Annotated in this window: 101 protein-coding genes and 4 pseudogenes; 74 read left to right on the top strand and 31 right to left on the bottom strand. The window is 72.2% G+C overall.

The features are described 5' to 3' along the window. Nucleotides 1-236 precede the first annotated feature (236 nt). The 15 genes from Y09_RS01910 to Y09_RS01840 all read left to right on the top strand — a co-directional run bounded on the left by Y09_RS01910 (nt 237) and on the right by Y09_RS01840 (nt 18,893). Nucleotides 237-1,805: an LssY C-terminal domain-containing protein gene (locus tag Y09_RS01910; protein WP_053915973.1), complete on the top strand. Its 1,569-nt coding sequence runs from the start codon at nt 237-239 to the stop codon at nt 1,803-1,805. Between the two features lie 128 nt (nt 1,806-1,933). Continuing rightward, a complete protein-coding gene (locus Y09_RS01905; protein WP_053915972.1) occupies nt 1,934-3,400 on the top strand; it encodes an APC family permease in 1,467 nt (488 codons plus the stop codon). Nucleotides 3,401-3,467: 67 nt separating this feature from the next. Beyond that, nucleotides 3,468-3,881 carry a universal stress protein gene (locus Y09_RS01900; protein ID WP_053915971.1) on the top strand — a complete coding sequence of 138 codons (414 nt, stop codon included), beginning with the start codon at nt 3,468-3,470 and terminating at the stop codon, nt 3,879-3,881. 265 nt (nt 3,882-4,146) lie between these two features. Beyond that, the gene (locus tag Y09_RS01895; RefSeq protein WP_053915970.1) at nt 4,147-6,198 is read left to right on the top strand and encodes a PhoX family phosphatase; all 2,052 of its coding nucleotides are present in this window, start codon (nt 4,147-4,149) and stop codon (nt 6,196-6,198) included. 458 nt (nt 6,199-6,656) lie between these two features. Further along, complete coding sequence (locus Y09_RS01890) at nt 6,657-9,719, top strand: DUF4040 family protein (protein WP_082358581.1); 3,063 nt, start codon at nt 6,657-6,659, stop codon at nt 9,717-9,719. After that, on the top strand, nt 9,716-10,045 hold the full coding sequence (locus Y09_RS01885; RefSeq protein ID WP_053915969.1) for a sodium:proton antiporter: 330 nt from the start codon (nt 9,716-9,718) through the stop codon (nt 10,043-10,045). The genes Y09_RS01890 and Y09_RS01885 overlap by 4 nt, the downstream gene beginning before the upstream one ends. Then, nucleotides 10,045-11,583 carry a proton-conducting transporter membrane subunit gene (locus Y09_RS01880; protein WP_053915968.1) on the top strand — a complete coding sequence of 513 codons (1,539 nt, stop codon included), beginning with the start codon at nt 10,045-10,047 and terminating at the stop codon, nt 11,581-11,583. Before Y09_RS01885 ends, Y09_RS01880 begins: the two co-directional genes overlap by 1 nt. Further along, on the top strand, nt 11,583-12,101 hold the full coding sequence (locus tag Y09_RS01875; RefSeq protein WP_053915967.1) for a Na+/H+ antiporter subunit E: 519 nt from the start codon (nt 11,583-11,585) through the stop codon (nt 12,099-12,101). The genes Y09_RS01880 and Y09_RS01875 overlap by 1 nt, the downstream gene beginning before the upstream one ends. Next, entirely contained in the window at nt 12,098-12,358 is a 261-nt protein-coding gene (locus tag Y09_RS01870; RefSeq protein WP_053915966.1) for a monovalent cation/H+ antiporter complex subunit F, read from the top strand. Before Y09_RS01875 ends, Y09_RS01870 begins: the two co-directional genes overlap by 4 nt. Next, nucleotides 12,355-12,750, top strand: coding sequence for a monovalent cation/H(+) antiporter subunit G (locus Y09_RS01865; RefSeq protein ID WP_010552319.1), 396 nt, complete (start codon nt 12,355-12,357; stop codon nt 12,748-12,750). The genes Y09_RS01870 and Y09_RS01865 overlap by 4 nt, the downstream gene beginning before the upstream one ends. 40 nt (nt 12,751-12,790) lie before the next feature. Further along, nucleotides 12,791-13,177, top strand: a complete 387-nt coding sequence (locus Y09_RS01860) for a hypothetical protein (protein ID WP_053915965.1) — start codon at nt 12,791-12,793, stop codon at nt 13,175-13,177. After that, entirely contained in the window at nt 13,174-13,521 is a 348-nt protein-coding gene (locus Y09_RS01855; protein ID WP_010552317.1) for a GntR family transcriptional regulator, read from the top strand. The genes Y09_RS01860 and Y09_RS01855 overlap by 4 nt, the downstream gene beginning before the upstream one ends. 207 nt (nt 13,522-13,728) lie before the next feature. Continuing rightward, nucleotides 13,729-16,017, top strand: coding sequence for a prolyl oligopeptidase family serine peptidase (locus tag Y09_RS01850; RefSeq protein ID WP_053915964.1), 2,289 nt, complete (start codon nt 13,729-13,731; stop codon nt 16,015-16,017). A gap of 225 nt (nt 16,018-16,242) precedes the next feature. Further along, nucleotides 16,243-16,800, top strand: coding sequence for a hypothetical protein (locus Y09_RS01845; protein ID WP_053915963.1), 558 nt, complete (start codon nt 16,243-16,245; stop codon nt 16,798-16,800). Nucleotides 16,801-17,012: 212 nt separating this feature from the next. After that, nucleotides 17,013-18,893, top strand: a complete 1,881-nt coding sequence (locus tag Y09_RS01840) for a serine hydrolase (RefSeq protein WP_053915962.1) — start codon at nt 17,013-17,015, stop codon at nt 18,891-18,893. 138 nt (nt 18,894-19,031) lie between these two features. On the opposite strand, the gene Y09_RS01835 is transcribed toward Y09_RS01840, so the two are convergent. Beyond that, the gene (locus Y09_RS01835; RefSeq protein ID WP_053915961.1) at nt 19,032-19,529 is read right to left on the bottom strand and encodes a glutathione peroxidase; all 498 of its coding nucleotides are present in this window, start codon (nt 19,527-19,529) and stop codon (nt 19,032-19,034) included. A 234-nt stretch (nt 19,530-19,763) separates the two neighbouring features. On the opposite strand from Y09_RS01835, the gene Y09_RS01830 reads away from it, so the two are divergent. The 4 genes from Y09_RS01830 (at nt 19,764) to Y09_RS01810 (ending at nt 24,600) form a co-directional block, all read left to right on the top strand. Continuing rightward, the gene (locus Y09_RS01830; RefSeq protein WP_234695595.1) at nt 19,764-21,734 is read left to right on the top strand and encodes an HNH endonuclease signature motif containing protein; all 1,971 of its coding nucleotides are present in this window, start codon (nt 19,764-19,766) and stop codon (nt 21,732-21,734) included. Nucleotides 21,735-22,178: 444 nt separating this feature from the next. Continuing rightward, complete coding sequence (locus Y09_RS01820; protein WP_200716741.1) at nt 22,179-22,823, top strand: TetR/AcrR family transcriptional regulator; 645 nt, start codon at nt 22,179-22,181, stop codon at nt 22,821-22,823. Between the two features lie 2 nt (nt 22,824-22,825). After that, nucleotides 22,826-23,779 carry an SDR family NAD(P)-dependent oxidoreductase gene (locus Y09_RS01815; RefSeq protein ID WP_053915958.1) on the top strand — a complete coding sequence of 318 codons (954 nt, stop codon included), beginning with the start codon at nt 22,826-22,828 and terminating at the stop codon, nt 23,777-23,779. Beyond that, the gene (locus Y09_RS01810; RefSeq protein ID WP_053915957.1) at nt 23,776-24,600 is read left to right on the top strand and encodes an SDR family NAD(P)-dependent oxidoreductase; all 825 of its coding nucleotides are present in this window, start codon (nt 23,776-23,778) and stop codon (nt 24,598-24,600) included. Before Y09_RS01815 ends, Y09_RS01810 begins: the two co-directional genes overlap by 4 nt. A gap of 520 nt (nt 24,601-25,120) precedes the next feature. On the opposite strand, the pseudogene Y09_RS01805 reads toward Y09_RS01810, so the two are convergent. Further along, a pseudogene (locus Y09_RS01805) lies at nt 25,121-25,357 on the bottom strand (transposase); the annotation flags it as partial. 135 nt (nt 25,358-25,492) lie between these two features. Between Y09_RS01805 and Y09_RS01800 the strand changes: the two are divergent. Continuing rightward, a pseudogene (locus Y09_RS01800) lies at nt 25,493-26,152 on the top strand (IS481 family transposase); the annotation flags it as partial. Between the two features lie 76 nt (nt 26,153-26,228). Here Y09_RS01800 and Y09_RS01795 read toward each other — a convergent pair. Beyond that, nucleotides 26,229-27,188: an aminoglycoside phosphotransferase family protein gene (locus Y09_RS01795; RefSeq protein WP_053915955.1), complete on the bottom strand. Its 960-nt coding sequence runs from the start codon at nt 27,186-27,188 to the stop codon at nt 26,229-26,231. 322 nt (nt 27,189-27,510) lie between these two features. On the opposite strand from Y09_RS01795, the gene Y09_RS01790 reads away from it, so the two are divergent. Beyond that, the gene (locus Y09_RS01790; protein WP_053915954.1) at nt 27,511-28,248 is read left to right on the top strand and encodes a glutamine amidotransferase; all 738 of its coding nucleotides are present in this window, start codon (nt 27,511-27,513) and stop codon (nt 28,246-28,248) included. A 635-nt stretch (nt 28,249-28,883) separates the two neighbouring features. After that, on the top strand, nt 28,884-29,768 hold the full coding sequence (locus Y09_RS01785) for a GH25 family lysozyme (protein ID WP_053915953.1): 885 nt from the start codon (nt 28,884-28,886) through the stop codon (nt 29,766-29,768). Nucleotides 29,769-29,795: 27 nt separating this feature from the next. Here the strand turns inward: Y09_RS01785 and Y09_RS01780 are convergent, their stop codons facing one another. Both Y09_RS01780 and Y09_RS01775 read right to left on the bottom strand, forming a co-directional pair. Then, complete coding sequence (locus Y09_RS01780) at nt 29,796-30,260, bottom strand: activator of Hsp90 ATPase 1 family protein (RefSeq protein ID WP_010549140.1); 465 nt, start codon at nt 30,258-30,260, stop codon at nt 29,796-29,798. A gap of 169 nt (nt 30,261-30,429) precedes the next feature. After that, nucleotides 30,430-31,179, bottom strand: coding sequence for a thioredoxin domain-containing protein (locus Y09_RS01775; protein ID WP_053915952.1), 750 nt, complete (start codon nt 31,177-31,179; stop codon nt 30,430-30,432). A 91-nt stretch (nt 31,180-31,270) separates the two neighbouring features. Here Y09_RS01775 and Y09_RS01770 point away from each other — a divergent pair, with 91 nt between their 5' ends. Together Y09_RS01770 and Y09_RS01765 are read left to right on the top strand one after the other, a co-directional pair. Then, on the top strand, nt 31,271-31,819 hold the full coding sequence (locus Y09_RS01770; RefSeq protein ID WP_148639483.1) for a GNAT family N-acetyltransferase: 549 nt from the start codon (nt 31,271-31,273) through the stop codon (nt 31,817-31,819). Nucleotides 31,820-31,901: 82 nt separating this feature from the next. Then, nucleotides 31,902-32,666, top strand: a complete 765-nt coding sequence (locus tag Y09_RS01765; protein ID WP_082358578.1) for an AAA family ATPase — start codon at nt 31,902-31,904, stop codon at nt 32,664-32,666. Nucleotides 32,667-32,681: 15 nt separating this feature from the next. On the opposite strand, the gene pdxH is transcribed toward Y09_RS01765, so the two are convergent. The 4 genes from pdxH to Y09_RS17420 form a co-directional block, all read right to left on the bottom strand. Next, complete coding sequence (gene pdxH, locus Y09_RS01760) at nt 32,682-33,371, bottom strand: pyridoxamine 5'-phosphate oxidase (protein ID WP_053915951.1); 690 nt, start codon at nt 33,369-33,371, stop codon at nt 32,682-32,684. 435 nt (nt 33,372-33,806) lie between these two features. Next, a complete protein-coding gene (locus tag Y09_RS01755; protein WP_053915950.1) occupies nt 33,807-34,175 on the bottom strand; it encodes a transcriptional regulator in 369 nt (122 codons plus the stop codon). Continuing rightward, on the bottom strand, nt 34,175-34,678 hold the full coding sequence (locus Y09_RS01750) for a hypothetical protein (protein WP_148639482.1): 504 nt from the start codon (nt 34,676-34,678) through the stop codon (nt 34,175-34,177). Before Y09_RS01750 ends, Y09_RS01755 begins: the two co-directional genes overlap by 1 nt. Nucleotides 34,679-34,846: 168 nt before the next feature. Next, nucleotides 34,847-35,227: a hypothetical protein gene (locus Y09_RS17420; RefSeq protein WP_053915948.1), complete on the bottom strand. Its 381-nt coding sequence runs from the start codon at nt 35,225-35,227 to the stop codon at nt 34,847-34,849. A gap of 324 nt (nt 35,228-35,551) precedes the next feature. Between Y09_RS17420 and Y09_RS16720 the strand changes: the two are divergent. Continuing rightward, nucleotides 35,552-35,704 (top strand): annotated as a pseudogene (locus tag Y09_RS16720) (mandelate racemase/muconate lactonizing enzyme family protein); the annotation flags it as partial. A gap of 140 nt (nt 35,705-35,844) precedes the next feature. Here the strand turns inward: Y09_RS16720 and Y09_RS01740 are convergent. Further along, nucleotides 35,845-36,402: a GNAT family N-acetyltransferase gene (locus tag Y09_RS01740; RefSeq protein ID WP_082358577.1), complete on the bottom strand. Its 558-nt coding sequence runs from the start codon at nt 36,400-36,402 to the stop codon at nt 35,845-35,847. Between the two features lie 152 nt (nt 36,403-36,554). Between Y09_RS01740 and Y09_RS01735 the strand changes: the two genes are divergently transcribed. The 8 genes from Y09_RS01735 to Y09_RS01700 all read left to right on the top strand — a co-directional run bounded on the left by Y09_RS01735 (nt 36,555) and on the right by Y09_RS01700 (nt 44,542). Then, the gene (locus Y09_RS01735; protein WP_053915947.1) at nt 36,555-37,112 is read left to right on the top strand and encodes a DUF4242 domain-containing protein; all 558 of its coding nucleotides are present in this window, start codon (nt 36,555-36,557) and stop codon (nt 37,110-37,112) included. Next, nucleotides 37,112-38,350: an acyl-CoA dehydrogenase family protein gene (locus Y09_RS01730; RefSeq protein ID WP_053915946.1), complete on the top strand. Its 1,239-nt coding sequence runs from the start codon at nt 37,112-37,114 to the stop codon at nt 38,348-38,350. Before Y09_RS01735 ends, Y09_RS01730 begins: the two co-directional genes overlap by 1 nt. After that, entirely contained in the window at nt 38,347-39,060 is a 714-nt protein-coding gene (locus tag Y09_RS01725; RefSeq protein ID WP_053915945.1) for an ABC transporter ATP-binding protein, read from the top strand. The genes Y09_RS01730 and Y09_RS01725 overlap by 4 nt, the downstream gene beginning before the upstream one ends. Next, nucleotides 39,057-40,295, top strand: a complete 1,239-nt coding sequence (locus tag Y09_RS01720) for an ABC transporter substrate-binding protein (protein ID WP_053915944.1) — start codon at nt 39,057-39,059, stop codon at nt 40,293-40,295. Before Y09_RS01725 ends, Y09_RS01720 begins: the two co-directional genes overlap by 4 nt. Further along, nucleotides 40,292-41,191, top strand: a complete 900-nt coding sequence (locus tag Y09_RS01715; RefSeq protein WP_082358576.1) for an ABC transporter permease — start codon at nt 40,292-40,294, stop codon at nt 41,189-41,191. Before Y09_RS01720 ends, Y09_RS01715 begins: the two co-directional genes overlap by 4 nt. A 183-nt stretch (nt 41,192-41,374) precedes the next feature. Further along, nucleotides 41,375-42,592: an acetyl-CoA C-acetyltransferase gene (locus tag Y09_RS01710; protein ID WP_053915943.1), complete on the top strand. Its 1,218-nt coding sequence runs from the start codon at nt 41,375-41,377 to the stop codon at nt 42,590-42,592. Next, nucleotides 42,592-43,956 carry an acyl-CoA dehydrogenase family protein gene (locus tag Y09_RS01705; RefSeq protein ID WP_053915942.1) on the top strand — a complete coding sequence of 455 codons (1,365 nt, stop codon included), beginning with the start codon at nt 42,592-42,594 and terminating at the stop codon, nt 43,954-43,956. Before Y09_RS01710 ends, Y09_RS01705 begins: the two co-directional genes overlap by 1 nt. A 193-nt stretch (nt 43,957-44,149) precedes the next feature. Next, nucleotides 44,150-44,542 carry a hypothetical protein gene (locus tag Y09_RS01700; protein ID WP_234695594.1) on the top strand — a complete coding sequence of 131 codons (393 nt, stop codon included), beginning with the start codon at nt 44,150-44,152 and terminating at the stop codon, nt 44,540-44,542. A 178-nt stretch (nt 44,543-44,720) separates the two neighbouring features. On the opposite strand, the gene Y09_RS01695 is transcribed toward Y09_RS01700, so the two are convergent. Next, nucleotides 44,721-45,470 (bottom strand): CDP-alcohol phosphatidyltransferase family protein, encoded by a 750-nt coding sequence (locus Y09_RS01695; protein WP_148639481.1) that lies wholly within the window; start codon nt 45,468-45,470, stop codon nt 44,721-44,723. A gap of 170 nt (nt 45,471-45,640) precedes the next feature. On the opposite strand from Y09_RS01695, the gene Y09_RS01690 reads away from it, so the two are divergent. Next, nucleotides 45,641-46,522, top strand: a complete 882-nt coding sequence (locus Y09_RS01690; RefSeq protein WP_053915939.1) for a hypothetical protein — start codon at nt 45,641-45,643, stop codon at nt 46,520-46,522. 164 nt (nt 46,523-46,686) lie between these two features. After that, the gene (locus Y09_RS01685) at nt 46,687-47,070 is read left to right on the top strand and encodes a hypothetical protein (RefSeq protein WP_053915938.1); all 384 of its coding nucleotides are present in this window, start codon (nt 46,687-46,689) and stop codon (nt 47,068-47,070) included. Between the two features lie 24 nt (nt 47,071-47,094). On the opposite strand, the gene Y09_RS01680 is transcribed toward Y09_RS01685, so the two are convergent. From Y09_RS01680 to Y09_RS01665, 4 genes are all read right to left on the bottom strand, one after another. Further along, the gene (locus tag Y09_RS01680) at nt 47,095-48,573 is read right to left on the bottom strand and encodes a hypothetical protein (RefSeq protein ID WP_053915937.1); all 1,479 of its coding nucleotides are present in this window, start codon (nt 48,571-48,573) and stop codon (nt 47,095-47,097) included. Beyond that, nucleotides 48,570-49,346, bottom strand: a complete 777-nt coding sequence (locus tag Y09_RS01675) for a hypothetical protein (RefSeq protein ID WP_053915936.1) — start codon at nt 49,344-49,346, stop codon at nt 48,570-48,572. Before Y09_RS01675 ends, Y09_RS01680 begins: the two co-directional genes overlap by 4 nt. Nucleotides 49,347-49,488: 142 nt before the next feature. Then, a complete protein-coding gene (locus tag Y09_RS01670; RefSeq protein ID WP_010549164.1) occupies nt 49,489-49,773 on the bottom strand; it encodes an antibiotic biosynthesis monooxygenase in 285 nt (94 codons plus the stop codon). Nucleotides 49,774-49,983: 210 nt separating this feature from the next. After that, a complete protein-coding gene (locus Y09_RS01665; RefSeq protein ID WP_053915935.1) occupies nt 49,984-50,376 on the bottom strand; it encodes an SIP domain-containing protein in 393 nt (130 codons plus the stop codon). Between the two features lie 275 nt (nt 50,377-50,651). Between Y09_RS01665 and Y09_RS01660 the strand changes: the two genes are divergently transcribed. The 5 genes from Y09_RS01660 (at nt 50,652) to Y09_RS01640 (ending at nt 56,643) form a co-directional block, all read left to right on the top strand. After that, nucleotides 50,652-51,713, top strand: coding sequence for a LacI family DNA-binding transcriptional regulator (locus tag Y09_RS01660; RefSeq protein WP_053915934.1), 1,062 nt, complete (start codon nt 50,652-50,654; stop codon nt 51,711-51,713). Between the two features lie 327 nt (nt 51,714-52,040). Next, complete coding sequence (locus tag Y09_RS01655) at nt 52,041-53,429, top strand: extracellular solute-binding protein (protein WP_053915933.1); 1,389 nt, start codon at nt 52,041-52,043, stop codon at nt 53,427-53,429. Further along, nucleotides 53,426-54,307, top strand: coding sequence for a carbohydrate ABC transporter permease (locus Y09_RS01650; protein WP_053915932.1), 882 nt, complete (start codon nt 53,426-53,428; stop codon nt 54,305-54,307). Before Y09_RS01655 ends, Y09_RS01650 begins: the two co-directional genes overlap by 4 nt. Nucleotides 54,308-54,359: 52 nt before the next feature. Further along, nucleotides 54,360-55,181 carry a carbohydrate ABC transporter permease gene (locus Y09_RS01645; protein ID WP_053915931.1) on the top strand — a complete coding sequence of 274 codons (822 nt, stop codon included), beginning with the start codon at nt 54,360-54,362 and terminating at the stop codon, nt 55,179-55,181. Nucleotides 55,182-55,227: 46 nt separating this feature from the next. Beyond that, entirely contained in the window at nt 55,228-56,643 is a 1,416-nt protein-coding gene (locus tag Y09_RS01640) for a glycoside hydrolase family 32 protein (protein WP_053915930.1), read from the top strand. 407 nt (nt 56,644-57,050) lie between these two features. Here the strand turns inward: Y09_RS01640 and Y09_RS01635 are convergent, their stop codons facing one another. After that, nucleotides 57,051-58,166, bottom strand: coding sequence for a PLP-dependent cysteine synthase family protein (locus Y09_RS01635; protein WP_053915929.1), 1,116 nt, complete (start codon nt 58,164-58,166; stop codon nt 57,051-57,053). Between the two features lie 238 nt (nt 58,167-58,404). Beyond that, a complete protein-coding gene (locus Y09_RS01630; protein WP_053915928.1) occupies nt 58,405-59,136 on the bottom strand; it encodes a GNAT family N-acetyltransferase in 732 nt (243 codons plus the stop codon). 314 nt (nt 59,137-59,450) lie between these two features. On the opposite strand from Y09_RS01630, the gene Y09_RS01625 reads away from it, so the two are divergent. Next, the gene (locus Y09_RS01625; protein ID WP_053915927.1) at nt 59,451-60,428 is read left to right on the top strand and encodes a hypothetical protein; all 978 of its coding nucleotides are present in this window, start codon (nt 59,451-59,453) and stop codon (nt 60,426-60,428) included. Between the two features lie 28 nt (nt 60,429-60,456). Here the strand turns inward: Y09_RS01625 and Y09_RS01620 are convergent, their stop codons facing one another. Further along, entirely contained in the window at nt 60,457-61,422 is a 966-nt protein-coding gene (locus Y09_RS01620; RefSeq protein WP_053915926.1) for an aldo/keto reductase, read from the bottom strand. Nucleotides 61,423-61,709: 287 nt separating this feature from the next. On the opposite strand from Y09_RS01620, the gene Y09_RS17415 reads away from it, so the two are divergent. The 5 genes from Y09_RS17415 (at nt 61,710) to Y09_RS01600 (ending at nt 67,346) form a co-directional block, all read left to right on the top strand. Further along, nucleotides 61,710-61,859: a hypothetical protein gene (locus tag Y09_RS17415; protein ID WP_159419627.1), complete on the top strand. Its 150-nt coding sequence runs from the start codon at nt 61,710-61,712 to the stop codon at nt 61,857-61,859. Nucleotides 61,860-61,932: 73 nt separating this feature from the next. Beyond that, nucleotides 61,933-62,931, top strand: a complete 999-nt coding sequence (locus tag Y09_RS01615; RefSeq protein ID WP_053915925.1) for a hypothetical protein — start codon at nt 61,933-61,935, stop codon at nt 62,929-62,931. A 200-nt stretch (nt 62,932-63,131) separates the two neighbouring features. Continuing rightward, on the top strand, nt 63,132-63,806 hold the full coding sequence (locus Y09_RS01610) for a hypothetical protein (RefSeq protein WP_053915924.1): 675 nt from the start codon (nt 63,132-63,134) through the stop codon (nt 63,804-63,806). A 120-nt stretch (nt 63,807-63,926) separates the two neighbouring features. Then, a complete protein-coding gene (locus tag Y09_RS01605; protein ID WP_053915923.1) occupies nt 63,927-66,128 on the top strand; it encodes a 3-hydroxyacyl-CoA dehydrogenase NAD-binding domain-containing protein in 2,202 nt (733 codons plus the stop codon). Nucleotides 66,129-66,338: 210 nt separating this feature from the next. After that, nucleotides 66,339-67,346, top strand: coding sequence for a hypothetical protein (locus tag Y09_RS01600; RefSeq protein ID WP_053915922.1), 1,008 nt, complete (start codon nt 66,339-66,341; stop codon nt 67,344-67,346). 198 nt (nt 67,347-67,544) lie between these two features. Here the strand turns inward: Y09_RS01600 and Y09_RS01595 are convergent, their stop codons facing one another. Next, nucleotides 67,545-68,795, bottom strand: a complete 1,251-nt coding sequence (locus Y09_RS01595; RefSeq protein ID WP_053915921.1) for an aminotransferase class I/II-fold pyridoxal phosphate-dependent enzyme — start codon at nt 68,793-68,795, stop codon at nt 67,545-67,547. A 304-nt stretch (nt 68,796-69,099) separates the two neighbouring features. Further along, nucleotides 69,100-69,681 (bottom strand): GtrA family protein, encoded by a 582-nt coding sequence (locus Y09_RS01590; RefSeq protein ID WP_234695593.1) that lies wholly within the window; start codon nt 69,679-69,681, stop codon nt 69,100-69,102. A gap of 271 nt (nt 69,682-69,952) precedes the next feature. Here Y09_RS01590 and Y09_RS01585 point away from each other — a divergent pair, with 271 nt between their 5' ends. From Y09_RS01585 to Y09_RS01535, 11 genes and pseudogenes are all read left to right on the top strand, one after another. Beyond that, nucleotides 69,953-70,753 (top strand): hydroxymethylpyrimidine/phosphomethylpyrimidine kinase, encoded by an 801-nt coding sequence (locus Y09_RS01585; RefSeq protein WP_053915919.1) that lies wholly within the window; start codon nt 69,953-69,955, stop codon nt 70,751-70,753. Nucleotides 70,754-71,184: 431 nt separating this feature from the next. Continuing rightward, nucleotides 71,185-72,000, top strand: coding sequence for an amino acid ABC transporter ATP-binding protein (locus Y09_RS01580; protein WP_053915918.1), 816 nt, complete (start codon nt 71,185-71,187; stop codon nt 71,998-72,000). Between the two features lie 89 nt (nt 72,001-72,089). Beyond that, nucleotides 72,090-73,067: a glutamate ABC transporter substrate-binding protein gene (locus Y09_RS01575; RefSeq protein WP_053915917.1), complete on the top strand. Its 978-nt coding sequence runs from the start codon at nt 72,090-72,092 to the stop codon at nt 73,065-73,067. Nucleotides 73,068-73,268: 201 nt separating this feature from the next. Further along, nucleotides 73,269-73,967: an amino acid ABC transporter permease gene (locus Y09_RS01570; RefSeq protein WP_053915916.1), complete on the top strand. Its 699-nt coding sequence runs from the start codon at nt 73,269-73,271 to the stop codon at nt 73,965-73,967. 46 nt (nt 73,968-74,013) lie between these two features. Then, a complete protein-coding gene (locus Y09_RS01565; protein WP_053915915.1) occupies nt 74,014-74,841 on the top strand; it encodes an amino acid ABC transporter permease in 828 nt (275 codons plus the stop codon). A gap of 142 nt (nt 74,842-74,983) precedes the next feature. After that, complete coding sequence (locus Y09_RS01560; RefSeq protein ID WP_053915914.1) at nt 74,984-75,853, top strand: class II glutamine amidotransferase; 870 nt, start codon at nt 74,984-74,986, stop codon at nt 75,851-75,853. Between the two features lie 54 nt (nt 75,854-75,907). Then, entirely contained in the window at nt 75,908-76,828 is a 921-nt protein-coding gene (locus tag Y09_RS01555; RefSeq protein ID WP_053915913.1) for an ABC transporter ATP-binding protein, read from the top strand. Then, complete coding sequence (locus Y09_RS01550; RefSeq protein WP_053915912.1) at nt 76,825-77,475, top strand: ABC transporter permease; 651 nt, start codon at nt 76,825-76,827, stop codon at nt 77,473-77,475. Before Y09_RS01555 ends, Y09_RS01550 begins: the two co-directional genes overlap by 4 nt. Further along, a complete protein-coding gene (locus Y09_RS01545) occupies nt 77,472-78,143 on the top strand; it encodes an ABC transporter permease (RefSeq protein ID WP_053915911.1) in 672 nt (223 codons plus the stop codon). Before Y09_RS01550 ends, Y09_RS01545 begins: the two co-directional genes overlap by 4 nt. A 166-nt stretch (nt 78,144-78,309) precedes the next feature. Continuing rightward, entirely contained in the window at nt 78,310-79,260 is a 951-nt protein-coding gene (locus tag Y09_RS01540; RefSeq protein ID WP_053915910.1) for an ABC transporter substrate-binding protein, read from the top strand. Between the two features lie 134 nt (nt 79,261-79,394). Next, nucleotides 79,395-80,099 (top strand): annotated as a pseudogene (locus Y09_RS01535) (NAD(P)H-binding protein); the annotation flags it as partial. Nucleotides 80,100-80,126: 27 nt separating this feature from the next. Here the strand turns inward: Y09_RS01535 and Y09_RS01530 are convergent. From Y09_RS01530 to Y09_RS01500, 7 genes are all read right to left on the bottom strand, one after another. Further along, nucleotides 80,127-80,912, bottom strand: coding sequence for an IclR family transcriptional regulator (locus Y09_RS01530; RefSeq protein ID WP_053915909.1), 786 nt, complete (start codon nt 80,910-80,912; stop codon nt 80,127-80,129). Further along, entirely contained in the window at nt 80,909-81,454 is a 546-nt protein-coding gene (locus Y09_RS16710) for a cupin domain-containing protein (RefSeq protein WP_082358575.1), read from the bottom strand. The genes Y09_RS01530 and Y09_RS16710 overlap by 4 nt, the downstream gene beginning before the upstream one ends. Before the next feature lie 279 nt (nt 81,455-81,733). Then, on the bottom strand, nt 81,734-82,984 hold the full coding sequence (locus Y09_RS01520) for an aminopeptidase P family protein (RefSeq protein WP_053915908.1): 1,251 nt from the start codon (nt 82,982-82,984) through the stop codon (nt 81,734-81,736). Between the two features lie 294 nt (nt 82,985-83,278). Then, a complete protein-coding gene (locus Y09_RS01515; protein ID WP_053915907.1) occupies nt 83,279-84,097 on the bottom strand; it encodes a creatininase in 819 nt (272 codons plus the stop codon). Continuing rightward, a complete protein-coding gene (locus Y09_RS01510; protein ID WP_053915906.1) occupies nt 84,094-85,917 on the bottom strand; it encodes a BCCT family transporter in 1,824 nt (607 codons plus the stop codon). Before Y09_RS01510 ends, Y09_RS01515 begins: the two co-directional genes overlap by 4 nt. A gap of 215 nt (nt 85,918-86,132) precedes the next feature. Further along, entirely contained in the window at nt 86,133-87,491 is a 1,359-nt protein-coding gene (locus Y09_RS01505; protein ID WP_053915905.1) for an MFS transporter, read from the bottom strand. A gap of 196 nt (nt 87,492-87,687) precedes the next feature. Next, nucleotides 87,688-88,350: a GntR family transcriptional regulator gene (locus Y09_RS01500; protein ID WP_053915904.1), complete on the bottom strand. Its 663-nt coding sequence runs from the start codon at nt 88,348-88,350 to the stop codon at nt 87,688-87,690. A 186-nt stretch (nt 88,351-88,536) separates the two neighbouring features. On the opposite strand from Y09_RS01500, the gene Y09_RS01495 reads away from it, so the two are divergent. From Y09_RS01495 to Y09_RS16705, 5 genes are all read left to right on the top strand, one after another. Next, nucleotides 88,537-89,754 (top strand): sarcosine oxidase subunit beta family protein, encoded by a 1,218-nt coding sequence (locus Y09_RS01495; RefSeq protein WP_053915903.1) that lies wholly within the window; start codon nt 88,537-88,539, stop codon nt 89,752-89,754. A gap of 34 nt (nt 89,755-89,788) precedes the next feature. Beyond that, the gene (locus tag Y09_RS01490) at nt 89,789-90,238 is read left to right on the top strand and encodes a sarcosine oxidase subunit delta (RefSeq protein ID WP_053915902.1); all 450 of its coding nucleotides are present in this window, start codon (nt 89,789-89,791) and stop codon (nt 90,236-90,238) included. Next, nucleotides 90,231-93,185, top strand: coding sequence for a 2Fe-2S iron-sulfur cluster-binding protein (locus Y09_RS01485; RefSeq protein WP_053915901.1), 2,955 nt, complete (start codon nt 90,231-90,233; stop codon nt 93,183-93,185). The genes Y09_RS01490 and Y09_RS01485 overlap by 8 nt, the downstream gene beginning before the upstream one ends. After that, complete coding sequence (locus Y09_RS01480) at nt 93,175-93,864, top strand: sarcosine oxidase subunit gamma (protein WP_082358574.1); 690 nt, start codon at nt 93,175-93,177, stop codon at nt 93,862-93,864. Before Y09_RS01485 ends, Y09_RS01480 begins: the two co-directional genes overlap by 11 nt. Before the next feature lie 374 nt (nt 93,865-94,238). Beyond that, a complete protein-coding gene (locus Y09_RS16705; protein ID WP_082358573.1) occupies nt 94,239-96,005 on the top strand; it encodes an ATP-dependent endonuclease in 1,767 nt (588 codons plus the stop codon). Between the two features lie 157 nt (nt 96,006-96,162). Here Y09_RS16705 and Y09_RS18060 read toward each other — a convergent pair whose 3' ends face one another. Next, entirely contained in the window at nt 96,163-96,291 is a 129-nt protein-coding gene (locus Y09_RS18060) for a hypothetical protein (RefSeq protein WP_255351625.1), read from the bottom strand. Between the two features lie 205 nt (nt 96,292-96,496). Between Y09_RS18060 and Y09_RS01475 the strand changes: the two genes are divergently transcribed. From Y09_RS01475 to Y09_RS01460, 4 genes are all read left to right on the top strand, one after another. Next, nucleotides 96,497-96,985, top strand: coding sequence for an SRPBCC family protein (locus Y09_RS01475; RefSeq protein ID WP_053915900.1), 489 nt, complete (start codon nt 96,497-96,499; stop codon nt 96,983-96,985). A 157-nt stretch (nt 96,986-97,142) separates the two neighbouring features. Further along, nucleotides 97,143-97,670, top strand: coding sequence for a polyketide cyclase (locus Y09_RS01470; protein ID WP_053915899.1), 528 nt, complete (start codon nt 97,143-97,145; stop codon nt 97,668-97,670). 40 nt (nt 97,671-97,710) lie between these two features. Beyond that, a complete protein-coding gene (gene fdhD, locus Y09_RS01465) occupies nt 97,711-98,583 on the top strand; it encodes a formate dehydrogenase accessory sulfurtransferase FdhD (RefSeq protein ID WP_053915898.1) in 873 nt (290 codons plus the stop codon). A 46-nt stretch (nt 98,584-98,629) separates the two neighbouring features. Continuing rightward, a complete protein-coding gene (locus tag Y09_RS01460) occupies nt 98,630-99,088 on the top strand; it encodes an ASCH domain-containing protein (RefSeq protein ID WP_053915897.1) in 459 nt (152 codons plus the stop codon). A gap of 251 nt (nt 99,089-99,339) precedes the next feature. Here the strand turns inward: Y09_RS01460 and Y09_RS01455 are convergent, their stop codons facing one another. Further along, a complete protein-coding gene (locus tag Y09_RS01455) occupies nt 99,340-100,299 on the bottom strand; it encodes a sugar-binding transcriptional regulator (protein ID WP_053916026.1) in 960 nt (319 codons plus the stop codon). 145 nt (nt 100,300-100,444) lie between these two features. On the opposite strand from Y09_RS01455, the gene Y09_RS01450 reads away from it, so the two are divergent. The 4 genes from Y09_RS01450 (at nt 100,445) to putP (ending at nt 106,614) form a co-directional block, all read left to right on the top strand. Further along, nucleotides 100,445-102,187: a glycerol-3-phosphate dehydrogenase/oxidase gene (locus Y09_RS01450; RefSeq protein WP_053915896.1), complete on the top strand. Its 1,743-nt coding sequence runs from the start codon at nt 100,445-100,447 to the stop codon at nt 102,185-102,187. Nucleotides 102,188-102,340: 153 nt separating this feature from the next. Continuing rightward, complete coding sequence (locus Y09_RS01445; protein WP_053915895.1) at nt 102,341-103,060, top strand: MIP/aquaporin family protein; 720 nt, start codon at nt 102,341-102,343, stop codon at nt 103,058-103,060. Nucleotides 103,061-103,159: 99 nt separating this feature from the next. After that, the gene (gene glpK, locus Y09_RS01440; RefSeq protein ID WP_053915894.1) at nt 103,160-104,704 is read left to right on the top strand and encodes a glycerol kinase GlpK; all 1,545 of its coding nucleotides are present in this window, start codon (nt 103,160-103,162) and stop codon (nt 104,702-104,704) included. Between the two features lie 347 nt (nt 104,705-105,051). Next, entirely contained in the window at nt 105,052-106,614 is a 1,563-nt protein-coding gene (gene putP / locus Y09_RS01435; RefSeq protein ID WP_053915893.1) for a sodium/proline symporter PutP, read from the top strand. Between the two features lie 126 nt (nt 106,615-106,740). Here putP and Y09_RS01430 read toward each other — a convergent pair whose 3' ends face one another. Next, nucleotides 106,741-107,616, bottom strand: a complete 876-nt coding sequence (locus tag Y09_RS01430; RefSeq protein ID WP_053915892.1) for an SMP-30/gluconolactonase/LRE family protein — start codon at nt 107,614-107,616, stop codon at nt 106,741-106,743. A gap of 104 nt (nt 107,617-107,720) precedes the next feature. After that, nucleotides 107,721-109,244 (bottom strand): FGGY-family carbohydrate kinase, encoded by a 1,524-nt coding sequence (locus Y09_RS01425; RefSeq protein WP_082358572.1) that lies wholly within the window; start codon nt 109,242-109,244, stop codon nt 107,721-107,723. Nucleotides 109,245-109,536: 292 nt separating this feature from the next. Here Y09_RS01425 and Y09_RS01420 point away from each other — a divergent pair, with 292 nt between their 5' ends. From Y09_RS01420 to Y09_RS01405, 4 genes are all read left to right on the top strand, one after another. Beyond that, nucleotides 109,537-110,484, top strand: a complete 948-nt coding sequence (locus Y09_RS01420) for a sugar-binding transcriptional regulator (protein ID WP_053915891.1) — start codon at nt 109,537-109,539, stop codon at nt 110,482-110,484. A gap of 173 nt (nt 110,485-110,657) precedes the next feature. After that, the gene (locus tag Y09_RS01415) at nt 110,658-111,746 is read left to right on the top strand and encodes a zinc-binding dehydrogenase (RefSeq protein WP_053915890.1); all 1,089 of its coding nucleotides are present in this window, start codon (nt 110,658-110,660) and stop codon (nt 111,744-111,746) included. A gap of 103 nt (nt 111,747-111,849) precedes the next feature. Then, nucleotides 111,850-113,205: an RbtT/DalT/CsbX family MFS transporter gene (locus tag Y09_RS01410; protein ID WP_053915889.1), complete on the top strand. Its 1,356-nt coding sequence runs from the start codon at nt 111,850-111,852 to the stop codon at nt 113,203-113,205. 151 nt (nt 113,206-113,356) lie between these two features. Then, on the top strand, nt 113,357-114,142 hold the full coding sequence (locus Y09_RS01405; protein ID WP_053915888.1) for an SDR family oxidoreductase: 786 nt from the start codon (nt 113,357-113,359) through the stop codon (nt 114,140-114,142). Nucleotides 114,143-114,253 lie beyond the last annotated feature (111 nt).

Genomic DNA, 114,253 nt, shown 5'->3' with positions numbered 1-114,253 from the left:
CTCTCCTCGGGATCGCGCCCAGCCTACGGGGCGGCGGGCGGCACCACCCGGCGAGCCGCGGTCAGTGCGACTCGGTGGGCGGCCGCGCGGCGTCGACGGACATCGAGTGGTGCGGAGTCGGACGTCCTGGGCCGCCCGGCCAGCCCGCGACCGGAGGCCGACGAACCGGCCCGCGGCCCTCCCAGCCCGCCCCTCTACGATGGCGGCATGACGTCGCCGAGCACGGGACGCCGGAGGTGACCCCGGCGAGGTCCCCCCGACTGGTGCCGCTGGGCCGTCCGGTGCCCGCGGAGCCGCCGGGCTACGACCACTCCCGCGGGCACACCCCGCGCGGCCGACGGTTCGAGCTCTACGCGCTGCTGGACAACCTCTTCATCGCCGCGGGCGTGGTCGTCGCGATCTGGCTCGCGCTGCTTTACCTGGTCGAGGGCTTCTCGCTGACGCCGGCGCGGCTGCTGTACCTGCTGGGCTTCTGGATCCTGCTCACCTACATCACGCTGCCGCGACTGCACCAGCTGATGACCTGGATCTACCTGCCGGACTACTTCTTCGGCCGCACCCGCACAACCGAGGGCGTGCTCTCGGACCCGATCAACATCGCCCTGGACGGCCCCGAGCGGGACCTCCACGTGGCGCTGCGGCGGGCCGGCTGGGTGCTCGCGGAGGAGCGGACGCTCTCCTCGGCCTGGTCGATGGTGCGCTCGACGCTGCTGCGACGCTCCTACCCGTCGGCCCCCGTCTCGGACCTGTACCTGATGGGGCGCCGCCACGACTTCACCTATCAGCAGGAGGTCGGCGGCACCACGGACAAGCGCCATCACGTGCGCTTCTGGCGGATGCCGCCCGACTTCGTGCTGCCGGGCGGGTACCGCACGGACTGGCTCGCGGCGGGCACCTACGACCGCGCCGTCGGCTTCTCCTTCTTCACCCTGCAGATCACCCACCGCATCGACGAGAACATCGACGTCGAGCGGGACTACCTCGTGGACACGGTCCGCTTCGCGGATCCGGAGGTGGAGGTCGAGGTCATCGAGGAGTTCTCCACCTCGTACCACGACCGCAACGGGCAGGGCGACCGGTTCCGCACCGACGGCGACCTGCCGGTGATCGACGTGACCGGCGCGGCCTCCCGCTCCGACGGGGCGAGCGCGATCATGCTGCCGCGACACCGCCCCACCGGCAGCTCGGTGATGAAGTCCCGCGCCCGCGCGGCGACGCAGACGGCGCTGAGCACGACCCGCTTCGGTGGGCGCCGCACCGAGGTGGCCGACGAGCTGACCGCGCAGTGGCACGGCACGGTCGGGGACTTCCACGAGGTGCTCGCCCGCGCCGCGGACCACCACCTCCCGCCGCCCTCGGTGATCTTCACCGGCTTCCTCGCGCTGCTGCAGGCGGCGATCGTGGCGATCCAGTGGTTCACGCTCGGCTCCGGTGGCGACCTCACCGAGCGCTTCCCCGACGCGTCGCTGATCCTGCCCGAGCAGGGCACGATCTGGGGCGCCACCGCGTTCGCCGTCGCGCTGCTGCTGCTCCAGATCGGGGTGCTGCGCCGCAGCCGCTGGGCCCGGATCGCGCTGATGGCGCTGTTCACGGCCGACGCCTTCGCCCGCCTGGCCGTGGCGACCTCGATGACCGGGGACGTCGCCCACTCGCTGCTGGTGGGCGCCGGCGCCTCCGCGCTCGGCGTGATGGCGATCAGCTCCGACGCCTCCCGCCAGTGGGTCCAGACCCTGCGCCTGGACCCCCGCGAGCGCCGGGCCGACGAGGACCCGGAGGAGGAGCGCGAGGCCGCGCCCGCGCTGTGAGGGCGGTCACCGGAGAGTAGAGTGCGTGCACCGCCGTCCGGTGATCCCCGCACTGGCGTGCACCGACCTCGTGCTCGCCCTGCTGCCCTCGGCGGTCCCTGTCCCTGTATTCCCCGGGAGGAATCCCCATGAGCGAGTCCCGCGAGACCGCCCCGGCGAACGCCGGAGACCCCGGCGCCGTCGGCCCCGATCACGGCTCCGACCAGGCCGAGCTCAAGAAGGCGATCACGCCCAAGCTCCTGCTGCTGTTCATCGTCGGCGACATCCTCGGCACCGGCGTCTACTCGCTGACCGGCAAGGTCGCCGGCGAGGTCGGCGGCGCCGGCTGGCTGCCGATCCTCATCGCCTTCGCCGTCGCGATGGTGTCGGCCCTGTCCTACGTCGAGATGGTCACGAAGTACCCGCAGGCCGCGGGCGCCGCCCTCTACGTCCACAAGGCATTCGGCATCCACTTCCTGACCTTCATGGTCACCTTCGCGGTCCTCTCCTCCGGCATCACCTCGGCCTCCACCAGCGCGATCTTCCTCTCGGAGAACGTGCTGAAGGCCTTCTCGCTCGAGGAGCCGCTCGGCGACTCCGCCGGAGCCGTCGCGACCACCATCGCGCTGGTGTTCCTGGCCCTGGTGGCCTTGATCAACCTGCGTGGAGTCTCCGAGTCGGTCAAGGCGAACGTGGTCCTGACCTGCATCGAGCTGACCGGTCTGGCGCTCGTGATCGTCGTCGGCTTCTTCGCCGTCGGCCAGGGCAAGGCGGACCTCTCGCGCGTGGTCCTCTTCGAGACCCAGGACGACAAGAGCATCTTCATGGCCGTGATCGGCGCGACCGCGCTCGCGTTCTTCTCGATGGTCGGCTTCGAGGACTCGGTGAACATGGCCGAGGAGACCGTCGACCCGGTCAAGAACTTCCCCCGCGCCCTCATCGCGGGTCTGTCGGTCACGGGCGTGATCTACGTGCTGATCTCGATCCTCGCCGTCGCGGTGGTGCCGATCGGCCAGCTCACCGAGTCGACCACCCCGCTGCTCGAGGTGGTCAAGGAGGGCGCCCCGGCGATCCCGATCGACACGATCTTCGCGTTCATCTCGATCTTCGCGGTCGCGAACACGGTGCTGATCAACATGATGATGGCCTCTCGTCTGCTCTACGGCATGGCGAAGCAGGGCGTGCTGCCGGGCTTCCTGCGCAGCGTGCTGCAGACGCAGCGCACCCCGTGGGCCGGCATCGCCTTCTCCACCGTGCTGGCCTTCGCGCTGGTGCTCTCGGTGCGCTTCGTGCTCGCCGAGGAGACCATCTCGGCGCTCGGCGGCACCACCGCCCTGCTGCTGCTGGCGGTCTTCGGCCTGGTCAACATCTCGGTGCTGGTGCTGCGCAAGGACAAGGTGGACGTGCGCCACTTCCGCACCCCGACGGTGCTGCCGATCATCGGTGCGATCACGTCCTTCGCGCTGGTCTCGCCGATCGCGCAGCCGCGGGAGAACTACGTGATCGGCGGCGGCCTGCTCGTGGTCGGGCTCCTGCTGTACGTGATCACCTGGTTCTACAACAGCGCGGTGAGAGCCCGCCGCACCCGCTTCCGCCACCCCGACGACCTCGGCTAGGACTGACCCCGCCGTCGGCCTGCCGTCCCGCCCCGTTCCCTGAGACCCGCACCCCGAGGGAGAACCCATGTCGAAGATCCTGCTGGCCTACGTCCCCAGCGCCACCAGCGAGGCCGCGTTCGACTTCGCGGTCGAGGAGGCCGAGCGCCGCGACGCCTCGCTGCTCGTGCTCGCCTCCGAGCGCGCCCCCGACCCGCGCAAGGCGCGCGGCGTCACCGACCAGCGCCCCCTCCAGGAGCGCCTGGAGGAGACCGGCCTCGCCTTCGAGCTGCGCACGGTCCCCAAGCGCGACGATCCGGCCGACGACATCCTCGACGCCGTCGAGCACGACGACATCGACCTCGTGATCCTCGGCATCCGCAAGCGCACCCCGATCGGGAAGATCCTGCTGGGCTCGACCTCGCAGCGGGTCGCGATCGAGTCGCCAGTGCCGGTGGTGATGGTCAAGCCCGAGGGCTTCGTCGCGCCGGCGAGGTTCTGAGGAGACCCTGAGCGGGGCCCGTCGGCCCTGCTCCTCGCCCGGGAGATGGCGGCGGTGCCCCGCGCGGCACCGCCGCTGTCGTGCGTCCGGGGCAGCCGCGCCGCGTCCGGCCGATTCCTCCGGGCTCGGTGGCTTCCCTACGCCCGGTGTTCATCTGGGCGTCCCCCGCGGGCCGGGAGCGACTCACCTTCGTGACGCACCGTCATCTGGTCCCGCGCATCGTGATGCGCAGGGAGACGAGTACACCAGCGAAGGACGTCATCCCATGGCCCTGATCGACCTGCCCCTGCTCATGAAGGACGCGGTGCGCGGCAAGCGCTCCGCGGTGACCTGCCAGCTCAAGTGCGCCAGCCAGTGCGCCTTCGGCCAGTGCAACCACTCGGACAACCCGACCTTCCGCGACATCGCCTCCGGCGCGCTGTCCCGTCGTGCGGTGATCGGCGGCTCCACCGCGGCGCTCGCGATCGGCCTGGCCGGCACGCAGGGCGCGCTCGCCGATCCCGGCAACGGGAAGGGCAAGGGGCAGGGCAACGGCAAGGGCGGCGCCGGCCACCGTCCCCCGAACGGCACCAAGCTCACCTTCACGCCGATCGAGCCGGTCGACGCGGCCGTCGACGAGTTCACCGTGCCCCGGGGCTTCGCCTGGCACCCGATCATCCGCTGGGGCGACCCGCTGTTCGACGACGCGCCCGAGTTCGACTGGAACGCCCAGAGCGCCGAGGCGCAGAAGCGCCAGTTCGGCTACAACAACGACTACACCGAGATCCAGGAGATCCCGGGCAGCGCCGGCAAGCGCGCCGTGATGTTCGTGAACCACGAGTACACCAACGAGAACATCATGCTGCCGGCCGACACCGACGCCGAGGAGGCGATCGAGATCGGCCGCGCCGCCCACGGCCTCACCGTCGTCGAGCTCGAGCGCAAGAACAAGAACTTCCCCTACCGCTACGTGCAGGGCGCGGAGCTGAACCGTCGCATCCTGCTGGACGACGAGTTCGCGCTGACCGGCCCCGCCGCCGGCTCCGACCTGGTCAGGACCGTCGAGGACCCCGAGGGCCGCACGGTGCTCGGCACCCTCGGCAACTGCGCCGGCGGCCTCACCCCGTGGGGCACCCTCGTCTCCGGCGAGGAGAACTTCCACGGCTACTTCCGCTCCGCCGGCACCTCCGACGCGGAGAAGCGCTACGGCCTGCGCGATGCCGCCACCGCCCGCGGCTGGGAGAACGTCTACGACCGCTACGACGCCCGCAACGAGGGCTACGAGAACGAGATCAACCGCTTCGGCTACATCGTCGAGGTCGATCCCTTCGACCCCACCTCCACCCCGCGCAAGCACACCTCGCTGGGCCGCTTCAAGCACGAGGGCGCGAACATCATCATCGCCGAGGACGGCCGCGCGGTCGCCTACTCCGGCGACGACGAGCGCTTCGACTACCTGTACAAGTTCGTCTCCCGCGACCGCTACGTCGAGGGCGACCGCGAGCACAACCTGACCCTGCTGGAGAACGGCGACCTCTACGTCGCGAAGTTCACCGGCAACTCGCCCGCCGCCGAGATCGACGGCTCCGGCGAGGTCCCCGCCGACGGCGCCTTCGACGGCACCGGCGAGTGGCTGCCGCTCGTGGTCGACGGCGAGTCCCAGGTCCCCGGCTTCACCGTCGAGGAGGTCCTCGTGCACACCCGCCTCGCGGCGGACGCCGTCGGCCCCACCAAGATGGACCGCTGCGAGGACGTCGAGCCCTCGCTGCACAGCCGCCGCGTCTACGTGGCCTGCACGAACAACTCCGGCCGCGGCACCGAGGGCAAGGCCGCGGCCGACGAGGCCAACCCCCGCTCCCAGAACCGCGACGGCCACGTCGTGGAGATCGACGAGCAGGGCGACCAGACGTCCACCGCCTTCGCGTGGAACCTGCTGCTGGTGGCCGGCGACCCCGCACAGGGCGATCAGACCTACTTCTCCGGCTTCCCGGTCGAGAAGGTCTCCCCGATCTCCTGCCCGGACAACCTCGCCTTCGACTCGGTGGGCAACCTCTGGATCTCCACCGACGGCGCCCCCTCCGGCATCGGCTACAACGACGGCCTGTTCCGCGTCACCCTGGAGGGCGAGGCCCGCGGCCGCGTCGAGCAGTTCCTCTCCGTCCCGATCGACGCCGAGACCAGCGGCCCGATCATCCGCGACGAGGACCGCTCGGCCTTCGTCTCCGTGCAGCACCCGGGCGAGGACGGCGAGTTCGGCGCCCAGCGCTCCTACTTCCCGGACTACGACGGCCAGGGCCCGAAGCCCACGGTCGTGCAGGTGCTGCCCCAGCGCGGTTGACCCCGTGCTGATCTGGCCCTGATCTCGCACTGATCTGCCGCTGGTCCGGTGCTCCGCCGGGGCGGGGTCGGCGTCGCTGCGACGTCGGCCCCGCACCACGCCTGAACGGCCCCGCGCGCCCCGCGAGAACCCTCGCGTCGTGCGGGGCCCTCGTGGTGCCCGCGTGCGCTCGGGAACGGCGGCCGGCGGGGCCGCACCGGATCCGACGGCCCGCGCCCTGCCCGACAGCCCCGCGCCCGGCCCGTCGGCCGCCCTACCCCGCGGCCTCGCTGTGAGCCTGCTCACCGGATTCCGCCCTCGCCCGCGGCGCGCGGCCGGGGCGGAGACGAGTTTCTCTCGCACGCGCGCGCGAGGAGCCCGCCCGGCCGGAGAGGTGGCGGCGCGTTGGAGCCCTCAGTCCGCTTCGCTAGACTCCCCGCCATGACCCGCCGTGACGCCACCTCCCACGCACGTCCGGGGTGCTGACGGTGTCAGTGCTGTGGACCCTGCTGCTCCTCGCCGCGACCGTCGCCGTCACCCCGGTGCTGGACCGGCTGATGGGCCGCGCGGCCTGCTGGGTTCTCGCCGCCCTCTACCTGGCCGCCGCCGCGGCGCTGCTGCCCGCCGCCGCCGCCGTGATGGCGGGCGGGGCCGGTGACCCGGCCACCACCTTCGCCGTCCCGTGGGCGCCGCAGTGGGGCGTGGAGCTCGCGCTGCGGGCCGACGGGATCGGCATCGTCTTCTCGATGATCGCGCTGGTGATCGGCGCGGTGGTGCTCGCCTACTCGGCGCGATACCTCCCAGTGGGCCGCAATCTCAGCTTCTCCCTGGTGATGGCGCTGTTCACCCTGTCGATGGTGACCCTGGTGCTCGCCGACGACCTGGTGCTGCTGTTCATCGCCTGGGAGCTCACCTCGATCGCGTCGTTCCTGCTGATCGCCCGCTCGGGCGCGGCTGGGCAGGCCGCCTCGATGCGCACCCTGCTGATCACCTTCCTGGGTGGCCTGGCCCTGCTCAGCGCCGTCACGCTGATGGTGCTCCGCCTGGGCACCACCTCCCTCAGCGAGGTGCTGGCCGACGGGATCTGGCAGCAGGACCCGGCGTTCACCACGCTGGTCGCCCTCCTGGTCGCGGTCGCGGCGTGCACGAAGTCCGCCCAGTTCCCGTTCCACGTGTGGCTGCCGGATGCGATGGCCGCGATCACGCCGGTCTCCGCCTACCTGCACGCCGCCGCCGTGGTGAAGGCCGGCATCTTCCTGCTGCTGCGCTTCAGCCCCGCCTTCCACGACGTGCCCGCCTGGAACGTGCTGCTGATCGTGGCGGGCCTGATCACCGCGTTCGTGGGTGGGTTCCTGGCCCTGCAGCAGGGCGATCTGAAGAAGCTGATGGCCTATTCGACGGTGAGCCAGCTGGGCCTGATCGTCGCCCTCATCGGCGTGGGCACCGAGTACGCGATCCTCGCCGCCGTGCTGCACACCATCGCGCACGCCCTGTTCAAGTCCGGGCTGTTCATGATGGTGGGCGTGGTGGACCACGCCGTGCACACCCGCGAGCTGCGGCGCATGCCGGCGCTGTGGCGCACGATGCCCGGCTCCTTCGCGGTGACCGTGCTGGGCTGCATGTCGATGGCGGGCCTGCCGCCGATGCTCGGCTTCGTCTCCAAGGAGTCGCTGCTCACCGGCGCGCTCGAGACCGGCGGCCCTGCCTGGGCTCCCTGGGCGGTGGCGCTCGGCATCGCCGGCGCCAGCGTGCTGACTTTCGCCTACTGCGCGAAGATCGTGCTGGGCGCCTTCGTGGACGGTCGTGACGAGGAGCTCCTGGCCCGCGTGGACGGGGAGCGGGCGCCGTCGGCCCCCGGCGCGCATGACGCCACCGGCGCGCTGGTGCGCGCCGAGGACGTCCACGCCCCCGGCCTGCTGTTCCTGGGTCCGGCCGCGCTGCCGATCCTGGTGGGCCTGCCGCTCGCGCTGGTGGTGGGGGTGCTGGACGCCCCCGTCGGCCGCGCGATGGACGCCGCCCTGGGCGGCGAGTTCCACCCCCACCTGGCCTTCTGGCACGGGATCACCCCGGAGCTGGGCCTCACCGCCGCCATCATCGCGCTGGGCACCCTGATCGCGCTGGCGCGGGAGCGGGTGCTGCCCGCCCTGGAGGCGCGGCCCTTCCCCGTGGACGGCGCCCGCGTGCTCACGGCGGTGGACCGCCTTGCCGAGCGCGTCGCGGCGGTGCTGGTGCGCCCCATCGCCTCCGACGACCCGATGCGCCACCTGGGCGCGATCCTGCTGGCCTTCGCCGCGGTGGTGCTGGGCTCCCTCGCTGTGCTGTGGGGGGACCTCGCGCCGCTGCAGCAGGGCATGAACCGCGGCATCGACGTGATCCTGCTGGTGCTGGTCACCGTCGCCGTGATCGTGGTGTGCACGCGGCGGGACCGGCTGGGTGCGGCGGTGGCGCTCTCCGCGGTGGGCATCCTCGCCACCGTGCAGATCCTGGCGCTGGGCGCCCCGGACGTCGCCCTCACCCAGCTGCTGGTGGAGTCGCTGACGATCATCGTGATCATGCTGGTGCTGCAGCGGCTGCCGCAGCGCTTCGAGGCCCCGGAGCGGGACGGCGCCCCGCGCCGCTCCCGCCGGCTGGGCGCGCTGCTGGTCGCGGTCCCGGTGGGTCTGGCCGCCGGCGCCGGCGTGTTCGCGTTCATGGGCCGGCGCGGCCGCAGCGAGGTCGCCGAGTACTACATCGACAATGCCGAGGAGATCACCGGCGGCCACAACATCGTCAATGTGATCCTGGTGGAGTTCCGTGCGCTGGACACGCTCGGCGAGCTCTCCGTGCTGGGCATGGCGGGCGTGGCGATCGTGGCCGTGCTCTCCAGCGTGCGTCACATGTTCATCGACCCCGCCCGCGCCGACGAGCAGGTCGAGGCCCCGCAACTGCGCGAGGAGGGCACCTCCGCGCACCGGGCCATCTCCTCGGCCTGGGGCAACGCCGCCGCGCTGCAGCTGATGGTGCGCGTGGTGGGCCCGGTCCTCGCGCTGCTGTCGCTGATGCTGTTCCTGCGCGGCCACAACGCCCCCGGCGGCGGCTTCATCGCCGCCCTGGTGGGCTCCGCGATCGTGGCGCTGCTGTACCTGTCCACCTCGCGGGACCGCCAGATCGGCCCGCCGCGCCTGCCGCTGCTGCTGATCGGCGGGGGCGTGCTGGTGGCGCTCGGCTCCGGCGTGCTGGGCTTCCTCCACGAGGGCTTCCTCGAGCCGCTGCACGGCTACCTGCTGGGCCAGCACGTCTCCACCTCGATGATCTTCGACCTGGGCGTGTACCTGGCCGTGCTGGGCCTGGTGATGGTGGCCGTGAACCTGCTGGGGGCCGGCGCTACCACGGGTGAGAAGTCCGGCGAGGGCACCCGTGAGCGCACCGACGAGGCGGTGGAGGGCGAGCTTCCCGGCCCGCTGGACACCACCCGCGGCGAGCCCGCGCGCCGCCGACGCGTCGGGGTGGGCACCGCGCATCTGACCGCCGGAACGAAGCCGAGGGAGGCCGGACGCCGATGATCCTCGCCCTGACCGTGGCCGTGCTCGTGACCGGCGGTGTGTACCTGCTGCTGCAGCGCAGCATGGTGCGCGCCGTGTTCGGGATGACCCTGATCAGCCACGCCGCGAACTTCGCCCTGCTGGCCACCGGCGTGCCCGGCTGGCGGGCCGAGCCGCTCACCGACCTCTCCTCCCGCGCCGAGATGGCCGATCCGCTGCCCCAGGCGTTCGTGCTCACCGCGATCGTGATCACGATGGCGGTCACGATCTTCATGCTCGCCCTCGCGGTGATCGGCCGGGACGACGACATGACCGCCTATCCCGACACCGGGGAGACCCACGACTGATGATCCCCGCCGTGAACCCCGCCCTGCTGCCGCTGTTCGTGGTGGTGCCCCTGCTGGGCGCCGCCGCGCTGGTGGTGGTGCGTCGCCGCCCCGTGGACGTCGCGGTGATGGTGGGCGCCCCGCTGCTGGTGGCGCTCGGCGCGCTGTGGCTGCTGGCCTTCCACCGCACCGTGCCGGTGCTCTCCCACGCCGTCGGCGGCTTCTCCGACGTGCTGGCGATCCCCTTCGTCTCCGACACCCTCAGCGCCGTGATGCTGCTGGTGACGGCGCTGTCCACGCTCGCCGCCAGCGTGTTCCTCGTGCTCACGGGGGAGGCGCGGTACCGTTTCGTGCCGCCGCTGGTGCTGCTGCTGAGCGCCGGCGTGAACGGCGCGCTGCTCACCGGCGACCTGTTCAACCTGTTCGTGTGGGTGGAGGTGATGCTGATGCCCTCCTACGCGCTGATCGCGCTGACGGGCACCTGGCGTCGCCTCGGCATCGGCCGACTGTTCGTGCTGGTCAACCTGCTCACCTCGACGGTGCTGCTGATCGGTGTGGGGTTCGTGTACGGCACCGCCGGCACGGTGAACCTCGCCGCGCTGGCCGGTGCCGGCGGCGAGGACCAGGTCACCGCCGCGGCCCTGGTCGTCGTGCTGCTGGCCCTGGCCGTCAAGGGCGGCATGGTGCCGGTGCATTCCTGGCTTCCGCGCGCCTACCCCGCGACGTCGGCCGGGATCATGGCGCTGTTCTCCGCCCTGCACACCAAGGTGGCGCTGTACGCGATCTACCGCATCGTCGCGGTCGCCTTCGGCGACGAGCTCCCGTTCCTCACCGTGTTCGCGGTGCTGGTGCTGGCCACGATCCTGGTGGGAGCGTTCTCCACCGCCGCGGCCACCCGGGTGCGCACCGCGATGGGCCATCAGATGGTCACCGGCGTGGGCCACATCCTGCTGGGCCTGGTGCTGCTCACCCAGCTCTCGGTGACCGCGGGCATCCTCTACCTGGTCCACCACGTGATCTCGATGTCCTCCCTGCTGCTCACCACCGGCGCGCTCGAGCACACCTACGGCTCGGGCCGCCTGGACCGCCTCAGCGGCCTGGCCCGGCGTGAGCCGTGGGTGATGGCCGTGATGGCGCTGGGCATGTTCAGCCTGGTGGGCCTGCCGCCCACCTCCGGCCTGTGGGGCAAGGTGGGCCTGCTGCAGGCCCCCTCCCAGCAGATCACCGGCGGGGACGCCGTGCTGGGCTGGGCGGCGCTGTGTGCGGTGGTGGTCGCCTCCGTGGGCTCGCTGCTGGGCCTGCAGCGGGTGTGGCGCAGATTGGCCTGGGGTGAGGACATGATCACCTACCGGCCGGACGATCCGACCACGGGCCGCGGCGAGGAGCAGCCGCTGCCCGACGAGGTGCGGGTGCCGCGGCGGCTGCTGGCCCCGGGCGCGGCCATGATCGCGCTGTCGATGGCGCTGTTCGCGGGGATCGGCGTCGTGCTGCCCAGCATCGACGTGGCCGCCACGGACCTGCTGGATGTCGAGGCCTACGTCGAGGCGGTGATCGGCTGATGCGCGCCTGGTACACGTTCACCTACGTGCTGTGGATGATCGGCGAGATCGTGAAGGGCTCCTTCGCGGTGACCGCCGGGGTGTACAGCCCGCGCACCCGCAGCTCGCCCGCGATCGTGGAGTACCCGCTGCGGGCCACCACGGACCTGGAGATCATCGCGATGGCCTCCTCGATCACGATCACCCCGGGCACGCTGGTGGTGGGCACCGCCCACGGCACCCTCGAGGAGGGCCCGAGCCTGTTCGTGCACGTGCTGTTCGCCGCGTCGCGCGAGCAGGTGGTCGAGGACCTGCGCGAGATGGAGCAGCGCCTGCTGCGCGCCTCCCGCGGGCCGGGCGGGGCCGAGGCGGCGCTGCTCCCGCGCCGGTCGCGCAGTGCGGTCGACGAGCGCTTCGCGGACGGGCGCGCCGTGCGTCGGATCCGCGCCGCGGGCCACCGCACGGGTCCCGGCGGGCACGCCGGGCCGGGCGGGTCCTCGCACGAGCAGTCCCGCGAGCAGGAGGAGGACGAGCGATGACCATCATCCTGTGGACCGCCTTGGTGCTGCTGGGCGCCGCGATCCTGGTGGGCCTCTTCCGGGTGGCCACCGCCCCGGATCCGGCGAGCCGCGCCGTGGTGGGCGATCTGGTGTTCTTCTCCGGCATCGGGGTGCTGGTGCTGATCGGCCTGGTGAACTCCTCCGCCGCGGCGGTGGACGCCGCGCTGATCGCGTCCGTGCTGGGGATCCTCGCCACCGTGGCCCTGGCCCGCATCCTCACGAAGGGGCGCCGATGAACCCCGTGCTCGACCTCGCCCTCACCGTGCTGATCGGCGTGCTGCTGATCGGCGGCGCGTTCTGGATGCTCACCGCCGCGCTGTCGATGTTCCACGCCCGTGATTCGTTCAGCCGCATCAACGTGCTCTCCCCGGCCACCGGCCTGGGTCTGCCGATGATCGTGATCGGCGCCTTCCTGCAGCACACCCGCACCAGCGGGCTGGACCCCGTCGTGCTGGTGAAGACGCTGCTCACCGTGCTGGCGCTGATCATCGTCTCCTCCATCGCCTCGAACGTGCTGGCGCGCGCCGCCTACCTCTCCGGCTCGCCCGTGGACCCGCGCACCGCCCCGCAGGACCTCGCCCGGGCGCCGGGCGAGGGGGAGCAGGAGCCGCACAGCGAGGAGCGCTGAGCGAGCAGGCTGCAGGGGCAACGGCCTGGCCCTCCCGCTGGTGCTGCTGGTGCCGCTGGGCGCGGCCACCTGGTGGGCCCTGTCCGGGATCGCGCGCCCGCCGCTGGCCGAGGCGGAGCCTGCCGACGCGGCGAACCGCCGGCTGCGCAGCGCGAACGTCGCGCGGGTCGCGCTCGGAGGGCTGCTGCTGCATCTGGGAACGATCGTGGGATCCCTGGCGAACACCTCGCGACTCTCCGGCACCTTCTCCGACGGTGACCGAGGGTGGTTCTCGATCAGCACGCCGTTCGCCGCCCTCTCGGGCACACTCGACGTGCTCTCGGCGGTGGCCGCGTGCGTGGGCTGTGCGCTGTGGGTGTTCACGGCCCTGACCGCCGTGCCCGCGCCGTCCCCTTCCCGCCCGCGTCGCAGTGCGGTCCCGTCGTGATCCTCAGCGTGACCCCGGAGGGCGGGAGCCCCGCCCGGCAGATCCACGATCAGATCAGCGGCCTGATCACCACGGGTCGGCTGGGCCGGGGCGAGCGCCTGCCCTCGGTCCGGCAGCTCGCCGCCGACCTCGCCGTCGCCCCTGGAACCGTGGCGAAGGCCTACCGCTCGCTGGAGGCGGACGGCCTCCTGGTGACCCGGGTGGGCTCGGGCACTCGGGTCAGCGACGAGGCGGCCCCGGTCTCCTCGGCCGTCGCGCAGGCGGCGCGCCATCTGGCGACCGCCGCGCGCGACGAGGGCCTCTCGCTCGAGGACGCGCTGCGGGTGCTGCGCAGTACGTGGTGAGGAAGACGCGGAGCCATGTCCTGCCGCCTCGGCAGGACAGGGCCCGCTCCGGCGACGTGCAGAGAATCGGCCGGCGGAGGATGGGCCCATGACCGTCGCGCCCGACCCCGTCAGCTCTCCGCGGGAGGGACGAGTCCATGATCCGGCCGCTGGATCCGGACGCACGACTCGACCTCCCGGGACCGCTCGCCTGCATAGGGTGGAGGCATGGTGACGACTCTCCCGTACGGCTCCTGGCCCTCGCCCCTGACCGCCGACCTCCTCGCGACCGGCGGCACCCGCCTGGGCTCGCCGCGCCTCGTCGGCCGGGAGGTGTGGTGGACCGAGGGCATCGCGACCGAAGGCGGCCGCCAGGCGATCGTCCGCACCGCGGGTCCCGTCGCGCTCCCGCCGGCCGAGGGCGCCGAGGGATCGGCCGCTGCGACCGACCGGGCCGACGGCGTCACCGCCGCCGACGCGGGCCCCGCCCCCGGGGTCGCCTCCGCCGCCGACGACTCGCAGCCGCCCGCCACGTCCGTGCCGGCCGACCGCGTCACCGTCCTGCCCGCCCCCTTCAATGCCCGTTCGCGCGTGCACGAGTACGGCGGAGCGAGCTGGACCGTGGTCCCCGCGCCGGGCCCGGACGGCCGGCCGCCGCTGGTCGTCTTCGTGAACTTCGCCGACCAGCGCGCCTACGCGCTGCGCGAGGGCGAGCGGCCCCGCCCGCTCACCCCCGTCGGCCCCGAGGTCGAGTCCGCGCACGGACCCTCGCTGCGCTGGGCGGACCCCACCGTCGTCACGCTCGCGAACGGCACGACCGAGGTGTGGTGGGTGTGCGAGGACCATACAGGCGGCGAGGAGGGTCCGCGCATCGACGCCGACGGCGCCCCGCACATCGAGCGCAGCATCGTCGCCGTGCCGCTGGACGGCTCCGCCGCGGAGGATCCCGCCGCCCTGCGCCGCATCACCCCCGCCTCCCGCTTCGTCGCCCACCCGCGCCTCAGCCCCGACGGCACGCACCTGGCCTGGATCAGCTGGGAGCACCCGCAGATGCCCTGGGACGGCACCGAGCTGCACGTCGCACCGCTGCTCGACGGCAGCACCGGGGAGGGCGAGATCATCGCCGGCGGCACCGACGTCTCGGTGCTCCAGCCCGAATGGCTCGACGACGAGCGCCTCCTGTACCTCTCCGACGTCACCGGCTGGTGGAACCCCTGGACGTGGTCGTCGGCCGACGGCGCCCGTCAGGTCCTCGAGCGCGAGGAGGAGTTCGCCGGGCCGATGTGGGCGCTCGGCACCACCTGGTACCAGGTGCTCGACGCCGACCGAGCCCTCGTCCAGCACGGCCGCGCCGCGACCTCGCTGTCCGTGCTGCGGATCAGCACCGGCGAGCTCGCCCCGCTGGACTGCCCGCTCACCGAGGTCGGCGGCATGCAGCGCCGCGAGGACGGGCTGCTCGTCCTCGCCGGCGCCTCGCCGACGGCGTTCGGCGCGATCCACCTCGCCGAGCTGCGGCTCGAGGAAGAGATCGCGCAGGCCGATCCGTCGGCCGACCCGTCCGACGCCGCGCCCGCGGCCGCCTCGACCGGCGGTGCTCCGGCGGCCGGACGAGCTCCGTCGGCCGCGCCGTCCCTCTCTGCGCTCACCCTGCTGCGCTCCTCCCGCGACGACGCCCCCGACCCCGGTCTCCTGCCGGAGGCGGAGAGCATCGAGGTGCCGCTGGCGGATGGCGGAGTGGTCCACGCGATCGTGCACCGTCCTCGGCAGGAAGGCCTCGCCGGGCGCGAGGGCGAGCTGCCGCCGTTCATCGCGCAGGTCCACGGCGGTCCCACCGCGCACGTCCCGCCGGTGCTCTCGCTGCCTGTCGCCTACTACACCTCCCGCGGGCTCGGCGTGGTGGTCGTGAACTACGGCGGCTCCAGCGGCTACGGCCGTGCCTACCGCGACCGGCTCAAGGGCCAGTGGGGCGTGGTCGACGTCGCCGACACCGTCGCGGTGATGGAGCACCTGGTCGCCGAGGGGATCGCCGACGGGGAGCGGCTCGCGATCGAGGGCGGCAGCGCCGGCGGCTGGACCACGCTGGCGTGCCTGACCCGCACGGACGCCTTCGCGGCCGGGGTCTCCAGCTTCGGCGTCGCCGAGCTCGAGCAGTTCCGCCTGGACACCCACGACTTCGAGTCCCGCTACATCGACGGGCTCGTCGGCCCCTATCCCGAGCGGCGGGACCTGTACGTCGAGCGCGCCCCGCTCAGCCACGTCGACGAGCTCGAGGTGCCGGTGCTGCTGCTGCAGGGCGACGAGGACCGGATCGTCCCGCCCAGCCAGTCCGAGGCCTTCCGCGACGCGCTTGCCGCCAAGGGCATCCCGCACGCGTATCTGCTGTTCGAGGGCGAGCAGCACGGTTTCCGGAAGGCGGAGACGATCGTGACGGCGATCGAGTCGTCGCTGTCCTTCTACGGGCAGGTGCTGGGCTTCAGCCCCGCCTGCGTGCCCGTGCTCGCGCTGGAGAGGAACTGAGGGTTCGGTGACCGCGAACCGGGGGCGGGGGAGACGATGACGGATCCGAGCACGAGCGGCGACGGGCACCAGGCCTACGAGCCGGGAGCTCCCCCGCCAGGGCCGGGAGCGTCGGGCGCCCAGGGGCCGGGACCGGGCTGGCCGGGGCCGGTCGGCCCGGAAGCCCAAGGCCACCGGGCCTACGGGCCGGGAGCGGGCGGGTGGAGTCCGGGCGGTCCTGCACCGGTGCCTCCGCCCGGCAGCGAGTCGTGGCCGCCGCGCGGACCGGTCCCGCCCGCGCTGTCCGAACCTCCGGTCCGCACGGCGTACGCCCTGATCGCGGTGATGGCCGTGATGGTGCTCAGCGGCCTCGTGCGCCTGCTCCTGGAGCTGCTCATGGCGGGTCGGCCCCTCGAGACGTGGACCGGGCTGCTGGCCGACCCCGGCGGTCGGGCCACGTTCGGGGCCGTCGTTGCACTTCTGGCGCTCGGGAGCCTGGCCCTCTGGGTCGCGGCGCTGGTGCTGTCGATCATCGTGATCGTGCATGCCCGTCGCGGGAGCCGGCTCTGGATCGGCGGGGTGCTCGCCATCGCCCCGGTCCTGCTCGGTCTGCTCTTCGGCATCGATGTCTCCGGTGACCTGGACCGATTCCCCGACGGCGTCGTGCTCGTCGCCCAAATCCTCGAGATCCTCGGGGACCTGGTGGTGGCGGGGCTGAGGGCGGCTTCGATCGTCCTGCTGGCGCTCGGCCTGCGCGAGGTGCGGGCGGCCCAGCGGGGGAGCGGCCCCGTCGGCGGTCGCTGACCTGCGGAGCCGACGACGAGCCCGCGCCCCCGCACCCGGCGTGTGACGGTTGCCACACGACAGGGCTGGGGATAGGTTGGTCGGCGGCGCGCGAGGCTCCCGACCAGGGGGAGCGGAGCCTGCGTGCCTCCCGGTCCGAGCAGCGGAGACGGACGTGCGGCGTCATCGAGGACGCCCCCGGCCGCGCGACGGACCCGATGTGAAGGAGCCCCATGGAACAGCCCGGCACCGACCAGAACGGCACCGATCAGCCCCGCACCGATCAGCCCGGCATCACCCGTCGCGTCGGCCTCACCGCCGGGGCGCTCGCCGCCTGCACCGGAGCCGTCGGCCTCACCACCGCCGCCCACGCCATGGGCGATCCCGCGCCGCGCAAGGAGCGCCCCGAGAAGCAGGCCGCCGCCTCCGCTCCCGGATGGCGGCCCGGCGGACCCCACCCCCACCCCTGGAACCGGCGCGGCTCCTCGAAGACGCTCGAGGAGGTCGGGCCCGCCGACGTCGGCCTGGACGCCGACGTGCTCACCCAGCTGCCCGGCATCCTCCGCGCCGGCCTCGACAACGACCCGCCCCGCTTCTCCGGCGCCACGCTCCTGGTCGCCTCGCAGCGCGGCATCGCCTACGAGCACGCCGACGGGTACGCGCTGCGCTGGCAGGACGCGAGCACCGAGCTGCCCGAGGCGGAGCGGATCCCGACGCGCACCGACACGATCTACGACCTCGCCTCGATCTCGAAGATCTTCACCGCCACCGCCGTCATGCAGCACGTCGAGGCGGGGCTGCTGTCGCTCGAGGACCGCGTCGCCGACCACCTCCCGCGCTTCGCCGAGAACGGGAAGGGCGAGGTCACGGTCCAGCACCTGCTCACCCATGTCGGCGGACTGCCCGCCTTCATCAACCTCTACTCCGCCTTCCCGGACATCCCCTCGCGGATCGACGCGGTGCTCACCGTCGCGCCGAGCACCCCGCCCGGCACGAAGTACGTCTACTCCGACCTGGGCCTGATCACGCTCGGGCTCATCATCGAGAAGCTCTCCGGGACGAGCCTCGACGCGTACGTGCGCGAGCACATCACCGGCCCGCTCGGGATGGACGAGACGATGTACAACCCGCCCGCGGAGCTGAAGGACCGCATCGCCGCGACCGAGTACGTGGAGTACTACGGCAGGCTCGTCCACGGGCACGTCCACGACGAGAACGCCTACTCCCTCGGCGGCGTCGCCGGGCATGCCGGGGTGTTCTCCACCGCCCGCGACCTCGCCGTGTTCGCGCAGATGTTCCTGCACGGCGGGATCTACGGCGGGGCCCGCATCCTCCAGCCCGACACCGTCGAGTCGATGTTCACCGACCGCATCGCCGGGATCACCGGCGTCGGCGGCGCGCGGCGCGGCCTCGGCCCCGAGCTCGAGGCCTGGTTCTACCACGCAGGCCTGACCAGCCCGTACAGCGGCGTGCACACCGGTTTCACCGGCACCTCGCTGGTCATCGACCCGCTCACCGAGACGGTCGTGGTGCTGCTGACGAACTCGGTGCACCCCACCCGCGAGTGGTCCACCACCTCGGTCACCCGTCGCGAGGTCTCCACCTGCGTGGCCCATGCGCTCGGGATCGTCCCCGAGAGCGTGCGGACCGGCTGGCGCGCCGGGGACCGTGACGCCGCCACGGCGACCCTGGAGATCTCCGCGGACCTGCCCGGCCGCGAGCCGGTGCTCGAGGCGGAGCTGTTCGCGCACCTCGAGACCGCCTACGACCTGCTGGTCCTCGAGGTCTCGGCCGACGGGGGAGAGAGATGGACGCCCCTGCCGGGCCGCCTCACCGCCCGCCACCAGGAGCCGGTCGAGATCCCCGACGGGACGATCACCGGCTGGGGCCGGCGCGTGGCATGGACGGGGACGTTCCCGCTGGTGGACACGTCGGGTCCGCTCTCGGGCGAGGTGCAGGTGCGGCTCGCCCTGACCACCGACGGCTCCACACGCGGCCTCGGCGCCTGGGTGGGGCGGCTGCGGGTCCTGGACCGGAGACAGGTGCTCGTGGACACCGATCGGCCCGAGGACCGGGACGCCGTCGTCGCCGACGGGTGGTCGCTGCCCGGGTGAGCCCGGCGGCGCCGGGCCGACGGCCTCGGGGCGAGGCCGTCGGGTCCGCGCCCGAGGTCGTCACGCACTGAGTCGTCGCGCCCGGAGCCGTGGCGCCCGGAGCCCTCGGGGTCGGCACCCCGGCCGGCCGTCGGCCGCTCAGGCGCCGAGCGCGGCCTCGATGTCGTCGGCGATCTCGTCGGGGGTGGTCTGCGGCGACCAGCGACGCAGCACCTGCCCGTCGCGGTCCAGCAGGAACTTGCCGAAGTTCCACTCGATGTCGCCGGCGGGGATCTTCAGCCCGCCCTCGAGCTCGTGCTCGCCGGTCAGCCACTGGTACAGCGGGTGCGCGCCCTCGCCGTTGACCTCGATCTTCGAGAACATCGGGAAGGTGACGCCGTAGTTGACCTGGCAGAACTCGGAGATCTCGTCGTCGGTGCCGGGCTCCTGGTTGTTGAACTGGTCGCAGGGGAAGCCCAGCACGGTGAGCCCGCGGTCGGCGAAGCGCTCGTGGAGGGCCTGCAGCCCCTCGTACTGCGGGGTGAGCCCGCACTTGCTGGCGGTGTTGACCACGAGCACGACCGAGCCGAGATGCTCGCCGAGGTCCTGCTCGGTGCCGGAGAGGGTGGTGGCGGTGAAGTCTGCGAGAGTCGTCATGCCTCCATTGTGGGTGCCGCGGCTGGGCGGAGGTCGAGGGCGGGGCTTCCCCGGCGCAGGGACGGGCCCGCACTCCACCTGGTGCCCGGCCCCTCGACGGTGACCGCTACTCCACACCGCCCTCCCCACCAGGTGCCCGCTCCCTCGACTCCGACCGTTCCTCCACACCGCCCCGCCGTCCCCATTTCCCGTCTCTGCCTGGTGATCTGCCGCGGGCGCCGGAAGCATGGAGGCATGACGAGCGCACCGTGGTTCCCGGGTTCCTCGGGGGAGGACACCCCCGAGGAGACCCTCGCCGCGCTGCGCCGCACCGACCCCGTCGGCCTCGCCCAGCACCTCGGAGACCTGGCGTTCCTCCTTCAGGGGCTCGCCGGCGACCCCGCCGAGCTGTTCGCGACCGAAGGCAGGCCCCGTCGCGAGTTCTCCGACCTGCTCGGCGCGATCCAGGCCTCCCGCGGGGCGCTCGATTCCCTCGAGGCCCGCGCATTGATCGCGCTGCAGGACACCACGCGCCGCGAACGCTGGGAGCAGGCGCGGGCCGACGTCGCCCACGAGGACGCCGCCACCCCCTCGCGCAGCCGCATCGAGCAGGAGGCCGACGGCTCCACCGTCACCGACATCTCCCTGATCACCCGCCGCTCCCCGCACACGGCCGGCCGCACCCTCGCCTCCGCCCGCCGCCTCGTCGAGACCCTCCCGCAGATCATGTCGGCGCTGGCCGCGGGCCGGATCGCCGGGGACTCCGCCTACGCCGTCGCGGGCGCCTCGGCCGTGCTGGACCCCGACCTCGCCCGCGAGGTCGACAGGATCCTCGGCGAGCGGCTGCCCGAGCTCGACGGCGCCGGCACTCGCAGGTGGCGGGACGCGGTCGCGACCGTCGCCGGGGAGCTAGACCCGGAGGGGGCGGCGCTGCGCCACCGCCGGGCGCGCAGGGACCGCCACGTCACGATGACCCCCGGTCAGCACGGGATGGCGACCCTCACGGCGCGGCTCTCCGCTCTCGACGCCCAGCAGATCCACCGCCGCCTCAGCCGCGAGGCGGAGCGTCGCCGCGCCGCCGGGGACCGCAGCGGCCACTCCGCCGTGATGGCGGACGCGCTGGTCGATGCGTTGCTGCGCCCCGAGGAGGGGGCGCCGCCGGTCACGCTCGAGGTCGGCGTGATCATCACCGACCGTGCCCTGTTCTCTCCGGACGCGGGCGACGTCGCCCACCTCGAGGGCTACGGCGCCGTGCCGGCTGAGGCGGTGCGCGAGCAGCTCCTGGCCTGCACGACCCCGCCCGCTGCGGGGGAGCGCGATCCCTTCGGCCCCGACGGCGAGGACGTGCGGGCGACGCTGCGACGTCTCTACGCCCATCCCACGGCCGACGAGCTCGTCGCGATGGACGCCGCCTCGCGGCCCTTCCCTCCCGCGATGCGACGCTTCCTCAGCCGGCGCGACACCACCTGCCGTGGACCGTTCTGCAATGCGCAGATCCGCCAGTACGACCACATCGTCCCCGTCTCCAGCGGAGGCCCCACCAGCCTCGACAACGGACAGGGGCTCTGCGCCCACTGCAATAAGAAGGAGCAGCTCGCCGCCCAAGTCGAACGGGTCGAGAACCCTGCCCTGCCCGGGCACCGGGTGCGCTGGACCGGGCACTCCGGTGCGGCGCGGGAGACCGGGCCGACGCCGCTGCGGGGGCCATCGGGTCGGAGCGGATCCTCGGGACGAGGCGGGGTGTCGGGCCGGGAGGGCTCGTCGGGGCCGGACGGCACCTCGGGGCTGGAGGGCCTGTCGGGGCCCGATGTCACATCGGGGTTGGAGGGCCTGTCGGGACGAGCTGAGTCGTCGGACCAGGGCGCACCCCGGTATCGTGCTGCCGTTAAGCGCCTGCGCGGTGACGATGAAGAGATCTTGTCCCTTGACGAGCTGCAGCGGCGGAGGCGTCAGATCGAGAGGCTGGAGACGCAGTTGAGGGTCGGTCCGCGGCCGTCGGTGGTGCGCAGCGCTGACAACCAGGGCGAGGAGACGATTCGCGCGGCCGATCTCCGGCGCGGAGACTGCATCGTCGATGCGGGACCTCGAATCGTTGTACGCGCGGAGCCGGGGGACAGGCCAGGTCTCGACCCATACGTCATGGTGACCTATCACGATGGGCTGGAATATCCGTACAGCTGTGAGTACAGGTTCAACTTCGGGCGAGAAGAGGACATCATGGGCTAATGCTGGCTACGCCCGTCGCGGCTGTGTGGTTTCGTGAGTCCTCTGTCGAGGACCTGAGCCGCGTGACCGTCCGACCGAGGCCTCTGCGCAGCTTGTCAGGGCCCTACGCCATCGACCGACCTGGAGCAGCGAGCCCTGAGGTCAGCCAGGCCGTCAACGACCTGCTGCTGGCGGCTAGCACCGACTCGCTGTCCACGTGCGACCTCTGCGGGGAATCGGCCGAGGGACGCCTCTCGTTCGGTGTCACCCGCTGCCCGGCGCATCAGTGACCGGTCCTCGGAGCGCGGGCCCGTCCGCCGGGGTGGGTATCGTGGAGAACGAATTGACGACCCGCCGCTAGGTTCAACTGGCCTGCAGTCGGAGCCGGCGCATGCTTGCCCACTGGGCACGAGGGCTGTACGTTATGAAACGAAAGCGTTTCGTATCGGAGAATGAGAGTGGTTCATGGCCATGGCGGAGGGATCAGGTGGACTCGGAGGATCGTCAGGTCGCCCTGTCAACGCTGAACTGACCCCGGCGATCATGGAGGCGGTGCTGTCTCTGCTCGCGGAAGAGGGCTACGCCCGGCTGACCACCGCTGCGGTCGCAAAGCGGGCCGGGGTGTCCACAGCGACGCTCTATCGCCGCTGGCCCTCCAAGCGGGAGCTCCTGCTGGCCGCGGCAGGTCAGATCGGCGAGGCCGAGGCGACCGACGTCGACACCGGCACAGTGGAGGGAGACCTGCGCGCGCTGCTGGCCCATAAGCGTGCTGTGCTCTCCAGCAGGATCGGGGCGACGCTCGTTGCGCTCGTCGGTGAGTCGGCGCATGACCGAGAGCTCGCCGCGATCGTGCGCACCAGCATCCTCGAACCGACACGCGAGCACCTGGAGGCGATCTTCGACCGTGCTGCCGCACGGGGCGAGGCCGTGGGAGCCGATGCCGTCTCCGCGGCGCACCTGGTCGTGGGGACGGTCCTGGCCCGCGTCGCGTTCGCAGACGGCGGAGGCCGCGACGACCTTCTGCCGGGCAGCGACGTGACACTCCTGGTCCAGGCCATCGCCGGTGACACTGCCCAGCCGGGTCCCGGCGGAAGGGCACAGAGGCGATGACAATGGAACAGACCGTCGTGATGACCGGAGCGAGCCGCGGGATCGGCCGAACGGCGGCCCGCCACCTCGCCAGCCGGCCAGGGATGCATCTGGTGCTGCTGAGCCGTACAACGCCACAGGCACTGGTCGACGAGCTGCGGGCAGCCGGCGGGTCGGTGACTGTCATCCGCGCCGACCTGTCCTCTCTGCGCAGCGTGAGCGAGGCGGCTGACGAGGTGGTGGAGCTGGTGCTGTCCGGCCGCCTGCCACCGATCGGAGCGCTGGTCTGCAACGCTGGCGTGCAGCACGCGAACGCGCTGAGCCGGACCGTCGACGAGTTCGAGGCGACGGTCGCGGTCAACGTCCTGGCGAACCACGTCCTGCTGCGGAAGCTTCAGGACCACCTGGAGTTCGGCGCACGGATCGTGGTCACCGTCAGCGACACGCACTTCGGCGACCTGAGGCACAACCTCGGCATGGTGCCGGGCCCGCAGTGGCGTCCGGTCGAGACGCTGGCCCGAGTCGCCGCTTTCCCCACACCGAGCAGTAGTTCGGCGGGGCGCACCGCCTACTCGACCAGCAAGCTCGCCGCGATCTACCTCGTCCACGAGTACGCACGCCGACTCCCGGCAGGATTGACGATCACCTCGTTCAACCCGGGGTTCGTGCCCGGCACCGACCTCGCCCGTGACGCCGATGCCGTCTCCCGGTTCGCCATGCGACGGATCATGCCCCTGCTTTCGCTCACCCCGCTGGCGACATCGCCCGACCGGGCAGGGCGATTCCTGGCCGACGCGGTACTCGGCACCGCCTCGGCCCCGTCTGGCGCGTACATCGACCGTGACCGAGTGGCTGCATCGTCACCGGAGTCTTATGACCGCCAGCGCGAGCGCGAAGCCTGGGAGGCGGTCGAAGCGCTCACAGCCCGGTTCCTCCCCTCTGCTGCTGACCCGAATCCAGGAAGGGAGAACCGATGAGAACGATCGTCATCACCGGAGCCAGTGACGGTATCGGCGCGGCAGCCAGCCGACAACTCGCGGGGACGGGCGCACGGCTGATCCTCGTGGGTCGCTCGGCCGAGAAGACCCGCGCGGTCGCCGCCGCCACCGGTGCCGAGCACTATGTCGCCGACTTCGCCAAGCTCGGCGACGTGCGCCGCCTCGCCGACGAGCTGAACGACACATGCGATCGGATCGACGTGCTGGCGAACAACGCCGGGGGCATGTTCTCCGGACCGACAGCCACCCAGGACGGCTTCGAGAAGACCTTCCAGGTCAATCATCTCGCCCCTTACCTCCTCACGCACCTGCTGATCGACAAGTTGATCGACAGCCGCTCGGTCGTGGTCAACACCTCCAGCATCGGCGCGAGACTGTTCGGCCACATTGACGTCGAGGACCTGAACAACTGGGAGGGGTTCTCACCAAACAAGGCCTATGGCGACGCCAAGCTCGCCAACATCCTGTTCACCAAGGAGCTGCACGAGCGCTTCCACGGCCGGGGCCTCTCCTCAGTCGCATTCCATCCTGGCAATGTCGCGACGAACTTCGCCTCGGACACAGACAGCTACTTCCAACGCGTCTACCACGGCGCGCTCAGGGCGTTCCTGATCTCCCCAGAACAGGGAGGAGCGCGCCTGCGGCACTTCATCGAGGGTCAACCGGGCCGGGCGTGGACATCGGGGGAGTACTACGGTACACCGGGCCGGGTCGGCCGCACGAACAGGCAGGCCTACGACGCCGGTATCGCGGCTGAACACTGGCGGCGAAGCGCGGCCATGCTCGATGTCAGCTGGTGACGGGAACACCCATGACGATCACCACCGGTGAGCGCCAGCGACGCCGCGAGCACGTCGACGCCGTGCGCGCCAATGTGCCCTCGAGAGCCAGCACGTCATGCCCGCCACGCACGATGACCAAGGGGACTACGTGGCCGGGGACATCGACCTCGACGTGCTCGGTGATCGTGTCCGTGCCCGGAGCACGCCGGGAAACCCGCGCGCCATGAGGTGCGGGGCTCGGTGGCGGCAAATAAACGGAAAAGTTGCGTTGCGCAACCCAATCTCTCGATCGGACTATTCGTCATCGGGGACGATGACGGATGTCGGTGGGGTTCCATCGTCGGGGGCTCGAGGAATGTCGGCAAAAAAGTGTGCCGCCGCCGCAACGGGCCAGGTCCATTGGCTGAGCGAGCCGCTGCCCGTTCGGATATCTCGGAATCGGTGACAGAGCCTCGCGGCGTTGGGGAAGTCGTTCTCGATTCGTGAATCGTCAAGCTTGAAGGTGGATGTGGCCTGTCCCATCTTGCCCTGGTTCTGCAAGTGCGACGTCGATCGTGCCGACGCGGGTGTCGAGGTCGCGATGGCGGTAGCCGTTGCGCTGCGCAGAACGACCAGCGCTGGGCCGGCCGTACTCCGCGCCGGCAACAGCGTCCGCGTCCGCGGAGAGCAGGGTGTTGATCACGTCCTGAAGCAAGCTGCGCATCAGATCCGGGGACGCTTCGGCCAGAGCTTCACCGAGCAGGCCGGAAGGGTCGACAATGTGAGGAGCGGTCATCGTGATGACTCCGTTCGAGAGTGCTGTGAGAGGTTCACTCGAACGATCACACGGTGGCCGCGTCCTTGTCCGGGACGATCACAGGGCCACCGCGCTACACCACTATCGGGTACTTAACTTGGTCGCGGTGTCCACTTGAACCGCCTGTCTCACGTCGACTGCGCCACCGGAGAGCCTGTTCGTCGCTACGAGCATGACCATCCTGGGGCGATGCTGCACGTCGACGTGAAGAAGCTCGGCAACATCCCAGACGGGGGAGGCTGGCGCTACGTCGGCCGCCAGCAGGGCGAGAAGAACCGTGCCGCGACTCCTGACAAGCCCAGGAGCAAGTACCGGGACCCGTTGATGGGCAAGGCCTACGTCCACACCGTCATCGACGACCACTCCCGTGTCGCCTACGCCGAGATCCACGACGACGAAACAGCCCACACCGCCACCGCGGTCCTGGTGAGGGCTGTCGAGTGGTTCAACGCCCGCGGGGTGACCGTCGAGCGGGTTCTGTCGGACAACGGTGGCGCCTACCGCTCACACCTGTGGCGCGACACCTGCGCCGAGCTCGGTATCAGGCACAAGCGGACCAGGCCGTATCGGCCTCAGACCAACGGCAAGATCGAGAGATTCCACCGCACCCTGGCCGACGGCTGGGCCTACGCCCGCTGCTACACCTCCGAGACGGAGCGCCGCGGCGAACTCGACGGCTGGCTGCACTACTACAACCATCACCGGCCCCACACGGCCTGCGGCAACCCGCCGCCCTTCTCACGATTGACCAACATCTCCGGTCAGCACATCTAGAGCGTCACTCGACCCCTTCAGCAGCAAGAACCCTGGAGCGTCACTCGACCCCGCGGGCCGCAGGGACCCTGCAGCGTCACTCGACCCCGTCGGCCGCGAGGCGGAGCGCCGCCGATGCGGCGTCACCGAACTCCCCGGCCTCCTGCACGCAGCGGGCCAGCAGCCACCGTCGGGTCCGCCGACGATCCAGCCCCGCGAGGTCAGCCATCCGATCGGCGAACGCCTCCGGATCCGCGACCAGGCGCTCCCCGTCGTTGAGCATGTGCTGCAGCGCGTCGTAGTGCGGATCGCCGATGTACGGCTTCGGATCGATCATCAGCCACCGCTCCGGCCCGTCATGGGTGAGGATGTTGCCCGGGTTCAGGTCCGTGACCAGCAGGATCTGCTCCCCGTCCCAGTCCCGGGGCAGCGCGCGGAACAGACCGAGGCCGTGCTCGACGAGCCCCGACGGCAGCAGCGACGGGACGGCCTCGGCGTGCCGCCGGGCGGCGCTGTCGGCCCACCACGCGCACATGTCGGCGAGCGGCCGGAACGAGGACGGGGCGGGGGCGGTGGAGTCGGCGACCGGATCGTCGTCCGCACCGAGCAGCTCGTCGACCGGGACACGGAGCCGACGCAGCACCGCCGCGGCCACCTCGTCCCGCTCGGACCAGGTCAGGCAGCGCGCGAGCGGCACCCCGGGCCGCACGTGCTCCATCAGCAGAGCCGCCGTGTCACCCCGCCGCTCGCTGCGCAGCAGCTGCGCCGCCCCGAGCCCCTGCCACGCCCGCATCCCTGCCGCCTCGTCGCGGGACTCCTCATGCGCCCACGCCACCTTCAGCACCCGCTCGTCCCCGCCCGCGGTGCGCACGGGCGCGACCCAGGCGCTCGAACCGCCAGGTCGGAACGGCGGCAGCGCCCTCAGCTCCCACCGCTCCAGCACCTCGTCGACCAGCGCGGGAAGGCGGGCGAGCCACGCGCGCAGCGCCGGGTCCTGCGCCGCCCGAAGCCCTTCCGGGAGCGGATGTCCCGCGACCAGCGCAGCCGGTGAGCTCACGGGGCGAGCACCCGCTCGGCGCACTGCATGGCGGGCCGTTCGACGGCCGCAGGAGTCAGCGCGAGGCCACGAGCGGGGGAAGCGGTCACGGGATCTCCTCGATGAGCGTCGTCGACGCCCCGCAGACTACGGGAGAGGCTGGCCCGGCCGGCGGGACCGCGGTGCGCGCCGACAGGACAGCAGTGCGCGCCGACAGGACCGCAGTGCGCCGACGCGCCGCGGCACGGCCCGGCGGCACGTCCGCGGAGCCGTCGATCACCGGCGATGCAGGAGCCTGCACGGACGGCCGGGAGCACCGCGCACCAGTGGATACGATGCGCTGGTGAAACCGTTCGTGCAGATCGCCACCCGTCCCGAGGACGACGTCGCCGCCACCGAGCGCGCCGCCGTGCTCAACTTCACCGGCCTCCAGGAGCAGGACCTGCTCTGGGCGCGCCTGGACCGCGACCCCTTCCCTGACCTCGCGATGGACGACATCTCCGGCATCATCCTGTGCGGCAGCCCCTTCACCGTCTCCGACCCCGTCGACTCCAAGAGCGAGGCGCAGCTGCGGGCCGAGGCGGAGATCGACCGCGTCCTCGACCAGGTCATCGCCCACGACGTCCCCTTCCTCGGCGCCTGCTACGGCATCGGCACCCTCGGCAGCCACCAGGGCGCCCTCATCGATCGCACCCACGGCGAGCCGCTCGGCGCCGTCGAGGTCACCCTCACCGAGGCCGGTCGCGAGGACCCGCTGGTCCGCGCCGCGCAGCTGGAGGACACCTTCCTCGGGCTCGTCGGCCACAAGGAGGCAGTGCACACGCTGCCCCCGCACGCCACCGCGCTCGCGAGTGGACGCACCGCACCGGTGCAGATGTTCCGCGTCGGGACCAGGCAGTACGCCACCCAGTTCCACCCCGAGCTGGACGTCCCCTCGATCATCGAGCGGGCCCGCGCCTATCGCGACCACGGCTACTTCTCGCCCGACGAGATGGAGGGGATCTTCACCGAGCTGCGGCACGTCGAGGCCGATCAGCCGCCGCGGCTCCTGCGCGCCTTCGCGGAGCTGTTCGCGCGCTGACCCGACTCGCGCGCTGACCCGACTCGCGCGCTGACCCGACTCGCGCGCTGACCCGACTCGCGCGCTGACCCGACTCGCGCGCTGACCCGACTCGCGCGCTGACCCGACTCGCGCGCTGACCCGACTCGCGCGCTGACCCGACTCGCGCGCTGACCCGACTCGCGCGCTGACCCGACTCGCGCGCTGACCCGACTCGCGCGCTGACCCGACTCGCGCGCTGACCCGACTCGCGCGCTGACCCGACTCGCGCGCTGACCCGACTCGCGCGCTGACCCGACTCGCGCGCTGACCCGACTCGCGCGCTGACCCGACTCGCGCGCTGACCCGACTCGCGCGCTGACCCGACTCGCGCGCTGACCCGACTCGCGCGCTGACCCGACTCGCGCGCTGACCCGACTCGCGCGCTGACCCGACTCGCGCGCTGACCCGACTCGCGCGCTGACCCGACTCGCGCGCTGACCCGACTCGCGCGCTGTGCCGGCTCCCGTGCCGACCCGACTCGCACACTGACCCGACTCGCACACTGACCGGCTCACCCGCTGACCCCGCCGGGAGGCGGGAAGCGTTGTCCTTCCTCCGTTCCCGCCCGGCACGTCTCCCGCGGCGGCCTGGCCTGCTCCGGTAGCGTCCGGTGCGTGCCACGATTCACGCCTGAGCAGGTCCGCCGACGTCAGATCGTCGCGGGCTCCCTCGCGCTGCTGCTCGTGCTGGTCATCGGCGGATGCTCCGTCTCGGTGATCCGCGGCCTCGGCGGGGGCGGGCAGGAGGCGGCCAAGAGCGATCCGGCGCCCTTCACCGCGGACGACGCGGCGATGGAGGTCGCGGCGACCTCGGCCGACGCGGCCGCGCTCGAGAACCTGCCCGCGGAGACGACGCTCGCGCCCGACGAGGTGATGGGCATCGACGTCTCCGCCCACCAGGAGGAGATCGACTGGGCGGCGGTCGCCTCCGACGGGTACGGCTTCGCGTACATCAAGGCGACCGAGGGCGCGGGCTTCGTCGACTCCCGCTTCCAGGAGAACTGGGACGGCGCGCAGGCGGCCGGGGTGGTCCCCGGCGCCTACCACTACTTCACGCTCTGCTCCTCCGGTGCGGACCAGGCCGAGGACTTCCTCGCCGCGGCCCCGCCCGACGACTCGGCGCTGCCGCCCGCTCTCGACCTCGAGTTCGACGGTGCCTGCGAGGAGCGGCCCGGCGCGGTCGACGCGCAGGCCGAGGTCGACGCGTTCACGGCGATCGTCGAGAAGGCCTGGGGCCGTCGTCTGCTGATCTACTCCTCCTCGGAGTGGCGCGATCACTACGGCCTGCCGGTCACGGACTCACGCCCCGACTGGCTGTTCTCCGCGGGCAGCCGCCCCGTGCAGGGCGACTGGGCCGTGTGGCAGCTACGCTTCGACGGGGCGGTCTCCGGGATCTCCGGCGGCGTGGACATCGACGTGGCCCGCATCGAGGTGCTGCGCGAGCACGCCGAGATCCCCGAGGGCGAGGGCGCGATCAGCCACGAGGTCGACGAGGGCTGACTGCGCGGAGGGCTGACTGCCGGGCTCTCAGCCCTGCAGGTCGAGGCGGCCTCCGGCGAGCTCGCGGCCGTGGGCGGCGACGACGTCGTCCAGGACGAGGTTCCAGTGGTCCAGCAGACCCTGTCGCTCGGCGGCGCCGAGCAGGCGCTCCTGATGGATCTCGAGGATCGTGGCCCGGCCGAGGGACTCCGGGGCCTCCTGGAGCGTCACCTGGAACACCGTCTCGTGGTCCAGGGTGTCGGGGGTCCAGCGCAGGCGGACGCGTCGGCCGACATGGCAGCCGATCACCCGGCCGTGGACCCGGCCCCCGCGACGCACCGGGGCACCGACCATCTGGGGGACGGACTCGACGCCCAGCCACTGGGGGAGCCACTCGGCGAGCAGTCGCTGCCAGATCTCGGAGGGCGGGGCGGGAAGGGTGCGTCGGACGTCGAGCTCCCACCCGGCGTCGTGGGTGAGGCCGACGGGGGAGTGCCAGGTCTCGGTCTGCATGCTTCCACGGTAGGACCGGCCCCGGGGAGAACCCAGGGCGGGAGCTGGACTGTCCTCAGGTGTTCGCCCGGGCGTCGCCGGGGGGACACCGAACGGGGTGCGGGGAGCGACCGGGGACATCTGCTGCCGTGCTCGCGTGCTCCCGAGCAGTCGGTCGGGCGCGCGGTGCTCAGGCCGCCTCGACGGCCTTCCGCACGGACCCCGAGCTCGTGAGGTCGCCGCTGAACTGCTCGCCGTCGATGAGCACGGCCGGCGTGCCCGGCACGGCCTGCTGGGCCTCCGGCTCGACGACCTGCTCCAGCCAGGGCAGATAGGTGCCCTCGGCCTGGCAGTCGGAGATGTCGACCGACGTGGCCTCCTCGACGATGCCGATGAGCTCCTCATCGGGGAGCCCCGCGGAGCCGGGCTGCTGCGCGAAGAGGGCGGCCGACGCCGGATACCAGTTCGCGGGGTCCTCCGCGGCGGCGCAGAGCGCGGCATTGGCGGCGCGGCCCGAGTAGCCGGTAGGGGAGGAGGTCGCATCGAGCATCGGGCGGGGGTGCGCCCGCAGCGTGATCTCCCCGGCCTCGGCCATCTCCTGCAGGTCCGGTCCGTGGGTCGCGTCGAAGGTCTGGCAGTGCGGACACAGGAAGTCGAGGTAGACGTCGACCACGGGCCCGTCGTCGCTGGTGCTGAGCTCGAGATAGGGCTCGTCGGCCGCCGCCCCGGGCGGTGCCACGACCTCGCCGGAGCCGGTCGAGCCCTCCGCGCCTTCCGCCGAGCCTTCCTCGGTGGCGGTGCCGGTGCCGGGATCCGAGCCCTCGCGCAGGATCAGGTAGCCGGCGACACCGCCGAGCACCAGCACCAGGACGAGGCCCAGGCACGCGACGCCGCCGATGATGCCGAGCACGAGCGGGGTGCGAGAGCGCGCCTGGGACATGGAGGACCTCGCGGGGATCGGGGAGGGAGGGGCGTGCACGAGGGTAGCGGTCCTCGGGAAGGATGTCCGGACGACGGTGCATGCTGGAGGCATGAGCTCTCACGACTCCGCCCAGGCGCCCGACGCCCCCGCCGCATGGCGCACCCGCGCGGAGCGGCACGACGATGCCGCCGCGCTGCGCGACCTGCTCGTCGCCGGCTTCCCCACCTCCGAGGAGGCGGATCTCGTCGAGGCGCTCCGCGCCGACGGGGAGGCCTGGATCGAGGGGCTCTCCTGGATCGCGCACGCCGACGGGGACCCGCGACCGGTCGCGCAGGCGCTCCTGACCAGGGCGCACGTCGGCGGGGAGCCCGTGCTCGCGCTCGCCCCCTGCGCGACGCTGCCCGCGCAGCAGCGACGCGGCGCGGGCTCGGCCGCGATCCGCGCCGCGCTCGCTGCGGCGCGCGAGCAGGGCGAGAACCTCGTCGTGGTGCTGGGTCACGCCGAGTACTACCCCCGCTTCGGCTTCACCCCCGCCTCCGGGGTCGGGGTCACCGCCCCGTTCGACGTGCCCGACGAGGCCTTCCTCGCCCTCGCCCTGGCCCCCGAGCGTCCGACGCCGCGCGGGCAGATCGCCTACCCGCCCGCCTTCGGCGTGTGATGGACGGCCCCGCGGGAGCGGCCTGGCCGGCCGAGCCGACGGATAGTGCCACGGACAGCAGAGCGGAGGCGAGCAGCAGCTGATGGACGGCCTCTTCGGCGACGACTTCGACGAGCCCGGGCCCTCGCGCACGCCCTTCGCCACCCCGGCCCTGCCGGTGCGGAAGCTGCGCGAGCACCCCCTCGCCCCCGCGGACCAGGCGGCGTGGCCGGCGACCCTCGCCCCGATCCGCCAGGTGCTCCGCGACGGCCTCGAGCTCGGCCCGATCACGGTGCTGACCGGCGACAACGGCGCCGGGAAGTCCACCCTCGTGGAGGCGCTCGCCGGCGCCTACGGGCTGAACCCCGAGGGCGGCGGGACCGGGGCGATGCACGCCACCCGCCGCACCGAGTCGCCGCTGGTCGAGCATCTCCAGCTCGTGCGCGGCGCCGGCACCCCGCGCTCGGGCTTCTTCCTGCGCGCCGAGACGATGCACTCCCTGTTCACGTACTACGAGGAGATCGGCGTCGGCGGGATGATGCACGAGCGCAGCCACGGCGAGTCCTTCCTCGCGCTCGTCGAGGAGCGCTCGAGGATCCGCGGGCTGTGGCTGCTGGACGAGCCCGAGTCGGCGCTGTCCCTCAGCGGCTGCCTCGCCCTGCTCGACCTGCTGCAGGGCATCGCCGACGCCGGCTCGCAGATCGTGCTGTCCACCCACTCACCGGTTCTGGCCGCGCTGCCCGATGCCGACCTGTACGAGCTGGGCGAGTGGGGCCTGCGCCGGGCCGACTACGACGACCTCGACCTGGTCCGCACCTGGCGCAGCTTCCTCGAGGCGCCGGAGCGGTTCCTGCGCCATCCGGGGTGAGCCGCGGCATCGGTCTCAGGGCTGCAGGCGGTGCCGCTCCCAGGAGCCGGAGCCCGTGTCGTCGGCCGCACGCTCGTAGACGATCCGGTCGTGCACCCGGTGCGCTCGCCCCTGCCAGAACTCGATGCGCTGCGGATGGATCCGCAGCCCGCCCCAGAACTCCGGGCGCGGCACCTCGACCCCCTCGAAACGGGCCTCGACCTCGGCGTACTGCGCCTCGAGCTGCTCACGCGAGTCGATCGGGCGGGACTGGTGCGAGGCCCAGGCCCCGAGCTGGGAGCCGCGCGGACGCGTGGCCCAGTAGACGTCGGACTCGGCGGCCGGCACCTCCTCGACGCGTCCCTCGATCCGCACCTGTCGCTGCAGCGGATACCACGGCATGAGCAGAGCGGCCCGCGGCGTGGTCCGAAGCTCCTGGCCCTTGTCGGAGTCGAGATTCGTGAAGACCACGGCGCCGTCCGCGTCGAGGCCCTTCAGCAGCACGGTCCGGGAGCGAGGACGCGGCGTCCCGTCGGCACCGAGCGCGACGGTGGAGAGCACCACGGCGGTCGGATCCGAGATGTCGCCGCGCGACTCGCGCCGGGCGAAGGCGTCCCGCAGCCAGGCGTTGCACAGCTCGAGCGGGTCCGCGGGGGCGGCGTCCGCGAGGGATCCGGCGAGGTAGTCGAGTCGTTCGCCGGCGAGACGGTCCGAAGCGCTGGTCATGGCGCCGATCCTATGCCGCGGCACGGCGCGGTGCGCGGGCACCGCCGGATATCGCCCCGCATGCGCTGTCCACATCCGGGATCAGCCCGATGCGCCAGGCCCGGAGTCCGGACAGGCTCATCCGAGGTGGTCCGGGGGAAGGACCGCCGAAGGCGGACGCGCCGAGGTGGACGGGGCGTGCGAACCGGCCGGGATGCCGGGCCGGTTCGGGGACGAGGGCCGGGGTGGGTGTCGGCCCCGAGGGGCAGCCGCGAGCACGGATCCTCCAGGGCGCTCGAACACATCTGGGACCGCTGCTGATCGGAGTCCTCGCCGTCCGTCGCCGCACCCCGGCGCAGGCGGTCGGAGCGGCCGACGGAGCTGTGGCGGCGAACGATGCCGGAGCCGCCGGGAGCGCTGGTGCGGCCGATCGCATCGGTGCTCGGGAGCCCCGGGTCAGGCATGGAGCGCAGGGTCGCCGTCGGCGATCGCGCGGAGGGCGGCCAGGTGTGCGGAGAACGCTGCATGGCCGGCCCGGGTGAGCGAGACCCAGGTGAGTCGACGTGCGTCGTCGCGGGTGGGGGAGAGCTCCTTGCGGGTGGAGACCAGGCCGGCATCGCTCAGGAGCCGGAGGTTCTTCGAGAGGTGCGCGTCCTTCAGCTGCAGGGTGTCGCGCAGCACTGCGAACTCGACCTCGTCCACGCTGCGCAGCAGGCCGCAGACCCGCAGTCGCACCGGCGCGTGGATCAGCTCGTGGAACGCGGGCGCGGGAGCGGGAGCCTTCTCGGAGCGGGAAGGGGTGCCGTTCGTCGAGGCGCTGCTCATCATCGCTGTGCTGGGGAGTCGGGGGCGGTGATCTCGGAGCGCAGCACCGCGTCGTACCGGCGACCCAGCAGCACGGTCGCGACGAACCCGGCGGAGGCAGGGACCAGCGCCCACCACGGCGGCATCGAGGCGAGCTTCAGCGCGACTCCGGAGCCCATCAGCAGGGCCAGCACCGCGAGGATCAGCAGAAGCATGCGCCGGCTGCGCGGGCCTGCCGGTCGCGTCATGGAGATCCGGTAGCGGGACGAGTACGCCTGCACGAGGAACGGGAGCCAGATGATCACCAGCGCGATCGCCGTGAGCCCGGGGATCCCGGGCAGCGCCTGCGCGCTGATGGCTGCGGCCACCAGGGCGCCGAGCGTCACGTTGTACCACCACGGAGATTCCAGGCGCGAGGCGAGCTGGGCGGCGTCGGTGTCGAGGGAGTCCAGCACGGCGCGCGCCTCTCCCGCGGTGGGCGGCGGCGTGCCGGCATCCGGGCGGCTCGGCTGATCACTTTCCATATTGGAAAGCTTAGGAGTTGCTTCACGGAACGGCAAGTGATGTCGAGGGGCGACTCTGCTTCCAGTGGGCCGAGCCCTGCTCGGGGGCTTCTTCCCGGGCGGCGAGGCGGTCCAGGGGCGGGGGTCGGGCGGGTCGGCGGCGAGGGCGCCCTGGCGGGCCGCTGCAGCTCAGGCACCGCGGAGCACGCCGAACAGCGGGGCGAGCAGGCCCGGATGGGCGGGGCGCTCCCGATGGCGACCGGCCGGGGCGGGGTGGCGTGCCGGGCGACGGGAGCGTGCGGGGCGGCGGCGCGAGGGCGACCGATCGGGGTCGGCGGGCCCGCGCGCAGGGGCGGAGTGGTGCCTGGAGGTGAGCCCGGGGGCGGGCTCCGAGGGGGCCCGGAGCTCCAGCGTGCTCGGGTCGAGCCCCTGGGCGGCGGCGAGCGCCCGGCGCTCGCGCACGGCGTGCAGCGCGTCGACGTCGCCCCAGGCGCTGGGGAGGGGTCGGTAGGCGATGAGGTGGTCGGAGGTGGCTCGTGTGCGGCTGGTGGCGATGGTCGCGTTCTTCATGCCTCTACGATCCGTCGACGGGTGCGTCGGGCGCGTCCGCCCGGGCGGGCGTCGACGTCCACCCGGGGGAGGATCTTCGAGCGGGTGCGGTCCGACCCGCGGCGCGGCCGTGGGGTCCCGGCGGGCGGGTGGAGCGGGGGCGGGTGCGTGGGATCGCCGGTTCAGGCGGGTGCCGGCGCGGACTCCTCGATGCGGTCCCGCGCCGCGCGCAGGGCGGCGAGGATCTCCGCCTCGTGCGCGGGGCCGCACCCGCGGGTCCCGGTCCAGAAAGCTCGTGCCCGCCAGCAGCGCCCGGATCCCGATCGAGTAGAAGGTCCCCGACCGGTCGAGCACTCCGACTGGCTCGATCCGCTGTTCGAGGAGCGGCTGGCGATGCGCGAGGGCCAGATGCTGTTCCCGGACCGGCCGGGGCTCGGCATCACGCTGTCCGAGCGGTGCCGTGCGCTGACCTCGGACTCCGTCCTGCTCAGGGGCTGAGAGCAGGTATGGGTCGAGGTCGGTGCGGGCGGCGGAGCACCGGGGTGGCGCACAGGCCGAGGGCTCGTGGCTCGTGGGAGGGGGTGGCCCGTCGCTCGGCCCCTACGTCTCCCGAGCCTCCGCTCTGACCGCTGTCCGGCTCAGCGCACCAAGCGGATGTCCGGCAGGGCCGGCCACCGCGGATCCACGTGCCGGGCCCCGTCGGGCGCGAAGCCGAGCTTCGCGTAGAAGCGCTGTGCGCGGCGGTTGTCCTCGGCGACCCACAGGCTCGCCGGCTCCTCGCCGATCAGCGCTGTGACCAGGGCGCGTGCCATGCCCGTACCGTGCCACTCCGGCAGCACGTAGAGCACCGACAGCTCCCGGTCCCGCACCGGCTGCGGATCGCGGGGCGGCCAGGAGGTGGCGAGGCCGACGGGGATGCCGTCCCCGTCGCGGCCCACCCGGAAGATGCCCTCGTCGGCCTCCGGCGTGCCCGGGGTCAGCCAGCGGGTCCAGTGCTCGAGGCGCCGCGCGATCGCGGGCTCGCCGAACCACTCCTCGCCGTGCAGCGCGTGCCCGTAGGCGACCTCCCAGCCGCGCACGTGGACCCGGGCGAGGCCCGGGACGTCGGCCAGGGTCGGGACGTCGATCGTGAAGCCGGAGGCCGGGTCCGGCGCGGGATCGGGAGCGGCCGACGCGGCGGGTCGGAGCGAGCACATGGGGGCGAGGCTACATTCCGCCCGCGCGCCGTGGCCCGGGACGCCTGCGGGCACGGGGACGACAGGGCACCCCGCCCTGTGCGATGCTGATGGGCACCATAAGTAATGCTTCGGTCTGTCATGGCGTCGGAGCGGACGACGAAAGGTGCACCATGTCGCTCTTCCTCCTCGAGATCGAGCCCGCCGCCACCACTCGCGAGGGCAGCCAGGCCGTGCTCGATGCCCTGCGCGCCGCAGCGGGTGACACGGCCCCGGCGGAGCTGATCGAGTCCCAGGTCGCCGCGGACCACTCCCGCCTGTTCACGATCCTCGAGGCGGACGACGCCGAAGGGGCCGGGACGGTCGTCGCCGAGCTGCGCGAGGTCGTCGGCGCCGTGCACGGTCCCGACGAGGTGCGCCTGGTCGGCGCCGAGCTCGAGGAGATCAAGGCCCTGCGCCGCGGCGCCGGCTACCTGGTGGAGTGGGACATCCCCGCCGAGATCACGATGGACCAGTACCTCGCCCGCAAGAAGGCCAACGCCCCGAAGTACGCCGAGGTCCCCGAGACCAGCTTCCTGCGCACCTACGTGCGCGAGGACACCGCCAAGTGCCTCTGCTTCTACGACGCTCCCGACGAGGACGCCGTGGTGCGCGCTCGCGAGGCGGTCTCCACCCCCATCGACCGCATCTGGGCGCTCGGCGCGATCGAGCTCGACACCACGGGCGCCTGATGACCGCCACCTCCGAGCGTGCCCCCGCGCCCGCGGCCGGCACGGATCCCGCGACCCGCGACGGGCTCGGCCTCGCCGTGCTGCCCGCGGCGACGGCGCCCGTGCTCGCCCGCGTCGCCGAGCGGGCCGGGGAGGTCGACCGGGCCGAGGCGGACCTCTGGGACGAGCTCGCCGCGCTCGGGGAGCTCGACCTCCTCGCCGCACCGCTGCCCCAGGCCGCGGAGCTCACCCATGCCCTCGCCCGGCGCTGCACCGCGAGCGCCTTCGCGCTGTGGGGCCACCGCTCCGCGATCGCGTACCACGAGGCGACCGGCACCCCGCTGCCGGACGGCGCCGCGTCCGGCGTCGTGGCCCTCGCCTCCGGCATGGCCCCCGCCTTCAAGGAGGAGGCCGGCCTCTGCGAGATCCCGCTGCTCGCGACCGACTCCCCGGACGGCGGGGTCGCCGTCTCCGGCGTGCTGCCGTGGTGCTCGAACCTGCGACCGAGAGGCTGGGTCGTCACGCCCGTGCGCTGGGAGGACGGCCGACGCGCCGTCGTGCGCCACCGGCGCGACGCCGACGGGGTGCGGGTCAAGGAGCTCACCGGCCTCACCGCCCTGGACGCCACCGCCTCCGGCGTGCTGCTGCTGGACGAGGTGCGCATCCCTGCACAGGACGTCCTCACCCGCGATCTGCCCGCCTTCCGCGACGACGTCCGCGCCACGTTCCTGCAGATCCAGACCGCCATGTGCCTCGGCCTCGCCGGGGCGGCCCTGGATGCGGCCGAGGCGGGGGCCGACGACGTGGCCCGCGAGGTCCTCGCCGAGGAGCTCTCCGCGGCGGCCGAGGACTGGCAGCACCTGCGCGGAGCACTCGCCGCGGGCGTGCGCGCGGCCTCCGCGGTGCGTGCGGGCGGCGCAGGCGGCCCCTCGGACGCCGCGTCGTCGGATGCGCCTCCGTCGGGGGCGTCTCCGTCGGGTCCGTCTGTAGCGGGCGGGTCTCCGGCGGGTGCCGCGCCGTCGGCCCCCGTGCGGCCGGCCGAGCTGGTGCGGGTGCGGCTCGAGGCCGCGCTGCTCACCGGCCGCGCCACCCGGCTCGAGCAGAAGATCGTCGGCGGTCGCGGCTACGCGCTCGCCTCCGACACCTCGCGCCGCGCCCGCGAGGCGGCGTTCCTGCCCGTCCAGTCACCGACCGAGACGCACCTGCGCCATCTGCTGGCCCGCGCCGGCGTCCCGGTCCCGACGGACGGGCACGCATGAGCAGCCTCGCGCTCCACGGGGTCACCCACCGCTATCCCGGCGGCGCCGGCCCCGTGCTGCAGGACCTGGACCTCGAGGTCGCCGAGCACGAGACCCTGTGCGTGCTCGGCGCCTCCGGGGCGGGGAAGTCGACCCTGGTGCGGCTGCTGGCCGACCTCGACCAGCCGCAGTCCGGACGCATCGACCGCGGCGCGGATCCGCGCCTGCCGGCGCTCGTCCCGCAGTCCCCGGACCTCTTCCCCTGGCTCACCGTCGCCGAGAACATCGCCCTCGGCGGCCGCTACTCCGCCAACGCCGGCCGGTTCCGCCCCGAGCGGGTCCCCGAATTGCTGGACGACCTCGGCATCGCCGAGCTCGCAGGCGCCCTGCCGTCCGAACTCTCCGGCGGGCAGGCCCAGCGCGTCGCCCTCGGCCGGGCGCTCGCCGTCGACCCCGCGGTGGTGCTGCTCGACGAGCCATTCTCCGCCCTGGACCCCGCGATCCGCGCCGACCTGCAGACCTGGCTGCGCGACGTGCTCACCCGCGTGCGGATCTCGGCGGTGCTGGTCACCCACGACGTCGACGAGGCGCTCGTGGTCGCCGACCGCATCGTCTACCTCGACGGGCCCCGCGGGATCACCGCCGACTGGACCCCGCGGAAGGACGGCACCACCCGCGAGGAGGTGCTCGCCCACTACCGGCGCGGCGCCGTCGTCGAGGCGGGCGCGTGACCCCTCGGCGCTCCTCGCGCACGCCGTCGGGCGCGCGGGGTCCGAGCCGACGCGCCGTCCTCGGCGGCGGAGGAGCGCTCGCGCTGTCCGGCCTCGCCGGCGCCGGGCTCGGCCTCGCCGCCCGCGGCGAGGTCCCGGGGTCCCGCGGCGGGCAGGCCGGGAGCGGGTCGGGCGGCACGGGGCGGGACGGGACGGCCCCGCAGCGACCGCTGCGGATCGCCTACCTCCCCATCACCGACGCCGCCCCGCTGCTCATCGCCCACTCCCGCGGCCTCTTCGCCGAGGCCGGGGTCGAGGTGGCCGAGCCCGTGCGGCTGCGCTCCTGGGCCACGATGGGCGAGGCACTGCTGGCCGGGAGCGTCGACCTGGTCCACCTGCTGTTCCCGATGGCGCTGCAGATGCGTCTGGACCTCGGTGCCGACATCGCCGTGCTCGGCGCGAACCACGTCGACGGCTCCGCCCTCACCCTCGGCCGGGACGTGCCCGAGCTCGGAGCGCTCGCCGGCTCCACCCTCGCCGTGCCCGGATGGTTCTCGATCCACAACGTCATCGTCCAGCAGATGCTGCGCGCCGAGGGGCTCACCCCCGTCGTGCGACGCACCGCCTCTCGCGACCGTGGCGAGGTCACCCTGGTGCCGATGGCGCCGTCGGACATGATCCCGGCGCTCGACGCCGGATCGATCAGCGCATACACCGTGGCCGACCCGTTCAACGCGATGGGCGAGACGACGGGAGCCGGCACCATCGGCCGCTTCCTCGGCGACGTGTGGCGCTCCCATCCCTGCTGCGTCACCGTCGCCTCCGGGACGCTCCTGCGCCGCTCGCCCGAGCAGATCGCCGGCGTCGCCGAGGCTCTCGTGAGGGCCCAGATCGCCTGCCGAGAGGATCGCGAGGGCGTCGCCGCCGAGCTCGCCGGGACCTACCTCCCCCAGCCCCTGCCCGCGATCGCCGCCGCGATGCACCGCGAAGGCGCCGGACACGCGCACGTCGCCCACCCCGACTGGCACGGCGAGACCATCGACTTCACCCCCGTGCTCAGGCCCGGCTTCACCGCGCAGCTCGTCCGCGAGATGCGCTCCACCGTGCTCGACGCCCCGCTCGGCGCGCTCGCCGAGATCGACCCCGCCGACGCCCACGACCTCGTCGTCGACGACACGGCCCTGCGCGAGGCCGCTCGCCGGATCGACCCCGGCTCCCTCGTCGGCCTCGACCAGCCCGAGGAGATCGCCCCATGAGCCTCGCCCCCACTGATCTCGACCCCGACGACCCCGGCCGGCCCGCGCCTCGGGACGGCGCGACCGCCGAGGCCCGTCCCCGGGGTCCCGCGGGGCGCGGGGCCGACGGGGCGTCGCGGCGCCCCGGCCGTCGACGCGGCGTGCGTGCGGAGCGCGGTCCGGCCCTGGCCTGGGGAGCGCTCGGCGTCCTCGCCGTGGGGCTCGCGTGGTGGGCCCTCACCGCGGTCGGCGGAGCGGGCAGTCCCATGCTCGCGGCGCTGACCCCCCTGGGCGTGCCCTCCGCCCTCGCCTCCCTGCTCTCCACCGGCGTGCTCGTCCAGGACCTCGTCACCAGCACGCTCCGTCTGCTGCTCGGCATGGGGATCGCCGCCGCCGTCGGCATCCCCGCCGGGGTGCTGATCGGGCTGCACCGGCCGACCCGCTGGGCGAGCGCGCTGCCCGTCCAGTTCGTGCGCATGATCTCCCCGCTCTCCTGGGCGCCGGTGGCCGTGGCACTGCTGGGGGTCGGCTCGGCGCCGGTGGTCTTCCTCGTCGCGGCCGCGGCGATCTGGCCGATCCTGCTGGGCACCGCGGCGGCGGTCGCCGCGATCGATCCGCGCTACGTCGCCGTCGCCCACACCCTCGGCGCGAACCGGCGCGAGATGCTGCGCACGGTGCTCGTCCCCTCGGTGCGGCCGGCCGTGCTGCAGTCGATCCGGCTCGCCCTCGGCATCGCCTGGGTGGTGCTGGTGCCTGCCGAGATGCTGGGCGTGACCAGCGGGCTCGGCTACGAGATCCTCAACGCCCGCGACCGCCTCGCCTACGACGAGATGCTCGTGGTGATCCTCGTGATCGGCGTGCTCGGCGCCGCGATCGACCTGCTCGCGCGCCTTCTCCTCACCCCGCGCCGGGGATGATCCGGGCGGCGACCCGGTGGCGCCGAGCACGGGTCCGCTTCCCACCAGGTACCTGCAACCCGTAGTATCACTAACGCCGGCGTCCGGAGCCGACGTCGGCCGCAGGTCCCCGCTGACGCGGATCCCTGCGGCCGCACTGCGACTCCGGCCCGCCCGAAGACACCGCCGTCCCAGGAGGAACCCGTGCCCGAAGCCGTCATCGTCGCCGCCACCCGCTCACCCATCGGGCGCGCCCGCAAGGGCTCGCTGAAGGACGTCCGGCCCGACGATCTCGCCGCGCAGACCATCCGCGCCGCCCTCGACCAGGTCCCGCAGCTCGACCCCGCCACCATCGACGACCTGCAGCTGGGGTGCGCGATCCCCGAGGGCTACCAGGGCGGGAACCTCGCCCGCACCGTCGCCGTGAAGCTCGGCCTGGACACTGTGCCCGGCGCGACCGTCACCCGCTTCTGCGCCTCCTCCATCCAGACCACCCGCGCCGCCTTCCACGCGATCGCCTCCGGCGAGGCGCGCGCCGTGATCTCCGCCGGCGTCGAGTCGATCTCGCTGAGCACCGGCAAGCTCATGGAGGAGGACGCCCGCGACCCGCAGTTCAAGGCCGCGTGGGAGCGCACCGACAAGCGCGCCTCCCGCGAGATCCCCGCCCCCTGGCACGATCCGCGCGAGGACGGCGAGCTGCCCGATGCGTACATCCAGATGGGCCAGACCGCCGAGAACGTCGCCGAGCTGCGCGGTGTGCCCCGTCAGGCGCAGGACGAGTTCGCCGCCCGCTCCCAGAATCGGGCCGAGGCCGCGCAGGCCTCCGGCTTCTTCGCCCGCGAGATCACCCCGATCACCCTCCCCGACGGCACCGTCGTCGACACCGACGACTCCCCGCGCGCCGGCGTCACCTACGAGGCCGTCGCCGGTCTCGACCCCGTCTTCCGCCCGGGCGGCACCGTCACCGCCGGCAACTGCTGCCCCCTGAACGACGGCGCCGCGGCGCTCGTGCTGATGGAAGCAACGTATGCGAAAGAGCTTGGCATCACCCCGCTCGCCCGCGTCGTCGCCACCGGCGTCTCCGGGCTCAGCCCCGAGATCATGGGCCTCGGCCCCGTCGAGGCGACGAAGACGGCCCTCGACCTCGCCGGGCTCACCATCGAGGACATCGACCTCGTCGAGCTCAACGAGGCCTTCGCCGCCCAGGTGCTCCCCTCCGCGGAGGACCTCGGCATTCCCCACGACAAGCTCAACGTCCACGGCGGAGCGATCGCGCTCGGCCACCCCTGGGGCTCCACCGGCGCCCGGCTCACCACCACGCTCCTGAACGGCCTCGCCGAGCGCGACGGCCGCTACGGCCTCGCCACCCTCTGCGTCGGCGGCGGCCAGGGCATGGCCCTCATCGTCGAGAGGATCAAGTGATGACCAGCAACGACACCCGCACCACCACCGACACCAGCAGCTGGGACGCCCCGGCGCCCGGCCACATCTCCCTCGGCGGCAACCCCGGCACCGACGAGAACCGCGACCGCGTCGGCTCGGTGGTCACCGACCGCGCCGTCGTCTCCGCCCCCGACGCGTCGGCCGCCACCCCCGAGACGCTCCTGCCCGCGACCGCGGACCACTTCGCGCTCTTCCAGGACGTCGAGGGCGAGGACCTGAGGGCCTGGGCCGATGCCCGCTCGCTCGCCGACGAGGTCCTGCCGCGGATCAACGACTGGTGGGACCGCGGCGAGTACCCGATCGAGCTCGTCGCCCGCCTCGGCGAGCTCGACCTGCTCACCGACGGCCTGGACGTGCCCGGCCATCGCACCCTCTCCCCGCTCGCGACGGGCCTGGTGAACATGGAGCTCTCCCGGATCGACGGCAGCGTCGGCACCATGGTCGGCGTGCAGGGCGGGCTCGCGCTGCGCTCGATCATGCTGCTCGGCTCCGAGGAGCAGAAGCAGCGCTGGGGCGATTCCCTCGCCACCGGTGCCGAGCACGCCGCCTTCGCCCTCACCGAGCCCGACCACGGCTCCGACTCGGTCTCGCTGGAGACCGTGGCGCGCCGCGACGGCGACGAGTGGGTGCTGACCGGCGAGAAGCGCTGGATCGGCAACGGTGCCGGATGCCACCTCTCGGTGGTGTGGGCGCGGATCGATGATCCCTCCGACGAGCAGCTGAACGGTCAGGTCAGCGGCTTCCTCGTGGACCAGTCCCTGCCCGGCTACGAGGCCGAGGTGATCCGCGGCAAGGTCGCGCTGCGCGCCATCCACCAGGCGCACATCACGCTGAACGAGGTGCGGGTGGGGCTGGATCAGCGCCTGCCCGGGGCGCGCTCCTTCAAGGACACCTCCAGGGTCCTGTTCGCGACCCGCGCCGGGGTGGCCTGGGGCGCGCTCGGCCACGCGATCGCCTGCTACGAGGCGGCGCTCGAGCACGCCACCACCCGCATCCAGTTCGGGCGCCCGCTCGCCAAGGCCCAGCACGTCCAGGTGCGGCTCTCGGACATGCTGCAGACCCTCACCTCGATGCAGCTGTACTGCCGCCGCCTCGCCGACCTCGAGGCGGCCGGCACCATCCGGCCCGAGCAGGCCTCGCTCGCCAAGGTGCACAACACCCGCGCCGCCCGCGAGATCGCCTCGAACGCCCGCGACCTCCTCGGCGGCTCCGGGATCCTGCTCGAGAACCGCGTGATCCGCCACCGCAGCGACATCGAGGCGCTGCACACCTACGAGGGCACCGACACGATGCAGTCCCTGATCGTGGGTCGCTCGATCACCGGGACCAGCGCGTTCGCGTGAGCGGCCGTTTCGAGACAGGTCGGTAGGATGCGGCGGCGGAGCGGGGGCTCCGCCGCCGCTCGTGCGCTCAGGGGAGGGGAGCCCGGTCATGGCCTCGCAGGTCCGTCCCGTCTCGATCCGCCACCATCGGAGGGGACTCCGGCCGTCCAGACGCGGTGCGCTCGCTCTGGCGGCCCTCGTCGCCGGAGCGTCGGTGACCGGTTGTGGGATCGGACGTCCGGAAGCGTACGGCGAGCTCGAGCTGACCTCGGGCTCCACGATCGACGACGCGATCGGTCCTCTGTGGGAGGGCGGCGGTGAGCGCGCTCTCGCCGACGTGGTCGATGTCGAGTTCGACGAGCTGATGGTGTTCCCGGAGGCGACCCCCGCCGGGCGCGTCAACGAGGCCGCCGGCGCGACGCTGCTGAACGGCAAGCACTACCAGTCCTCCGCGCAGCTGTTCCTCTTCCGCGCGGGCGGCGTCGGCGTCCTCGCCGCGATGGTCTCCTCCGACGTGTTCGCGCACGAGGTGCAGAACGCGACCTTCGGCCCCGAGGTGCGGATCGTCGCGCCCGGAGGGAAGCGACTGATCACCCTCGAGGGCTGAGGCCGCGTCCCGGCAGGAGCACCGTCGCCGGCGCGCCGGAGACAGGCGGTTTCGTCAGCGGGCCGGAACTGCTCCAGCGCCGCCAGCGGCGCGTACAGCAGTGCCAGCAGGCCCAGGCGGCCGAGGCCGTCGGGGGCGAACAGGGGGATGCCGAAGGAGAGGTGGGCCCGCCGCCCCCTCAGCGGGGAGCCATCCGCTGCGCACGCTCGAGGCGGAGGACGTCCCGTCCGAAGGAGACCACGAGCAGGGCCAGGGCGAGGGCGACCACCGCGGCCGACGCCGGGACGGGCACGGCGGGGACGAGCGCGATCAGCAGCGCAACCCCCTGACCTCCGCCGACGAGCCGCCGGAACTGGCTGAAGGCCAGCGGCTCCCGCAGCGCAGGCCGCACCCGCGAGGCCGCCACGAAGGCATAGCGCATCAGCCCGATCGCGAGCGCCCACGGCCCCACCACCGTCGCCGCGAGCACGGACAGCACCATCACCAGCGCCGCGTCGGCCTCCATGTCGATCCGGGCGCCGACCGGGCCGGCGCTCCCGGTGCGCCGTGCGACGGGACCGTCCAGGGCGTCCGTGGCCAGGGTCGTCGCGATCAGCGCGGCCAGCGGCCACGACCGCGCGGCCAGCTCCCCGCCGAGGGCCAGCACGGTCGCCACCGCGAGCGCAGCCGCCCCGAGATGGCGGAGCAGGGTCAACGCGTCCGCCGCCGTCACCGCACCCGGGGCGCGCGGACGCAGCGTCGAGGCCGCCACGGGCCACGTCGCGAGAGCGACGAGCACCGCTGCGAGGGCGAGGAGCTTCGAGGCGGGAGCGGCGAGCAGCGCCACGAGCACGCCGGCGAGCAGCTGCCCGCCTGCGAGCACCGCGAGGACCGTCCCCACCCGGCGAAGCCTCCCGGGAGGGGCCGGGACGGGCGATGTCGCGGCCATGTCGGTGAGCGTAGCGGGACGCCTCGCCCCGCCCGCCGGCCCCCACGGTCACCTGTCGGTGACGAGAGCGCGAGAATCGCCGCGCGACCTGCTACATTGCGCTCACCGCTGCCGCACGGGCCACCGGAAGCGCGGGCTCCTGGTCCCTTCTGCACCCCTGGCGGTCACCGATGTCCGACGGCTCCACGCCTCAGCCCCTGCCTGCCCTCGCCCCCGGCGGCGCCGCAGACCCTGCTCCCGCTCCATGGGCACTGCTCGCGCCCACGCAGCGTGATGACCTGCAGGCCGACACCGCGCATGCCGACGCCGCGCATGCCGACACCGCGCAGGCCGAACCTGCGCAGGTGGACACCTGGTCCGACCCCTCGCTGCTCCCGCCCCCGTCGGCGCCGCCGGAGCGTGCCCGGAGCAGCGCGCTGCCGATCGTCGCGATCGTGCTGTCCTCCCTGGCGCTCGCCGTGTCGAGCCTCGTGCTCGTGCTGGTCCTCGTCCTCGGCGGGCTGTTCTACTTCTACGGCGGTGCGCCGTACGTGATGAGCGATCCCGTCGGCGGGTACTCGAGCATGTACACGCCGGGCAGGGTCACCGATGCCTCCGGTGCGGTCGTCACGGACGTCGGCACCTACGACCGTCCCGCCACGCTCGGGGAGCACACCCTGTCCTGGCCGACGGTGAGCGGCGGGGTCGTCGAGGTGACCGTCACCGATGTGGACTGGGATGCCGACGCCGCCGTCGCCGCCGACCCCGCGAACCCCCCGCCCGACCCGAGTGCGGGATACGTGCTGGCCACGGTCGACGTCGCGTACACGGGTCCCGGCGGCACGGTCCCGACCGAGGACCTCTACCTCTGCCTCGAGTCGACGTCCTGGGCCAGCTGCCACATGGACCTCGACGTCGCGACCGCCGCCCCGCTCCGGGACATCGGCGCCCTCACCGACGGGGACCGGGCGACCGCGATCGTCGCCCTCGAGCTGGCCGAGGGGGAGCGGGGCTCCGCGCTGATCTCCGTCGAGACGATCGACGGCGAGCCGCTGTACCTCGCGGAGCGCTGAGCGCGCAGGACACCGGGGCCTGGAGCTGAGCGGGCGGGCCGGGGAGGCGCGCCGACGGTGAGCGAGCAGGCAGGATCTGCGATGCTGGAGCAATCGCAGGGGTGGGATCAGGAGAGGCGGAGCGGATGCGGAGGCGAGTACTGATGGCCGGAGGACTTGCGGGCATGATCGCCGCGCTGGCGGCGTGCGGGCGTCTGCTGCCGTCGCGCACGGACTCGTTGAACGACCCGGTGGAGGAGTTCGAGCATGTGACCTCCTCCGAGATGGAGACCAGCGGCGGCGGGACCATGAGCACCAGCCTGCGCGGAGACATCCACTTCGACGTCGGGCAGGATCAGCTTCTGGAGGCCCTGGATCCAGTGTGGCGGGAGGTGACCGAGTACGTCTTCGAGCTCGACGACGGGTTCGAGATGCGCAGAGTCCTGGTGGTCGCCCACGGGGCAGACGGCTCCACCGTCGCGCCGAAAGAGCTGCTGGGCTCCGAGTATGCCGACCAGGACGCGGCCGTGCACTTCGGAGACTTCTTCGAGCACTACGGTCTGATCTGAGCGCTCCGAGGGGGCCGGATCGCGTCAGATCCGGCGGGCATCGATGACCACGTCCTCGGTGAGTGTGACGTCCTCGCCGATGTACAGACCGTCCATGCGATCCGCCTTGTCCGCCAGGGTCGGATGGTCGGGATGCTGGGTGAGAGTGCCGTAGTAGCCGGACGTATCCGAGTAGGAGCCGTCGCGACTGCGGTGCACCGACTCATGCGCGTTGTGGGCCGCGTCCGGCTGCGGGAAGTCCGGGTTCTCGTGCGGAGTCTGCATGTGCACGTCCTGCACGTTCTCCGCCGGATTGCCGCCGGGATGACGGAAGGAGCGCCCCTCGAGATCGAGCGTGGGGACGAAGTCCCCGTCGGTCCCCTCGTTCTGGACGTGCTGGACGTTGACCACATCTGTGGAGCTCTGCGCCGGGGTGTAGGTCTGCACCGGGGAGCCGACGGAGAAGATGTCGGTGACGTTGTAGGTGCCCTCCGCGCCGGTGGCGGCGTTGAAGGCGGGGTCGTCGGCCAGCTGCGCGGCGACCAGACCGCCCTGGGAGTGCGCCACGAAGGCGACGTCCGAGCCCGGGGGGATGCCGGCCTCCTCAATCGCGGCCGTCACGGCGTTCGCCCCGGCGTTCTCCCGCCCCGCCATGGCGTAGATGTTGTTGGCCCAGCCGAAGGGCTGGCCCTGCCCGTTCCAGCCCTCGAGGGTCCCCGGGAGACTGCCCTCGCTCGACCACAGGTCCGCGCCCTGAGTGGGCGGCACGTGCACGATGTACCGCTCGGTGCCGTCGGCGCCCTGGATGGTCTGGATCCGGATCTGTGCCGAATCCTCGGGGTCGTACTCTCCACCCGGCGGCACGGTCGTGATGTCGCGGCGGGTCTCGTCGTTGTCGAGGACGAGGTCGGCCAGATCCTGCGGGGCGTCGCTGTCCTGCACGTGGCGGGGCTCCTCGCCGAGCTCGACCTCGGAGCGCTCGTCGAGGATCTCGATGTCCCCGTCGGGCAGGCCGTCGAAGAGGTCGCCGAGCGGTCCGGGCAGCCCCTTCAGGACGTCGCGGCCGCCCTCGAGGACGCCTTCGCTCCATTCAGCGAGGTCGACGACGCCACCCGCGATCATCTCCGCCCAGGGGATGTCGGGGAGCAGGCGCTGGAGCCCTTCGGGCAGTCCGCGGATCCCCTCGTCGAGCCGGTCCAGGAAGTCGGTGACGTCCTCGGGCAGCAGGCTCTCGGGGTCGCCGCCGCCGTGGCCGCCGGGCTCCGAGGCCGCATCCTGCTGGTCGGCCTCCGCCTCGAGGTCGAAGCCGAGCCCCTGGAGGCGCTCGCTCAGCGAGCTGACCTGCGGACCGACCTGACCGGCCCATTCCTGGACGAAGCCCTCGCGGTCCGGTCCCACCCAGTCGACGCCCTGGACGAACGCGTCGATCTCGGCATGGATCTCATCGATCCGCCGGGATCCTGTGCGCAGGTGCTCGACGTGGGTGCGCGCCTGCTCCGGGTCCATCCCCCGGAAGCCGCTCATGCCGCACCTCCCGCCGTCGAGTGCGCCCGGGCGATCCGCGTGCCCTCCTGCAGCAGGGGGATCACGGTGCCGAAGAAGTCCCCGTCCTCGACCGGGTGCACCCCGGCGAGGGGCCCCGCCGGCCCGTCGGCGCTGTAGAGACCCCGCTCCCCGCTGGTCCACCGGCGCAGGAGGGTCACGCTCTCCTCCGGGGCGGGCGGGATGAGGTGGATCGCGAGGCTCGCTCGATCACCCTTGCTGGTCAGCGCATCGCGCAGGTCGGGATCGAGATCCGGGAGCGCAGCGATGGCGCTGTCGGCGGTGTCGCCGTGCTCGACGGCGCTGCGGATCTGCTCGACCTGTGCACTGCTCAGCTGCAGACGAGTGGCCTTCGAGCGGGTGGTCATGGACGCCGGGGCCGCCAGCCGGGATCCCGGAGGGGTCATCGATATGACGATCTCGGGGAGCGCCTCCGCGTCCACCGGCGACCAGCCGGCCGCTCCGTCGCCTCGCCGGGCGCAGACGATGGCGCCCTCGGCATCGACGGAGATCTGCAGCTCGGTGCGCGGGCCGTCGGCAGGGGTCACGCCGACCGCGGCCACGCACGGTGAGGTCAGGGCGCGCCGGAGGAGCGTCTCGTGCTCGGGATCGTGCTCGACCGGATCGAGGGACGGGGCGTCGGGGACGGTGATCATGGTCCGCCACAGCGGATTGAGATCCGCACCGGCGTCCCGTGCCCGTGCGGCGGCATCGCGCACGAGTGTGCTGTCCAGTGCAGCGGTGAACGCCGCCATCGGATTCCCCCTGAGGATGGTGGTCTGTGCTTCCGGAGAGTAGAGCCCCGGAGGCGATGTGACCATGGGGAGTTCTCCCCGTCCCGTCCGCTTCGACGGGGTTCCCGGGATGCTCCATCGCGAAGCGGGCCGAGCGCCCGAGTCAGTCCAGGTCGACGACCTCGAACTCGAGCATGCCCTCGGCCCGGGAGACCGTGGTCGACGGATCCCGGGCCTCGCGCTGGTCGGCCCAGGCCCGGAAGCTCTCCTCGTCCGCCCAGCGGGTCAGGACGAAGTAGCGCTCCTCGCCCGCGACCGGGCGCAGCAGCTCGAAGCCCTCGAAGCCGGGCGCCCCGTCCACGGAGTGCTTCCGGGCGGCGAAGCGCTTCTCGAGCTCGGCCGCCTGTCCGGCGGGGACGGCGAGACGGTTGATCTTCACGACGGTCACAGGGTCCTCCTGGTGGTCGGGGCGTGGGGCGGGCGGTGCGGCCGCCCGATGCGGCCAGTATCGGCGCGCAATGCGCCGCCGCGGAGGACGGAGGGACCGGGGCGGCGGCCGGCAATCGTGGTACGAAGGGGCCCTGGCGGCGGTCGATGACCGTGGTACAGCGGGGCCGGTGCGGCGGCTGACGGTCGTGGTCCGGCGGGGTCCGAGCGCTCAGCGCACCGAGTGCGTGTGGCTCGGGCGGTGCATGTGCAGCGTCGGGTGCGGGGCGGCGAGGCGCTCGCAGAGCGCCGCGACCTTCGGGTTGTGGGCGAGGCCGACGAAGATCGCATGGGCCTCGGCCCCGAGATGCTCCTCCAGCAGCCACTCCTCGGTCCAGGCCTCGAGCGCGGCGCACGCCCGGTCCCCGCGCCGCCAGCCCCGTCCGAGCACCAGGTGGCGCGTGGTCACCCCCGGCGGCGTCGGCAGCAGCGGCCGCCGCTCGTCCGGCAGCTCCAGGACGAGCTCGCCGACGGTGTCCCGCGGGAGGGTGCGCAGCAGGGCGCCGAGCAGGGGGAGGTCGTGCTCGTCGCCGATCAGGAGGTGACGCAGGGGGATCGGGGACACGGTGCTCCTCGGCGATGGTCGGTGCCCGGCGGGTGCCGGAGCGGTCACCCTAGGCCGCGAGGAGCAGATAAGGCAAGGCTTGCCTAAGCTGCGAGAGATGTCAGGCTCCGCGACGCGAGCCGCTTCGTCAACGGCCAGACCCTCCACGTCGACGGCGGGATGACCGCGGTGGTGTGAGCGGCCGGGCGGGCACGGGACGACTGGCCGGGAACACGGGGAAGGAGCCACGGATCCCGGCCCGCCGCCGGTCGGAGGAGCCGCGTACCCTACGAGCTGTGAGCTCCTCGTCCCGCCGCCCCACCTCCGCCGACGTCGCGGCGCGTGCGGGTGTCTCGCGGGCCACCGTCTCGATGGTGCTCAACGGACGTGTGGAGGGGACGGTCGCCGTGGCCACCCAGCAGCGCGTGCTCGCCGCCGCCGCCGAGCTCGGCTACACCCGCTCGGCCCTCGCGATCTCCCTCAAGGAGCGTCGCTCGCGCACGATCGGTCTCATCACCGACGAGATCGCGACCTCGCCCTTCGCGGGCCGTATGGCGCGCGCCGCCTCGATGGTCGCCGCCCGGCACGATCACCTCGTGATCACCGTGGACCTCTCGCTGCGCGACCACACAGTCGAGGATGCCGCCCGCCTCCTTGCCGAGCGCCAGGTCGACGGACTGCTCTACGCGACCATGGGCCGCATGAGGGGCCCCCTCCCCGTCGTGCCGCCGGGGATCCCGCTGGTGCTGGCGAACCACGAACCGGTGCCGGCCGGGGCGGACGAGCGCGGCGAGGGTGCCGAGTTGCCGCCCACCTTCGTGCCCGACGACTACGGCGGCGCCCGACGTGCTGCTCGTCGCCTGATCGAGACCGGTCATCGGCGGATCGCCATGCTCTCCGGCGACGATCGCTCCGTGGCCGTTCTCGAGCGGGAGGCCGGCTTTCGTGACGAGCTGGCGGACGCAGGCCTCGAACCGCGGATGGTGAAGGCGGGGTGGCAGATCGACGACGGCTACCGGGCCGCCGCCCGGCTGTTCGCGGGGGAGGATCCGCCGACGGGTGTGTTCTGCATCCGTGACCGGGTCGCTGCCGGGGTGCTCCAGGCCGCGGCCGCGGCGGGAATCTCCGTTCCGGGGGATCTCTCGGTGATCGGCTTCGATGACGAGGACTTCTTCGCCGAGCGGCTCGTTCCGAAGCTCTCGACGATCGCCCTGCCCCACGAGGAGATGGGGCGCCGGGCGATGGGTGCGCTGTTCGCGCGACTGGAGGGCGAGGCGGCGGGCGACGACGCGGGTCTCGTGGTCGTCGACTGCCCGCTCGTCGAGCGGGAGTCGGTGGGGATGGCTCGGGGGCGCTGACCTCGCTCGACGTCCGCTGCGAGGGCTGGTCGAGGGACGTCCGCTGCCAGGGCTGGTCGAGGCGGGACCGGTGGTGCTCCGGCCGGGTCTGGGCCGGCTTCGGGCCCGGGCTGGTCCCGGGCTGGGCTCACCGGCCCGCGTCATGGGTTCCGGGCGTCGCCGGGGGATCAGGGTTGACACGTGTGAAAGCAGCGCTCCATACTTGTCTCGCACGACTTGGACACGCGTGAAAGCGGTGTGGCGGCGATGACGCCGGACAGCCGCATCGACTCGCACCTCCTGCATCAACCCGCTTCGACTGTCCCGACTCTCGACGAAGAGGACCGCATGGCCAGCCCCTCCACCCTCACCCGCCGCGCCCTCCTCGGCGCCGGCGGCGCGGCAGCCCTCGCGGGCACCGTCGCCGCCTGGCCCCGCCTCACCGGCGCCGACATCCCCGGCCGCGGCCAGGACGCCCTGACGATCCTGATCCTCGGCACCTCCCAGGACGCGGCCGGCCGTCAGGCGATCGCGGATGCCTTCATGGAGACCCATCCCGACATCCCCGTGCTGATCCAGTCGGTGCAGGCCACCGACTGGGGAGACTTCTTCGCGAAGATCCTCACGATGGTCGCCTCCGGCACCCAGCCCGACATCGTCTACACGGCGACCGAGGGGGCGCAGCTCTTCGCCGAACGCCTCGCGCTGCCGCTGGACGACTACCTCCTGCGCGACGCGGAGGAGATGAAGGACTACTTCGAGGACGTCCACCCCAGCCTCATCGAGGCGTTCATGTACAAGGGCTCCCTCTACCAGCTCCCGCTCGACTTCAACGCGGCGAACATGTACCTCAACCTCGACGTCCTCGAGCGCAACGGCCTCGAGATGCCGGGGGAGGACTGGACGAAGGACGACTTCACCGAGCTGCTGCGCGGCATGAAGGGCGACGCCACCCCGTACTACTGGACCAACCGCCTCTTCGGCGGGATCGTCCCCTGGCTCTACGTCAACGACACCTCCTTCCTGATCGAGGAGCGGGCGAGCGGCGGCGAGAACTTCTGGTCCACCTTCTATCCCGGCGAGCAACGCTCCGGCGGTTATCTCTGGACCGGCTCCAACGCGACCGACGACCGCGTCCACGAGAGCTTCGAGCACCTGCGCGGCCTCGTCGGCGAGGGCCTCGCCGTGCGTCCCGAGGAGGGCGGCGGCAACACCCTCGTCGGCCTGTTCGCCTCCGGTCGCATCGGCACCACCCCCGCGGGCGGCTACTGGGTGCAGGGACTCGCCGAGGGCGGCATGCGCCCCGAGCAGTACGACGTGCAGTTCTTCCCGCGCTGGAAGACCCAGCGTCACCAGTTCGGAGGTGCCGGATACGCGGTCATGAAGACCACTGACAAGCCGGACCAGGCCTGGGAGTGGATCAAGTACACCGCCTCGAAGGAGGCGATGGAGCTCGCCTTCCCGACCCCGTCGACGACTCCCACCCGGCGCTCGATGGTGAACGACTCCCTGTACACCGGCATCGGTCCGGAGCACTGGTCCCGCTTCTACGAGACCCTCGACCGCTTCCCGTCCACCGGTCCGATCCCCGCCCCGCCGCAGCAGGCCGCCGTCGAGACGGCGCTCATCCGCAATGTCTCCACCGCGCTGTCCGGCGGTCCTGACCAGGTCGCACGGTCGCTCGCAGACCTGGACGCCGACCTGCGCGCCGTCTTCTCCGAGGAGGACCCCTCATGACCGCCGATCGCGACAGCGCCCTGCTGCGCTGGCTCTTCCTCGCCCCGACGATGCTCGGCATCGGCATCTTCGTGGTGCTGCCGATCGTCGGCTCGCTCGCTCTCGCCTTCTTCCGCTGGGACATCATCACCTCCCCGCAGTTCGTGGGGCTGGAGAACTTCGCCGACCTCGCCACCGACCGCACCGTCGGCATCTCCTTCCTCAACACCGCCGTCTTCGTGGTCGTCGCGGTCGCCGCCCAGCTCGTCATCGCGATGCTGCTCGCCGTGCTGGTCAGCTCCCGGATGCCTCCGTGGCTGCGAGTGTTCTTCCGCTCGACCTTCTTCTTCCCCCTCGTGCTGTCCGCCGCGAGCGTCTCGATCCTCATGAAGTACCTGTTCAACGAGAGCTACGGCGTCATCAACTGGCTGCTCTCGCTGGTGGGGATCCCGGCCGTGCCCTGGCTGACCAGCCCGCAGTGGGCCATGGTCGTGGTGATCGCGGTGTACGTGTGGCAGAACTTCGGCTTCTCGTTCCTGCTCTTCATCGGCGGCCTGAGCTCGATCCCCACCGAGATCTACGAGGCAGGCTCCATCGACGGGGCGACCGGCTGGCGGCAGTTCCGCCATCTCACCCTGCCGCTGGTGAGTCCCACCGTGCTGGTCGCCTCGGTGATGGCGATCATCTCCGCGCTGCAGGTCTTCGACCAGCCCTACGTGCTCACGCGCGGTGGGCCGGGTGACTCCACCCGCACGGTCGTGATGGTCATCTACGAGAGCGCCTTCCGCGAGCTCGAGTTCGGGCGTGCCAGCGCGATCGGCCTGGTCCTCATGGTCCTGATCATGCTCGTCACCGCCGCCCAGTTCCGCCTCGCCCGACGCTTCGTCTTCTATCAGTGAGCCGCGCTCCCGCCGTCGCGAGCGCCCCTGTCCCCGTCCGGAAGGACCCCCGATGACACGCCGCCTGCCCGCCCTCGCCAAGTACTCCGCCCTGCTCGTCGCCGCCGTGCTCACGCTCGGTCCGGTGTGGTGGACGTTCACCACCTCGCTCCGGCCCGCCGCCGAGTCCTTCAGCCTCCCCCCGAGCTTCTTCCCCACGTCACCGGACTTCTCGAGCTACACCGCGGTGTTCGAGCAGATCGCGGTGCCGCTGCTGGTGCTCAACAGCGCCCTGGTCACCGGGGTCGTCGCGATCGGGCAGATGCTCACCGCCGCGATGGCGGGATACGTCTTCGCCCGCATGGAGTTCCGCGGCAAGAACGCCCTGTTCGCGATCGTGCTGTCGACGATGATGGTCCCGGTGCAGGTCACGATCGTGCCGGTGTTCATGATCATCCGCGGCATGGGGCTCTCCGACACGCTGCTCGCGCTGATCCTCCCCGCGATCCCCACTGCTTTCGGGACGTTCCTGATGCGTCAGTACTTCCTGGGCCTCCCACTCGAGCTGGGGGAGGCAGCGGCGCTCGACGGCGCGAGCCCCTGGCGCACCTTCTTCTCGATCTATGCGCCGCTGGCGCTGTCCGGCATGGCGATCGTGGGCGTCCTCGCCTTTAACTACCACTGGAACGAGTTCTTCCGCCCGCTGATCTTCATGATCTCCGAGCAGAACTACACCCTGCCGCTCGGCCTCGTGACCCTCCAGGGCAACCTCGGCACGGGTTCGATCTCGGTAGTGCTGGCAGGCGTGATCCTCTCGATGGTGCCCGCCGTGGTGGTGTTCCTCTTCGGCCAGCGCTACCTGCGCGAGGGCCTCACTGCCGGGTCCTCGAAATGACCCCGCCCACCGTCCCCGCCCCCACGTCACCAGGAGCAGCATCACGATGACCGACACGCTCGACCTCGGCTTCCCGGCCCTCCACCGCGTCCACCCGCTCGGCTGGATCAACGACCCCAACGGCATCCACCGCACCGCCGACGGCCGCTGGCACGTGTTCTTCCAGTACAACCCCGCGTCCACCCGCCACGAGCACATCCACTGGGGTCACATGTCCTCCTCGGATCTGGTGAGCTGGCGCGAGGAGCCGCTGGGCCCCGTGCCCCGCCCGGGAGAGGCCGACCAGGACGGCTGCTGGAGCGGCGTCGGACTCCTCGACCACGCGCCCGACGGGAGCGCCGCCGAGGATGCCGAGCTGTCCGCCGGACCTGTCGCCGGCGGGCCCGGTGCTCCCGCCGTGCCCACTCTCGTCTACTCCGGGGTCGACGGGATCGAGAACCAGCTCGCCCGCGTGCTCGTCACCCGCCTCGATGAGAGCGGCACCGAGCTGGTCCGCACCGGCGTGATCGCCGCCGAGGTGCCCGAGGTGCCCGGACTGATCGGGATCCGCGACCCCTTCGTGTTCACCTACGGCGGGAAGCGCTGGGGGATCCAAGGCGCCGGCGTGCGCGAGGGCGGTCGCTTCGTGCCGACGCTGCTGCTGTACTCGTGCGAGGACCTCGAGAACTGGGAGCTCGTCGGCACGCTGCTGCACGGCGACGACCCTGTCGCCGCCGAGCACTCGCCCGCCGACCTCTGGGAGTGCCCGCAGCTCGTGCCCGTCGGCGGGCGCTGGGTGCTGCTGCTGTCCCGCTGGGGGCACCCTTCCACCCACGAGCGCTCCACCCTCCAGGTCGACTACCTGGTGGGGGACCTCGTCGACGGCCCGGAGGGCGCGCCGCGCTTCGCTCCGACCGCCGGGGGGCAGGTCGACATCGGTCCCGACTTCTACGCACCCCAGGCCGTTGTCGATGCCGAGGGCGGCCGGGTGCTGCTGTGGGGCTGGTCCTGGGAGGGGCAGCAGCGCAGCCAGGAGCAGACCGACGCCCAGGGCTGGGCGGGCGTGCTCACCTTCCCGCGGGAGCTGCGGCTCGACGGGGAGGAGCTGCGCAGCGCGCCGGTCCCGGAGCTGCGCGCGCTGCGGGCCGAGGCGCTGCCCCTGGAGGCGGCGGACGACGTCGACGTGCCAGGGGCCACCGGGGCCGGCGGCACTGTCGAGCTCCTGCTCGAGACACCCGCGCGGGCCGAGGTGCGCACTCGCGGGGCCGTCACGGTCGAGATCCTCGGGGTCGACGGCACTGCGCGCGAGGTTCTCTCGGTCGACGACGGACCCGCGACGCTGTTCCTCGACGCGAGCCTCCTCGAGCACCTCCCGGACGCGGTTTCCCCGTGCACTCTGCGCTTCTACCCGGCAGACGGCGATCGGGTCCGCGTGCGCGGAGCGCTCGCCGAGGCGTGGGCGCTCGAGCTGCCCGGGCGCTGAGCCTCCCGCCGCGGCATCCCGAGCGCTGCCGGGTCCGGTTCCCCCGATCCGAGGCCCGGGACCGTCGGTGGCATGGTCGGTCACGGGCGTCTGGCGTACCTCTATGCCTATATAGGCATAGAGGTACGCCCTGCGCCAGTAGTCGACCATGCTCTGCGGGCTGCGGGCTGCGGGCTGCGGGCTGCGGGCTGCGGGCTGCGGGCTGCGGGCTGCGGGCTGCGGGCTGCGGGCTTGGGGCTGGGGGCGGCGGGCTGCGGGCTGGGGGCGGTGGGCTGCGGGCTTGGGGCTTGGGGCTTGGGGCTTGGGGCTACGGGCTGCGGGCTTGGGGCTTGGGGCTGGGGGCGGTGGCTGCAGGGTGCCTGGAGCTGAGTGCGCCCTGGCCCTCCGCGGGCGGGGTGGGCCGGGTGTCAGCGCACCCCGAGCGGCAGCATCTCCGCGAGCGCCGTGCGCCAGGGCGCGAGGTCCCAGCCCTGCGCGGCGACCCAGTCGTCGTCGAAGTAGGTGTCGGTGTAGCGGTCGCCCGGATCGCACAGCAGCGTCAGCACCGAGCCGGTCTCGCCCCTCCCGCGCATCTGCGTGATCAGCTGCGCCGCGGCGATGAGGTTCGTGCCGGTCGAGGCGCCGACGCGCCTGCCGAGCACCTCGGAGAGATGTCGGGCCGCGGCGACGGAGGCGGCATCCGGCACCCGGATCATCCGGTCCACGACGCCGGGCACGAAGCTCGGCTCGACCTGCGGGCGGCCGATGCCCTCGATGCGGGAGCCGCTCTCGGTGGTGAGATGCGGATCCTCCTGCACCCAGCCGGGGAAGAACGCGGAGTTCTCCACGTCCGCGACGCACAGGGAGGTGTGCAGGGACCGGTAGCGCAGCAGGCGGCCGAAGGTCGCGCTGGTCCCGCCGGTGCCGGTGCCGACCACGATCCATCGCGGCACCGGATGCGGCTCGAGCTCGAGCTGGGCGAGGGCGCTGACGGCGATGGAGTTGTTGCCCCGCCAGTCGGTGGCGCGCTCGGCATGGGTGAACTGGTCCAGGAAGAGCCCGCCGAGCTCGTCGGCCAGGCGCTGCGCCTCCCGGCTCATGTCCGCCGCGCCGTCCACGACATGGCACTGCCCGCCGGCGAACTCGATCAGCGCGATCTTCCGCGCGCTCGTGCCGCGCGGGACCACCGCGACGAAGGGGATGTCGAGCATCCGCGCCACGTGAGCCTCGCTCACCGCGGTCGAGCCCGACGACGCCTCGACCACCGGCATCCCCGGCCGTAACTGTCCGTTGACCAGGGCGAACAGGAACAGCGAGCGGGCCAATCGGTGCTTGAGGCTGCCGGAGGAGTGGGTCGTCTCGTCCTTGAGGTAGAGCTGGATGTCCCAGTCCTCGGGCAGATCCAGGCGCACCAGGTGGGTGTCGGCGCTGCGGCGCCCGTCGGCGTCCAGGCGGTGGATCCGCTCGGCGACCCAGGCCCGCAGGTCCTCGTCGCTGCGGTCGACGTCCTGCAGGGGCTCGGGCCACAACGCGCTCTCGGTCATGGCATGACGGTACCGACTCGCGCTCCTTCAGGCCGGGGAGAGCTCAGACGCGGCCCGGGGCGGCGGCGTCTGCGAAGGCCGACAGCAGCAGCGCCGTCGAGGCGCCGACGATCACGACGGCGAGCCGTGCCGGGGCGACCGACGGCGTGTTGAGCGTCCCCCTCCCCAGTGGCGCAACTGGGTCCAGACGGCGAAGGCGATGACGACGGCGAGGAGCGCGGAAGGAGCAGGGCGCCGCTCAGGGCGTGCGCAGCGCCCCGAAGGTGAGGCGGCGCCGCAGTTCGAAGCCGAGCTTCTCGTAGCCCGCGATCGCGGCGGTGTTCGCGGCGGAGGCGTGCAGCAGTGCCCGGTCCCCGCGGCGCTGGATGTGGAAGGCGACGTCGAGCACGAGGCGGGAGGCGAGGCCCTGCCGGCGGTGCTCGGGATGGACCGCGACCGCGCTGATCTCGGTCCAGCCGTCGGGGTGGAGGCGCTCGCCGGCCATCGCGATCAGCTGCCCGTCCCGCCGGATCCCTATGTACCTTCCCATCTCGTGGGTGCGCGCCTCGAAGGGCCCGGGCCTGGTCTGCGCGATCAGGGCGAGCATCTCGTCGGCGTCGGCCGCTCCGAGCTCGACCGCCTCCGGCTCGGGGCGCGGGGCGAGGCGGTCGGTCTGGACGAGCTGCACGCCCGGGATCTGGAACTCCGGCGCCCAGCCGGCCGGCAGCAGCGGATCGGCGTGGGAGACGGAGACCACGGCATCGTGCCCGAACACGTCGAGGATCGCGTCCCATACGTCGGGGTGCTCCCAGTCGCGCACGCCCACGAAGGGGGAGACGTCCTCCGGATAGCGCAGCACGTGCTCGTTGCCGATCGCGAGCTCGCGGTGGGCGCCGGTGAGCGAGGACCAGGCGGGGTTGTCGAGCACCGGATGCTCCGCGCCCGAGGGGGCGTCGGCGCTCCCGACGTGGGGCTGTTCGTCCAGTGGCATGCGGTGTCCTCGTGCGGCGGAGCGGGCGTGACCGGGCCACGCTACTCCCGACGGGGCATCGGCGCGCAGCTCTGTCACTCCGCGTGAACGGCGGGGGCCGGCGGGGCTCGGGGGTGATGGGGGCGCGGCCGACGAGGACGATGCCCACCGCTTCGTGAGAAAAGGCGAGTTGTCGTTGAGGTAAAGAGATCGTAAAGTCATCGGCGAGCGGTCCTCGCGACCGCGATCCGGACGGCCGCTGCGGAGCGCGCGGCGACGGGGAACCCCCAGGGGAGGTCGGGATGTCGAGGACGGTGACGTCGAGGACTGCAGGGGTGGGTGCGGCGGTGTCGGGGGACACCGGGGCACGAGGGGCTCGCCGGGGCGCGCGGCTGCGCGGAGGGGCGTCCCTCGCGGCGCTGCTGGCCGCCGGTGCGCTGCTGGCGGGCTGCGGGACTGCTGCGCCCGAGGCGGCCGACGCCGAGGGCCCGGAGCCGGCCGCGGTCGCGATCCCGGCCCCGGCCGCGCCGGAGCGGGACGGCGCGGCGGCGGACGACGCGGCAGGGAACGCCTCCGGCATCGTGACGACCGGGGGTGAGCAAGGTGAGGGCGGCCAGGGCCAGGACGGCGATGGCCGGAGCGGCGACGAGCAGGGCCAGGGAGGCGACTACCAGGGCGAGGGCGCCCCGGGCCCGTCCGCGGCGGACCTGCCCGCCTCGTGGGCCGGCACCTACTCGGCCGAGGGCCTTCCTCTCGGCGGCGGGTATCTCGTCGTGCAGAACCTCTACGGCGAGCACCGCGGGGCCACGTCCCTGGAGGCCTCCGACATCGCCGGCAAGGAGTTCTTCGCGAGCAGCGGAGCGACCTGCGAGGGCGCGGCGACCCTCGCCGGCGACACCGCCGACTGCGTCCTGCCCGACGACGGCCGAGGCATGGGCGAGCAGACCGCCGTCGTCCACCTCGTCCCCGCGGCGTTCGGCGCGACCTCGCTGCTCGTCGAGGTCGGCGTCACGGACGGCCTCGCCGTCGCCGAGGCCCCGCAGGGCGTCGGCAGCCTGAGTGTGGCGCTGCCGAGCGAGGTCACGCTGGAGGAGGTCGAGGGCGCCATGGTCACCGCGGTGATGATGGCCGACAGCCCCGAGGGTCCGCTGCCCGAGGAGCTCGACGTGCGATGCGAGCTGCGCGACGGCGGCCGGCACGCGCTGTGCGAGATCGTCGGCACCCCCGACGGCGGCGGCGACGGCAGCTGGTACGGCACGCTGCAGCCCGGCTACGGCAACTACGTCGTGCTCGCCACGAAGCTGCCCGCCTGACCTGACTCCGCCGGGCTCCCGGCGGTGCTCAGGCGAAGGGCGCCGAGGCCTCGTCCAGTGTGGCGACGTCCTGCGCGGAGAGCTCGAGAGCCGTGCCTGCGAGGAGGGCCGGCAGCTGCTCGGGCGTGCTCGCCGAGGCGATCGGGGCGGTCGTGCCCTTGGCCAGCAGCCAGGCGATCGCGACGGATGCCGGCTCCGCGTCGTGCGTCGCGGCGACCTCGGTGAGCACGTCCACCACGGCCAGGGCGTCCTCGGTGAGATTGTCCTCGACCATGCCCTTGCGGGCGCGGCCCTCGAGGTCCTCCTTCGTGCGGTACTTGCCGGTCAGCAGGCCGGAGGCGAGGGAGAAGTAGGGCATGACGGCCGCGTCGAACTCGCGTGCGATCGGGGCGTAGTCCTTCTCGTACGCGGCGCGGGCCAGCAGGTTGTAGTGCGGCTGGATCGCGACCGGCACGGTGAGGCCCTCGCGGGTCGCGACCTCGAACCACTCCCGCATCCGCTCCGGGGAGTAGTTCGACAGGCCCAGGTGGCGCACCCTGCCGGAGCGGACCAGGCCGTCGGCGATCCGCACCTGCTCCTCGATCGAGACCGCCTCGTCGTCGTAGTGGGCGTAGTAGAGGTCGATGCGGTCGGTGCGCAGCCGCTCGAGCGACTCGTCCAGCGCCGCCTCGACGTTCGCGGCCGACAGGCCCGTGCGCGACGGCTTCGCGCCGACCTTGGTGGCCAGCACGATCTCCTCGCGATTCCCGCGCGCCTCGAACCATTCGCCGAGCACCGTCTCGGAGTCGCCGCCCTCGCTGCCCTCGGCCCAGGCGGCGTAGGCGTCGGCGGTATCGATGAAGCTGCCGCCGGCGGAGACGAAGGCGTCCAGCACGGCGAAGGACGTCTCGCGGTCCGAGGTCCAGCCGAAGGTGTTCCCGCCGAGGTTCAGCGGGAGCACCTCGAGGTCGGTGCGGGGCAGAAGGGTCAGGGATGCGGTCGGAGCAGAGGTCATGGAGCACTCCTCGTGACGTTGCGGGGCCGGGTGCGTCCGCGCCCGTCGGCTCTCGGGCCGCGGGCGCGGCGGTGACCGGCCGGTACGCCCACGACGCTAGCGCGCCTCCCTGACCGGCGGCCGATGCCGTCCGGGGGCGGGGGCGAGTGGCGTGGCAGCTCGGGCGCCGCGCGGCGCAGTCGGCGGTCGGCGCGAGGTTCGTCGTCCAGCCCGGTCCCCGGGAGGTCGACTACCCTGGCCGTGCCCGCCCCGCCGGGCCCCGACCAGCCCCGGAAGGAGCACGGCACGTGCCGAACGCCCAGGACCCCAGCACCCCGGACCCCGACCCCCGCGCACCCCGCCGACCCGCCCCGATGACCGTAGCGCTGGTGCTGATCGGGATCATCCTGCTCCTCTCGATCGGTGCGTACGCGCTGGTCACCGCCTGGCTCGGCTGAGCCCGCCGCGCCGTCGTCGGCAAGGGCCCGCGACCCCCGCCGCTCCGCCGTGCCCGTCCTCTAGGCTCGATGCATGAGCACGGGACGGGGGACGCCCTCCGACTACGACTGGGAGGACGGCGCCGACGCGCCGGACGCCTCCGACCCGTCCGCGCGCACCCCCGCCGACCCCGCCGCCCTGCCCGCGCTTCCCCGCCGGGGCGCGCGCGCCGTCCCCTCGCGCGACCTCACGGCCGACGTCCCCGCCTGGTCAGCGGGGGCCGAGGCCGACGCGACCAGCGCGGCTTCCGAGGAGCACTCCGGCATCCCCGACGGACTCTTCGACACCCCCGCCGAGGGCCCCTACGGCGCGCCGTCCTTCACCTACGACGCCCTGGAGGCGACGCCCGACGAGGAGCGCCGCGACGGCCGCCTGCCCGCCTGGGCGATCCTCGCCATGGTCGCCGTGCAGGGCGCGGCCGCCGTCGCGATCGTCGCCCTCGTGCTCGGCGCCGGGCAGAACCTGCTCGGCGGCGGTGCGGCGGACCCGTCGGCCGCGCCGCCCTCCGCGCCCGCCACCCGCTCCGCGCCGCCCGCGCAGACCGAGCAGCCGCGCGAGCCCGGCACCGTCCTCGACGCGGACGGGCGCGAGGTCACCGACGGCACCGGCGGCTACGACCGGCCCGCGACCGTCGGCGAGCACACCGTCGCCTGGAGCGTCTGGACCGGCGGGACGCTCAGCGTCACCCCGCTGGCGGTCGACCTCGACGCGACCCTGCCCGGTGCGAGCGGCGAGGGCGCCATCCAGGAGGGCTATCGCCTGGTCCTGGTCGAGTACGAGGTGCGCTACGACGGGACCGGGCACCTCGCGCCCGCCGAGGAGCTGTGGCTGACCGGCGAGTCCTCGCGCACCTACTTCCCGGACGTCGGCGAAGGCCTCGTCCCGGACCCGATGAAGCGCATCACCCCGCTCGCCGACGGGGCCAGTGCCCGCTTCCACAGCGCCTTCGTGGTGCCCGAGGCGGAGGTGGAGAGCTTCCGGCTCGGGGTCGAGACGTTCAGCGGAGAGGTCCTCTACTTCGCGACCACCTGAGCGCGCCGTCGGCTGGTGGTCGCCGGCGCCCGGGCGCCGGCGCGTCGGCCGCGAGCCGGGGGCTTGCGGACCGGAGGTGCGCGGGACGGAGGAAGCAGGCCGCGTGCGCTAGCGTGAGGGTGCCCCGCGCAGGGGCAGCGCACCGCACCGGGGGAGGGGCGGCGACGACCGCGGAGCGGCGCGCCGCAGGAGGAGTCGACATGCAGCCCACGCCGCCCACCCAGCCGCTGCCCGAACACCGCCCCCGCACCTCCTTCTACGGCGCGGTCGCCGCCGTCTCGGTGATCGCGGGACTGCTGCTCGGCGTCGGCGGCTTCTTCGGGATCCGGGCGCTGCAGGGGCCGCCCTCCCCGGGCGAGGAGGAGGTCGCGACGGAGCAGACCGTCCCCGAGGGCGGCGAGGTCCTCGCCGAGGCCCCCGTCGGCCCCGACGAGGCGGTGGCGCACGACGCCGTCGTCCCCTTCGAGCCGGCGGAGGACAGCGGCCGCGTCGACGTGCGGATCACCGCCGTGGACTGGGACGCGACCGAGCAGATCCGGGAGACGAACTCCCTGAACGACGATCCCGCCGAGGGGATGAAGAACATCATGGTCACCTTCGAGGGGGTCCATCGCGGGGAGAAGCCCTTCGCCACCTACGGCGGCCACTGGATCGACGTCACCTACGTGGCCGCCGACGGCACCGAGCACAAGAACGGCGCCCAGGTCACCCCGCTCTACTACGAGATCTCGCAGAAGGAGACCGCCGTGCCGACGGACGAGATCCTCTCCCAGCAGGCCTTCGTGGTCCCCGAGGGGATCCGGGGGGAGGGGCACTTCGTGCTCACCCCGCGCGCGGGCGATGTCCAGGAGGGCATCTGGATCCGCGCGAGCTGAGGCGGTCGGACGGAGCGGCCTCGGTGGACACCCGGCCCCGACCTGGGGCATGATCTACCTGAAACCCGCAGTATCAGACAACTGTGCGGCACTCGACGACGAGAATGCGAAAGGTCCCTGATGAGCAGCTACACCGAGCACGTCACCCGAGTCCTCACGGAGGATCGCGAGCATCCCGGACTCGGCACCGTGGCCGTGCTGACCTTCGCCCCGCCGGAGGGCGAGGAGCGCCGCCCCGCGACCCTCGGCCCGCGTTCCATCGAGGCCGTCACCGGCGCGATCGCCGCCGCGCTCGACCGGGCCGAGGCCGGGGAGATCCGCGCGATCGCCCTGACCGGCACCGGCCGCACCTTCCTCGCCGGCGCCGACCTGTCGATGTTCGCCGACCCCACCGCCGCCGAGAACGTCCGCGCGATGACCCGCGCCGCCCACGACCTGCAGGTCCGCGTGCGCACCAGCCCCGTCCCGATCCTCGCCCACTTGAACGGCGTCGCCCTCGGCGGCGGCCTCGAGGTCGCGCTCATGGCCGACGTGCGCACCGCCGCCCCCGGCGTGCGCGGCATCGGCCTGCCCGAGACGAGCCTCGGCATCCTCCCCGGCTGGGGCGGCACCACGCTGCTGCAGTCCGTCGTCGGCGCCGAGACCGCCGTGCGGATGGTCCTCGAGGACCCCGCCCGCGACCGCCAGCTCACCGCCGAGAAGGCCCAGGAGGCCGGGCTCGTCGACGAGATCGCCGCCGACCTCGACGAGGCGCTCGAGCAGTTCGCCGCGCTGGTCGCGGCCCATGTCGACGTCGACGAGACCGACACCGACGTGGTCGACCCCGCCGTCGTCGGCGAGACCGCCCCGGCCGGAGCCTCGGGCGCCTGGGGCGGCCGCGCCCCGGCCCTGCCCGCCGCCGACTCGCCCGAGGCCGAGGAGCTGCTGGACGCTCTCGACGCCCCGCACAGCCCCGCCGAGACCCGCCGCGCCTGGGCGCAGCGCCTCGAGGCGCAGGGCGCCCCCGCCGTCGGCCGCGCCCTGATCCTGCTGCAGCAGCTGCCCGGCTCCACCCTCGAGGACGCCCTGGCCCGCGAGGCCGACGCGCTCGCCGAGCTCGTCCGCAGTGATGCCGCCTCCGCATCCCTCTACTCCGCCGAGTTGCTGCGCCGCGGCAAGCCCGGCCGCACCCCGGTCGAGGGCGCGCGGGAGATCGCGCGCGTCGGCGTCGTCGGCGCCGGGCTGATGGCGTCCCAGATCGCGGCGCAGCTCGCGCTCGGCCTGCAGGTCCCCGTCGTGATGCGCGACCTCGACGAGGCCATCGCCGAGAAGGGCCTGGCCGCCGCCCGCGACGTGATCGCCCAGACCGCCGCCCGCGGACATCTCGATGAGCAGACCGCGACCGCGATCGCCGAGAACCTCTCCGCCACCACCGACCTGCAGGAGCTCGCCGGCTGCGACCTCGTGATCGAGGCGGTGCCGGAGGTGCTGACGATCAAGAAGTCCGTCTTCGCCGAGCTCGAGGGCGTCCTCGCCGAGGACGCGCTGCTGGTCACCAACACCTCCTCGCTCTCCGTGTCGAGGATGGCCGAGGACCTCGCCCGCCCCGAGCGGGTCGTCGGCCTGCACTTCTTCAACCCCGTCGCGAAGATGCCGCTGGTCGAGGTGATCCACACCGAGAAGACCGATGAGCAGACCCTCGCCACCGGTCTCGAGGTGGTGCGCCGCCTGCGGAAGTTCGCGGTGCGCAGCGCCGATGCGCCCGGCTTCATCGTCAACCGACTGCTCTTCCGCGTGCTCGGCGGCGTGCTCGCCTCCCTCGACGCCGGCGCGGACCCGGTGGAGGTCGACGCCTCCCTCGACGCGCTCGGCATGCCGATGCGCCCCTTCGAGCTGCTGGACCTGGTGGGGCTCGGCGTCGCCGACCACGTGGGCCAGGTGCTGCTCGAGGAGCTCGGCGACCGCTTCCACGCCTCGCCGGGGCTCGGCGTCATGGCGCAGGGCGGCGTCCACTTCACCGAGCGCAGCCGCACCTCCGTGCACCCGCCGGTCTCCCCGACGGTCGCGCAGGTCTTCGGCGAGGGCGAGCGTCCCGCCGGCATCGAGCCGCTGGTCGGCGAGGCGCTGCTGGAGAAGGTGCGGGCGGGCCTGGCCGAGGAGATCCAGCTGATGATCGAGGAGGGCGTGGTCGAGCAGCCCGAGCAGGTGGACCTCGCGCTGATCCTCGGCGCGGGCTTCCCCCGCCACCGCGGCGGGATCACCCCCTATCTCGACGCATCCGGTGCCTCCGAGCGCACCACCGGCAGCGCCTTCCACGGGGAGCGGTTCACCGCGGGGCGCTGACCCCGGTCCCGACGGGGGCGGCCATCGCGCGGAGACGCGCGGTGCCGCCCCGTTCTCGTGCGGAGCATCGTGACCGGACTGCGACATGGGGAGAGCTGAACGGCGCCTGGACGCGCTCTACGATGACGCGGACGGACCCGCGCGGGTTCGTGCAGAGCACGTCCCGCCAGCAGAGAGGGGTCGGCGCCGCAGTCGGCGCCGGAACGGACCATGTCGCAGCCACCGCAGAACCCGTGGGGTCAGCCCCCGTCCGACGACCAGTACGGGCAGCAGTCCGCGAACGGTGGCTACGGGCAGGGCCCGCAGCCCTATGGCCAGCAGCAGGGCTACGGCGAGGAGGGGTACGGGCAGCAGGGGTACGGCCAGGGCTCGCCGAGCGGTGCCTACGGGCAGCCCTCCCCGAACTCCGGCTACGGCCAGGATCCGCAGGGCTGGGGTCAGGCGCCGTCCGCCGCGCCCGCCTTCGGGGCCGACGGCCAGCAGCCTTACGCCCAGCACGCCGAACCGCCGAAGAAGTCCTCGAAGACCCCGCTGATCGTCTGCGCGGGCTGTGCGGTGCTGGCCCTGATCGTGCTCCTCGTCGGCGGCGGCATCTTCCTGTTCACCCGCGACGGCGGGGAGCCCACGGACGACCGGACCACCTCGGAGCAGGCCACCACCGAGGACGGCGAGGAGCCGACCGAGGAGGACGCCACGACCGAGGAGGCGACCTCGGAGGAGGCGACGACCGAGGAGGCCACCTCGGAGGAGGCGACCGAGGCCGCCGCCGACGGCAAGGGCACCAAGGACGCCCCCTACGTGATCGGCGAGAAGTTCACCGTCGAGGACGGCGAGGGCGGGACCCTCGACGTCACCATCGGTGACGTGAACTGGGACGCGACCGACGAGGTCATGGGTGCCAACGAGTTCAACGAGGAGCCCGGGGAGGGCGAGACCTACATCCTCGTGCCGGTGTCGATGACCTACCACGGAGACGGCACGTCGGAGCCCGGCTTCTCCCTCATGGTCGACTACGTGACCGAGGGAGGGAACTCCTACAGCGACGCCGGCTCCGTGACGCCGAAGAGCTGGCTCGACGTGGGCACCCTCCACGACGGCGGCACCGGGGAGTGGGAGATCGGCATCCTGATCCCGGCCGACCAGGCGAAGAACGGCCACTTCGCCGTCTCCCCGCTGCTGAACTTCAGCGCTGAGGACGTCTGGGTCAAGGCCGCCTGAGGCCGAGCCCGCCACCATGACGGCCCGCCGGCTTCCGGAGCGCACCGGAAGCCGGCGGGCCGTCGTCCGTGAGGGGCCGCGCACACTGCGCTGCGGGGCGAGCCGCGGGCGCTGATGCCGGTGGGGCGGGGACCGGCCCTCCGGTCGTCCGAGGGAGTCGGCTGCAGCGTCCGTCGGCAGTCCAGCGACGGGACCCGCTCAGCGGCGGGGCGCCGCCCAGCTCTCGAGCCGCTCCAGCGCCTGCTCGATCGTCGCGCGCGACTTGCAGAAGGCGAGCCGCAGGTGCGAGGAGGCGTCGCCCGCTTCGCCGTCGCGGTAGAAGGCCGACAGCGGGATCGCGACCACCCCGGCCTCCTCGGGGAGGCGCTCGGCCAGGGCGCGGGCGTCGCTCTCGCCGAGCGGGCCCGCGTCGGCGACGGTGAAGTATCCGGCCTCCGGCACGCTCACCCGGAAGCCGATCCGGCGCAGACCGTCGGTGAGCAGGTCGCGCCGAGCGCGCAGGTCGGCGGCGAGGTCGTGGAATACCGTCGGATCCATCCGCAGCCCGGCGGCGACCGCGGGCTGGAAGGGAGCGCCCGAGGCGTAGGTCAGCCACTGCTTGACCCCGGTGATCGCCGTGATCAGCTCGGGCCGCGCCGTGATCCAGCCGATCTTCCACCCGGTCACGGCGAAGGTCTTGCCCGCCGAGGAGATCGAGATCGTGCGGTCCTGCGCCCCGGGCAGCGTCGCCGGCGGCAGATGGGCGTGGCCGAAGGTGAGGTGCTCGTAGACCTCGTCGGTGACGATCAGCGCATCGTGCCGCTGCGCCTCCTCGACGATCGCCTGCAGCGCCTCCACCCACAGCATCAGACCGGTGGGGTTGTGCGGGGTGTTCACGAGCACCAGGCGGGTGCGCTCGGAGAACGCCGCGCGCAGCGCGTCCCGGTCCACGTCCAGCACCAGGTCCCCGTCGTCGGCCGCCGAGCCGGTGTCTGTGGCGGAGCCCGGCCGGGAGGTGATCGGGACGGTGCGGTGCACGCCGCCCGCGAGCGCGATCAGCGCCGCGTACTGGTCGTAGAACGGCTCGAGCGTGATCACCTCGTCGCCCGGCTCGACCAGCGCCAGGATCGTCGCGGCCAGCGCCTCCGTCGCCCCGGTCGTGACCAGCACCTCCGTGGCAGGGTCCCAGCGCAGTCCGTACCAGCTCGCCTGGTGCTCGGCCACGGCCTCGCGCAGCTCCGCCTCGCCCGCACCCGGCGGGTACTGGTTGCGCCCGCGCCGGATCGCGTCGATCGCCGCCTCGGCGACCAGGGCGGGAGGGTCGTCGTCGGGATAGCCCTGCCCGAGGTTCAGCGCGTCGTGGGCGGCGGCCTTCGCCGACATCTGCGCGAACACGGTGGGTTGTGCCTGCCCGCCCACGAGCAGGCCGGCAGCGGCGGCGGCACGGGTCCAGGGACCGGAGGAGTTCATGGGTCCGAGTCTCTCAGAGCTGCGGAGCCGTACGGCGGCGATCGCGGTGCATGGGCACCCGGCGTGCTGACTGCGCATGCTCGCAGGGCGTCGTGACCGTGCGCTCGCACCAGGCATGCGCGCCGCGCAAGGGCCCAGGGCAGTGACGTTCTGTGCCCGTGGCGACTCATGTCGGCGCGCGCATGAGTCGCCGGGGGTACAAAACCTGGCCTGGCCGTGGGGAGGGGAGGGGCCGAGGGGCCGGGCCGCATCGGCGGAACCGAGCGGGACGAGACGTCAGCGGCGGGGCCGAGCGGCCCGATGCTCAACGGCGGGGGAAGACCAGCCGCCCGTAGGTGACATAGCGGAACGAGGTCGAGACGATCTGGCCGAGGAAGGTGCCGGAGATGTTGTCCGCGAGCGGGGAGTCCAGTCCCAGCACGTACCGCGAGAAGGCGAGGCACGCGAGCTGCAGCCCCGTCGCGATCACGTTGACCAGGATGAACAGCATGATCGAGCGGGTCGTGTCCGGGCGGGGCCGGTCCCCGAAGGTCCACAGCCGGTTGCCCAGATAGGTCAGGCACGAGGCGACCGCGACCGTGAGCACCTTCGCCGTGAGCGGGCTGCCGTGCATGAGGCCCTCGCCCCAGCCCTGCGTGGGATGCCAGAACACCAGCAGGTTGTACATCGCGGCGTCCAGCAGGAACACCAGCCCGCCGACGACCAGGAACTTCAGGGTCGAGCGGAGGTGGTCGTCCACCAGCGCGCCCGCCCGGTCGCGGAAGGTGCGTCGGGTCCCGGCCGATGTCGCGGGGGAGTGCTCGGCCGTCCCGTCCTCGGACAGGGAGGGGCCGCGGAGCGTGGTGGACGGAGCGCTGCGCCCCGTCGTCTCGTCCGGCGACAGCACGCCCGGCACTGTACCGGACCCGGTACCATCGTGGACCTGCCGCAGCGACGGGTCGGCGGCGCCGCACGCGGCGCCCGGCCCTGGGAGCGCGCGGTACCGACCGCTGCGACGGGAGGCGCCCCCGAGGGGTGCGCCGGCCCTGGAAGCGCGCGGTCACGTCGCCCGACGGCGCCCGTCCCCGGACGGCACTCGTCACGAGGCGGAGCCCGTCGGCCCCCGCGCCGCAGACCGCCCCGGCGACACCGACGCACACACCCCGAGAAAGGCCCCCATGACTCACGTCGCCCTGACCATCGCCGGCTCCGAGGCCTCCGGAGGTGCCGGTGCCCAGGCGGACATCAAGACCTTCCACCAGCTGGGCACCTTCGGCGCCGCGGCGCTGACCTGCATCGTCTCCTTCGACCCGAAGAACGACTGGAGCCACCGCTTCGTGCCGCTGGAGCCGCAGCTGATCCTCGACCAGATCGAGGCGGCCACCGCGGTGCACGACATCGACACCACGAAGATCGGCATGCTCGGCACCCCCGCCACGATCGAGACCGTCGCCGGCGCGCTCGCCGAGCGGTCCTTCACCGACGTCGTGCTCGACCCGGTGCTGATCTGCAAGGGCAACGAGGGCGGCTTCGCCCAGGACACCGATGACGCGCTCAAGGCGCAGATCCTGCCGCTGGCCACCTTCGTCACCCCCAACCACTTCGAGACCCTGGCGCTCTCCGGCATGGAGAGCATCGAGACGGTCGAGGAGCTGGCCGAGGCCGCGAAGCGCATCCACGAGGCCTTCGACGTGATCGTGCTGGCCAAGGGCGGGGTCGTGCTCGAGGGCGAGGACGCGGTGGACGTGTTCTACGACGGCGAGCAGACCGTCGAGCTGCGCAGCCCCAAGATCGGCCAGGAGCGCGTCAACGGCGCCGGCTGCACCCTCGCCGCCGCCGTCACCGCCGAGCTCGCCAAGGGCGCCACCCCGCTCGAGGCCGCCCGGACCGCGAAGGCCGTGGTCACCAGCTCCATCGAGAACCGCCAGAAGGGCCACACCCCCTTCGACTCCGTCTACCAGGGCAAGTACCAGGGCTGACGGGTCCCGGGGCGGCCCGGGGTCGGCGACGCCGGGCCGCCCGGCCTCCCGGGGCCGGCCCGTCGGCCATCGAGTGGCAGGTTCCGACCGGTATTCCGGCGGCCGGCGCCGAACCGATCGAAACCTGCCACTCGATATGTCGGGGAGGGCCGGACGCCTGTCGGGGAGGGGGCGGTAGCCGCGGGGCGGGAAGCCGCCGCCGGCGACCGACAGGGCGGTCAGGCAGGGCGTGTGCGGGAAGCCGGTGCCGGGTGGCGCAGGCGGGGTGGCTGGGGCCGGAGGCAGGAGCGGGGCAACCGGTCGGCGGACGACTGAGCAGGGCGGGGGAGCGCGGCTGACCGCCCCCGGCCACGGTCACGAATACATCCCGACATCCGGTCAGCGCTCCCCCCCATGTGGACAGATGTCGCCGGGGGCAGCATTCTCGGAGCATGAACGAGCGCACCACGCCGCCCGACTCCGACGTCGCGGGGCAGGACCCGACCCGCCCCGAGGGCGCGCCCCGCACCGGCGAGCCCCTGATATCTGTGCGCGGCGTCGACAAGCTCTTCGGCGACTTCCAGGCGCTGAAGGGCATCGACCTCGACATCCACCGCGGCGAGGTCGTCGCCCTGATCGGCGCCTCCGGCTCCGGGAAGTCGACACTGTGCCGCTGCCTGAACCGGCTCGAGACGATCACCGCCGGGGAGATCACCATCGACGGGGAGCGGCTGCCCGAGGAGGGCAGGGAGCTCACCCGCCTGCGCGCCGACGTCGGCATGGTGTTCCAGAGCTTCAACCTCTTCCCGCACCTCAAGGCGATCGACAACGTGACCCTCGGCCCGCGCAAGGTGCGCGGAGTGCCGAAGGCCGACGCGGACCGTCAGGCCATGGAGCTGCTCGAGCGCGTGGGCCTCGCCGACAAGGCGAACTCCCTCCCCACGGCGCTGTCCGGCGGTCAGCAGCAGCGCGTGGCGATCGCCCGGGCGCTGGCGATGAAGCCGAAGGCGCTGCTCTTCGACGAGCCGACCTCGGCCCTGGACCCCGAGGTGATCAACGAGGTCCTGGACGTCATGGCCGAGCTCGCGAAGGCAGGGATGACGATGCTCGTGGTCACCCACGAGATGGGCTTCGCCCGACACGTCTGCGACCGCGTGGTCTACATGGACGCCGGTGAGATCGTCGAGGAGGGCGAGCCCGAGCAGTTCTTCACCGCTCCCCGCAGCGACCGCGCCAAGGCCTTCCTGTCCAAGATCCTCGCGCACTGACCCCGGCGCAGCCCGACGTCCGCGCCCCCGCCCCCCGCACACCCCGACCCCCGCTCCGCCCGGAGCGCACGCAGAAACCGGAGAGACCCATGAACCCCACGAGCTTCCGCCCCCGCCGCCGGGCCGTCGTCGCCGCGGCGGCCGCCCTTCCCCTGGTGGGCCTGGCCGCCTGCTCCTCCGACACCGGTGACGGCCCCGACCTCGGCGGCGGCTCCGACGGCGGCGGCGAGGGCTCGGCCTTCGCCGACGTGATCGCCTCCGGCCCCGTCGCGGCCGACGACGCCGTCGCCGGCAGCGCCTGGGCCACCGCGATCAAGGAGAAGGACCAGCTGATCCGCGGCGGCACCGTCGCCAACCAGGTCTTCTCCCTCGCCTCGACCACCGGCGGGCAGCCCACCGGCTTCGACGCGGGCATCACCCAGCTGCTGGCCAAGTACATCCTCGGCGAGGGCGGCGAGGAGAAGGTCGAGTACATCGACACCACCGTCGAGACCCGCGAGACCCTCGTCCAGAACGGGACCGTGGACTGCGTGATCGCGACGTACTCGATCACCCCCGAGCGCCTCGAGGTCATCGACTTCGCCGGCCCCTACTACCTCTCCGGCACCGCGGTCCAGGTGCGCACCGAGGACGCGGAGTCGATCTCCGGGCCCGAGGACCTCACCGGCAAGAACGTCGTCACCCAGGCGAACTCGACCGGCATCCAGGCCGCAGAGGAGTTCATCCCCGACTACGACGCCTCCCTCGTCCAGACCCTCCCGGACAACGAGTCCTGCGTCGCCGCGCTCAAGCAGGGCCGGGCCGACGCCTATGTGCTCGACCAGGGCGTGCTGCTGGGCAACTCCGCCGCGGACCCCGAGGTCACCGTCGTCGGCGAGCCCTTCGTGGACGACCCCTACGGCGTCGGCCTCGCGAAGGACGCCGAGGGCGCGGTCGACTTCGTCAACGCCTTCCTGCAGGAGATCATCGACTCCGGCGCCTGGGAGAAGCTGTGGACCGCCACGATCGGCGAGGTCATGGACACCGAGGCCCCCGAGCCGCCCGTCCCCGGCGAGCTGCCCTCCTGACGGGCTGAGCCGCCTGGCCGACGGGCGGGCCGCCGGCTCGCAGGCCGGGCGTCGGCTCGTCGGCCAGGAGTCGACCAGGCGTCCGGACGTCAGCCCACCGGCCGGATGTCGGCCCGTCGGCCGGACGCCGACCGCACGGCCAGGAGCCGGCCCGTCGGCCGTCCCTGATCCCCTTCCCCCGATCGCACCGAGAGGCCCCAGATGGACGCCATCCGCGAGAACATCCCGCTGCTGCTGCAGGGCATCGGGACGACCGTCGCACTGACCGTGCTCGGCTACGTGTTCGCGCTCGTCGTCGGCACCGTGATGGCGGTGGCGCGGGTCAGCCCGATCCCGCCGCTGCGCTGGGCGGCGACCGTGTACGTCGAGATCTTCCGCAACATCCCGCTGCTGAGCCTGCTGATCCTCATCTCCTTCGGCCTGCCGGACGTCGGGCTGCGCCTGCCGTACTTCTGGTGCGGTGTGCTGGGGCTGACGCTGTCCTCGGCCGCGTTCGTGTGCGAGAACGTGCGCTCGGGCATCAACACGGTGCCCGTCGGCCATGCGGAGGCGGCCCGCTCGATCGGGCTCGGGTTCTTCGGCACGCTGCGCTACGTGGTGCTGCCGCAGGCGTTCCGCTCGATGGTGCAGCCGCTGGTGAACGTGTTCATCGGCACCGTGATCGGCTCGGCGCTGTGCTCGGCGATCGCGGTGCAGGAGGTCACCTGGGTGACGCAGACGCTGAACATCCGCTACGCCCAGGCGGTGCTGATGTTCCTCATCGCCGGCGCCGTCTATCTCGTCCTCTCCCTCGGCGGCGCGGCGCTCGGCGGGGCGATCGAACGTGCCGTCTCCCCGGGCGGTCGCGACCGCTCGCGCGCGAGCAAGGCGCTCGACGTGACGGCAGGAGCCCAGGCATGATCGCGCGTCGACGAACTGCGAGGAACGAGCGGGAGGAGATGCGCCCATGAGCACGACGTCGTCCACCGCCACCCAGGTCCTCTTCGACGCGCCCGGCCCGAAGGGCCGTCGGCGCATCCTGCTGCTGTCGGTCCTCAGCGTGGTCGCGATCCTGGCGCTGCTCGCGGGGGCGCTGTGGCAGTTCCAGTCCAACGGCCAGCTCGACCAGGACAAGTGGATCGTCTACCTGCGGGTGGACTACCTCGCCTTCCTCGGCCAGGGCCTGTGGGGAACCCTCAAGGTCACGGCGCTCGCCGCCGTGGTCGCCTTCCCGCTCGGCCTGCTGCTGGCCCTGGCGCGGCTGTCGCGCTTCCGGGTGCTGAGCATGCTCGCAGCGGTGTGGATCGAGTTCTACCGCGGCATCCCGATGCTGCTGGTGGTCTACGCCTTCCTGCTGGCCCTGCCCGCCTTCGGCGTGACCTTCCCGCGGTTCTGGATGCTGGTGATCCCGATGATCCTGGTCTCCTCCGCCACCACCGCCGAGGTGTTCCGCGCCGGGATCAACGCCGTGGACCGCGGACAGCACGAGGCGGCCGCCGCGATCGGGCTCTCGCGCCGCGATGCGATGAGCTCGGTGATCCTGCCGCAGGCGGTGCGCCTGGTGCTGCCGAGCCTCATCCTCGCCCTGGTCACGCTGCTGAAGGACTCGACCCTCGGCTACGTGGTCAGCTACAACGAGCTGCAGTTCCAGGGCAAGACGCTCGTGTCGATCACCCGCTACCTGGTGCAGACGTACCTGGTGGTCTCGGTGATCTACATCGTCATCAACTTCCTGCTCACCCGGATCGCGCTCGCGCTGGACGCGCGGATGAAGGCCCGCGCCGCCGCGGGCTGAGCGCGGCGGGGCGGGCTCCGGCCGCACCGGCTCGTCCCGTCGGCCGTCTCGTCCCGTCCCTCGAGCCGTCCCGTCGGCCGACCGGCGCGACCGCTGTCCCGTCGGCCGCCCCGCCCTCGCCCCCTCCAGGAAGGCCTCTCCCATGTGCCGTCTGCTCGGCGTCGTCTCCCGCGGCGCGCTCCCGCTGCACCAAGTGGTGCCCGACGAGCTCCCGCTGTTCACGGCGCTCTCCGAGCGGCACAAGGACGGCTGGGGCGTGGCCTCCTATCCCGCGGGCACGGGGGCCGACGGGGGCGACGACCCCGCCCCGATGCTCCCGCTGCTGCGCCGCGGCACCGACACCGCCCTCGCCTCGAACGACTACGGGGACGCGGTCGCGGAGGCGCGCGGCGAGGTGATCGTGGTGCACCTGCGTCGGGCGAGCGTGGGCCTCGCGCTGACCCCCGAGAACACCCACCCCTTCGTCGAAGGGGAGATGACCTTCAGCCACAACGGCCAGTTCGACCTCTCCGACGAGCTGCGCGAGCGGATCCTCGCCCGCGGCGGCCGCACCCCGCTCGGCACCACCGACTCCGAGCTGTTCCTCTCGCTGATCACCGCCTGGGCGGGCGAGCTCCCGCCGTGGGAGGGGCAGACGGACTGGGCGCTCGCGATCCAGCACGCGGCCACCGAGCTCACCGCGCTGACCACGGAGCTCTTCGGCCGCCCGCCCGAGTCGCTGAACTGCCTGCTCACCACGCCCGGCACGCTCGTCGCCTTCGCGCAGCACGACCCGCCCCAGGCCCCGGCCGATCAGCCGGCGGAGGTGTACGACCTGCGCTGGCGCGCCGACCACGACCGGGTGCTCGTCTCCTCGACCGGCTACCCGCAGGCGGGCTTCGCGACCCTCGCACAGGGGGCGGCGCTGACCGCGCACCGCGGCAGCCTCCGAGTGGAGGAGAATCCGCCGCTGGGTCTGAACGCGGCGGACCGATCGGCCTGGCGCGACCCCGCGCGTCGGGTCACTCGATAGGGTTGGTCCCTCCGGCAGTGACAGCTCGTCGGCCCGACCATCCTGGGAGGCCCCGTGATCGGTTTCGAGAACGTCCGCAAGGAATACCCGGGCGGCACGCTCGCGGTCGAGGACTTCACCCTCGAGATCGCCTCCCACGAGGCGGTCGCGCTCGTGGGCACCTCCGGCTCCGGCAAGACCACCCTCATGCGCATGATCAACCGGATGGTCGACCCCACCTCCGGACGCGTCACAATCGACGGCGAGGACGTCGCGGGGATGGATCCCGTCGCGCTGCGCCGCTCCATCGGCTACGTCATGCAGGCCTCGGGCCTGCTGCCCCACCGCACCGTGCTGGACAACATCACCACCGTCCCCGTGCTGCGCGGCACCGCGAAGGGCGCCGCGCGTGAACGGGCCCGCGAGCTCATGGACACCGTGGGCCTCGACCCGGAGCTCGCCTCCCGCTATCCCGCCCAGCTCTCCGGCGGCCAGCAGCAGCGCGTCGGCGTCGCCCGCGGCCTCGCCGCCGACCCGAACATCCTGCTCATGGACGAGCCCTTCGGCGCCGTCGACCCGATCGTGCGGGAGGAGCTGCAGAGCGAGCTGCAGCGCCTCCAGCGCGAGCTGCGCAAGACGATCGTCTTCGTCACCCACGACATCGACGAGGCCTTCCGCATCGGCGACCGCGTCGTGATCCTCCGCCCCGGCGGCCGGATCGCCCAGGTCGGCACCCCGCAGGAGATCCTCGCCGACCCGGCCGACGACTTCGTGGCCAGCTTCGTCGGCGCCGACCGCGGCGCCCGCACCCTGCACGTCGAGCATGTCGACGGCCGCGACGTCGTCGTCGACGCGGACGGGCGCGCCGCCGGGGTGCTCGCCGGCGCCCCCGCGCCCGGCGGGGCCGGCTCGCACCGGGCCGGCGCGAACGGGGTCGGCTCGAGCGCGGCCGACGGGGGCCGCGAGGGCGAGCGCGGGCAGGAGCGGCCCCGGTGAGCTGGGTCCTCGACAACCTCGACGTGATCGCGGGATACACCGGCGCGCACCTGGTCCAGGCGCTGCCGCCGATCCTGCTCGCCTTCGCGCTCTCCCTGCCGCTGGCGAAGCTCGCGAACTCCCGCGGCTGGCTGCGCACCGGCGTGACCACCACCGCCGGGCTGATGTACGCGATCCCGTCCCTGCCGCTGTTCGTGCTGCTGCCGGGCCTGATCGGCACCGGCGTGCGCAGTCCGCTGAACATCGTCGTCGCCCTGACCCTCTACGGCCTCGCGCTCATGGTCCCCACCGCCTCCGACGGCTTCCGCTCCGTCTCCCGCGATGTGCTCGGCTCCGCGACCGCGCAGGGCTTCGCCCCCGTCGCCCGCTTCTGGCAGGTTGAGCTGCCGCTGGCCGGACCGGTGCTGCTGGGCGGGGTGCGGGTCGTCGCGGTCAGCACGATCTCGCTGGTCACCGTCGGCGGCGTGCTCGGCGTGCCGAGCCTGGGGATGCTGTTCGTGGACGGGGTGCGGCGCGGGATCGTCGCCGAGATCGCCGCCGGCGTCGTCGCGACCGCCGCTCTCGCGCTGCTCACCGATGCGCTGCTGGTGCTGCTGGGCCGCCTGCTGATGCCCTGGCACCGCGGACGGGAGGGGAGCAGGCCGTGAACGAGAACCCCTTCCTCGGAGCCCTCGAATGGCTCTCCGACCCGGCGCGCTGGACCGGGCCGTCCGGGATCCCCCTGCGCACCGCCGAACATCTCGGCTACACAGCGCTCGGCGTGCTGGTCGCTGCGCTGATCGCCGTGCCCGTCGGGCTGTACGTCGGCCACACCGGCCGGTTCAAGGGCCTCGCCGTCGGCGCCGCGGGCGTGGCACGCGCCCTGCCCACCCTGGGCCTGGTGACCCTGTTCGCGCTGCTGGTGGGGATCGGGCTCACCGCGCCGCTGCTCTCCTTCGTGATCCTGGCGATCCCGTCGCTGCTGGCCGGGGCCTACTCCGCCGTCGAATCGGCGGACCCCGCCACCGTCGACGCCGCCCGCGCCCAGGGCATGACCGAAGGGCAGATCCTCACCCGGGTCGAGCTCCCGCTGGGGATGCCGCTGCTGGTGGGCGGGGTGCGCGGCGCGACCGTGCAGGTCGTCGCCACCGCCATGCTCGCCGCCTATGTGGGCAGCGGCGGCCTGGGCCGATACATCTTCCAGGGCCTCGGCTCCCAGGACTATCCGCAGATGATCGCCGGCTCCCTGCTGGTCATCGTGATCGCCCTCGTGCTCGACCTGGCCCTGCTGCTGCTCCAGCGCGCCACCGCACCGCGCGGGACGGCGGCCGCATGAGTCCCGTCTGCCCGACCAGTACCGTCGGCGGCGGGTCCGGTCAGGTGCCGGCGTGTGGCGTACCTCTATGCCTATATAGGCATAGAGGAACGCCACACGACCGTAGTCGACCATCCCTCGCCGCATCGCCGGCTCCCGCCGTCCGCCCCACCCCAGGAGAACCCTCATGAGCATCCACAACACCCGTCGTCACCTGCTGGGCGCCCTCGGCGCGGGCGGGCTCGCCCTCGGCGCCGCGGCCTGCGGCAGCTCCGACCCCTTCGAGGAGGACGGCGGCTCCGGCGCCGCCGGCTCCGACGGCGGCGGCGAGGCTCCCGCGGGCGCGCTCGCCATCGGCTCCCAGGCCTACTACTCCAACGAGATCATCGCCGAGCTGTTCGCGCAGGTGCTCGAGAAGGCGGGCTTCACCGTCGACCGCCAGTACCAGATCGGTCAGCGCGAGGTGTACATGCCCGAGCTCGAGGCCGGGTCGCTGGACCTGCTGCCCGAGTACCTCGGGAACCTCCTGCAGCACTACCAGCCAGACGCAGGCTCGGCGAGCCCCGAGGAGATCAGCTCCTCCCTCGAGGAGGCCCTGCCGGAGGGACTGCGCGTGCTGTCCTTCGCCGAGGCCTCCGACCAGGACTCCTACACCACCACCTCCGACTTCGCCTCCACGCACTCCCTCAGCACGATCGGCGACCTCGCAGGCGTCGAGGAGGACCTGAAGATCGCCGCGAACAGCGAGTTCGAGACGCGGCCCTACGGCCCCGAGGGCGCGAAGGCGGTGTACGACGTGGACATCGCCGTGGTGCCCGTGGAGGACTCCGGCGGCCCGCTGACCGTCCAGGCCCTCCTGGACGGGGACGTCCAGCTCGCCGACATCTACAGCGCCGATCCCTCCATCGCCGAGAACGACCTGGTGGTGCTCGAGGACCCGGAGTCGATGATCCTGCCGCAGAACGTGGTCCCCGTCGTCTCCGAGAAGATCGACGAGCAGGCGGCCGAGGCGATCGAGGGCGTGATCGCCGAGCTCAGCGCCGACGACCTCGTCGAGCTGAACCGGCAGAGCGTCGTGGACCAGGCCTCCAGCGCCGACATCGCCACCGGCTGGCTGACGGAGAAGGGCCTGCTCTGATGCGCATCGTGGTCACCGGGGCGAGCGGCAAGGTGGGCGGCGAGGTCACCCGCCTGCTCCACGGGGCGCCCGGGATCACGCTGCGCCTGGTCGGCCGGAGCCTCTAGCGCCTCCCCGCGCTCGAGGGCGTCGAGCAGGCACAGGCCGGGTTCGGCGACGCGGACGCCTGCGCCGCCGCCTTCGACGGGGCCGACGTGCTGCTGCTGGTCTCCGCCGGCGAGGCCGAGGACCGGCTCGACCAGCACCGCACCGCGATCGATGCCGCGGCCCGCGCCGGAGTGGGACACGTGGTCTACACGTCCTTCCTCGGTGCGTCCGACGACGCCGGCTTCACCCTCGCCCGCGACCACGGCGCGACCGAGGAGATGCTGCGCGACTCGGGGATGGCCTGGACGTTCCTGCGCGACAGCTTCTACGCCGACGTGCTGCTCGACTTCGCCGCCGACGACCGGGTGATCCGCGGCCCGGGCGGCACGGGCCGCTGCGCCTTCGTCGCCCGCCGCGACGTGGCCGAGGTCGCCGCCCGGATCCTGCGCGACCCCGCCCCCTGCGCCGGGCGGGCGCTGGACCTGACCGGCCCGGTCGCGGTCAGCCTCGCCGAGGCGGCGCTGCTGATGACGCGCGCGACGGGCGAGGAGTACGAGTACGTCGACGAGACGATGGCCGAGGCCCGCGCCTCCCGTGCCCCCTACGGCGCAGCGGATTGGCAGGTCGAGGCGTGGATCAGCACCTACACCGCGATCCGCGACGGCGAGCTCGAGCTCGTCTCCGGGCACGTCCAGGAGGTCCTGGGGCGGGCGCCGCTCGGCCTCGAGGAGGCGGTCGTCGACCCGCTGTGAGCGGGGGAGGGGCTCCTCAGCCCGGGCTCAGCTCACCGCGCCGAGCCGGCGCGAGATCGCATCGGCCGCGGCACGGGTCCGGGCGGCGAGCTCGGGGAGCTGCTCGGCCCCGGCGCGGTAGAAGGGCGCCGCGAGCAGCACGGCGCCGGCGACCTCCCCGCGGTGGTCGCGCACCGGCGCGGAGAGGGAGACCTCGTCCTCGGAGGTCTCGCGGTCGTTGAGCGCGTACCCCTGCTCCCGCACCCGGGCGAGCCGCTCCATGTAGTCGCCGGTCTCCCAGCCCTCCTCGAGCCGGATCGTGCCGGCAACGACCAGGGCCTCCGCCTCGGCGGGCTCGAGGGCTGCGAGGAGCACCTGCACGGTCGAGCTCAGCGCCGTGCGGTAGTGGCTTCCGAGCACCGAGGTGTGCTTGATCTGGTGGCGGCTCGGGACCTGCTCCACCGTCACCGACGCCGCGCCGTTCCAGACCGCGAGCGCGGAGGTCTCCCCGGTGCGCTCGGCGAGGTCCTGCAGGTCCTCGAGCGCGACCCGGCGCACGTCGAGCTCCGCCAGCAGCGGCCCGGCGACCGCGATCAGGCCCAGGCCCAGCCGGTAGCGGCGGGAGGCCTCGTCGCGCTCGACCACCCGCTCCTGCTCGAGGGTCGCCAGGATCCGCGAGACGCTCGACTTGTGCAGGCCGACCTGCTCCGCGATCTCGGTGACGCCCTGCTGCGGATGCTCCACGGTGAAGCAGCGGATGATCCGCAGGACGTTGACGATGACGGAGGCGCCGCGGCCGCTCTCGGAGCGCTCCTGCTCGTTGGTGCTGGTCATCCTCGGATCCTAGCGGCGCCGTCGTCCTCCGGGGCCTCGCCGCGGGAGACCGCCTCGCCGGAGTTCTCGCCACGGGCGGCCGAGACGGCGTCGCGGGCGGCGATCGCCTTGCGGTACGAGCCGAAGCCGCTCATGTCGAAGTGCCCCGTCGGCCCCCATGCCACGAGCACCTGCAGCGGCTCGTCGCCCTCGCAGGCCAGGTTGTGCTCGATGCCGGCCGGGGCGCGCAGCGCATCCCCGGGACCCAGCAGATGCGTCTCGCCCTCCTGGCGGATGCGGGCCCGGCCGGAGAGGACCAGGTAGATCTCCTCGAGCGACGGCTCGTCATGGGCGTGCATGCCCTCGTAGGCGCCCGGGGCGAGGGTCCAGGTCTGCAGCGCGACGGGAAGCTGCGAGCTGCCGGCGAAGTGATGGCGAATGCGAAGGTCACCGGCGCCCTCGTGGAGTGTTTGCGCGAACTCGTGCTCGCCGGCCCGCTCGACGGGGCCGTCCGACTGATCGGGGGCCGCGGGCCGGTGCTGCGGTGTCTCCGGGCTGCTCATGCGGGGCTCCTGGGGTCGGGGATCAGGCCGGCAGGCGGTGAAGATGGTCGTGAGGCGGCTCAGGGCGTACCAGTACGCCTATATAGGCGTAGTGGCACGCCCAGCGCCCGTGATCGACCATCACCGACCATGCCGCTCGGGTCGGGTCGGGTCGGGGCTCCTGGGGTCGGGTCGAGGCGGCGCCGCACGGGCCGGGTCGGGCGCGTGCGGCGGGGACGAGGACGCCGGCCGGCACCGTCCGCGGGTGCGGTGATGCCGGCCGGCGTCCCCTGTGCCTGATCAGGCAGGGATGATGTTGTGCTCCGGGCCGAAGGGGAACTTCGTGATGTTCTCGGCGCCGTCCTCGCCGACCACGAGGATGTCGTGCTCGCGGTAGCCGCCCGCGCCGGGCTGGCCCTCGGGCACGGTGATCATCGGCTCCATCGAGACGACCATGCCCGGCTCGAGCACGGTGTCGATGTCCTCGCGCAGCTCGAGGCCGGCCTCGCGGCCGTAGTAGTGCGAGAGGACGCCGAAGGAGTGGCCGTAGCCGAAGGTGCGGTTCGGCAGCAGGCCGTGGCCGATGTAGATCTTGTTCAGCTCGTGGGCGATGTCCTTGCACACGGCGCCGGGCTTGATCAGCTCGATGCCGGCGCGGTGCACCTCGACGTTGATGTTCCACAGGCGCAGCGACTCCTCGTCGGGCTCGCCGAAGAACAGCGTGCGCTCGAGGGCCGTGTAGTAGCCGGTGGGCATCGGGAAGGCGTTCAGCGACAGGATGTCGTGCTCCTGCACCTTCCGCGTGGTGGCCCAGTTGTGGGCGCCGTCGGTGTTGATGCCGGACTGGAACCACACCCAGGTGTCGCGCACCTCGCGGTGGGGGAAGGTCTTCGCGATCTCGCGGGTCATGGCCTCGGTGCCGGCCAGCGCCACCTCGAACTCCTGCACACCGGCGTGGACGGCGTTCTTGATCGCCTCGCCGCCGATGTCGCCGATCCGTGCGCTCTCCTTGATCACCGCGATCTCCTCGGCGGACTTGATCATCCGCTGGCGCATCGCGTCCTGGGAGACGTCGACCAGCTCGGCGCCGGGGAAGGCGTCCTGGAGGCGGCGCAGGATCTGCAGCGAGACGGTGTCGTCCTCGATGCCCAGGCGCCCCGGGTCGGTGATCCCGCGCTGGGCCAGGGCCTGCTGGAGCGCGTAGTAGAAGTTGTCGCGGTTCCAGTCGGTGTAGACGATGTTCTCGCCGTAGCTGGTGCGCCAGGGCATGCCCGCGTCGATGTTCGCGGTGATGGTGCAGGTGTCGTCGGCGGTGACGACCATGCCGTAGGAGCGGCCGAAGTACGTGAACAGGAAGTCCGAGTAGTACTTGATGCCCTGGTAGCTGGTGAGGATCACGGCGTCGAGGTTCTTCTCGGCCATGATCCTGCGCAGGCCGCTGAGGCGGCGCTCGAACTCGGCGTCGGAGAAGGTCAGCTGCTGCTTCTCGCCGATGTGGAGGACCTTGAGGCGCTCGAGGTCGTTGACGGAGGTTGCGGTGGTCGCGGTCATGATCGTCTCCTTCGACGGGGCACGGCACGATACTCGGCCTTGGTGGTTGCCTTGAGTGCAACCCTGTTGCGCCAGTGTTGCGCGTGAGGGGCGTCACGTCAAGCGGTTCGGGCAGGAAGTTGCTGCCCCGTGGTGGTGGGGCGGGCGGTGGCGGGATCGGCGATGCCGCCGGGGCCGACGGGATGGCCGACCCCGCCGGGGCCGACGGGATGGCCGACGGGGCCGCCCGGCGACCCGGAGGACGACGAGCCCCGCCCCTCGCCCGAGGCGGACGCGGAGCGAGGCTCGTCGAGGTCAGAGCCCGAGCTCGGTGCGCAGCTCCGCGGCGAGGTCCGCAACGGTCTGCGTGAACAGCAGCTCGCCCTTCTCGGCGCTCGCGCCGTCGGGCGCCGAGAGGCAGCCGGTCTCCGGCGTCCGTCCGGGCACGACCGGCAGGCGGTCGAAGCGGTACGGCGCGGCCGGCGGGTGGCTCACCGCGCGGTCCATGTGCACCAGCTCCGGGCGCAGGTGCAGCAGCAGCGCGGTCTCCAGCACCCCGCCGTGCTCCACGTCCCAGCCGGGGAACCCGCCCGGGTAGACCACCTCGAGCGTCGGCGCGGAGACGTAGTCCCAGTAGGACAGCAGCAGCACCGACTGCTCCGCGCCCGGGGCCAGGCCCAGGTCGCGCAGCGCCAGGTCCGCGCCCTCGTAGAGGAACTGCGTGTTCTCGTAGTGGCCGTTGAGCACCACCACGTGCCGCACGCCCTGGGCGAGCAGGCCCCGGATCAGCTGGCGCGCCTGGGCGATGAGCGCATCGGCGTCGAGGCTGAGCGTGCCGGGCAGGTGGTTCCCGCCGCCCGAGCGCTGCTGGGACTTGTACCCGAGCGTGAACGGCTCGAGCACCTTCGCCCCGGTCTGCTCGGCGACGGCGGTCGCGACCGCCGTGGAGAGGATCGCGTCGGTCCCCAGCGGCAGGTGCGGGCCGTGCTGCTCGAACGCTCCGGTGGGCAGGATCGCGACGGCGCTCCCGCCGCCCACCCATTCCTCGTACTCCCGGGCGGTCATCGTCGCCAGGCGCACGGTGCGGGCGGGCCCGTCGGCCGACGGGAGGTCGGGCGTGGTGGGCTCTGTCATCGGTAGTCATCCCTTCGGTCGTCGTGCCGGCGGATCGTCTGCGGGGGCACGAAGGTGCCCTCGCCGACGCCGCGCTTGGGGTCGGGGATCCCGTCCTCGTCGACGAACTCGTCCTCGGGGCGGGGCTCGGGGTCGTTGATCTCGCGCTCGGTCCGCACCACCGCGGCGTTGCGGCTGCGTAGGCGCCGGATCAGGTTCACGATCATCAGGATGATCACGAAGGAGAAGGGGAAGGCGCCGATGATCGTGCCGGTCTGGACGGTGTCCACCACGGCCGCGCCGCCGAGGGACAGCAGCACCGCCGCGACGGTCGCGATCGAGATCACGAGCACCACGCGGAAGGCAGGGCCGGACTTCTTGGGGGCCGAGACGAACTCCGCCAGCGCGTAGGTGCCGGAGTCGAGGCTGGTCACGTAGTAGGTCGCGACCAGCACGGTCGCCATGATGATGAGGAGGATGCCGATGCCCGGCACCATCTCCAGCATCCGGAACAGCGCCACCGAGAGGTCCTCGTTCACTGCCTCGGAGATCACCAGGCCGTTCTGGTCGTCGTAGCGGATGCCGGCCGAGGCGATGACCGCGGTCCACACCATCACGATCAGCGAGGGCACGATGGTCACGCCGAGCACGAACTCGCGGATCGTGCGGCCGCGGGAGATCCGGGCGATGAAGCCTGCGACGAAGGGTGAGAATGCGATCACCCAGCACCAGATGAACACGGTCCACGGGCCGTTCCAGAGCTCGTCCCAGGGGGCTCCGCTGCCGGCGGTCTCGGCCTCGGTCCAGAAGCTCATGGCCGGGAAGGAGGCGATGAAGCCGCCGAAGGTCTGGAACATGTTCGAGAGGATGAAGATCGTCGGCCCGAAGACGAACACGCCGACCACCAGCACGATGCTGAGTACGGAGTTCAGCTCGCTGATCCGCTTCATGCCTTTGTTCACGCCCATGAAGGCGGAGATGGCGGTGAGCGTGCCGAGCACGACGATCACGATCATCCAGACCAGGGGGCCGGAGGCGACCCCGGTGAAGGCGTTCAGGCCCGAGGAGAACTGCATCGCCGCGAAGCCGAAGGAGGTCGCCAGTCCCAGCACGGTCGCGATGATCGCGAGCAGCTCGATGACCACGCCGGCGGGGCGGCGCACGGCCGAGGGGAGGATGTCGACGGTCGCCTCGCGGAAGGTGAGGGTCTTGCCGAGGTTGTGGTGCGAGTAGGCCAGGCAGATCGCGACCACGCAGTACATCGCCCAGGCGGTGGGACCCCAGTGGAAGTAGGTCCAGATGATGCCGGACTGGCCGGCGTTGCCCATGTCCGAGGCCACCGGGGCGCCGTCGCGCAGCATCATCGGCTCGGCGAGGGACCAGAAGATCAGGCCCACGCCCTGCCCGCAGGCGAAGAGCATCGAGTACCAGGCGAAGTTGCCGTGGGCCGGCCGGGCCTTCGGGCCGCCCAGGCGGATGCGGCCCAGCGGGCTGATGCACAGCCACACGCAGACCGCCACGGCGATCAGCGAGTAGAGCACGAACCACCAGGTGAATCCGCCGGTGACGAAGGAGCGCAGGTTCGAGATGAGGTTCGCGGAGGCGTCGGGTGCGAGGATCACCGCGATGACGACGCCGACGATCAGCAGCGGCGGCAGCACCATGATGATCGTGCGATCCAGCGCCGGGATCTGGAATCCGCGGAAGCGGGGGAGGTCGACCGTGCGCTCATCGGCGCGGGAGGCGCCCTCGGGCGTCTCCGCCGCACCGTCGCGGTTCTCGGGCTCAGGGGGCGAGGACGGGTCCTCGGCGCCGGGATGGTTCGTCTCTGTGGTCGTCATGGGACACCCCTCGGGATGGTCGGTGCGGCCGGGCCGACGGCGATCGTCCTCGATCGCTCGACGGTCCGCGGAACTGGCTTCCCTGCACTGTTGCGTTGGGGGCAACGCGGTTGCCCAATCATTCACGTGGCGGCGGTCACAGTCAAGGGGGTTCTGGGGCGCGGCGCGCCGCGCCGCGCGGCGCCCGGGAGGCGCCCGCGCGGCGCATCGGGCGCTCAGGGGGTGGCGAGCTGCTCCTGCTCCTCGCGGGCGGCCTGTTCCCGGGCGGCCTTCGGATCGTACGAGTCGCCCTGGAGGATCAGCGCGACCAGCCCGAGCAGCGAGAGCCCCATGATCAGGAAGGCCGGCGAGTACGAGTTGTCCGTGACCGAGATCAGCCAGGTCGCGATGAACGGCGCGGTGCCGCCGAAGATCGCGTTGCCGAAGTTGAAGGGGATCGCGAAGCCGGAGAGGCGCACCTGCGGCGGAACTGCCTCGACGAAGTAGACGGCGAAGGTCGAGTCGTTGAGGCTGAACAGCGCCACCAGCGAGATCTGGATCAGCAGCACGCCGAGGAAGCCGGACTGCCCCAGCAGCACGAAGGCCGGGTAGCTCAGCAGGATGAACCCGATCGCATTGATCAGCAGCAGTCGACGCCTGCCGAAGGTGTCCGAGAGCCAGGAGCCCACGAAGATCAGCGGCAGGTAGAGCACCAGCGCGAGCGAGAGGATCAGGCTGGACTGGAACGCCGTCAGCCCCAGCTCGACCTCGATGTAGGTGGCCATGTAGGTGAGCACCAGGTAGTAGCCGCTCGCGTTCACGGCCATGATGAAGAGCATCCGCAGCATCGAGGGCCAGTGGCCCTTGATCAGCTCGAGCAGCGGCGCGGTCGCGACCGCCTCCTCCTTCTCCATCTGCTCGCGCACGGGCGAGTCGGAGACCCTGCGGCGGATCCAGCGCACCACGATCGTGAGCACCGCCGCGGCCAGGAACGGGATCCTCCAGCCCCACTCCTGCACGGCCTCCTCGGGCAGCAGGCCGTTCAGCAGCGAGGCCATCACCGAGGCGCCGAGGAAGCCGGCCGACGTGGCGATCGGCACGGTCGAGACCCAGCGGGCGCGCTTGTGCGCCGGGGCGTGCTCGGCCAGCAGCACCGCTGCGCCCGAGTACTCGCCCGCGGCGCAGAAGCTCTGCAGCATCCGGGCCGCGAGCAGCAGGATCGGGGCGGCGAGCCCGATCGTGGCGTAGCCGGGCAGGACGCCGATGGTGAAGGTCGCCAGCCCCATGCCCACGATCGTGAGGGTGAGCGTGCGCTTCGGGCCGATCCTGTCGCCGAAGTGGCCCCAGAACAGCCCACCGATCGGTCGGACCAGGAACGAGAGCGCGAAGACGCCGAAGGTCTGCATCAGCGCGATGCCCGGGTCGGTGCTCGGGAAGAACACCTGGGCGATGGTGGTGGCGAGATAGGCGTAGCTCGCGTACTCGAACCACTCGATGAAGGTGCCCAGGCCGACGGTGCTGAGCGTCAGCCTGACCTGGCCGCGCTCGAGCCGTGTGGCCGCGGCCGCGGTCGCATGGGAGGGGGTGCTGGACATCGGGGCTCCTGTCTGCCGCCCGCCGTCGGGAGGGGCCGTCGGCTCGCTCGGGGCGACGCGGGAGGAGGTGCGCGCCGGCGAACTCGTGCGTTGCGTTCAGTACAACTGAGTTGCCAGGATGTCCTGTGGGCTGGGTCACGTCAAGGAGATCGGTGGCCCGTGACCGTCTCGTTGCACGCCCGGCCGGATGCTGGCTTCAGAGCACCATGCGGATGGAGGACTCGAACTCCGCGACGTGCTGCGCGACGAGCTCGGCGGCGCGGTCGTCGTCCCCCGCGAGCATCGCGTCGAGCATCTCCCGCAGCTCGGTGACGTGCGAGGTCAGGCCCGGCAGGCGGTGCATCGCCACGCACCAGATGCGGGTGGAGAGGTTGTCCAGGCGCAGCAGCGTCTCGGCGAGGTAGACGTTCCCGCAGGCGCGGTAGATCGCGCGGTGCACGCCGACGTCGACCTGCAGGGCATGGCGCGGGTCCGCGGCCTCGGGACCGGCCTCGAGCGCGTCGAGGGAGCGCAGCGCCTCGGTGAGGGCGGCGCGGGCTGACGGGTCCTGGTTCGCGGCCGCGGCGCGGACCGCGACCGGCTCGAGCGCCGCGCGCACCTGGGTGATCGCGGCCAGCGCCGTGATGTCGACCGTGGTGGCGAAGGTGCCGCGGCGCGGATAGGTGACCACGAGATGGTCGAGCTCGAGGTGCTTGATCGCCTCGCGCACCGGGGTGCGGCCCACGCCGAGCTCCTCGGCGATCCGTCCCTCCTGGAGCGGCTCGCCCGGGGCGATCTCGAGCATGATCAGCCGGTCGCGCAGGGCCAGGTACGCCTGCTCGGCGAGCGAGGCGGGGGAGGTGCCGAGGGGCGTGGTCATCTCTGCTCCTGGGCAGTCGGAGGCGGTGGGGCGTCGGGGCCCGGGGCCGGGATTGACACCGGATGTGTCCCACCCTACAGTGAGCGACCAGTGATATATCAGTCACAGTCGACTGGTCGACACACGCTCCGTCCGGCTCACCGCCGGCGACGGCGCGCCCCGTCCCCCTCTGCGAAGGAACCCTCCATGGCCGACCTTCTTCCCGAGCATCCCGATTTCCTGTGGCACTCGCCCGAGCCGAGGTCCGGTTACGACGTCGTGATCGTCGGCGGCGGCGGCCACGGTCTCGCGGCCGCCTACTACCTGGCCTCCCGCCACGGCATCACGAACGTTGCCGTGCTCGAGCGCGGCTGGCTGGCCGGCGGGAACATGGCCCGCAACACCACGATCATCCGCTCGAACTACCTGTGGGACGAGTCGGCGATGATCTACGAGGCCTCGCTGAAGCTGTGGGAGCAGCTGCCCGAGGAGCTCGAGTACGACTTCCTGTTCAGCCAGCGCGGCGTGCTCAACCTCGACCACACCCTCGGCGACGTGCGCGGCTCCGTGCGCCGCGTCAACGCCAACAAGCTCAACGGCGTGGACGCCGAGTGGCTCGACCCGAAGCAGGTCAAGGAGGTCGTGCCGATCCTCAACATCTCCGAGGGCATCCGCTACCCCGTCCTCGGCGGCACCTACCAGCCCCGCGCCGGCATCGCCAAGCACGACCACGTCGCCTGGGCGCTCGCCCGCAAGGCCGACGAGATGGGCGTGCACATCATCCAGAACTGCGAGGTCACAGGCGTGATCGTCGAGAACGGCCGCGCCGTCGGCGTCGAGACGACCCGCGGCCGGATCAACGCCGGGAAGGTCGCGCTCGCCGCGGCCGGGCACTCCACCGAGGTCTCCGAGACCGCCGGCGTGCGCCTCCCCGTCCAGTCCCGCCCCCTCCAGGCCCTGGTCAGCGAGCTGTTCGAGCCCGTCCATCCCGCCGTCGTGATGAGCAACCACGTGCACGTCTACGTCTCCCAGGCCCACAAGGGGGAGCTCGTGATGGGCGCGGGCGTGGACCAGTACAACGGCTACGGCCAGCGCGGCGCCTTCCACGTCGTCGAGGACCAGCTCGCCGCCGCCGTGGAGCTGTTCCCGATCTTCTCCCGGGCCCGCGTGCTGCGCACCTGGGGCGGGATCGTCGACGTCACCGCCGACGCCTCGCCGATCATCTCGAAGACCGAGGTGGACCAGCTGTACGTCAACTGCGGCTGGGGCACCGGCGGCTTCAAGGCCACCCCCGGCGCCGGCTTCGCCCTCGCGCACACGATCGCCAACGACGAGCCGCACGAGATCAATACGCCCTTCACCCTCGACCGCTTCGAGACGGGCCACCTCATCGACGAGCACGGCGCCGCCGGCGTCGCCCACTGACCGCGCCCCGGCGCCACGACCCCAGGAGGCCACCATGCTCCTCATCGACTGCCCCCACTGCGGGCCCCGCAACGAGGTCGAGTTCCACTACGGCGGCGAGGCCCACGTGCCCTACCCCGAGGACCCCTCGGCCCTCGACGACCGCGAGTGGTCCCGCTACCTCTTCTACCGCGCCAACACCAAGGGCATCCTCGCCGAGCGCTGGCAGCACTCGGCCGGCTGCCGCAAGTGGTTCAACGCCCTGCGCGACACCCGCACCTACCGCTTCGAGCGCATCTATCCGATGGGCTCCCCGCGCCCCGACCTGCCGGAGGCCGAGAAGGTGCCGGCCGACGCCGCCGAGCCGGACCGCTTCGCCTCGATGACCACCACCGAGGGGCGCACCGACGGCTCCCTCGCCGACCCCTCCGCCGCCGGCACCGCCGCCGACGGCTCCACCCCTGCCCCCGAGGCTCGCACCGGGAACGAGGACGACCATGCCTGAGAACCAGACCCCCCGCCGCGGCCCCGCCCACGGGGTCGACCCCGCACGGCCCCTGACCCTCACGGTCGAGGGCGAGACGCTGCCCGCGCTCGCCGGCGACACCGTCGCCAGCGCCCTGCTGGCCGCCGGTCGCCTGGCCGTGGCGCCCTCGATCTACCTCGCCCGTCCCCGCGGCCTCATGGCCGCCGGCCTCGAGGAGACCAACGCCCTGATCACCGTCCACGACCGACGGGAGAACGGGACCGACGAGTCGATGCTCCCCGCCACCGCGGTCGAGGCCGTCGACGGGCTCGAGGCGAGCCTGCTCAGCGGGCTCGGCACGCTCGACCCGCGCGAGGACCACGCCTACTACGACCACAAGCACGTCCACACCGACGTGCTCGTCGTCGGCGCCGGCCCCGCCGGGCTCGCCGCCGCCCGCGAGGCGGCCCGCTCCGACGCCCGCGTCATGCTGCTGGACGAGCAGCCCCTCGCCGGCGGCTCGTTGCTGTCCTCGCGGGGCCTGCGGATCGACGACCAGGACGCCATGGACTGGGTCGATGCGACCGTCGCCGAGCTGCGCCGCACCGAGGACGTCACCGTGCTCGAGCGCACGAACGTCTTCGGCAGCTACGACTCGAACTACATCACCGCCCTGCAGAAGCGCACCGACCACCTCGGACTCCCCGCGGAGGGTGCGGACGGCGGCCGCCCCGGCGTCTCCCGCCAGCGCGTCTGGCACATCCGCGCCAAGCAGGTCGTGCTCGCCCCCGGCGCGATGGACCGCCCCGTCGTGTTCGCGCACAACGACCGCCCGGGCGTCATGCTCGCCGCAGCCGTGCAGACCTACCTCAACCGCTTCGGCGTCGTCGCGGGCGAGGACGTCGCGGTGCTGACCACGAACGACTCCGCCTGGGAGGTCGTCGCCGATCTGCACGACGCGGGCGTGCGCCTGCCCGTCGTGCTCGACTCCCGCCCCGAGCCCAGCGCCCGTGCCGCGGCCGTCCTCGAGGCGACCGGCGTCGACGCCCGCTTCGGCTGGTCCGTCGTGGACACCGTCGGCGGCGGCGACGGGGACCGCCTCACCGCGGTGCAGATCGCGCCGCTGGGCGCCGACGGCGAGATCGCCGGCGAGGTCGAGACCGTCGCCGCGGACCTCCTCGCCGTCTCCGGCGGGCTCTCCCCGCTCGTGCACCTGCACTCCCAGCGCCAGGGTCGGATCCAGTACGACGAGGCGCTGACCTCGTTCGTCGCCGTGCCCTCGGTCGAGGACCAGCACCTGGCCGGCTCCGTGCTCGGCACCGCCGACCTCGCGGGCGCCCTCTCCCAGGGCGCCGGGGCCGGTGCCGCCGCCGCGACCGCCGCCGGACACCCGGTCTCGGCGAAGGCCCCGCAGGCCGAGGCGTCGGCCCCCGTGGCACCGGCCCGGCCGCTGTGGCTCGTGCCCAGCCCCGACAGCGGTCCCGTCTCCGCGGCGACCGAGGACCCCGAGCGCTGGCGCGAGCACTTCGTGGACCTGCAGCGCGACCAGACCGTGCGCGACGTGCTGCGCGCGCTGGGCGCGGGCATGCGCGCGGTCGAGCACGTCAAGCGCTTTACCTCGATCAGCACCGGCGCCGACCAGGGCAAGACCTCCGGCGTCGCCGCGATCGGCGTGATGAGCGTGCTGCTGGGGGAGGAGGACCTCGGCGGCATCGGCACCACCACCTACCGGGCGCCCTACGCCCCGGTGAGCTTCGCCGCCCTCGCCGGCCGCCGCCGCGGGCAGATGTTCGACCCCGCCCGCATCACCTCCATCCACCAGTGGCACCTCGAGCACGGCGCCGTCTGGGAGGACGTGGGCCAGTGGAAGCGACCGAGGTACTTCCCGCAGGGCGAGGAGGACATGGACGCGGCGGTGCTGCGCGAGTGCGCCGGCGTGCGCGACTCCGTCGGCATGATGGACGGCACCACCCTCGGCAAGATCGAGATCCGCGGCGCGGATGCGGCGCGGTTCCTCAACCGCATGTACACCAACGGCTTCCTCAAGCTGCCGGTGGGCAAGGGCCGCTACGGCGTGATGTGCGGGCCCGACGGCATGATCATGGACGACGGCGTCACGCTGCGCGTGGCCGAGGACCACTTCTTCATGACCACCACGACCTCGGGGGCCGCCGCCGTGCTCGACCACCTCGAGGAGTGGCACCAGACGGAGTGGCCGGAGCTGGACGTGTCCATGACGTCGGTGACCGAGCAGTGGACCACGATCACCGTCGCCGGGCCCCGCTCCCGCGATGTGATCGCGAAGGTCGCCCCCGACCTCGACGTCTCCCAGGAGGCGTTCGGGTTCATGGAGTTCCGTGACACGGTCCTGGCCAGCGGCATCCCGGCCCGGATCCCGCGGATCTCGTTCTCCGGCGAGCTCGCCTTCGAGATCAACGTCGAGGCCTTCTACGGGCGGACCGTGTGGGAGGCCGTGCACGCGGCCGGCCAGGAGTTCGGCATCGTCGTCTACGGCACCGAGACCATGCACGTGCTGCGCGCCGAGAAGGGCCTGATCATCGTCGGCCAGGACACCGACGGCACGATCACCCCGCAGGACGCGAACATGTCGTGGATCATCGGCGCGAAGAAGAAGGACTTCGTGGGCAAGCGGTCCCTGGACCGCCCGGACTCCGTGCGCGAGGACCGCCGCCAGCTCGTCGGCCTGCTCAGCGACGACGGCAGCACGCGCCTCGAGGAGGGCGCGCAGATCGTCGACGCCGACACCCCGATCACGCCCGAGGACGGGCCCGTGCCGATGATCGGCTGGGTCTCCTCCTCGTACCTCTCGGCGGCTCTCGACCAGCCGTTCGCGCTCGCCCTGGTCGACGGCGGCCTCGGCCGCATCGGCGAGAAGGTCCGCTCCCCGCAGGGGGAGCGGATCATCGACCTGACCATCACCTCTCCCGTGCTCGTCGACCCCGAAGGAGCCCGCCGTGACGGCTGACAGCACCACCCTGACCACCTCGATGGACGTCCTGGAGCCGCTGCGCGCCGCCCCCGCCCGCCATCTGGCCGACCTGATGGAGGGCGCCGCCGTCACCGGGGCGCGCGCCGTGACCCTGCGCGAGCACGAGTTCGCCGTGCAGATCGGCCTGCGGGCCGTGCCCGGCGAGCAGGGCGCGACGGCGCTCGAGTCCGTGCTCGGCGTGCCCCTGCCGACGGCGCACGGCGAGGTGACCGACGACCTGGACGGCCTGCACGTCCTGCGCCTCTCGCCGGACGAGTTCCTCGCCGTGGACGTCTCCCGCCGGCAGGAGCCCGGCGTCGAGGCGCCGTACCAGGAGGCGCTGGAGGAGGGGGTCCCCGGACAGGCCGTGGACCTCTCCGCCAACCGCACCGTGCTGGTGCTCGAGGGCCCCGGTGCCCGCGAGGTGCTCGAGAAGAGCGTCGCGCTGGACCTGCACCCGCGCGTGTTCGACGTCGGCCGGGCCGAGGCGACGCTGCTCAGCACCATCCCGGTGGTGCTCGTGCGCAGCGGCGAGGAGACCTGGCGGATCCTGCCCCGCGCCTCCTTCGCGGACCACATGGTGCGCTGGCTCATCGACGGCATGACGGAGCTCGGCTCCGCCTGCCCGGAGGAGGAGTCCGCGCAGCGCTCGGTGCGCCCCGCCCAGCACGCCTGAGCGGGGCCAGGGCAGGGCCGACGGTGCCGGCCGTCGGCCGACGGCGCGGCGACTGAGTCACGGCTGCGGAGAGGACGATGAGGTACCCAAAGTGCCCCAAACGCACTTACCTTCGGTCGTGTGCGCAGTTCTGCTCTACCCTGGCTATCGACCGCACTGATGATGCCCCGGTGTGTCTTGACCGCATAGAGGCATGACTGCGACCTTCGTAGCGTAGAACCTGAGCCATTTGTCAGTTCGATGTAAGCGGCTCTCGGCGCATCGTCGTTCGGCTCAAAGACACTGATGGGCGAGGGATCTGCTAGCTGCCGGGAAACTCCTGTGGCTGGGATGTGTGGCCGGTAGTATGAAAATTGTCCCGCAATGGAGGGCGCGTGGAACTTAAAGAAGTGTCGGTGAGCAACTATCGGTCCATCGCGAGGCAGACGCGATTCGCTGTTGGAGACCTGACGACCCTCATCGGTCCTAACAACGAGGGAAAGTCGAACCTGTTGCGTGCGCTCAGTATAGGCATGCACCTCATTCAGTGGTGGAGTGCCCTACCGGACCACCTCGCTGGCAAGGAAGAGCTGACCGGGATCGACGCCGTCTCATTCCTAGCGCGTGGCCGAATGTCGCGCAACCGTCGGTCGGAGGAAGAAATGCAGGGGTTCAACTGGTCGCGCGACTACCCACTTCAAAAACAGAACACCAAGGGCTCTCAGCCGACCACGCTTCGATTCTCCTTCGAGCTAGACGATAGCGAAGTGTCTCGATTCTACGAAGCAACTGGTCTGCGAAACAACGGGATGCTGCCTATTGAGCTGAAGCTTAGTCGGGCAAGCGTTTCACTGGGCATCGTTAAGCCAGGTCGTGGTGCTGCTTCGCATAAGGCGAAAGCGCGGGAGATTGCGAAGTTCGTCTCAGACAATGTTTCCTTCGTGTCAATTCCGGCAATCCGGACTGGCCGGCAGGCGCAGTCACTCGTAAACGATCTGGCGCGAATTCGACTTCAGACCGTGGCTCGCTCGGAGGAATACCAACGACTCGCAGCCGAGATTAACGGGCTGCGTCGTTCGGCGGTTTCTGAAATTGCTGAAGAGTTGACTCAGTCCGTGAAGCAGTATCTTCCATCTGTCGATGCAATCGAGATTGAAACTATTGACATCTCGGCCTCCGATGCTGTGGCAGACCTGGTTATAGATGACGGGACTTCAACTTCCATCGACAGTAAGGGTGACGGGATCAAGTCGCTTGTTTCGATGGCCCTCTTGCATCAGTTGGCAAGCGAACGTTCCGGTCAGCAGAATATTATTCTTGCGGTGGATGAGCCCGAGGCTCATCTCCACTCCGCATCAGTCCACGAGTTGCAATCGCTGTTCACGGAGATGTCGAGATCTCAACAGGTTATTCTAGCCACGCACAATCCGATATTTGTAAACCGCGAGAAGGTGCGCTCAAATATTCTGGTGCGTGCGAATGATGCTAAACCCGCGCAGAATGTCGATCAAATCCGTCAGGCTATTGGGGTGCAACTCCATGATAATCTCAGTTCGGCCGAGAAGATTCTGTTGGTTGAGGGGTTGACCGACGAGTCTTCGCTTCCCTTCTTGCTGGAGGCGGTAGACCCGGGTTGGCGTGAGCTCGTCACCTCTGGGCGAGTGGTACTAAAGGCGACAAAGGGCGTGGGGAAGCTAAGGTCTCATGTTCAGAGAGAGAAGTCAACGCTATGCCAGATCTTTGTAGTGGTTGACGGGGATGCGCCTGGAAAACAGCAAGCGGCGGCGCTCATTGACGAAAAGCTTCTGCCTTCCCGCAACGTTTTCGCGCTAAGTGACGGCCTTAGGAAGCAGTCCGAACTCGAGGATTTGGTTCTACCAAGCGTCTATCTGGACAAGATTAGCGCCACTTTTGGAAGGGAATTCACAGAGTCTCATTTTAAGGACAGGTCTCGAAAGTGGGCGGATAACTTCGAGGCTGCGGCGACAATGCTGGGGATCATTGTCACGGCGACCACCCTGGAGGACGCGAAACGTACGGTGGCTGATGCAGTCCGGAATGCGGATCCATCCGAGCTGGTTCGAAAAGAGGCTAAGCCTTCCCTTGGGGTGCTGAGCGGCCTAATTCGGGGTGCGGTAAGTTCGGATGCCGTCATGGGGTAAGAGGATTTTGAGTCATTCGTAAATGCGCTGCCTTGATGCTTCTGCTCTTTGTAGGCGCTGAAATTGTTCCCGTGAACGTGCTGCGTGTGGACCAGCAGCTCCCCCTGAGCTCGTCTAGAGGGCGGGCGCGTCTTGGGGGCGTAGAAGGTGCTCGGTGTTACTTGCGTGCCGCTGCGGTGAGCTTGGGGCAGATTGACTCGATGTCGAGCTCCTGCTTGTGTTGGTCGATCCCGAGGCGTTTCAGCGGCTGAGTGCTCAATCGCTCCTGCTGGTCGTGGTCGATCACTCGGTCACTCCTCGCTGCTTGTGTGGGAAGTAGGAGTGCTTACACAGCTTCGGCTATCCCGTCGCCCATGCTATGCCCCTCGATCCGAGAGGTCGTCATTTCCCAGGCGGCTCGCCCTTGATTGCCCTCGGCCCTCTCGCCAGGCGATCCGACCGCCCGGTCGTCGCGGCGTGACATCGCGGAGCTTCCGCGGCAGGGTGGAGGGATGAACACAGAGCAGACCCATCTGACCGTCACCCGCACGATCGACGCCCCCTCGAAGGACATCTTCGGCGTGCTGACGCTCCCCGCACGCCACCACGAGTTCGACGGCTCCGGCTTCGTCCGCGCCGCCGACGACACCGAGCGGATCACCGCCGCGGGCGAGAAGTTCGTGATGAACATGCACGGCGACCACATGGGCGGCGACTACCGAACCCACAACTTCGTCACCGCATACGACGAGAACAAGATGGTGGGCTGGAAGCCGGCTCCCGAGGGGGAGGACGGCAGCGCCCCCGAGGGCCCGAAGGGCTGGGAGTGGCTCTACGAGCTCACCCCGCAGGGCTCGGACGCGACCGAGGTGTCGCTGACCTACAGCTGGTCCGACGTCACCGATCCCGAGCTGCTCAAGCAGATCCGCTTCCCGATGATCCCCGAGGAGGATCTCGAGCAGTCGCTGAACCTGCTCGCCGCCGCGGTCACGAAGGACTGACCTCGCGGGACGCCCGCCCTCCTGCCGGGGCGGGCGGCCTCGTGCGCGCAGGCCGCCCGCACCCGTCGGCCGGAGGAGGAGCCTCGCCCGAGCCGCCGATCTCTGGCACGCTTCGTGCAGACGGCGACGACGCCGCCCCGACTCGAGGAGCACCGCCATGGCCGACGCACAGTCCCTCCCCGCCGACGCCCCCGTCCCCGACGAGATCGTGCACAGCGTGCTGATCGACGCGAGCGCGGAGAAGGTGTTCGCGGTCGTCCGCGAACCCGGCTGGTTCATCAACGACGGCGAGTACCGCGAGCACGAGATCATCACGTCGGGCCCGGTCACACGCGTGGTCGACCCCGTCCACGGCAGCTTCCAGCTCGCGATCGAGGCGCACGAGCCGCCGAACCGCGTCGCGTTCCGCTGGCTCGGAGGCGGGCTCGGCGAGATCTCCGACGCCCCGAACAACACCGTCGAGTTCGTGATCGACCCCGCCGGCACCGCGGCCCGGAACCGTGTGCGGCTGACCGTGCGCGAGCGAGGCTTCGCGAAGCTGGGCCTGGACGAGGCGGTGCGGCGGCGCAACTACGAGGAGAACCTCCACGGCTGGCAGCTGGAGCTCGACCTCGCCAAGCGTCTCGCGGAGAACGGTCCGAACGGTGCCGCCGTGTCGGGATCCGGGGACGACGCCCAAGGCTGAGGGCACACCCCACCGCAGGTGGGAGGGCTATCCTCGAGGGATGGGCAGGGTCACCGACAGCACGCGGATCCGCACCGTCCGGGTGCGGGACGGGAAGCTCTACGCCGGACGCAAGGGCGACCATGTCGCCGTCGAGGAGCCGCTGGACATCCGCCTGAACGGGCAGCAGCTCTCCCTCGCCATGCGCACCCCCGGCAACGACGTCGAGCTGATCCACGGCTTCCTGCACGCGGAGGGCCTGATCCGTGACCGCGAGGACGTGGCCGAGGCCCGCTACTGCGACGGAGCCGTCGTCGACGCCGGCAGCGGATTCGCCCAGAACACCTACAACGTCATGGACTTCACGACCACCCGGCCGCAGCTGCTGCCGCAGGTCGCCCGCGCCTTCACCACCACCTCCGCCTGCGGGGTGTGCGGCGCGGAGAGCATCGACGCCGTACGGCAGAAGAGCCGGTACACGCTGCTGCAGTCCTGGGTGGCGGACCCGCACGTGATCCTCCGCGCCGCCCGCGAGCTCTCCGACCAGCAGGCCGTGTTCGCCCGCACCGGCGGCGTCCATGCCGCCGCGCTCGTGGACCTCGAGGGGAACCTGCTCGTGGTCCGGGAGGACGTCGGCCGGCACAACGCGGTCGACAAGGTCATCGGCTGGGCCCTGCTCGAGGACCGCCTGCCGCTGCGGGACTGCTTCCTGCTGGTCTCCTCCCGGGCCAGCTTCGAGATCGTCCAGAAGGCCTGCATGGCCGGGATCCCGCTGGTGGCCTGCGTCTCCGCCGCGAGCTCCCTGGCCGTCGAGACCGCCCGCGAGTTCGGCCAGACGCTCGTCGGCTTCACCCGCGCGCGGGAGGACGGCGACGGCCGCATGAACCTCTACACCCACCCCGAGCGCCTCGACCTCTCCGCCGCCGAGGGCTGAGAGAAAAGAGGTCCGGCATGGCCTCCGTGCCCGGTAGGGTGCGGGGGTGACCAGCGACGACGCCGCCCTTCACCAGTTCTGGGCCGAGGCCCGCACCGCCCGCCCCGAGCTGCCCGCGCAGCTGCCGGAGGCATGGGCGTTCGGCGCCACCCCCGAGCACGCCGACGGGCTCCTCCGCCTCGTGCTCGAAGGGGTGAAGACGGGGACCGCCTCCTCGCTCTGCGACTACGAGGCCGACGGGGACCCGCTCCCGGAGGTCGGCGAGCTGTCCATCATCCTCGACGGCAGCGGCGCGCCCCGCGCGGTGCTGGAGACCACGGAGGTCGTGACCGTCCCCTTCGACCAGGTCACCGGCGAGCACGCCCACGCCGAGGGGGAGGGCGACCGGACCCTCGCGGCCTGGCGGCAGATCCACGAGCGCTTCTGGACCGAGCACTCCGACGGCGGCTTCGCCCCGGACATTCCCGTCGTCTGCGAGCGCTTCCGCCTGATCCACCCCCGCTGACCGCATGATCACTCGGGTGACTGCCTGATCCCCGCCGGCGTCCGCTCGCCCCGCCGTCCGGCAGCCCTTCCCGACCGCGTCGCCCCGCCCGGGCGCCGACCGGTCGCGATCGAGACGTGGATCTGTGTCGTCATTCGCCGCCATACCGACACATAGCCACGTCTCGGCGTCGCGAGGATGGGAGCCGGCGGACGGCGTCGTGGGGCTGGGGCAGGGCAGCGGTGCTGCCGTGCAGAGCAGGGCGGGTCGCCTCAGCGCAGGGCGAGCAGCGCCGTGGCGGTGACCGCGTCGATGACCAGGTCCGTCGCGACCCCGGACCGCAGTGCCGCCCGCAGCGGCAGCGCCTTGCGGGAGCCGGAGGCGACCAGGAGACGCCGCGGGATCCGGGCCAGTCGGTCCGGGGCGGTGCCCGAGCCGCGCGCGTTCATGGCGATGTCGCGGAAGGTGCCGTCGGCCCGCAGGAACACGGTGCACACATCGCCCACCGCGCCGTCGGCCCGCAGCGAGCGCAGGTCCGCGGCCGTGAGGTAGTTGTGGGTGTAGACGTGGCTGGGGACCTCCGCGTCGAAGGCGCCGACGCTGAACACCGCGACCGTGGCCTGCGACTGCGTCTCCAGCACCCGCTGCACCGAGCGCTCTCGCCACATCGCCTCGCGCGTCGCGGCGTAGTCGAAGAACGCCGGGACCGGGAACTGGTGCACCGTCGCGTCCCAGCGCTCCGCCGCCCGGGCGAGCACGGTGGCGATATAGGTCAGGCCCGAGCCCTCGACGTTGATCGCGCCGTTGAGCTGCACGATCCGCATCCCGGGCACGGGGCGGGGCCGCACCGCGCCCAGCAGCGCCGCGACCGTCGTGCCCCAGGCGACCCCGAGCGTGGAGCCGGGCTCGAGCATCTGATCGAGCAGCTCCGCGGCTTCCTCGACCACGGCGGCGAGGCGGTCGCGCTGATCACCCTCGGGCGGATCCGGCACCACGTGCACCCTCACCCCGTACTGGCGGGCGATGCGTCGGCCGAGGTCCTCGATGCGGTGGGCCTCGGGCGGGCGCAGGGTGATCTGGACGAGCCCGGCATCGCGGGCATCGCGCAGCATCCGCGAGACCGTCGAGCGGGACACCCCGAGCTCCCCGGCGATCGCCTCCATGGTCTGGCTCTGCCCGTAGTACATCCGTGCAGCGGTGAAGAGGTCCTCGAGCCGGGAAGCGGGGGTCATGGTCACCAGTCTTGCACGTTCGTGCACCTGACTTGCGCGGTGCTGCACGCCCGTCCGAGGATGGCCGCGTCACCGCCGCGGAGAGCGCGACGGCCCGGCCGCGAGCGCCGGGATCACCAGGTGCCGATGCGAAGGAGCAGCCAGCGTGTCCGAACAGCAGCGATCCGCACTCACCCCCGAGGGCCGCGGCGATCACCTCGCCCGCCTGCGCGCCACGACCGCCGAGAACCCCCTGGACGTCCTCGTCGTCGGCGGCGGGGTGAACGGGGCGGGCGCCGCCTTCGACGCCGCCACCCGCGGCCTGTCCGTCGGCCTCGTGGAGTCCCACGACTGGGCCTCCGGCACCTCCTCCCGCTCCTCCAAGCTCATGCACGGCGGCCTGCGCTACCTGCAGATGCTCGACTTCAAGCTGGTCGCCGAGGCGCTGCGGGAGCGCGACCTGCTGCTCGAGCACACCGCCCCGCACCTGGTGAAGCCGATCAAGTTCGTCTTCCCCTTCTTCAAGAAGGTCATCGACCGCGGCTTCATCGGCTCCGGCGTCATGCTCTACGACGCGATGCAGTCCCTGGGCCGCAAGCGCGCCGTCCCCTTCCACCGCCATCTCCTGCACGACAAGATGCTCGAGGTGTTCCCGGCGCTCGACGGCGACAAGGCCGTCGGCGCGCTCGAGTACTACGACGCGCAGATGGACGACGCCCGCTTCGTGATGATGCTGGTGCGCTCCGCCGCCCAGCTCGACGCGTCGGTCGCGAACTACACCACCGTCGTCGACTACCTCCACGAGGGCGAGCGCGTGGTCGGCGCCCGGGTGCGCGACGAGGAGAGCGGCGAGGAGTTCGACGTCCGCGCCCGCCACGTGATCCTCGCCGGCGGCGTCTGGACCCAGGAGCAGCAGGAGCTCGCCGGGGCCGACGGCGGCCTCGAGGTCCTCGCCTCCAAGGGCATCCACGTCACCGTCGCCCGCGACCGGATCCCCGCCGTCCCCGACACCGGCATCATCACCCAGACCGAGAAGTCGGTGCTGTTCATCATCCCGTGGGACGAGTACTGGGTCATCGGCACCACCGACACCCCGTGGACCCAGGACCCCCGCGACGTGGGCGCCACCTCGGACGACATCGACTACGTGCTCGAGCACGCCAATGCCGTGCTGAAGGACCACCTCACCCGCGAGGACGTCATCGGCGTGTACTCGGGCCTCCGCCCCCTTCTGCAGCCCGTGAAGAAGGGCTCGGACACGGGCTCGACCAAGGTCTCGCGCGAGCACACCGTCATGCAGGTCGAACCCGGCCTGAGCGCCATCGCGGGCGGCAAGTACACCACCTACCGCGTGATGGCCGAGGACGTCGTCGACTTCGCGATCAAGGACACCGAGCCCGGCCGCCCGTCGCTGACCCGCTCGGTCCCCGTCATCGGCGCGCAGGGCTACCAGGCGCTCGTGCGGGACAAGGCCGCGATCGGCCGACGGATCGGCGCGGACGAGATCCGCATGGACCGGCTCCTGTTCCGCTACGGCAGCCTGCTGACCGACGTCCTCGCCCTGATCGACGAGGACCCCTCGCTCGCGACCCCGCTCGAGCATGCCCCCCGCTACCTGCGCGCCGAGGTGGTCTATGCCGCCCGCGCCGAGGGGGCCCGGCACCTCGCCGACGTGCTCGAGCGCCGAACCCGCCTGGACTACGAGACCCGCGACCGCGGCGTCGCGGCGGCCGACGAGGTCGCCGCGCTGCTCGCGGCGGAGCTCGGCTGGGACGAGGCGGCCGTGCGCGCCGAGGTCGACGCCTATCGCGGGTACATCGAGGCCCGTCTCGCCGGGGAGGCCACCGCCTCCGACGCCGAGGCCGCCTCCCGCGTCGCGGCCGCCGCCGAGGTGCCCGCCCGCGGCTGACCCAGAACTCCTCCCCGGTCGTGAACCGGCCGGGGAGGCCCTCCGCGGGCGACTCCGCTCGCGGACCATCGGCGGGCAGGACCCGCCCCTCTCCCCACCAACTGGATGCCACCGGTCCCGCAACGCTGCGGGACCGCTCGACGAGGAGGTCTCATGGCAACCATCTTTCTGTACGAGATCGCCGGAACGGCGATGCTCACCCTGCTCGGCGGCGGCGTCGTCGCCAACGCGATCCTCGGCAAGACGAAGGGCAACGGCGGCGGCTGGCTGATGATCAACTTCGGCTGGGGCCTCGCGGTCTTCGCCGGCGTGTACGTCGCCTACAAGACCGGCGCCCATCTGAACCCCGCGGTGACCCTCGGCCTGCTCTTCAGCGGCGCCGCGGAGTACGCCCCCGGGATCGCCGTCACCGTCGGCAGCACGATCGCGTACCTGCTGGCGGCGCTGATGGGCGCCTTCCTCGGCGCGATCGTCGCCTGGCTCGCGTACAAGACCCACTACGACCAGGAGACCGATGCCGGAACGATCCTCGGCACCTTCTCCACCGGTCCGGAGATCCGCTCCTACGGCTGGAACTTCGTCACCGAGGTGATCGCGACCTTCGTGCTGGTGTTCGTGATCATCATGTTCGGCAGCACGCCGAGCGGCCTCGGCCCCCTCGCGGTCGCGCTGCTGGTCGTCTCGATCGGCGCCTCCCTCGGCGGGCCCACCGGCTACGCCATCAACCCTGCCCGTGACCTCGGCCCCCGCCTCGCCCACGCGGTCCTCCCGATCCCGCACAAGGGCGGCAGCGACTGGGGCTACTCGTGGGTCCCGATCGCCGGCCCGATCGTCGGCGGCGTCCTCGCGGGCCTGGCGAGCTTCGCCTTCTGACCCGACCCGCACCGCTCCACCGCCGGGCGGTTCCCGTGCGCCGCACGGGGCCGTCCGGCACCATGACCACCACCCGTTCATCACCACGAAGGAGTTCCGATGACCGACTCGACGAAGTACATCCTCTCGATCGACCAGGGCACCACCTCGACCCGCGCGATCGTCTTCGACCACGCCGGCCAGATCGTCTCGACCGGCCAGCAGGAGCACGAGCAGATCTTCCCCAAGTCCGGCTGGGTCGAGCACGACCCGATGGAGATCTGGCGCAACACCCGCTCCGTCGTCGGCTCCGCGCTGACCGGCGCGGACATCAACCGCCACCAGCTCGCCGCCGTCGGCATCACCAACCAGCGCGAGACCGCGGTGGTGTGGGACAGGAACACCGGCGAGCCCGTCTACAACGCGATCGTCTGGCAGGACACCCGCACCCAGAAGATCTGCGACCGCCTCGCCGGCGACGAGGGCGCCGACAAGTACAAGGAGCGCGTGGGCCTGCCGCTGGCGACCTACTTCTCCGGCCCCAAGATCGCCTGGATCCTCGAGAACGTCGACGGCGCGCGCGAGCGGGCCGAGGCCGGCGACCTGCTGTTCGGCAACACCGACTCCTGGCTGGTGTGGAACCTGACCGGCGGCGTCAACGGCGGCGTGCACGTCACCGACGTCACCAACGCCTCGCGCACCATGCTCATGAACATCGACACCCTCGACTGGAACGAGGACATCGCGAAGGACATGGGCATCCCGATGTCGATGCTCCCGGAGATCAAGTCCTCCTCCGAGGTGTACGGGCACGGCCGCAAGAACGACCTGCTCATCGACACCCCGATCGCCGGCATCCTCGGCGACCAGCAGGCCGCGACCTTCGGCCAGGCCTGCTTCGAGATCGGCATGGGCAAGAACACCTACGGCACCGGCAACTTCATGCTGGTCAACACCGGTGAGGACCTGGTCCGCAGCGAGAACGGGCTGCTCACCACCGTCGCCTACAAGATCGGCGACAACAAGCCCGTCTACGCCCTCGAGGGCTCGGTCGCGGTGACCGGCTCGCTCGTGCAGTGGATCCGCGACAACCTCGGCCTGATCAAGGACGCCCCGGAGGTCGAGGAGCTCGCCAAGAAGGTCGACGACAACGGCGGCCTGTTCGTGGTCCCGGCGTTCTCGGGCCTGTTCGCCCCGCACTGGCGCTCCGACGCCCGCGGCGTGATGGTCGGCATGACCCGCTTCCACAACAAGAACCACATCGCCCGCGCGGTCCTGGAGGCCACGGCCTTCCAGTCCCGCGAGGTCCTCGACGCGGCGATCGCCGATGCGGCCTCCGAGGGCGTGGAGCTCACCGAGCTCAAGGTCGACGGCGGCATGGTCATGAACGAGACCCTCATGCAGTTCCAGGCCGACATCCTCGGAGTGCCCGTCGTGCGCCCGAAGGTCATCGAGACCACCGCGCTGGGCGCCGCCTACGCCGCCGGCATCGCGGTGGGCTACTGGGAGGGCGAGCAGGACGTCATCGACAACTGGGCCGAGGACAAGCGCTGGGAGCCCCAGATGGACGAGGAGACCCGCGACCGGTACATGCGCCTGTGGCGCAAGGCCGTCGAGCGGACCCTCGACTGGATCGACGACGACACCGAGGCGCTGTTCGGCTGATCAGCCGATCGACGAACTGCGGGCGCGGAGCGGCCGGCGAGGGACGAGCCGTCCGCGGAGTGCCTGCGGGAAAAGATCAGCACGAGAGCGCAGTGATCGACGACCGGCGGACGCCCGGCATCCCGAGGGGTGCCGGGCGTCCGCGCGTCCGCGCCGAGGTCACCGTCCGGACACGGAACGAGGTGATCGGCGTCACCCGGACGTAGGATTCGCGGCACCTGCCCTCCCGAGCGCCGGTACGGTGGCGCGTCGTCCCCGACCGGACCGGTGGCCCGCGAGCGACGTTGCCGCGCACGGACCTCCGATCCGGCCCGTCCGCCCTTCCCCACCTGAGATCGGAGACCCCCATGGAGCTCGCCTTCAAGCTGGTCGCGCTCGCCGTCTACTTCGGCGCCATGATCGGCATCGGCCTGTACGCCTTCCGCAAGACCAAGGGCGGCGAGGACTACATGCTCGGCGGCCGACAGCTGCCCCCCTTCGTCGCGGCGCTCTCGGCGGGGGCCTCGGACATGTCCGGCTGGCTGCTGATGGGCCTGCCCGGCGCGCTGTACATGAGCGGCATGGTCGAGGCGTGGATCGCGATCGGCCTGACCGTCGGCGCCGGTCTGAACTGGATCTTCGTCGCCCCGCGCCTGCGCCAGTACACCCAGATCGCCGACAACGCGATCACAGTGCCGAGCTACTTCGGCAACCGCCTCCACGACCGCACGAACATCCTGCGGATCGCGGCGGGCCTGATCATCCTGGTGTTCTTCACCTTCTACGTCTCCTCCGGCATGGTCGCCGGCGGCGTGTTCTTCCAGTCGATGTTCGGCGGGCCCTACCTGACCGGACTGCTCCTCGTGGGCGGCGTGACGATCCTGTACACCCTCTTCGGCGGCTTCCTCGGCGCGAGCTACACCGACGTGGTGCAGGGCCTGATCATGCTGGTCTCCCTGATCATCGTGCCGGTCACCGCGATGTTCGTCGTCGGCGGGCCGACGGCGATGTTCGCCTCGGTGCGCGAGGTCGACCCCTCCTTCGGCTCCCTCGTCTCCGGCGGCACGTGGGTGGGGATCCTCTCCGCCGTCGCCTGGGGCCTGGGCTACTTCGGCCAGCCCCACATCATCGTGCGCTTCATGGCGCTGCGCTCCTCGCGCGACGCGAAGTACGGCACGATCGTCGGGATGAGCTGGATGATCCTGTGCGTGACCGGCGCCGTGTTCACCGCGATGGCGGGCCTGGCCTACTTCCAGCAGAACCGGGACGTGCAGATCACCGACGCGACCAACGGCGAGTCGGTGTTCCTCGACCTCGCACAGATCCTGTTCCATCCGCTGATCGCCGGCATCCTGCTGGCGGCCGTGCTCGCGGCGATCATGTCCACGATCTCCTCGCAGCTGATCGTGACCACCTCCGCGCTGGTCGAGGACATCGTCGGCGGCGTGGGCGTGAAGCTCAGCGACGGCGCCAAGCTCTGGGGCGGACGGATCGGCGTGCTCGTGGTCTCCTTCATCGCGGTGATCCTGGCCCTGGATCCCGAGAGCTCGGTGCTGGCGCTGGTCGCCTTCGCCTGGGCGGGCTTCGGCGCCGCCTTCGGACCGATCGTGCTGCTGTCGCTGTTCTGGCGACGGCTCACCATGGCCGGGGCCGCCGTGGGCATGGTCGCCGGTGCGGTGGTCGCCTTCGCCTGGGGCCAGTCCTGGGGTGCGGAGAAGCAGCCTCTCGATGTCACCCTGGGCCTCTTCGGCGGAGAGCACCTCTACGAGATCATCCCTGGCTTCGCGATCTGCCTGGTGCTCGCGGTCGTGGTCAGTCTGATCACCCCGCAGCCGCCCGCCAAGGCGATGGAGGAGTACGACGACATGCTCGACTCCCTCGCCACCGGCGTGGCCCGCGACCGCTCGGCGGAGGCGACGACCGCGTCCTGAGCGAGGCCACCCCGGCCCGGGCCGCATAGTTCTGCGCTCCTGGCGTGACCTCACCGGCCATACGGCCCCGAGGTCACGCCAGGAGCGTATTCGTCGTCACGGCCGGACGACGGGAAAGCGTCGGGGTCAGGCGTCCGGGTCGGTCTCGTCGGGATCGCCGAAGAGGTTCTCCTCGGCGGGGCCGACGACGCCCGGATGCACCGAGAACAGCGAGCCGGCTTCCGGATCGTCCCCGTCGGCCAGGTTCTCCCGGCTGGTCGTGATGAACAGGGTCCCGCGGTCCTCGCCGCCGAAGGTGCAGGCCGTGACCTGGCGCGCCCCCACCGAGATCCGCTCGGCGACCCCGCCCCGCTCGTCCAGGCCCAGCACCTGCGAGCCGCCGAACATCGCCACCCACACCCGGCCCTCGGCGTCCAGGCACAGCCCGTCCGGGCCGCCGTCCTCGCCGGAGAGGTCCGCGAAGGGCCGGCGCTCGACGAGCCCGTCGGCGTCGGACCAGTCGAAGAGGTCGACCCGTCCGGTGGGGGTGTCGATGTAGAAGGCACGCGTCCCGTCGGCCGTGAAGGCGAGGCCGTTGGAGATCGTGAGGTCCCCGAACTGCTGGGTGGTGGTGCCGTCGGGCATCAGGCGCCACATCGCGGCGGCGCCGGGCCGCTGGTCATAAGCCATCGACCCGCACAGGAAGGAGCCGTCCGGCGCGATCGCGCCCTCGTTCATGCGCACGTCCTCGTCCCACAGCGGTGGCAGTGCGCGGATGGACCCGTCGGCGTCCTCGAGGCCGAAGCCCTTCTCGAGGGCGAGCACCGCCCCGCCGTCCGCCGCGGGGCGCACGCAGGCCACGACCGGGCTCGGGGTGGGCAGGCGCCGAGCCGCCCCGTCGGCGCCGAGATGCAGCATGTCCCCGGCGAGCATGTCCACCCAGCGCAGGCCGCCCCAGGTCTCCGACCAGTACGGCCCCTCCGCATGGTGGCAGAGGGATTGGGTGAGTCGATCGGCATGCATGGGGGCTCCCCTTCCGGGCGCTGGATGCGGTCGACCGGCGCGCGGAGGTGCCGGTGGGGCCACCGTACGGGGTGCGCGGGAACGGCGTGCGGGAGTCCCGACCCTCAGTGCTCCTGCATCGCCGCGAGCGCGTGGGTGATCTCGTAGGTCGCGGGGTAGAGGTCGCGGTAGAGCCGGTACAGCTCGTCGTACCGCTCGCGCCGCGCCGTGTCCGGGACGATCTCGTGATCGGTGGGGTTCCAGCGGGAGACGTCGGTGCCGTGGGCGAGGCGCGCGGCGAGCATCGAGCCGCCGTAGGAGGCGCCGACGACGCGCCGCGGTATCCGCTGGACCAGGCCCGTCACGTCGGAGACGATCTGCGGCCACAGGTCGCTGCGGGCCCCTCCGCCGACGGCGACGACCCGGTCCAGGCTGAGCTCGGCCGCGGTGAGGGTCTCGAGGTGGTGGCGCACCCCGAAGGCGGCGGCCTCGAGCGCGGCGCGGTAGAGGTCCCCTCGGTTGTGGGAGAGGGTCAGGCCCGCGATCACCCCACGGGCGCCGGGGTCGGCGATGGGGGAGCGCTCGCCGGCGAAGTAGGGGAGCATGACCAGCCCGTTCGCGCCAGGGCCGCTGGCTCCCGCCTCCGCGAGGAGCTCGTCGAACTCCGGGGAGCCGGTCAGCTCGCGCAGCCAGCCGGTGATCGCCCCGGAGGACGCCATGCCGCCCGAGAGCGCGTAGGCGCCCGGCTCCACCCCGGAGGTGGGCCACAGGGTGCGGCTCGCGAAGGGCTCGACGGTGGTCGCGACGAGGAAGGTGGTGGTGCCGTACATCAGCATCAGGTCGCCCGGGGAGGCGGCGTCGACGCTGACGGCCTCCGCCCAGGCGTCGATGGTGCCGGTGATGACGGGGATCCCGGCGCGCAGGCCGGGCACGAGCCGCGCGATCGCGCTCTGCACCGTCCCGGCCGCGTCGCCCGCCCAGCGCAGGGCCGGGAGCTCGAGGCCGGGGCCGACGCGCTCGGCCCACTCGGGATGCCACGTCTGGTGGCGCAGGCTGTACATCGGCGCGGACTGGCTGGCGCTGACGTGGTCGAGCACGTACTCGCCGGTGAGGCGGAAGGCGAGATACGAGGCCGGCATGAACAGCCGACGCGCCCGCGCATAGACCTCCGGCTCGTGGCGGGCGACCCAGGCGACCTTCGGCCCGGCCGCCTGCGAGGTGAGCATCCCGCCGCAGTGCGCGACGATCTCCTCCCTGCCCAGCACGTTCGTGAGATGGCGGATCTCGTCGCCCGCGCGGGTGTCCACGCCGTAGAGGATCGCGGGGCGCACCGGCTCGCCGCGCTCGTCGGTGAGCAGCACGCAGGGGCCCATCCCCGAGACGCCGATCGCGGTGACCTCCGCGGTGACGTCCGCGGCGCCGTCGGCGGTGAGCTCGCGGGCGATGTCCAGGAACTCCTCCCACCAGATCTCCGCGTCCATCTCGACGTGGCCCGGTGCGGGGCGCGAGACCGAGTGCTCGCGCACAGCGGTGGCGAGGATGGTCCCGTCGAGCGCGACGAGGGTGCCCTTCGTGCTCGAGGTGCCGACGTCGACCCCCAGGACGGCGAGGACCCTCGCGCCGGCGGGCGCTCCGGCCGGACGGGGCACAGCCGCCGTCGGTGAGGCGGGCTGCTCTGCCGGCCCTGTGGGCGCTGGCGACGCTGCCGAGGAGTCCGACGGAGAGATCCGCGGAGCAGGGGTCGTCGCCCCCGTGCCTGCCGTCATCGCGCCGCCTCCCCGTGCCGTCATCGCCGCAGACCATCCTGCCACCGTCGGCCCTGCCAGGGGCGCAGGACGGGGCTCTGTTCCGCAGCACCGCCCGGCGTTCACTAGGATCATCGGCGCGAGCCCCGCCGCCCCGGGGCCCGGACACGGCCTTGACGGAGAGAGAGGAGCATCGATGCTCGAGACCGCGATGGACCTCCAGCTGCTCCACCGCGCCGCCTCCGCCTATTACGTCGACGGGGTGCGACAGGCCGAGGTCGCCGCGCGCCTGGGCGTCTCCCGGCCCACGGTCTCCAAGCTCCTCGCCGAGGCGCGACGGATCGGGATGGTGCGCTTCGAGGTGCTCGAGCCGCCCACCGCCGACCTGCCCGATCTCGCCGCACGCCTGCAGGACGTGCTCGGCGTCCGCTCCGTGCGCATCGCCCCGGGGAACCAGGTCCAGCGCGACTACCGCGGCATCGGCGACCTGCTGGGGGAGGAGCTGCGCTCCCTGGACCTGCAGCGGGGCGAGGTGCTGCTGATCTCCTCGGGCAAGACCACCTACGCCGTCAGCGGCATGCCCGGGCTGCCCGAGCTGCCGGGAGTGGTGATCGCCCCGACCGTCGGCGGGCAGCAGGAGACCGACCCGTCCTTCCAGACCAACGAGATCGTGCGCCGCTTCGCGGACCGCACCCGGGCCGAGCCGAAGTTCATGTTCGCCCCGGCGAGCCCCACCGAGCAGCTCTGGGAGTCCCTGCAGGCCGACCCCAGCTTCCGGGAGATCACCGACCTGTGGGCGCGCGCCCGCGCCGTGGTGGTCGGGATCGGCGAGCCCTACCAGGGGCGCGCGGCGCTGACCTCCGTGGTGCCGCGCGACGAGCCGGCGCTGCTCCCGGCCGTCGGCGACATCAACCTCCACTTCTACGACATCGACGGACATCCGGTGAGCTATCCCGGCTCGGAGCTGCTGGTGCGCCCGCCGCGCGAGCTGCTGACCGCGCTGCCGACCTCGATCGCGATGGCCGCGGGGGAGCGCAAGGCGCCCTCGATCCTCGCCGGCGCCCGCACCGGGCTGTACACGACGCTGCTGACCGACGAGCCGACGGCCCAGGCCGTGCTCGCGCTCGCCGCTGCGACGGGCTGACCCCGCCCGATCCACCCCGTGGCACGCCTCTGACCTGCGTCGCCCTGGCGTAGAACATTTGTGCTTGACGTTTGTTCGCGGTCTGCCTAGAGTGTCCTCGTCAGGCCCGACCCGTCGGCGCGCGCTGTGGCGCCCCAGGCCGGGCGGAACGTATCGAAGGAGATGTGTCTTACGTGAGCCAGCTGCCCGCCACCATGCAGGCCGTCGTCATGCATGCCCCCGAGGACTACCGCCTCGAGGAGCGTCCGGTCCCGACCACCGCCGGCGATGAGCTCCTGATCCAGGTCGAGGCCGTCGGCGTCTGCGCCTCCGACCTCAAGGCCTACGCCGGCGCCGCCAAGTTCTGGGGCGACGAGAACCGCGACCGCTGGGTCGAGCCGGGCATCATCCCCGGCCACGAGATCACCGGCACCGTCGTGCAGGGCTCCGACGAGATCCTCGCCCACCACGGCGTCTCCGTCGGCGACCGCATCGTCGTCGAGCAGATCGTCCCCTGCGGCGAGTGCATGTACTGCCAGCGCGGCTGGTACTGGATGTGCGCCCCGCACGACATGTTCGGCTTCAAGCACTACCACGGCGGCATGGCCGAGTACATGATCGTGCCCAAGCTCGCCCGCGCCCACCGGATCTCCAAGGACATCGCGCCGCAGCACGCCGCCTACGCCGAGCCGCTGTCCTGCTCGATGCACGCCGTCGAGCGCGCCGAGCTCGAGTTCGACGACGTCGTCGTCATCGCCGGCGCCGGCCCCATCGGCCTCGGCGCGATCATCGGTGCGGCCCACAAGAACCCCAAGCTCGTCATCGCCCTCGACTTCGACGACGAGAAGCTCGAGCTCGCGAAGAAGTGCGGCGCCGACCTCACCCTGAACCCCTCGAAGGTCGACATCTACGAGGAGATCCGCGGCCTCACCGGCGGCTACGGCGCCGACGTCTATATCGAGTGCACCGGCCACCCCAGCGCCGTGCCGCAGGGCCTGAACCTGCTGCGCAAGCTCGGCCGCTTCGTGGAGTACTCCGTGTTCAAGGAGAACGTCTCCGTGGACTGGTCGATCATCTCCGACGACAAGGAGCTCGACGTGCGCGGCGCCCACCTCGGCCCGCACACCTGGCCCGCCGCCATCAAGATCATCGAGAAGGGCGACCTGCCGCTCGACGAGATCTGCACCCACCAGTTCGGGCTCGCCGACTTCCAGAAGGCTCTCGACTCGGTCGCCGACTCCGCCGGCGCCTCCGTCAAGGTCTCCATCCTCCCCGGCCGCTGAGCACGGCCCCGCTGATCCCGGATCAGCCCTGACGGGGCGGCCGACGCCTCGATGCTGCCGTCGGCCGCCCGCGCCTCTCCCCCTCGCACACAGGAGTGCCCTTATGAGCGCAGTACCCTCGACCACCCAGGCCGGACCCGCCGTGCCAGCCGCCGGGTCGTCCCAGGAGACCTTCCTGGACCGACTCGGCATCCCCCATCCGCTGCGGTGGGGCTTCCTCGGCGTGCTCGTCTTCATGACGGGCAACGGCGTGGAGACCAACTTCGTCTCCCCGCACATGGCGAACGTCTTCGGCGGCGGCGACGACATGATCAACGTCGCCGCCACCATCATCACCTTCTACTCCCTCGCCTCGCTGGTCGGCTCGTACCTCGCCGGCGCCCTCTCGGACCTGTGGGGCCCGCGCAGGGTGATGCTGCTCGGCCTCGTCGTCTGGCTGGTGTTCCAGGCCGCGTTCCTGGGCGCGCTGTCCACCGAGTCGATCCCGCTGGTGGCCGCGACCTACTTCTTCCGCGGCTTCGGCTTCCCGCTGTTCGCCTTCTCCTTCCTGGTCTGGGTCAACGCCGTGGTCCCCAAGGAGCGCAACGGCGCGGCGGTCGGCTGGTTCTACGTCATGTTCACCGGCGGCATGCCCACCATCGGCTCGCTCGTCGCGATCGGTCTGATCCCCGCCTTCGGCGGCGGCCTCTTCGGCGAGCGCTGGGCCATGGCCGTCTCCTCGCTGATCGTGATCGCCGGCTTCCTGATCGCCTGGCTCGGGGTGCGCGAGAAGCACGGCTCCCTCCGACTGGCCCCGGAGGGCGAGACCTCCCGCCAGGTGATCTTCTCGGGCGTGCACCTCGCGTTCACGAACAAGCGCGTGATGATGGGCTTCCTGACCCGCCTGATCAACACCGCCCCGCAGTTCGGCATGTTCATCATCCTGCCCACCGTCATCGCCGAGACCCTCGGCTGGGGGCAGAGCCGCTGGCTGCTGATGACCTCGATCGTCTTCGCCGGCAACATCCTGTTCAACGCCGCCTTCGGCGCCCTCGGCGACCGCATCGGCTGGACCACCACGGTGCGCTGGTTCGGCATCGTCGGCTCCGCGATCGGCCTGCTGCTGTGGTGGTACGTGCCGCACTGGGTGCCGGCCGGCTCCGACTGGGGCTTCGTCGTCGCCGTCATCGCGGGCACCGTCTTCGGCATCCTGCTGGCCGGCTTCGTGCCGCTCGGCGCGATCATGCCGGCGCTCGCCCCCGACCACAAGGGCGCCGCGATGGCGATGTACACGACCGCCGCGGGCGGTGCGACCTTCCTCGGCTCGGCCGTGGTCGCCGTCGTCCGCCCCTGGGGAGGGGACGTCGGCGTGGTCTGGGCGTTCGTGGTCCTGTACGCCCTCGCCTTCCTGATGACCTTCGCGCTGAAGGTCGACCAGCCCCGCGTCGGCAAGAAGCGCATCGCCGCCGCCGAGGCCTGATCCGCGCCCCGGGGGCCGACGCGAGGACCGTCGGCCCCCGGGCCCCGTCCGTCCCGGCGGGTCCGTCCGCTCGTCCCTCGCGCCCCGCCCCGCGCGCAGCGCCCGTCGGCCCCGCCCACCCCGTCCGCCCACTGCTTCGAAGGAGTCCTCCATGACCTCCGCCATCAGCCCCATGTTCGACCTCACCGGCCGCACCGCCCTCGTCACCGGCGGCGCGAAGGGTCTCGGCCTCGCGATGGCCCGCGGCCTCGCCCAGCACGGCGCCCCGATCGTGCTCGCCGACATCGACGACGCGACCGGCCAGCAGGCCGCGAAGGACCTCGCCGCAGAGACCGGGGTGGAGGTCTCCTACCGCCACCTCGACGTCACCGACCAGGCGATGGTCGAGAAGGTCGTCGCCGAGATCGACCAGGAGGTCGGCGGGATCGAGATCCTGCTGAACAACGCCGGGCGCACCATCCACCACCCTGTCGAGGACGGCGACGGCGAGAAGTGGCGGGCCGTGATGAGCCTGAACCTCGACGGCGTCTACCACGTGCTCTCGGCCGTCGGTCGGGCCATGCTCGAGCGGGGCCGCGGCAGCATCATCAACACCGGCTCCATGAGCGGCATCATCGCCAACATGCCCCAGACCCAGGCCTCCTACAACGCCTCCAAGGCCGCGGTCCACAACCTCACCCGCTCCGCCGCGCTCGAGTGGGCCTCCCGCGGCGTGCGCGTGAACGCGATCGCGCCCGGATACATGCGCACCGAGCTGACGCGCGGCTTCTACGAGGAGGGCGGCGAGCAGATCGACATCTGGAACGCGATGACCCCGATGTCCCGCCCGGGCGAGCCGGAGGAGCTCGCCGGCGCCGCCGTGTACCTCGCTTCCGACGCCGCGAGCTTCGTGACAGGCTCGATCCTGTCGATCGACGGCGGCTACACCGCCGCCTGAGCCCCGGCGGCCGACGGATCACCCCGTCGGCCGCCGAGCCCGTCGGCCGAGGCGCCGTGGGGACCGCGGCCCGCCGCCGGCCCCGCGCCCGCCACCGCGGCCGCCGTGCCC

This window comes from Brachybacterium sp. SW0106-09 (assembly GCF_001293905.1).
Classification (GTDB): Bacteria; Actinomycetota; Actinomycetes; order Actinomycetales; family Dermabacteraceae; genus Brachybacterium; species Brachybacterium conglomeratum.
This window is presented reverse-complemented; position numbering and strand designations above follow the sequence as displayed.

Bases quoted from the DNA above. Each gene is read 5' to 3' on its own strand.
- Y09_RS01695 (WP_148639481.1), bottom strand. From the start codon at position 45,470: ATGGCCGCGACATCGCCCGTCCCGGCCCCTCCCGGGAGGCTTCGCCGG.
- Y09_RS01485 (WP_053915901.1), top strand. From the start codon at position 90,231: ATGCCTGAGAACCAGACCCCCCGCCGCGGCCCCGCCCACGGGGTCGAC.
- Y09_RS01730 (WP_053915946.1), top strand. From the start codon at position 37,112: ATGACCGCCACCTCCGAGCGTGCCCCCGCGCCCGCGGCCGGCACGGAT.
- Y09_RS01880 (WP_053915968.1), top strand. From the start codon at position 10,045: ATGATCCCCGCCGTGAACCCCGCCCTGCTGCCGCTGTTCGTGGTGGTG.
- Y09_RS01605 (WP_053915923.1), top strand. From the start codon at position 63,927: ATGAGCAGCTACACCGAGCACGTCACCCGAGTCCTCACGGAGGATCGC.
- Y09_RS01405 (WP_053915888.1), top strand. From the start codon at position 113,357: ATGACCTCCGCCATCAGCCCCATGTTCGACCTCACCGGCCGCACCGCC.
- Y09_RS01680 (WP_053915937.1), bottom strand. From the start codon at position 48,573: ATGAGCGGCTTCCGGGGGATGGACCCGGAGCAGGCGCGCACCCACGTC.
- Y09_RS01520 (WP_053915908.1), bottom strand. From the start codon at position 82,984: ATGACCGCGACCACCGCAACCTCCGTCAACGACCTCGAGCGCCTCAAG.
- Y09_RS01865 (WP_010552319.1), top strand. From the start codon at position 12,355: ATGAACCCCGTGCTCGACCTCGCCCTCACCGTGCTGATCGGCGTGCTG.
- Y09_RS01725 (WP_053915945.1), top strand. From the start codon at position 38,347: ATGAGCAGCCTCGCGCTCCACGGGGTCACCCACCGCTATCCCGGCGGC.
- Y09_RS01610 (WP_053915924.1), top strand. From the start codon at position 63,132: ATGCAGCCCACGCCGCCCACCCAGCCGCTGCCCGAACACCGCCCCCGC.
- Y09_RS01420 (WP_053915891.1), top strand. From the start codon at position 109,537: ATGCTCGAGACCGCGATGGACCTCCAGCTGCTCCACCGCGCCGCCTCC.
- Y09_RS01540 (WP_053915910.1), top strand. From the start codon at position 78,310: ATGAGCATCCACAACACCCGTCGTCACCTGCTGGGCGCCCTCGGCGCG.
- glpK (WP_053915894.1), top strand. From the start codon at position 103,160: ATGACCGACTCGACGAAGTACATCCTCTCGATCGACCAGGGCACCACC.
- Y09_RS01765 (WP_082358578.1), top strand. From the start codon at position 31,902: ATGGACGGCCTCTTCGGCGACGACTTCGACGAGCCCGGGCCCTCGCGC.
- Y09_RS01580 (WP_053915918.1), top strand. From the start codon at position 71,185: ATGAACGAGCGCACCACGCCGCCCGACTCCGACGTCGCGGGGCAGGAC.
- fdhD (WP_053915898.1), top strand. From the start codon at position 97,711: ATGGGCAGGGTCACCGACAGCACGCGGATCCGCACCGTCCGGGTGCGG.
- Y09_RS01885 (WP_053915969.1), top strand. From the start codon at position 9,716: ATGATCCTCGCCCTGACCGTGGCCGTGCTCGTGACCGGCGGTGTGTAC.
- Y09_RS01630 (WP_053915928.1), bottom strand. From the start codon at position 59,136: ATGCCACTGGACGAACAGCCCCACGTCGGGAGCGCCGACGCCCCCTCG.
- Y09_RS01505 (WP_053915905.1), bottom strand. From the start codon at position 87,491: ATGTCCAGCACCCCCTCCCATGCGACCGCGGCCGCGGCCACACGGCTC.
- Y09_RS01735 (WP_053915947.1), top strand. From the start codon at position 36,555: ATGTCGCTCTTCCTCCTCGAGATCGAGCCCGCCGCCACCACTCGCGAG.
- Y09_RS01650 (WP_053915932.1), top strand. From the start codon at position 53,426: ATGACCGCCGATCGCGACAGCGCCCTGCTGCGCTGGCTCTTCCTCGCC.
- Y09_RS01780 (WP_010549140.1), bottom strand. From the start codon at position 30,260: ATGCAGACCGAGACCTGGCACTCCCCCGTCGGCCTCACCCACGACGCC.
- Y09_RS01820 (WP_200716741.1), top strand. From the start codon at position 22,179: ATGGCCATGGCGGAGGGATCAGGTGGACTCGGAGGATCGTCAGGTCGC.
- Y09_RS01740 (WP_082358577.1), bottom strand. From the start codon at position 36,402: ATGTGCTCGCTCCGACCCGCCGCGTCGGCCGCTCCCGATCCCGCGCCG.
- Y09_RS01455 (WP_053916026.1), bottom strand. From the start codon at position 100,299: ATGACCCCCGCTTCCCGGCTCGAGGACCTCTTCACCGCTGCACGGATG.
- Y09_RS01565 (WP_053915915.1), top strand. From the start codon at position 74,014: ATGAGCACGACGTCGTCCACCGCCACCCAGGTCCTCTTCGACGCGCCC.
- Y09_RS01445 (WP_053915895.1), top strand. From the start codon at position 102,341: ATGGCAACCATCTTTCTGTACGAGATCGCCGGAACGGCGATGCTCACC.
- Y09_RS01635 (WP_053915929.1), bottom strand. From the start codon at position 58,166: ATGACCGAGAGCGCGTTGTGGCCCGAGCCCCTGCAGGACGTCGACCGC.
- Y09_RS17420 (WP_053915948.1), bottom strand. From the start codon at position 35,227: ATGAAGAACGCGACCATCGCCACCAGCCGCACACGAGCCACCTCCGAC.
- Y09_RS01640 (WP_053915930.1), top strand. From the start codon at position 55,228: ATGACCGACACGCTCGACCTCGGCTTCCCGGCCCTCCACCGCGTCCAC.
- Y09_RS01515 (WP_053915907.1), bottom strand. From the start codon at position 84,097: ATGACAGAGCCCACCACGCCCGACCTCCCGTCGGCCGACGGGCCCGCC.
- Y09_RS01530 (WP_053915909.1), bottom strand. From the start codon at position 80,912: ATGACCAGCACCAACGAGCAGGAGCGCTCCGAGAGCGGCCGCGGCGCC.
- Y09_RS01815 (WP_053915958.1), top strand. From the start codon at position 22,826: ATGGAACAGACCGTCGTGATGACCGGAGCGAGCCGCGGGATCGGCCGA.
- Y09_RS01495 (WP_053915903.1), top strand. From the start codon at position 88,537: ATGGCCGACCTTCTTCCCGAGCATCCCGATTTCCTGTGGCACTCGCCC.
- Y09_RS01655 (WP_053915933.1), top strand. From the start codon at position 52,041: ATGGCCAGCCCCTCCACCCTCACCCGCCGCGCCCTCCTCGGCGCCGGC.
- Y09_RS01570 (WP_053915916.1), top strand. From the start codon at position 73,269: ATGGACGCCATCCGCGAGAACATCCCGCTGCTGCTGCAGGGCATCGGG.
- Y09_RS01750 (WP_148639482.1), bottom strand. From the start codon at position 34,678: ATGGAAAGTGATCAGCCGAGCCGCCCGGATGCCGGCACGCCGCCGCCC.
- Y09_RS01585 (WP_053915919.1), top strand. From the start codon at position 69,953: ATGACTCACGTCGCCCTGACCATCGCCGGCTCCGAGGCCTCCGGAGGT.
- Y09_RS01510 (WP_053915906.1), bottom strand. From the start codon at position 85,917: ATGACGACCACAGAGACGAACCATCCCGGCGCCGAGGACCCGTCCTCG.
- Y09_RS01410 (WP_053915889.1), top strand. From the start codon at position 111,850: ATGAGCGCAGTACCCTCGACCACCCAGGCCGGACCCGCCGTGCCAGCC.
- Y09_RS01875 (WP_053915967.1), top strand. From the start codon at position 11,583: ATGCGCGCCTGGTACACGTTCACCTACGTGCTGTGGATGATCGGCGAG.
- putP (WP_053915893.1), top strand. From the start codon at position 105,052: ATGGAGCTCGCCTTCAAGCTGGTCGCGCTCGCCGTCTACTTCGGCGCC.
- Y09_RS01430 (WP_053915892.1), bottom strand. From the start codon at position 107,616: ATGCATGCCGATCGACTCACCCAATCCCTCTGCCACCATGCGGAGGGG.
- Y09_RS01475 (WP_053915900.1), top strand. From the start codon at position 96,497: ATGAACACAGAGCAGACCCATCTGACCGTCACCCGCACGATCGACGCC.
- Y09_RS01690 (WP_053915939.1), top strand. From the start codon at position 45,641: ATGTCCGACGGCTCCACGCCTCAGCCCCTGCCTGCCCTCGCCCCCGGC.
- Y09_RS01470 (WP_053915899.1), top strand. From the start codon at position 97,143: ATGGCCGACGCACAGTCCCTCCCCGCCGACGCCCCCGTCCCCGACGAG.
- Y09_RS01575 (WP_053915917.1), top strand. From the start codon at position 72,090: ATGAACCCCACGAGCTTCCGCCCCCGCCGCCGGGCCGTCGTCGCCGCG.
- Y09_RS01810 (WP_053915957.1), top strand. From the start codon at position 23,776: ATGAGAACGATCGTCATCACCGGAGCCAGTGACGGTATCGGCGCGGCA.
- Y09_RS01835 (WP_053915961.1), bottom strand. From the start codon at position 19,529: ATGACGACTCTCGCAGACTTCACCGCCACCACCCTCTCCGGCACCGAG.
- Y09_RS01830 (WP_234695595.1), top strand. From the start codon at position 19,764: ATGACGAGCGCACCGTGGTTCCCGGGTTCCTCGGGGGAGGACACCCCC.
- Y09_RS01490 (WP_053915902.1), top strand. From the start codon at position 89,789: ATGCTCCTCATCGACTGCCCCCACTGCGGGCCCCGCAACGAGGTCGAG.
- Y09_RS01560 (WP_053915914.1), top strand. From the start codon at position 74,984: ATGTGCCGTCTGCTCGGCGTCGTCTCCCGCGGCGCGCTCCCGCTGCAC.
- Y09_RS01905 (WP_053915972.1), top strand. From the start codon at position 1,934: ATGAGCGAGTCCCGCGAGACCGCCCCGGCGAACGCCGGAGACCCCGGC.
- Y09_RS01895 (WP_053915970.1), top strand. From the start codon at position 4,147: ATGGCCCTGATCGACCTGCCCCTGCTCATGAAGGACGCGGTGCGCGGC.
- Y09_RS01645 (WP_053915931.1), top strand. From the start codon at position 54,360: ATGACACGCCGCCTGCCCGCCCTCGCCAAGTACTCCGCCCTGCTCGTC.
- Y09_RS01870 (WP_053915966.1), top strand. From the start codon at position 12,098: ATGACCATCATCCTGTGGACCGCCTTGGTGCTGCTGGGCGCCGCGATC.
- pdxH (WP_053915951.1), bottom strand. From the start codon at position 33,371: ATGACCAGCGCTTCGGACCGTCTCGCCGGCGAACGACTCGACTACCTC.
- Y09_RS01620 (WP_053915926.1), bottom strand. From the start codon at position 61,422: ATGACCTCTGCTCCGACCGCATCCCTGACCCTTCTGCCCCGCACCGAC.
- Y09_RS01900 (WP_053915971.1), top strand. From the start codon at position 3,468: ATGTCGAAGATCCTGCTGGCCTACGTCCCCAGCGCCACCAGCGAGGCC.
- Y09_RS01685 (WP_053915938.1), top strand. From the start codon at position 46,687: ATGATCGCCGCGCTGGCGGCGTGCGGGCGTCTGCTGCCGTCGCGCACG.
- Y09_RS01850 (WP_053915964.1), top strand. From the start codon at position 13,729: ATGGTGACGACTCTCCCGTACGGCTCCTGGCCCTCGCCCCTGACCGCC.
- Y09_RS01500 (WP_053915904.1), bottom strand. From the start codon at position 88,350: ATGACCACGCCCCTCGGCACCTCCCCCGCCTCGCTCGCCGAGCAGGCG.
- Y09_RS01615 (WP_053915925.1), top strand. From the start codon at position 61,933: ATGAGCACGGGACGGGGGACGCCCTCCGACTACGACTGGGAGGACGGC.
- Y09_RS01705 (WP_053915942.1), top strand. From the start codon at position 42,592: ATGACCAGCAACGACACCCGCACCACCACCGACACCAGCAGCTGGGAC.
- Y09_RS01755 (WP_053915950.1), bottom strand. From the start codon at position 34,175: ATGAGCAGCGCCTCGACGAACGGCACCCCTTCCCGCTCCGAGAAGGCT.
- Y09_RS01675 (WP_053915936.1), bottom strand. From the start codon at position 49,346: ATGGCGGCGTTCACCGCTGCACTGGACAGCACACTCGTGCGCGATGCC.
- Y09_RS16710 (WP_082358575.1), bottom strand. From the start codon at position 81,454: ATGAGCAGCCCGGAGACACCGCAGCACCGGCCCGCGGCCCCCGATCAG.
- Y09_RS01840 (WP_053915962.1), top strand. From the start codon at position 17,013: ATGGAACAGCCCGGCACCGACCAGAACGGCACCGATCAGCCCCGCACC.
- Y09_RS01595 (WP_053915921.1), bottom strand. From the start codon at position 68,795: ATGAACTCCTCCGGTCCCTGGACCCGTGCCGCCGCCGCTGCCGGCCTG.
- Y09_RS01770 (WP_148639483.1), top strand. From the start codon at position 31,271: ATGAGCTCTCACGACTCCGCCCAGGCGCCCGACGCCCCCGCCGCATGG.
- Y09_RS01600 (WP_053915922.1), top strand. From the start codon at position 66,339: ATGTCGCAGCCACCGCAGAACCCGTGGGGTCAGCCCCCGTCCGACGAC.
- Y09_RS01775 (WP_053915952.1), bottom strand. From the start codon at position 31,179: ATGTCCCAGGCGCGCTCTCGCACCCCGCTCGTGCTCGGCATCATCGGC.
- Y09_RS01715 (WP_082358576.1), top strand. From the start codon at position 40,292: ATGAGCCTCGCCCCCACTGATCTCGACCCCGACGACCCCGGCCGGCCC.